Annotated in this window: 105 protein-coding genes and 1 riboswitch (2 of these 106 only partly in view); of the genes, 61 read left to right on the forward strand and 44 right to left on the reverse strand. The window is 55.9% G+C overall.

What is annotated here, in order from left to right:
• Nucleotides 1-665, forward strand: the 3' portion of a protein-coding gene (locus GY169_RS16100) for an MFS transporter (RefSeq protein WP_163446993.1). 538 nt of this gene lie to the left of the window's left edge; the window shows 665 of its 1,203 coding nt (coding positions 539-1,203); the start codon falls outside the window, past its left edge; its stop codon occupies nucleotides 663-665.
• Nucleotides 665-1,477, forward strand: coding sequence for a Cof-type HAD-IIB family hydrolase (locus GY169_RS16105; protein WP_167576322.1), 813 nt, complete (start codon nucleotides 665-667; stop codon nucleotides 1,475-1,477). The genes GY169_RS16100 and GY169_RS16105 overlap by 1 nt, the downstream gene beginning before the upstream one ends.
• Before the next feature lie 69 nt (nucleotides 1,478-1,546).
• Here the strand turns inward: GY169_RS16105 and GY169_RS16110 are convergent, their stop codons facing one another.
• Entirely contained in the window at nucleotides 1,547-2,782 is a 1,236-nt protein-coding gene (locus GY169_RS16110; protein ID WP_167576323.1) for an MFS transporter, read from the reverse strand.
• Between the two features lie 267 nt (nucleotides 2,783-3,049).
• On the opposite strand from GY169_RS16110, the gene ybjG reads away from it, so the two are divergent.
• Entirely contained in the window at nucleotides 3,050-3,658 is a 609-nt protein-coding gene (ybjG, locus tag GY169_RS16115; RefSeq protein ID WP_064548552.1) for an undecaprenyl-diphosphate phosphatase, read from the forward strand.
• Nucleotides 3,659-3,728: 70 nt separating this feature from the next.
• The gene (deoR, locus tag GY169_RS16120; protein WP_065355616.1) at nucleotides 3,729-4,487 is read left to right on the forward strand and encodes a DNA-binding transcriptional repressor DeoR; all 759 of its coding nucleotides are present in this window, start codon (nucleotides 3,729-3,731) and stop codon (nucleotides 4,485-4,487) included.
• Nucleotides 4,488-4,494: 7 nt separating this feature from the next.
• Here the strand turns inward: deoR and dacC are convergent, their stop codons facing one another.
• Nucleotides 4,495-5,697 (reverse strand): serine-type D-Ala-D-Ala carboxypeptidase, encoded by a 1,203-nt coding sequence (gene dacC, locus GY169_RS16125; protein ID WP_163446999.1) that lies wholly within the window; start codon nucleotides 5,695-5,697, stop codon nucleotides 4,495-4,497.
• 231 nt (nucleotides 5,698-5,928) lie between these two features.
• Between dacC and GY169_RS16130 the strand changes: the two genes are divergently transcribed.
• The gene (locus GY169_RS16130) at nucleotides 5,929-6,549 is read left to right on the forward strand and encodes a glutathione S-transferase family protein (RefSeq protein WP_065355615.1); all 621 of its coding nucleotides are present in this window, start codon (nucleotides 5,929-5,931) and stop codon (nucleotides 6,547-6,549) included.
• 5 nt (nucleotides 6,550-6,554) lie between these two features.
• On the opposite strand, the gene GY169_RS16135 is transcribed toward GY169_RS16130, so the two are convergent.
• A complete protein-coding gene (locus GY169_RS16135) occupies nucleotides 6,555-7,565 on the reverse strand; it encodes a LacI family DNA-binding transcriptional regulator (protein WP_163447001.1) in 1,011 nt (336 codons plus the stop codon).
• A gap of 145 nt (nucleotides 7,566-7,710) precedes the next feature.
• Between GY169_RS16135 and GY169_RS16140 the strand changes: the two genes are divergently transcribed.
• Together GY169_RS16140 and GY169_RS16145 are read left to right on the forward strand one after the other, a co-directional pair.
• The gene (locus GY169_RS16140; RefSeq protein ID WP_167576324.1) at nucleotides 7,711-8,790 is read left to right on the forward strand and encodes a cellulase family glycosylhydrolase; all 1,080 of its coding nucleotides are present in this window, start codon (nucleotides 7,711-7,713) and stop codon (nucleotides 8,788-8,790) included.
• Between the two features lie 24 nt (nucleotides 8,791-8,814).
• Nucleotides 8,815-10,101, forward strand: coding sequence for an ABC transporter substrate-binding protein (locus tag GY169_RS16145; protein WP_064548542.1), 1,287 nt, complete (start codon nucleotides 8,815-8,817; stop codon nucleotides 10,099-10,101).
• Nucleotides 10,102-10,135: 34 nt separating this feature from the next.
• On the opposite strand, the gene GY169_RS16150 is transcribed toward GY169_RS16145, so the two are convergent.
• Nucleotides 10,136-10,519, reverse strand: a complete 384-nt coding sequence (locus GY169_RS16150; protein ID WP_163447007.1) for a biofilm formation regulator BssR — start codon at nucleotides 10,517-10,519, stop codon at nucleotides 10,136-10,138.
• A gap of 241 nt (nucleotides 10,520-10,760) precedes the next feature.
• Here GY169_RS16150 and GY169_RS16155 point away from each other — a divergent pair, with 241 nt between their 5' ends.
• Both GY169_RS16155 and rimO read left to right on the forward strand, forming a co-directional pair.
• Nucleotides 10,761-11,909: a lipase family protein gene (locus tag GY169_RS16155; protein WP_223882110.1), complete on the forward strand. Its 1,149-nt coding sequence runs from the start codon at nucleotides 10,761-10,763 to the stop codon at nucleotides 11,907-11,909.
• Nucleotides 11,910-12,082: 173 nt separating this feature from the next.
• Nucleotides 12,083-13,390: a 30S ribosomal protein S12 methylthiotransferase RimO gene (gene rimO, locus GY169_RS16160; RefSeq protein ID WP_163447011.1), complete on the forward strand. Its 1,308-nt coding sequence runs from the start codon at nucleotides 12,083-12,085 to the stop codon at nucleotides 13,388-13,390.
• A 44-nt stretch (nucleotides 13,391-13,434) separates the two neighbouring features.
• Here the strand turns inward: rimO and GY169_RS16165 are convergent, their stop codons facing one another.
• The 10 genes from GY169_RS16165 to iaaA form a co-directional block, all read right to left on the reverse strand.
• Nucleotides 13,435-15,327, reverse strand: a complete 1,893-nt coding sequence (locus GY169_RS16165) for a BglG family transcription antiterminator (RefSeq protein WP_167576326.1) — start codon at nucleotides 15,325-15,327, stop codon at nucleotides 13,435-13,437.
• 10 nt (nucleotides 15,328-15,337) lie between these two features.
• Nucleotides 15,338-17,971, reverse strand: coding sequence for a mannosylglycerate hydrolase (gene mngB, locus GY169_RS16170; RefSeq protein WP_167576327.1), 2,634 nt, complete (start codon nucleotides 17,969-17,971; stop codon nucleotides 15,338-15,340).
• A 29-nt stretch (nucleotides 17,972-18,000) separates the two neighbouring features.
• On the reverse strand, nucleotides 18,001-19,095 hold the full coding sequence (locus GY169_RS16175; RefSeq protein WP_223882111.1) for a PTS fructose transporter subunit IIC: 1,095 nt from the start codon (nucleotides 19,093-19,095) through the stop codon (nucleotides 18,001-18,003).
• A gap of 30 nt (nucleotides 19,096-19,125) precedes the next feature.
• The gene (locus GY169_RS16180; protein WP_167576329.1) at nucleotides 19,126-19,449 is read right to left on the reverse strand and encodes a PTS fructose transporter subunit IIB; all 324 of its coding nucleotides are present in this window, start codon (nucleotides 19,447-19,449) and stop codon (nucleotides 19,126-19,128) included.
• A complete protein-coding gene (locus GY169_RS16185; protein WP_064548525.1) occupies nucleotides 19,446-19,907 on the reverse strand; it encodes a PTS sugar transporter subunit IIA in 462 nt (153 codons plus the stop codon). The genes GY169_RS16180 and GY169_RS16185 overlap by 4 nt, the downstream gene beginning before the upstream one ends.
• A gap of 222 nt (nucleotides 19,908-20,129) precedes the next feature.
• The gene (gsiD, locus tag GY169_RS16190) at nucleotides 20,130-21,041 is read right to left on the reverse strand and encodes a glutathione ABC transporter permease GsiD (RefSeq protein WP_167576330.1); all 912 of its coding nucleotides are present in this window, start codon (nucleotides 21,039-21,041) and stop codon (nucleotides 20,130-20,132) included.
• Between the two features lies 1 nt (nucleotide 21,042).
• Complete coding sequence (gene gsiC / locus GY169_RS16195; protein WP_064548521.1) at nucleotides 21,043-21,963, reverse strand: glutathione ABC transporter permease GsiC; 921 nt, start codon at nucleotides 21,961-21,963, stop codon at nucleotides 21,043-21,045.
• Between the two features lie 52 nt (nucleotides 21,964-22,015).
• A complete protein-coding gene (gsiB, locus tag GY169_RS16200) occupies nucleotides 22,016-23,554 on the reverse strand; it encodes a glutathione ABC transporter substrate-binding protein GsiB (RefSeq protein WP_163447023.1) in 1,539 nt (512 codons plus the stop codon).
• A 23-nt stretch (nucleotides 23,555-23,577) separates the two neighbouring features.
• Complete coding sequence (gene gsiA / locus GY169_RS16205) at nucleotides 23,578-25,437, reverse strand: glutathione ABC transporter ATP-binding protein GsiA (protein WP_167576331.1); 1,860 nt, start codon at nucleotides 25,435-25,437, stop codon at nucleotides 23,578-23,580.
• An 11-nt stretch (nucleotides 25,438-25,448) separates the two neighbouring features.
• Complete coding sequence (gene iaaA / locus GY169_RS16210; RefSeq protein WP_167576332.1) at nucleotides 25,449-26,387, reverse strand: beta-aspartyl-peptidase; 939 nt, start codon at nucleotides 26,385-26,387, stop codon at nucleotides 25,449-25,451.
• Nucleotides 26,388-26,565: 178 nt separating this feature from the next.
• On the opposite strand from iaaA, the gene moeA reads away from it, so the two are divergent.
• Together moeA and moeB are read left to right on the forward strand one after the other, a co-directional pair.
• Nucleotides 26,566-27,801, forward strand: a complete 1,236-nt coding sequence (gene moeA, locus GY169_RS16215; protein WP_167576333.1) for a molybdopterin molybdotransferase MoeA — start codon at nucleotides 26,566-26,568, stop codon at nucleotides 27,799-27,801.
• Entirely contained in the window at nucleotides 27,801-28,562 is a 762-nt protein-coding gene (gene moeB, locus GY169_RS16220; protein ID WP_167576334.1) for a molybdopterin-synthase adenylyltransferase MoeB, read from the forward strand. Before moeA ends, moeB begins: the two co-directional genes overlap by 1 nt.
• Before the next feature lie 63 nt (nucleotides 28,563-28,625).
• Here moeB and fsa read toward each other — a convergent pair whose 3' ends face one another.
• A complete protein-coding gene (gene fsa, locus GY169_RS16225; RefSeq protein ID WP_167576335.1) occupies nucleotides 28,626-29,288 on the reverse strand; it encodes a fructose-6-phosphate aldolase in 663 nt (220 codons plus the stop codon).
• A gap of 133 nt (nucleotides 29,289-29,421) precedes the next feature.
• Between fsa and GY169_RS16230 the strand changes: the two genes are divergently transcribed.
• The 4 genes from GY169_RS16230 to GY169_RS16245 all read left to right on the forward strand — a co-directional run bounded on the left by GY169_RS16230 (nucleotide 29,422) and on the right by GY169_RS16245 (nucleotide 35,271).
• On the forward strand, nucleotides 29,422-30,324 hold the full coding sequence (locus tag GY169_RS16230) for a glycyl-radical enzyme activating protein (RefSeq protein WP_167576336.1): 903 nt from the start codon (nucleotides 29,422-29,424) through the stop codon (nucleotides 30,322-30,324).
• 5 nt (nucleotides 30,325-30,329) lie between these two features.
• Nucleotides 30,330-32,762 carry a formate C-acetyltransferase/glycerol dehydratase family glycyl radical enzyme gene (locus tag GY169_RS16235; RefSeq protein WP_167576337.1) on the forward strand — a complete coding sequence of 811 codons (2,433 nt, stop codon included), beginning with the start codon at nucleotides 30,330-30,332 and terminating at the stop codon, nucleotides 32,760-32,762.
• A gap of 222 nt (nucleotides 32,763-32,984) precedes the next feature.
• A complete protein-coding gene (locus GY169_RS16240) occupies nucleotides 32,985-33,794 on the forward strand; it encodes a Cof-type HAD-IIB family hydrolase (protein WP_167576338.1) in 810 nt (269 codons plus the stop codon).
• A 211-nt stretch (nucleotides 33,795-34,005) separates the two neighbouring features.
• Nucleotides 34,006-35,271, forward strand: coding sequence for a DUF1479 domain-containing protein (locus GY169_RS16245; RefSeq protein ID WP_167576339.1), 1,266 nt, complete (start codon nucleotides 34,006-34,008; stop codon nucleotides 35,269-35,271).
• Here the strand turns inward: GY169_RS16245 and GY169_RS16250 are convergent.
• Entirely contained in the window at nucleotides 35,238-36,341 is a 1,104-nt protein-coding gene (locus tag GY169_RS16250; RefSeq protein WP_167576340.1) for a LacI family DNA-binding transcriptional regulator, read from the reverse strand. The two genes, GY169_RS16245 and GY169_RS16250, sit on opposite strands and share 34 nt — an antisense overlap.
• A gap of 298 nt (nucleotides 36,342-36,639) precedes the next feature.
• Between GY169_RS16250 and GY169_RS16255 the strand changes: the two genes are divergently transcribed.
• Nucleotides 36,640-37,941 (forward strand): MFS transporter, encoded by a 1,302-nt coding sequence (locus GY169_RS16255; RefSeq protein WP_167576341.1) that lies wholly within the window; start codon nucleotides 36,640-36,642, stop codon nucleotides 37,939-37,941.
• Between the two features lie 14 nt (nucleotides 37,942-37,955).
• Entirely contained in the window at nucleotides 37,956-40,322 is a 2,367-nt protein-coding gene (locus tag GY169_RS16260; protein WP_167576342.1) for a TIM-barrel domain-containing protein, read from the forward strand.
• Nucleotides 40,323-40,452: 130 nt separating this feature from the next.
• Here GY169_RS16260 and GY169_RS16265 read toward each other — a convergent pair whose 3' ends face one another.
• On the reverse strand, nucleotides 40,453-42,045 hold the full coding sequence (locus GY169_RS16265) for an ABC-F family ATPase (protein WP_167576343.1): 1,593 nt from the start codon (nucleotides 42,043-42,045) through the stop codon (nucleotides 40,453-40,455).
• 218 nt (nucleotides 42,046-42,263) lie between these two features.
• Here GY169_RS16265 and ldtB point away from each other — a divergent pair, with 218 nt between their 5' ends.
• Complete coding sequence (ldtB, locus tag GY169_RS16270) at nucleotides 42,264-43,184, forward strand: L,D-transpeptidase (protein WP_163447123.1); 921 nt, start codon at nucleotides 42,264-42,266, stop codon at nucleotides 43,182-43,184.
• A gap of 46 nt (nucleotides 43,185-43,230) precedes the next feature.
• Here the strand turns inward: ldtB and GY169_RS16275 are convergent, their stop codons facing one another.
• From GY169_RS16275 to mntR, 4 genes are all read right to left on the reverse strand, one after another.
• Entirely contained in the window at nucleotides 43,231-43,947 is a 717-nt protein-coding gene (locus tag GY169_RS16275; RefSeq protein WP_167576344.1) for a GntR family transcriptional regulator, read from the reverse strand.
• Between the two features lie 15 nt (nucleotides 43,948-43,962).
• Nucleotides 43,963-45,339: a glycoside hydrolase family 1 protein gene (locus GY169_RS16280; RefSeq protein ID WP_167576345.1), complete on the reverse strand. Its 1,377-nt coding sequence runs from the start codon at nucleotides 45,337-45,339 to the stop codon at nucleotides 43,963-43,965.
• Between the two features lie 204 nt (nucleotides 45,340-45,543).
• Nucleotides 45,544-46,662 (reverse strand): anion transporter, encoded by a 1,119-nt coding sequence (locus tag GY169_RS16285; RefSeq protein WP_167576346.1) that lies wholly within the window; start codon nucleotides 46,660-46,662, stop codon nucleotides 45,544-45,546.
• Complete coding sequence (gene mntR, locus GY169_RS16290) at nucleotides 46,659-47,132, reverse strand: manganese-binding transcriptional regulator MntR (RefSeq protein WP_065355588.1); 474 nt, start codon at nucleotides 47,130-47,132, stop codon at nucleotides 46,659-46,661. The genes GY169_RS16285 and mntR overlap by 4 nt, the downstream gene beginning before the upstream one ends.
• 180 nt (nucleotides 47,133-47,312) lie before the next feature.
• Between mntR and mntS the strand changes: the two genes are divergently transcribed.
• The 3 genes from mntS (at nucleotide 47,313) to GY169_RS16305 (ending at nucleotide 50,344) form a co-directional block, all read left to right on the forward strand.
• Nucleotides 47,313-47,438, forward strand: coding sequence for a manganase accumulation protein MntS (mntS, locus tag GY169_RS16295; protein WP_163447051.1), 126 nt, complete (start codon nucleotides 47,313-47,315; stop codon nucleotides 47,436-47,438).
• Nucleotides 47,439-47,694: 256 nt separating this feature from the next.
• Entirely contained in the window at nucleotides 47,695-49,275 is a 1,581-nt protein-coding gene (locus tag GY169_RS16300) for a phosphoethanolamine transferase (RefSeq protein WP_167576347.1), read from the forward strand.
• A gap of 115 nt (nucleotides 49,276-49,390) precedes the next feature.
• Entirely contained in the window at nucleotides 49,391-50,344 is a 954-nt protein-coding gene (locus GY169_RS16305) for a nickel/cobalt transporter (protein WP_167577321.1), read from the forward strand.
• A 76-nt stretch (nucleotides 50,345-50,420) separates the two neighbouring features.
• Here GY169_RS16305 and ompX read toward each other — a convergent pair whose 3' ends face one another.
• A complete protein-coding gene (gene ompX / locus GY169_RS16310) occupies nucleotides 50,421-50,930 on the reverse strand; it encodes an outer membrane protein OmpX (RefSeq protein WP_167576348.1) in 510 nt (169 codons plus the stop codon).
• A gap of 354 nt (nucleotides 50,931-51,284) precedes the next feature.
• Here ompX and rhtA point away from each other — a divergent pair, with 354 nt between their 5' ends.
• The 5 genes from rhtA to glnQ all read left to right on the forward strand — a co-directional run bounded on the left by rhtA (nucleotide 51,285) and on the right by glnQ (nucleotide 55,537).
• A complete protein-coding gene (gene rhtA, locus GY169_RS16315) occupies nucleotides 51,285-52,172 on the forward strand; it encodes a threonine/homoserine exporter RhtA (protein WP_065355585.1) in 888 nt (295 codons plus the stop codon).
• Nucleotides 52,173-52,465: 293 nt separating this feature from the next.
• A complete protein-coding gene (gene dps, locus GY169_RS16320) occupies nucleotides 52,466-52,969 on the forward strand; it encodes a DNA starvation/stationary phase protection protein Dps (protein ID WP_052284751.1) in 504 nt (167 codons plus the stop codon).
• Between the two features lie 363 nt (nucleotides 52,970-53,332).
• Complete coding sequence (glnH, locus tag GY169_RS16325; protein WP_065355584.1) at nucleotides 53,333-54,079, forward strand: glutamine ABC transporter substrate-binding protein GlnH; 747 nt, start codon at nucleotides 53,333-53,335, stop codon at nucleotides 54,077-54,079.
• A gap of 79 nt (nucleotides 54,080-54,158) precedes the next feature.
• The gene (glnP, locus tag GY169_RS16330; RefSeq protein WP_065355583.1) at nucleotides 54,159-54,818 is read left to right on the forward strand and encodes a glutamine ABC transporter permease GlnP; all 660 of its coding nucleotides are present in this window, start codon (nucleotides 54,159-54,161) and stop codon (nucleotides 54,816-54,818) included.
• Nucleotides 54,815-55,537 (forward strand): glutamine ABC transporter ATP-binding protein GlnQ, encoded by a 723-nt coding sequence (gene glnQ / locus GY169_RS16335; protein ID WP_065355582.1) that lies wholly within the window; start codon nucleotides 54,815-54,817, stop codon nucleotides 55,535-55,537. The genes glnP and glnQ overlap by 4 nt, the downstream gene beginning before the upstream one ends.
• Nucleotides 55,538-55,578: 41 nt before the next feature.
• Here the strand turns inward: glnQ and rlmF are convergent, their stop codons facing one another.
• Entirely contained in the window at nucleotides 55,579-56,505 is a 927-nt protein-coding gene (gene rlmF / locus GY169_RS16340) for a 23S rRNA (adenine(1618)-N(6))-methyltransferase RlmF (protein WP_167576349.1), read from the reverse strand.
• A 96-nt stretch (nucleotides 56,506-56,601) separates the two neighbouring features.
• On the opposite strand from rlmF, the gene GY169_RS16345 reads away from it, so the two are divergent.
• The 5 genes from GY169_RS16345 (at nucleotide 56,602) to ybiJ (ending at nucleotide 61,520) form a co-directional block, all read left to right on the forward strand.
• The gene (locus GY169_RS16345; RefSeq protein WP_167576350.1) at nucleotides 56,602-57,222 is read left to right on the forward strand and encodes a flavin reductase family protein; all 621 of its coding nucleotides are present in this window, start codon (nucleotides 56,602-56,604) and stop codon (nucleotides 57,220-57,222) included.
• 85 nt (nucleotides 57,223-57,307) lie between these two features.
• Complete coding sequence (locus GY169_RS16350) at nucleotides 57,308-57,556, forward strand: DUF1471 domain-containing protein (RefSeq protein ID WP_163447064.1); 249 nt, start codon at nucleotides 57,308-57,310, stop codon at nucleotides 57,554-57,556.
• A 236-nt stretch (nucleotides 57,557-57,792) separates the two neighbouring features.
• Nucleotides 57,793-60,075, forward strand: a complete 2,283-nt coding sequence (locus tag GY169_RS16355) for a catecholate siderophore receptor Fiu (RefSeq protein WP_167576351.1) — start codon at nucleotides 57,793-57,795, stop codon at nucleotides 60,073-60,075.
• Between the two features lie 46 nt (nucleotides 60,076-60,121).
• Nucleotides 60,122-60,799, forward strand: a complete 678-nt coding sequence (ybiX, locus tag GY169_RS16360; protein WP_167576352.1) for a PKHD-type hydroxylase YbiX — start codon at nucleotides 60,122-60,124, stop codon at nucleotides 60,797-60,799.
• Between the two features lie 460 nt (nucleotides 60,800-61,259).
• Nucleotides 61,260-61,520, forward strand: coding sequence for a DUF1471 family protein YbiJ (ybiJ, locus tag GY169_RS16365; RefSeq protein WP_064548464.1), 261 nt, complete (start codon nucleotides 61,260-61,262; stop codon nucleotides 61,518-61,520).
• Between the two features lie 326 nt (nucleotides 61,521-61,846).
• On the opposite strand, the gene ybiB is transcribed toward ybiJ, so the two are convergent.
• From ybiB to rhlE, 3 genes are all read right to left on the reverse strand, one after another.
• Nucleotides 61,847-62,815 carry a DNA-binding protein YbiB gene (ybiB, locus tag GY169_RS16370; protein WP_167576353.1) on the reverse strand — a complete coding sequence of 323 codons (969 nt, stop codon included), beginning with the start codon at nucleotides 62,813-62,815 and terminating at the stop codon, nucleotides 61,847-61,849.
• 42 nt (nucleotides 62,816-62,857) lie between these two features.
• Nucleotides 62,858-65,005: an ATP-dependent DNA helicase DinG gene (gene dinG / locus GY169_RS16375; RefSeq protein WP_167576354.1), complete on the reverse strand. Its 2,148-nt coding sequence runs from the start codon at nucleotides 65,003-65,005 to the stop codon at nucleotides 62,858-62,860.
• A gap of 96 nt (nucleotides 65,006-65,101) precedes the next feature.
• The gene (gene rhlE / locus GY169_RS16380) at nucleotides 65,102-66,478 is read right to left on the reverse strand and encodes an ATP-dependent RNA helicase RhlE (RefSeq protein WP_167576355.1); all 1,377 of its coding nucleotides are present in this window, start codon (nucleotides 66,476-66,478) and stop codon (nucleotides 65,102-65,104) included.
• Nucleotides 66,479-66,706: 228 nt separating this feature from the next.
• Between rhlE and cecR the strand changes: the two genes are divergently transcribed.
• The 5 genes from cecR to GY169_RS16405 all read left to right on the forward strand — a co-directional run bounded on the left by cecR (nucleotide 66,707) and on the right by GY169_RS16405 (nucleotide 72,436).
• Nucleotides 66,707-67,384, forward strand: a complete 678-nt coding sequence (cecR, locus tag GY169_RS16385) for a transcriptional regulator CecR (protein WP_167577322.1) — start codon at nucleotides 66,707-66,709, stop codon at nucleotides 67,382-67,384.
• Nucleotides 67,381-68,376 (forward strand): secretion protein HlyD, encoded by a 996-nt coding sequence (gene hlyD, locus GY169_RS16390; RefSeq protein ID WP_167576356.1) that lies wholly within the window; start codon nucleotides 67,381-67,383, stop codon nucleotides 68,374-68,376. The genes cecR and hlyD overlap by 4 nt, the downstream gene beginning before the upstream one ends.
• Nucleotides 68,369-70,108, forward strand: coding sequence for an ATP-binding cassette domain-containing protein (locus GY169_RS16395; protein WP_167576357.1), 1,740 nt, complete (start codon nucleotides 68,369-68,371; stop codon nucleotides 70,106-70,108). Before hlyD ends, GY169_RS16395 begins: the two co-directional genes overlap by 8 nt.
• Entirely contained in the window at nucleotides 70,098-71,231 is a 1,134-nt protein-coding gene (locus GY169_RS16400; RefSeq protein WP_065355571.1) for an ABC transporter permease, read from the forward strand. The genes GY169_RS16395 and GY169_RS16400 overlap by 11 nt, the downstream gene beginning before the upstream one ends.
• A 98-nt stretch (nucleotides 71,232-71,329) precedes the next feature.
• Nucleotides 71,330-72,436 (forward strand): ABC transporter permease, encoded by a 1,107-nt coding sequence (locus GY169_RS16405; protein ID WP_167576358.1) that lies wholly within the window; start codon nucleotides 71,330-71,332, stop codon nucleotides 72,434-72,436.
• On the opposite strand, the gene GY169_RS16410 is transcribed toward GY169_RS16405, so the two are convergent.
• The 7 genes from GY169_RS16410 to moaA form a co-directional block, all read right to left on the reverse strand.
• Nucleotides 72,398-72,808 carry a YbhQ family protein gene (locus GY169_RS16410; protein ID WP_163447083.1) on the reverse strand — a complete coding sequence of 137 codons (411 nt, stop codon included), beginning with the start codon at nucleotides 72,806-72,808 and terminating at the stop codon, nucleotides 72,398-72,400. The genes GY169_RS16405 and GY169_RS16410 overlap by 39 nt on opposite strands.
• A 284-nt stretch (nucleotides 72,809-73,092) precedes the next feature.
• Complete coding sequence (locus GY169_RS16415) at nucleotides 73,093-73,797, reverse strand: Bax inhibitor-1 family protein (RefSeq protein WP_167576359.1); 705 nt, start codon at nucleotides 73,795-73,797, stop codon at nucleotides 73,093-73,095.
• A 42-nt stretch (nucleotides 73,798-73,839) separates the two neighbouring features.
• Nucleotides 73,840-74,292 (reverse strand): molybdopterin synthase catalytic subunit MoaE, encoded by a 453-nt coding sequence (gene moaE, locus GY169_RS16420; protein WP_064548441.1) that lies wholly within the window; start codon nucleotides 74,290-74,292, stop codon nucleotides 73,840-73,842.
• A 1-nt stretch (nucleotide 74,293) separates the two neighbouring features.
• Nucleotides 74,294-74,539 (reverse strand): molybdopterin synthase sulfur carrier subunit, encoded by a 246-nt coding sequence (moaD, locus tag GY169_RS16425; RefSeq protein ID WP_064548439.1) that lies wholly within the window; start codon nucleotides 74,537-74,539, stop codon nucleotides 74,294-74,296.
• Nucleotides 74,532-75,017, reverse strand: a complete 486-nt coding sequence (moaC, locus tag GY169_RS16430) for a cyclic pyranopterin monophosphate synthase MoaC (protein WP_167576360.1) — start codon at nucleotides 75,015-75,017, stop codon at nucleotides 74,532-74,534. The genes moaD and moaC overlap by 8 nt, the downstream gene beginning before the upstream one ends.
• A gap of 3 nt (nucleotides 75,018-75,020) precedes the next feature.
• Entirely contained in the window at nucleotides 75,021-75,533 is a 513-nt protein-coding gene (gene moaB / locus GY169_RS16435) for a molybdenum cofactor biosynthesis protein B (protein WP_163447091.1), read from the reverse strand.
• A 22-nt stretch (nucleotides 75,534-75,555) separates the two neighbouring features.
• Nucleotides 75,556-76,545, reverse strand: a complete 990-nt coding sequence (moaA, locus tag GY169_RS16440; protein ID WP_167576361.1) for a GTP 3',8-cyclase MoaA — start codon at nucleotides 76,543-76,545, stop codon at nucleotides 75,556-75,558.
• A riboswitch (molybdenum cofactor riboswitch) is annotated at nucleotides 76,533-76,669 on the reverse strand. It overlaps the preceding gene by 13 nt.
• Nucleotides 76,670-76,910: 241 nt before the next feature.
• Here moaA and yvcK point away from each other — a divergent pair.
• The 4 genes from yvcK to pmrB are packed head-to-tail and all read left to right on the forward strand — an operon-like array spanning nucleotide 76,911 to nucleotide 81,289.
• Nucleotides 76,911-77,834: a uridine diphosphate-N-acetylglucosamine-binding protein YvcK gene (gene yvcK / locus GY169_RS16445; RefSeq protein ID WP_167576362.1), complete on the forward strand. Its 924-nt coding sequence runs from the start codon at nucleotides 76,911-76,913 to the stop codon at nucleotides 77,832-77,834.
• 58 nt (nucleotides 77,835-77,892) lie between these two features.
• Entirely contained in the window at nucleotides 77,893-79,524 is a 1,632-nt protein-coding gene (eptA, locus tag GY169_RS16450) for a phosphoethanolamine transferase EptA (RefSeq protein ID WP_167576363.1), read from the forward strand.
• Between the two features lie 10 nt (nucleotides 79,525-79,534).
• Nucleotides 79,535-80,206: a two-component system response regulator PmrA gene (pmrA, locus tag GY169_RS16455; RefSeq protein WP_163447099.1), complete on the forward strand. Its 672-nt coding sequence runs from the start codon at nucleotides 79,535-79,537 to the stop codon at nucleotides 80,204-80,206.
• 3 nt (nucleotides 80,207-80,209) lie between these two features.
• Nucleotides 80,210-81,289, forward strand: coding sequence for a two-component system sensor histidine kinase PmrB (gene pmrB, locus GY169_RS16460; RefSeq protein ID WP_167576364.1), 1,080 nt, complete (start codon nucleotides 80,210-80,212; stop codon nucleotides 81,287-81,289).
• 319 nt (nucleotides 81,290-81,608) lie between these two features.
• On the opposite strand, the gene uvrB is transcribed toward pmrB, so the two are convergent.
• The 5 genes from uvrB to bioB form a co-directional block, all read right to left on the reverse strand.
• Nucleotides 81,609-83,633, reverse strand: a complete 2,025-nt coding sequence (uvrB, locus tag GY169_RS16465) for an excinuclease ABC subunit UvrB (RefSeq protein WP_163447102.1) — start codon at nucleotides 83,631-83,633, stop codon at nucleotides 81,609-81,611.
• 638 nt (nucleotides 83,634-84,271) lie between these two features.
• The gene (gene bioD / locus GY169_RS16470) at nucleotides 84,272-84,949 is read right to left on the reverse strand and encodes a dethiobiotin synthase (RefSeq protein ID WP_167576365.1); all 678 of its coding nucleotides are present in this window, start codon (nucleotides 84,947-84,949) and stop codon (nucleotides 84,272-84,274) included.
• A complete protein-coding gene (gene bioC, locus GY169_RS16475) occupies nucleotides 84,942-85,697 on the reverse strand; it encodes a malonyl-ACP O-methyltransferase BioC (RefSeq protein ID WP_167576366.1) in 756 nt (251 codons plus the stop codon). Before bioC ends, bioD begins: the two co-directional genes overlap by 8 nt.
• Nucleotides 85,681-86,838: an 8-amino-7-oxononanoate synthase gene (bioF, locus tag GY169_RS16480; protein ID WP_167576367.1), complete on the reverse strand. Its 1,158-nt coding sequence runs from the start codon at nucleotides 86,836-86,838 to the stop codon at nucleotides 85,681-85,683. Before bioF ends, bioC begins: the two co-directional genes overlap by 17 nt.
• A complete protein-coding gene (gene bioB, locus GY169_RS16485) occupies nucleotides 86,835-87,875 on the reverse strand; it encodes a biotin synthase BioB (protein ID WP_163447110.1) in 1,041 nt (346 codons plus the stop codon). The genes bioF and bioB overlap by 4 nt, the downstream gene beginning before the upstream one ends.
• An 84-nt stretch (nucleotides 87,876-87,959) precedes the next feature.
• Here bioB and bioA point away from each other — a divergent pair, with 84 nt between their 5' ends.
• The 12 genes from bioA (at nucleotide 87,960) to GY169_RS16545 (ending at nucleotide 100,738) form a co-directional block, all read left to right on the forward strand.
• Nucleotides 87,960-89,249: an adenosylmethionine--8-amino-7-oxononanoate transaminase gene (gene bioA / locus GY169_RS16490; protein WP_167576368.1), complete on the forward strand. Its 1,290-nt coding sequence runs from the start codon at nucleotides 87,960-87,962 to the stop codon at nucleotides 89,247-89,249.
• 70 nt (nucleotides 89,250-89,319) lie between these two features.
• Complete coding sequence (locus tag GY169_RS16495; protein WP_163447114.1) at nucleotides 89,320-89,796, forward strand: kinase inhibitor; 477 nt, start codon at nucleotides 89,320-89,322, stop codon at nucleotides 89,794-89,796.
• 445 nt (nucleotides 89,797-90,241) lie between these two features.
• Nucleotides 90,242-92,218 carry a PTS mannitol transporter subunit IICBA gene (locus GY169_RS16500; RefSeq protein WP_163447116.1) on the forward strand — a complete coding sequence of 659 codons (1,977 nt, stop codon included), beginning with the start codon at nucleotides 90,242-90,244 and terminating at the stop codon, nucleotides 92,216-92,218.
• 53 nt (nucleotides 92,219-92,271) lie between these two features.
• The gene (locus GY169_RS16505; protein ID WP_167576369.1) at nucleotides 92,272-93,429 is read left to right on the forward strand and encodes a mannitol-1-phosphate 5-dehydrogenase; all 1,158 of its coding nucleotides are present in this window, start codon (nucleotides 92,272-92,274) and stop codon (nucleotides 93,427-93,429) included.
• A gap of 166 nt (nucleotides 93,430-93,595) precedes the next feature.
• Nucleotides 93,596-94,153 (forward strand): MltR family transcriptional regulator, encoded by a 558-nt coding sequence (locus GY169_RS16510; protein ID WP_223804163.1) that lies wholly within the window; start codon nucleotides 93,596-93,598, stop codon nucleotides 94,151-94,153.
• Between the two features lie 197 nt (nucleotides 94,154-94,350).
• A complete protein-coding gene (locus GY169_RS16515; RefSeq protein ID WP_163447120.1) occupies nucleotides 94,351-95,634 on the forward strand; it encodes a putative acyl-CoA thioester hydrolase in 1,284 nt (427 codons plus the stop codon).
• Between the two features lie 203 nt (nucleotides 95,635-95,837).
• A complete protein-coding gene (locus GY169_RS16520; protein WP_167576370.1) occupies nucleotides 95,838-96,587 on the forward strand; it encodes a GntR family transcriptional regulator in 750 nt (249 codons plus the stop codon).
• A 72-nt stretch (nucleotides 96,588-96,659) separates the two neighbouring features.
• Nucleotides 96,660-98,039, forward strand: coding sequence for a glycoside hydrolase (locus GY169_RS16525; protein ID WP_167576371.1), 1,380 nt, complete (start codon nucleotides 96,660-96,662; stop codon nucleotides 98,037-98,039).
• Nucleotides 98,039-98,761 (forward strand): 6-phosphogluconolactonase, encoded by a 723-nt coding sequence (locus tag GY169_RS16530; RefSeq protein WP_167576372.1) that lies wholly within the window; start codon nucleotides 98,039-98,041, stop codon nucleotides 98,759-98,761. Before GY169_RS16525 ends, GY169_RS16530 begins: the two co-directional genes overlap by 1 nt.
• Nucleotides 98,758-99,072, forward strand: a complete 315-nt coding sequence (locus GY169_RS16535) for a PTS lactose/cellobiose transporter subunit IIA (protein ID WP_167576373.1) — start codon at nucleotides 98,758-98,760, stop codon at nucleotides 99,070-99,072. Before GY169_RS16530 ends, GY169_RS16535 begins: the two co-directional genes overlap by 4 nt.
• 2 nt (nucleotides 99,073-99,074) lie before the next feature.
• Nucleotides 99,075-99,434 (forward strand): PTS sugar transporter subunit IIB, encoded by a 360-nt coding sequence (locus tag GY169_RS16540; RefSeq protein ID WP_167576374.1) that lies wholly within the window; start codon nucleotides 99,075-99,077, stop codon nucleotides 99,432-99,434.
• 98 nt (nucleotides 99,435-99,532) lie between these two features.
• Nucleotides 99,533-100,738 carry a PTS sugar transporter subunit IIC gene (locus GY169_RS16545; RefSeq protein ID WP_223882112.1) on the forward strand — a complete coding sequence of 402 codons (1,206 nt, stop codon included), beginning with the start codon at nucleotides 99,533-99,535 and terminating at the stop codon, nucleotides 100,736-100,738.
• Nucleotides 100,739-100,782: 44 nt separating this feature from the next.
• Here the strand turns inward: GY169_RS16545 and pgl are convergent, their stop codons facing one another.
• Nucleotides 100,783-101,778 (reverse strand): 6-phosphogluconolactonase, encoded by a 996-nt coding sequence (gene pgl, locus GY169_RS16550; protein WP_163449200.1) that lies wholly within the window; start codon nucleotides 101,776-101,778, stop codon nucleotides 100,783-100,785.
• A gap of 117 nt (nucleotides 101,779-101,895) precedes the next feature.
• On the opposite strand from pgl, the gene GY169_RS16555 reads away from it, so the two are divergent.
• Complete coding sequence (locus GY169_RS16555; protein ID WP_167576376.1) at nucleotides 101,896-102,714, forward strand: pyridoxal phosphatase; 819 nt, start codon at nucleotides 101,896-101,898, stop codon at nucleotides 102,712-102,714.
• Here GY169_RS16555 and modC read toward each other — a convergent pair whose 3' ends face one another.
• The 4 genes from modC to GY169_RS16575 form a co-directional block, all read right to left on the reverse strand.
• A complete protein-coding gene (gene modC, locus GY169_RS16560) occupies nucleotides 102,715-103,773 on the reverse strand; it encodes a molybdenum ABC transporter ATP-binding protein ModC (RefSeq protein WP_167576377.1) in 1,059 nt (352 codons plus the stop codon).
• A gap of 3 nt (nucleotides 103,774-103,776) precedes the next feature.
• Nucleotides 103,777-104,466, reverse strand: coding sequence for a molybdate ABC transporter permease subunit (gene modB, locus GY169_RS16565; RefSeq protein ID WP_163449197.1), 690 nt, complete (start codon nucleotides 104,464-104,466; stop codon nucleotides 103,777-103,779).
• Complete coding sequence (modA, locus tag GY169_RS16570; RefSeq protein ID WP_163449196.1) at nucleotides 104,466-105,239, reverse strand: molybdate ABC transporter substrate-binding protein; 774 nt, start codon at nucleotides 105,237-105,239, stop codon at nucleotides 104,466-104,468. The genes modB and modA overlap by 1 nt, the downstream gene beginning before the upstream one ends.
• A gap of 177 nt (nucleotides 105,240-105,416) precedes the next feature.
• Nucleotides 105,417-105,566 (reverse strand): AcrZ family multidrug efflux pump-associated protein, encoded by a 150-nt coding sequence (locus GY169_RS16575; protein WP_064548379.1) that lies wholly within the window; start codon nucleotides 105,564-105,566, stop codon nucleotides 105,417-105,419.
• A gap of 130 nt (nucleotides 105,567-105,696) precedes the next feature.
• Here GY169_RS16575 and modE point away from each other — a divergent pair, with 130 nt between their 5' ends.
• The 7 genes from modE to gpmA all read left to right on the forward strand — a co-directional run bounded on the left by modE (nucleotide 105,697) and on the right by gpmA (nucleotide 113,513).
• Complete coding sequence (modE, locus tag GY169_RS16580) at nucleotides 105,697-106,485, forward strand: molybdenum-dependent transcriptional regulator (RefSeq protein ID WP_167576378.1); 789 nt, start codon at nucleotides 105,697-105,699, stop codon at nucleotides 106,483-106,485.
• A 67-nt stretch (nucleotides 106,486-106,552) separates the two neighbouring features.
• On the forward strand, nucleotides 106,553-108,022 hold the full coding sequence (gene modF / locus GY169_RS16585) for a molybdate ABC transporter ATP-binding protein ModF (RefSeq protein WP_167576379.1): 1,470 nt from the start codon (nucleotides 106,553-106,555) through the stop codon (nucleotides 108,020-108,022).
• A 215-nt stretch (nucleotides 108,023-108,237) separates the two neighbouring features.
• Nucleotides 108,238-109,254 carry a UDP-glucose 4-epimerase GalE gene (gene galE / locus GY169_RS16590; RefSeq protein ID WP_163449193.1) on the forward strand — a complete coding sequence of 339 codons (1,017 nt, stop codon included), beginning with the start codon at nucleotides 108,238-108,240 and terminating at the stop codon, nucleotides 109,252-109,254.
• Between the two features lie 10 nt (nucleotides 109,255-109,264).
• The gene (galT, locus tag GY169_RS16595) at nucleotides 109,265-110,311 is read left to right on the forward strand and encodes a galactose-1-phosphate uridylyltransferase (RefSeq protein WP_065355550.1); all 1,047 of its coding nucleotides are present in this window, start codon (nucleotides 109,265-109,267) and stop codon (nucleotides 110,309-110,311) included.
• 2 nt (nucleotides 110,312-110,313) lie between these two features.
• Nucleotides 110,314-111,462, forward strand: a complete 1,149-nt coding sequence (galK, locus tag GY169_RS16600; RefSeq protein WP_167576380.1) for a galactokinase — start codon at nucleotides 110,314-110,316, stop codon at nucleotides 111,460-111,462.
• Nucleotides 111,456-112,499 carry a galactose-1-epimerase gene (gene galM / locus GY169_RS16605; RefSeq protein WP_167576381.1) on the forward strand — a complete coding sequence of 348 codons (1,044 nt, stop codon included), beginning with the start codon at nucleotides 111,456-111,458 and terminating at the stop codon, nucleotides 112,497-112,499. Before galK ends, galM begins: the two co-directional genes overlap by 7 nt.
• 261 nt (nucleotides 112,500-112,760) lie before the next feature.
• A complete protein-coding gene (gene gpmA, locus GY169_RS16610; protein ID WP_065355548.1) occupies nucleotides 112,761-113,513 on the forward strand; it encodes a 2,3-diphosphoglycerate-dependent phosphoglycerate mutase in 753 nt (250 codons plus the stop codon).
• Nucleotides 113,514-113,623: 110 nt separating this feature from the next.
• Here the strand turns inward: gpmA and aroG are convergent, their stop codons facing one another.
• Complete coding sequence (gene aroG / locus GY169_RS16615; protein ID WP_163449188.1) at nucleotides 113,624-114,676, reverse strand: 3-deoxy-7-phosphoheptulonate synthase AroG; 1,053 nt, start codon at nucleotides 114,674-114,676, stop codon at nucleotides 113,624-113,626.
• A gap of 334 nt (nucleotides 114,677-115,010) precedes the next feature.
• Between aroG and zitB the strand changes: the two genes are divergently transcribed.
• Nucleotides 115,011-115,343, forward strand: the 5' end (the start) of a protein-coding gene (gene zitB / locus GY169_RS16620) for a CDF family zinc transporter ZitB (protein ID WP_163449187.1). The gene runs 612 nt beyond the window's last position; the window shows 333 of its 945 coding nt (coding positions 1-333); its start codon is at nucleotides 115,011-115,013; its stop codon lies beyond the right edge, outside the window.

The raw sequence follows: 115,343 nt of genomic DNA on the forward strand, positions 1-115,343 counted from the left end.
TTGCCCCCATCGCCATTGCCATTAAGGCCATTCCCGACGGCACCGGCAAAAACGCCGCGGAAGATGCGCAGCACCAGGAAAAAGGCGTGCCCTTCTGGCGTGATATGCAGCTGATGCTGATTGGCGTGGTGGTGCTGGCGATGGCGTTCGCCGAAGGCTCAGCCAACGACTGGCTACCGCTGCTGATGGTAGACGGTCATGGTTTTAGTCCCACCTCCGGCTCGCTCATTTACGCCGGCTTCACGCTGGGTATGACCGTCGGGCGCTTTACCGGCGGCTGGTTTATCGACCGCTACAGCCGCGTCAGCGTGGTGCGCGCCAGCGCGTTGATGGGGGCGCTCGGTATTGCGCTGATTATTTTTGTCGACAGCGCCTGGGTGGCCGGCGTGTCGGTTATTCTATGGGGACTGGGCGCGTCGCTTGGCTTCCCGCTCACGATTTCCGCCGCCAGCGATACCGGCCCGGATGCGCCAACTCGCGTCAGCGTTGTCGCCACCACTGGCTATCTGGCGTTTCTGGTCGGGCCGCCGCTGCTCGGCTTCCTCGGCGAACATTACGGTCTGCGTAGCGCGATGCTGGCCGTCCTGGCGCTGGTTCTGATTGCCGCTCTGGTGGCGAAAGCGGTGGCGAAACCCGAGCCCCGCGTTGTAATGGAGAGTCATTGATGAGCGTTAAACTGATCGCTGTCGACATGGATGGCACATTTTTAAACGACAAGAAAACCTATAACCGCGAACGCTTCCGTCAACAGTATGCGCGGATGAAAGAACAGCAGATTCGCTTTGTGGTCGCCAGCGGCAACCAGTACTACCAACTGGCGTCGTTCTTCCCGGAAATTGTCGATGAAATTGGCTTCGTTGCCGAGAACGGCGGCTGGGTCCGCGACGCCGGAGAGGACGTTTTCAACTGTTCAATGCCGCGCGACCATTTCCAGCAGATTGTGGCGTTCCTGCAAACGCGCCCGGAAATTGAGATTATCGCCTGCGGTAAACAGAGCGCCTACACGCTGAAGCACTATGACCCGCGCTTCCACGACATTGCGGTGCACTATTATCACCGTCTGGAGCTGGTGGAAAATTTCGATAATCTCGACGACACCATTCTCAAATTCGCCCTGAATATTCCGGACGATAAAGTGCCGCAAATGCAGACACTGCTTGATGACAAGCTTGGTCATATGCTCACCGCCGTCACCACCGGTCACGGCAGTATCGACCTGATCATCCCCGGCGTGCACAAGGCACACGGCTTGAGTCTACTGCAGGCGCGCTGGGGCATCCGTAACGAGGAAGTGGTGGCGTTTGGCGACAGCGGCAACGATATTGAGATGCTGAAGCAGGCTGGCTACGGTTTTGCGATGGCCAATGCGTCTGAAGCGGTGAAAGCGGTCGCGAATTATCGTGCGGCGCACAATAACGAAGAAGGCGTGCTGGAGATTATTGATAAGGTGCTCAACGGCGAAGCGCCGTTTGCCTGATTAAGATCCGGCTCGGTTATCGGGCCTACTGGTCGATTATCGATCGTAGGCCCGATAAGCTGCGTAGCGTTATTGCGGCTGTAAGCCGCTGCCGACCGTTTTGTCCCGCAGGAACATCACCATCAGCCCCAGCCACAGCAAACCACCGGCCAGGTTGAACAGGCTGAATAAGCCAATTCCCCCCAACAGGTACATGTGTTTACTCAGCTCAATGCCGACGGTAAAGATCAGCATTTGCAGCATGCCCATCGCCGCGGAGACCGTACCTTTGCTCATCTCGCTGGCAAACAGCGTCAAACGCACCAGCCCGGCGTTCGCCAGACCAATACCGAAGGCGTAGAAGCTTAATCCGGCGGTCATCCACAAATAGGCATGAGACGACACCACCGTCGCCGCAGCGGCCAGAATAAGGCCAAACATAATGGGATATCCCCCCGCGACGATCAGCGCGCGCACCGTGCGGCGCGAGGTCAGACGTGCCAGCACAAGGTTCCCGAGGATCAGCGCGCCGAAAATCGGCACCTGCAGCAGGCCGTATTCATAGCTGCTCGCGCCCTCACCGCTAATAATAATCACCGGCGACTGCGCGATCCACGCCAGCAGCGGCAGGCTGACAAAACCCGTCGCCAGCGCGCCCGCCACGAAGCGGCCATTTTTCAGCACTTCGCGATAATCTCGCCCCAGCTCTTTTAACGACAGCTTCTCGCCAATGCGCGTCGCCGTCTCCGGCATCTCCTTATGCAGCCCGATATAAGCCAGGGCTGCCAGCACCGCGAAGAGCACAAACATGCTCTCCCAACGGGCGACGTGGATCCACGCGGCCCCCACCAGTGGCCCCAGTAATGGCGCAATCAATGCGACGTTGGCCATCAAGGCGGTTATCTTGATACAGGTCGCCTCATCGTAAGACTCCTGAATCGCCGCATAACCCACCGCGCCAATAAAGCACAGACTCACACCCTGTAAAAAACGCAGGAAAGTGAACTGCTCAATATTTTGCACCAGCAGAGTCGCCAGACAGGTGACGATAAACCAGACCACGCCAGTGAGCATGACCGGACGGCGGCCAATGCGGTCCGATAGCGGCCCCAGCAGCCATTGCAGGAACATACCGCCGGCAAGGTAGGCGGTCATCGAGGTCGGCACCCATTCATCGCCAGCGTTGAATTCCTTCACCACTGCGAGCATGCCGGGCTGGATCATATCGTTGCCGATATAGGTAGAAAACTCATAGAGCACGAGGCAAAGCGGGAACAGAATCGCCTTGCGCCCTAAGCGTTTCCGGGAAGAAGATAAAGTGTCCATATGACTCGTATGCATTCTAAAAACGCGCAAGTTTAATCAATGCACGCTAGTGGTGATAGTCAATTATCACGCAGCTTAACAATTTCGCACAAATTGATGTTGTTAAGCGTTGTTAAGATTGGCTTAAGGTAGTTGGCACTATACTCTACGCCATGCGACAGGCTGCCTTAAATTGAGTATAGCGAATCAGACAATGCCGCTTTACCCGCCAGAAACGGCTTTTTAAGGTAGCTGTCATATAAACGTCATCTATTAAGCCGGAACGCTATGCTGGAAAACCTGAACCATTCGCTGTTTTTGCTCATCAATGCCACCCCTGCCTCGGCGGCGTGGGAAATTTCATTGGCGACATTCATCGCGCAGGATCTGATCCTGATCGTCCCTCTGCTGGCCGCCGCCATGTGGTTATGGGGTGAACGTAAGCAGGTGCATGCTCAGCGTCATCTGGTGATTAAAGTCGCGCTGGCGATTGCCGTTAGCCTTACGCTGTCGTGGACGATTGGTCAGCTATTCCCGCACGAGCGTCCGTTTGTCGAAAACGTCGGCCATACGTTCCTGCACCACGCACCGGATAACTCCTTCCCGAGCGACCACGGCACGGTGATATTCACCTTCGCGCTGGCGTTCCTGTTCTGGCACCGCCTGTGGTCCGGGCTGGTGCTGATGGTCGTGGGGATGGCGATTGCCTGGTCCCGCGTCTATCTTGGCGTACACTGGCCGATGGATATGCTCGGCGGTTTCCTCAGCGGCCTCGTAGGTTGCATGGTCGCGCAAATGCTGTGGCACTCCATTGGCGCATTGGTTTACCCGCGCCTTCAGCAGCTGCACCGCATTATCTTCTCTGTTCCGATTCGTAAAGGCTGGGTGCGTGACTAGCACTTCGCTCGCAGGTAAAATAACGCGCTGAGCCCCGGCGACCTGCCGGGGCATGTCCACCAGAGGCACTATGGAAACACGACGCGACGAGCGAATTGGCCAACTGATTCAGGCACTGAAACGTAGCGATAAGCTGCATCTTAAAGAAGCGGCGGCGCTGCTTGGCGTTTCTGAAATGACGATTCGTCGCGATCTCAACAGCGAAAGCGGGCCGGTCGTGCTGCTGGGCGGCTACGTGGTGCTGGAACCGCGCAGCGTGCCGCACTATTTACTGAGCGACCAAAAAACCCGCCTGGTGGAAGAAAAAAAGCTGGCGGCACGCCATGCCGCAAAGCTGCTCAAGCCGCACCAGATGGCGTTTTTCGACTGCGGCACCACCACTCCGTGGATTATCGATGCCATTGATAACGATCTGCCTTTTACCGCCGTCTGCTACTCCCTCAACACTTTCCTCGCGCTACAGGATAAGCCCAACTGTCGGCCTATTCTTTGCGGCGGCGAGTTCCACGCCAGCAACGCTATTTTCAAACCGCTGAGCGAGCAGGATACGTTGTCGCACCTGTGCCCGGACATCGCCTTCTATTCCGCGGCGGGTATCGACATCGAGATGGGCGCAACCTGTTTTAATCTGGAAGAGCTGCCGGTGAAGCATTGGGCAATGCGCCAGGCGCGCTATCATGTGCTGGTAGCGGATCACAGCAAGTTTGGCAAAGTGCGCCCCGCCCGCATGGGCGATCTGACGCGCTTTGATGTGATTGCCAGCGACACCAGTCCGGATGAAGAACTGGTGGCACTGGCGAAACAGCAGCAAATCTCGCTGCTGTATTAATCAGGCATTACGAGAACCAGCTGCCGAACCACTCGTGGAACTTCATCAGCACGAAGTCCATCATCCGGCTAAAGAACCCGCCCTCTTCGACCGCTTCCATGACGATCAGCGGGCGCTGTTCGATGGTTTTGTCGTTGAGTTTAAAATCAATGGTCCCCACCACCTGCCCTTTGGTCAGCGGCGCGGTCAGCTGCGGCTGAGTTAAGCTGTAGCTGGCCTTCAGGTTTTTCAGCTGGCCTTTCGGAATCGTCACCGAACCGGCTTCCCCGGCCCCCAGATTCACTTCGCTCTTATCGCCAAACCACACTCGCTGGCTGACAAAGGTCGCATCCGGCTTAATCGGGGTGACGGTTTCAAAGAAACGGAAACCCCAGGTCAACAATTTTTCCGACTCGTTAAACCGCACGCGATCGCTCTTGGTGCCCAGCACCACAGCAATCAGGCGCATATCACCCTGGGTGGCCGATGACACCAGGTTGTAGCCCGCGCCGGCGGTCGTACCGGTTTTCACGCCGTCGACGTTGAGGTTGGTGCTCCACAGCAGGCGGTTACGGTTCGGCTGGCGGATATTGTTGAAGGTAAACTCTTTCTCTTTGTGCACCGCGTACTCTTCCGGCACATCGTGGATCATGGCTTTGGTCAGCAGCGCCATGTCGCGCGCGGTGCTGTACTGCCCCGGCGCATCCAGGCCGTGAACAGTTTTGAAGGTGGTATTTGTCAGGCCAATTTTCTGCGCATAGCCGTTCATCAGACTCACAAAAGAGTCCTGACTGCCTGCGACGTAGTCGGCGATGGCGATGCTGGCATCGTTGCCCGACTGGATGATCACCCCTTTATTGAGGTTCTCGACGGAGACCTGCTCTCCCGGCTTGAGGAACATCACCGAGGATCCGCGCAGCGCCGGGTTGCCGGTGGCCCACGCATCACGGCCAATCGTGACCATATCGGTCAGCTTGATTTTGTTCGCCTTCAGCGCCTGGCCAACCACGTAGCTGGTCATGATTTTCGTCAGGCTGGCCGGGTCCAGCTTCTCATCGGCATTGCCTTCGGTCAGTACCTTACCGCTGGCATAGTCCATCAATATAAACGCGCGCGCGTCGATAGCCGGCGCATCGGGCATCTGCTCCGCCGCCTGCACCGCCGGTGCGATCAAAAGTAAAAGCGCAGAGCCTGCCATCAGGCTCCTGAAGGCGTTAGCGTTACACATCATAAAAACCACCCAAGTATCCATTCCCAAAACACGCCACGACAGTGCCGTGCTGCACCAGGCCGTGAGTAATAACGTAGAAACTCTCTTAAAGAAACAGTGAGTTGGTAAAGTTTTTTAAGTTTACGCAAGATCCCCAACTTGTGCTTAAAACCTGACATTTTTTTTGATCAAGATTGCGTAAGCGTTAACTTTGCCGCACATTGAACCTTCGCTAAAAAAACGGGAGTGGTTATGGTTACGCTGTGGGGACGAAATAATTCAACGAACGTGAAAAAAGTGCGCTGGACGCTGGCCGAACTCAACCTGCCCTACGAGCAGATTATGGCGGGTCAGGGCTTTGGCGTGAACCGCGACGCGGCCTATCTGGCGCTCAATCCGAACGGTCTGGTGCCGATGTTGAAAGACGGTGATGACGTGTTGTGGGAGTCCAATACTATTGTCCGCTACCTGGCGGCGCAGTACGGAACTGACAGCCTGTGGCAAGCCAGCCCCATTCAGCGCGCCAAAAGCGAAAAATGGATGGACTGGGCCAACGAGACCCTGTCCCCGGTGCATCGCAAAATCCTCATCGGGCTGGTAAGAACCCCAGCGGAACAGCGCAATATGGCGGAGATTGAAGCGGCCATTGAAGCCTGCGAGCCGCTGCTGGACATTCTGGAGAACACGCTGGCGAAACAGACCTGGCTCTCCGGCGAAGCGTTCGGCGTGGGCGATATCGCCGTCGCGCCGTTCGTCTATAACCTGCTGGAAACCGTCAAGACCTGGCAGCCACGCCCACACCTCGCGCGCTGGTATCAGCAGCTAGCCGAACGCCCGGCATTCCGCGACGTCGTGATGATTCCCGTCAGCTGATTTTTTCAGGTGCGCAGGCTGCTGCCGCGCACCTGCAACTTGCCCACCAGCCGGATATGGGCGGCGGTATCGTCGCCATCGCAGAGATAGCTCACCGCCATTCGACCCAACTCGTTATAAGCGAGCTGCACGCTGGTCAGCGCCGGCGTCAACTGATGGGCAATCCGCTGATCGTCATAACCACACACCAGCACGTCCCCAGGAATCGACACATTCAACGTTGCCAGCGCCTGATAGCAGCCAAGCGTCATCCAGTCGCTGGCGCAGAAGATGGCCTGCGGCGGCTGCGGCAGGCGCATCAGCTCCAGCGTGGCTTTAAACGTGGCATCCAGCGACCAGTCCGTTTGCTTGATCAACGCTTCATCCACCGTAATGCCCGCATGCTCAAGCGTCTGGCGATACCCTTCCAGGCGCAGCACGCTGGCATCCATCCACTCATCGCCCATGATGTGCGCGATGCGCGTCACCCCCTGCGCCAGCAGATGGTTGACGGTCTGACAGGCGTTAGCCCGGTCATCCGGCAGGAAAGTCGGCAACAGCGGGCGGTTGGGATCGTACTGGTTCAGCAGCACCACCGGCTTATTGATTAACGGTTCAAAGGGTGAAAAGTCGAAGACGCGCGTTACCGAGCTGGCGAGAATGACTCCCGCGCAGTTGCGCCGCTCCAGCTGACGGAGAATCTGCCCGGCCAGTTCCATATCGTCGCCGTAATCGTAAACGGTCAGCAACGTATCACGCTGCCATGCCGTGCTGCTGGCCTCGCTAATGGCGTCAACAAAGGGATCGTAATTCGGCATCCCGCTGAGCAGCAGCGCAATCTCCTCCTGCCCGTCCTTACGGTGCGGCACGATAATTTTTTGATAGCCCAACGCCTGCGCCGCGGCATACACCCGGTCGCGCGTGGCATCACTCAGGCGAATTGCCCGACTATTGTTGAGCACCAGCGAAACGGTCGCCTGAGAAACACCGGCTTCCCTGGCGATATCACTCATCGTTATCTTATTTTTTTTCTGCATGATTACTCCTTATCGCCGCCGACTATAGCACAGTTATCCCACATCTTTTTTGTGAACGCTCCAGCAGAATGACAGCCTTGTGATTGCGTATCCACCGTCAGTTAATAAATATTAGCTAATAATTATTAGCAACGGAGAAACAGAAATGCATTCACAATGGACCGAATCTCAGGCGCAAGCGTGGTTTAAACAACACGGCTGGGCCTGTGGGTTTAACTATTTGCCGCGCAGCGCGGTGAACTGGACCGAAATGTGGCAGGCCGACACCTTTGACGCCGCAGTGATCGATCAGGAGCTGGGCTGGGCGCATGATTACGGCTATAACGCCCTGCGCACCAACCTGCCGTTTATCGTCTGGGAAGCGGATCGCGACGGTTTGCTGGCGCGCATCGACACCTTCCTGAGCCTCGCCGCGAAGCACAACATCCAGGTCATGCTGACGCTGATGGACGACTGCGGCTTCTCCGGCGACGAGCCTTACCTCGGCCCGCAAAAACCACCGCGCGAAGGCGTCCATAACAGCCAGGCTGCCGCCAGCCCTGGCCGCGCTATCGTGATGGATCCACAGCAGTGGCCGCGGGTTGAAGCCTACGTACGTGACGTGCTGACCCGTTTTAAAGACGACGCGCGCATCACCATCTGGGATCTCTACAACGAACCGGGAAACCGCGGCATCAACCTGTCGCCAACGGAATCAACCGAGTATGACGAAGCGCTGGAAAGCTACGCCCTGGAGCTGATGATCGCCACCTTTGGCTGGGCGCGCGACGTGGGGCCAACCCAGCCGCTGACCGTTGGCGCATGGCATATCGATCACGACAAGTACGGCACGCTGGAACATCCGATCGACGCTGCCGCAATGGATCTGTCAGACATCATCACCTACCACAACTACAACACCGCCGCCCGCCAGCTGAGCGTGCTGGAGAATCTGGTTCGCCGTAATCGTCCCGTTCTGTGTACCGAGTGGCTGGCCCGCCATATGGACTGCGTCTTCAGCGAACAGCTACCGCTGTTCTGCGCCTTTGATACCGGCTGCTATCAGTGGGGGTTGGTACAGGGCCGCACGCAAACCTGGATCCCATGGACCAGCGTGAATAAAAACCACCCTGATCCGCAGTCGCTCTGGTTCCACGATGTGTTAACGCCAGAAGGTAAGCCGTGGTGCGAGCAGGAAATGCAGCTGGTGAAAGGTTTAACGACCTGGCGTCGGCAGCAGCGTTAATCTTATAACACGGAGGATTCATCCATGAAAAAGTCGATATTGTTCCTGCTTGCCTGCTGCAGTTTCGGCGCGATGCCCATCGCACACAGCGCCGATCAGGTGGAACTCCGTTTTGCCTGGTGGGGCGGCAAGGCCCGCAACCAGGCCACCTTAAAGGCGCTGGAAGCCTTTGAGGCCAAATATCCCAATATCAAAGTGAAGGCGGAATACACCGGCTGGGACGGCTTCTACTCGCGTCTGACCACGCAGATCAACAGCAATACCGAGGCCGACGTTATCCAGACCAACTGGAACTGGCTGACGCTGCTGTCAAAAACCGGCGACGGTTTTTATGACCTCAATAAACTGGCGAAGCCTATTGGACTCGATCAGTTTTCTCCGGAGTCGCTGGCCAGCACCACAGTGAATGGCAAGGTCAACGCCATTCCGGTTTCCGCCAACGTGATGCTGTTTTACTACAACGCCGCCACGTGGAAAAAAGCCGGCGTTGCGTTACCCAAAACCTGGGACGAACTGCTGAAGGCCGGGCCGGTATTTAAAGAGAAGCTGGGTGATAACTACTATCCATTGATTCTCACGGAGCAGGATTCTCTGCTGCTCCTGAACTCGTATGTCTATCAGGGCAACCAGAAACCGATGGTCGATGAGAAAGCCCGCAAGCTCGGCTGGAACCATGCCGATCTGGTCGAGGCTTTCACCTTCTATCGTAAGCTGGTTGACGCCCACGCGGTGCCGGACGCCCGTACCATGGCATCGTTTGGCAAAGGCGTGGCCTATGAGATGAAACCGTGGATCAACGGTGAATGGGGCGGCGTCTATAACTGGAACGTGTTGTACACCGCCGAGTCGCAGAATCTGGCCAATCCGGCGGATCTGGTGATGGGGCCGTATCCGATGCGCGAAGGGGCAAAAGACGCCGGCCAGTTCCATAAAACGGCGCTGATGCTGTCTATCAGCAAAAACACGCGCCACCCGGAGGAAGCGGCAACGCTGATTAACTTCCTGATGAGCGAGAAAGAAGGCGTTATCCCTGTGGCGCTGGAGCGCGGCGTGCCGCTAAGCAAGTCAGGTGAAAAAATCCTGCGCGACGCGGGCCTGTTAACCGATGACGACCCGGTGATTTCCGGGCTACTGCAGTCCGCCTCGCTGCCGAATAAGTCGAAGGCGCTGCCGTACCTTGAAGATCCGCAGTTTGGCGCCTTGTTCAGCTCCGCGCTGCAAAGCATCGATTACGGTAAAGCCACGATCGACCAGGCCGCGACCAACTTTGAAGAGCAGGCTAACCGCATTTTACGTCGCATTATGCGCTAGCACGACGAGCAGGGGGACGAATGTCCCCCTGGTTTCAGGTTTCCACCACGGGAGCCCCTGCATCCAGCTTACGAATGCTTTTCGTCAACGCCGCCAGACAGCGATCGAGCGTTTCTACGTTAACCGCGATATACGAGGGGCAATCATAGCGCCCACTCATCAGGCAAACCGCAGCAGAGGCCATCGCCTCGCCCGCCTGCCGCATCATTTCCAATTCGTTCAGTGATGTACAGCGCTTAAGCGCGACCGCGTTATCACGCAGCTCGCTGCACAATTCAAGCAGGTTAGTACGCAGATGATCGTTTTCACCGACTGACATATACCCCTTTGCCTTCCTCAGTTGCAAATAGGCATCAAGGTCAATTCGCGCGTTGATGAGCCTCCCCACCAGCTTGCGTTTCAGTTTGCTTTCCGTCATGCATTTACCTCCCTTGCCACCCATTGGCATTCTCATTATGAGATTACTTAACGTACAAAATGCTGCGCGATATCAACAATTCATCATTTGCAACATTTTTAACAACAAACCAACCTTGAGCATCGTCGGGACTGGAAAAAGCCTCGACCGCCCTGCCCCTATATCAGACTGTCATTGATGCCGCGTTAACGCGTCGCCGACTACACTGTGACTATTCAGACGACAAAAAAGGATGTTGTGCATGTTATTTCAGGAAAGAGTAAGGGTGACGGCCTGTGCATTAATGCTGTTATCCGCAAGCGCCTCCCCGGTTATTGCCGCGCCGACGCAAGCCAAAGAGCATGAAAATACGGCCACTCTGGCCGCCGACCATGGGCTTAGCGAAGCCGCCCAGCAGTATCTGATGCATTACCCTTCCCGTAGTGGCGTTGACGGGCATTCGCCGCGCGTGGACTCCGCCGCGGTGTTTATTCCAAAAGGGAAAGCGCCGGAAGGCGGATGGCCCGTCGTGGTCTGGGCGCACGGCACCGTCGGCGTAGCCGGCCAATGCGCACCATCGCTCAATGAACGTACCGTCCGCGATAAACAGTACCTTAATACCTGGCTTTCGCTGGGCTACGCCATTGTGGCGCCGGACTATGCCGGTCTGGGTTCGGAAGGCGTACACCACTATCTCAATGCCCGTGGGGAAGCGTGGAGCATACTGGATGGCGTTCGCGCCGCGCTGCGCCAGTTTCCGCTGAAGAATGAACTGACTCTGGTCGGTCAATCACAAGGGGCTCACGCGGCATTTTCCAGCGCAGGATTCCAGCCTAAGTACGCGCCGGAACTGAACATCCGAGCCACGGTATTAACCGGCACACCGTATTTTGCGATCGGAACCACCGCTGCTGATATTCTGCCGCCAGCAAAAGGGGATAATCAGAACGCCGGAGATCCTAAGATTCCGTATATCTTCTATATCTACCTCGCCGCAGCAGACGCCGATCCCTCGCTGAAGCCAGAAGATTATTTCCAGGACAGCGCGCTGCCACTGTTGGAACAGGCGAAAAATCTCTGTATCACACCGCTGACGCAAAAAACCATGCAGGCCGGTCTCAATGCCGGCAATACGCTTAAACCCGCGATAGAAAGCCTGTTAAGTAATGGGATCAACACCATGTTGTATCCGACAATGGATATTCAGCACCCGGTATTTATCGGTGTTGGCAGCGCGGATATCAACGTTCCCACCGCCATGCAGCTGCGCTTCGCCGATGCCGTTAAAGCCGCCGGCACGCAGGCAGAAGTGCATGTTTATGAAGGGCTTGACCACAGCGGTACCGTCAATCCATCGCTGCGCGATTCCGTGCCCTTCCTTATCCGGGCCGATGTGGCGAAAAAAGAGTAATACGTCACCAGGCGGAAAGCATAATGCAGGCGCTTTTCTGGCCTGCATTCGTGCTCACGAAGCGCATTATTAACGTATCGTTTTCCTGACAATCAGATGACCATCGGATATAGCTGTAGCGTTGGGGCATGATGTATACTCCGCGTTTTCCTGAGCAATGATTCGTACATAAAATGAGCAAAATTGGTTTTGTATCTTTAGGCTGTCCGAAAAACCTGGTCGATTCCGAGCGCATCCTTACCGAGCTGCGCACCGAAGGTTATGAGGTGGTGCCCACTTATGAGGGTGCCGATATGGTCATCGTCAATACCTGCGGCTTTATCGACAGCGCCGTCCAGGAATCCCTGGAAGCGATCGGTGAAGCGCTACAAGAAAACGGTAAGGTCATCGTGACCGGCTGCCTGGGCGCCAAAGAAGATCAAATTCGCGAAGTGCACCCGAAAGTGCTGGAAATCACTGGCCCACACAGCTATGAGCAGGTTCTGGAGCACGTACACCACTACGCGCCAAAACCACAGCACAACCCGTTCCTGAGCCTGGTGCCGGAACAGGGCGTTAAGCTGACGCCGCGCCATTACGCCTATCTGAAAATATCCGAAGGCTGTAACCACCGCTGCGCGTTCTGCATCATTCCGTCGATGCGTGGCGATCTGGTGAGCCGTCCGATTGGCGAAGTGCTGGCTGAAGCAAAACGTCTGGTCGACGCTGGCGTGAAAGAGCTGCTGGTGATCTCTCAGGACACCTCAGCCTACGGGGTGGACGTGAAGCACCGTACCGGTTTCCACAACGGCGAACCGGTGAAAACCAGCATGGAAAGCCTGTGTGAACAGCTGGCAAAACTCGGCGTCTGGGTGCGCCTGCACTATGTGTATCCGTATCCGCACGTTGACGACGTGATCCCGCTGATGGCGGAAGGCAAAATTCTGCCGTATCTCGATATTCCGCTACAGCATGCCAGCCCGCGTATCCTGAAGCTGATGAAACGTCCAGGCTCGGTAGACCGTCAGCTTGCGCGCATTAAACAGTGGCGTGAAATCTGCCCGGACCTGACTCTGCGCTCGACCTTTATCGTCGGTTTCCCGGGCGAAACGGAAGAAGATTTCCAGATGCTGCTCGACTTCCTGAAAGAGGCCCGCCTCGATCGCGTCGGCTGCTTCCAGTACAGCCCGGTTGACGGCGCCTCCGCGAACGATCTGCCGGATCAGGTGCCAGACGACGTGAAGGAAGACCGCTGGAACCGCTTCATGCAGCTGCAACAGCAGATTTCCGCCGAACGCCTGCAGGAAAAAGTCGGCCGTGAAATTCTGGTGATGATCGATGAAGTGGACGAAGAAGGCGCCATTGGCCGCAGCATGGCCGATGCCCCAGAAATCGACGGCGCGGTTTACCTGAACGGTGAAACGAAGGTGAAACCGGGCGACGTGGTGCGTGTGAAGGTAGAAAACGCCGACGAATATGACCTGTGGGGTAGCCGGGTTTAATCTCGCATGCCTTTCCCCTGACGGGGAAAGGCATATTTCATGCGCTACAAAAAATACTTCTGCGACCGCGACATAAACGCGGGATAGCTGGCGCACTGACTCAGTACGTCAATCACGTCATCATCAAGAATGTTGGTTAAATAGTCATAAATCAGCATGCTATCGACAAACGCATCCTCGCTAATCGCCAGCATAAAGACCATCTTCACCATTTTCCCGGCGTCCCATTCAATACCGTTGGGGAATACCGCAACCGTCACCATAGTGCTCAACGCGACTAAGCCCAGCGGATGGGGGATGGCGATTTTATCATCCAGCAGCGTTGAGGCACGCTCCTCTCGTTCCAGCACTGACGCCAGATAGCGTTCATCCACCCGCCCCTGACGAACCAGTTGAGCGGACAGAAAGTGAATTAACGAAGCTTTATCATGCTGATGCTCGGTAAAAACAAAAAAATGCTCAGGCGAAAAATAGTTCACCATGGCGGTCGGCGTGGTCTCCGCATGCAGAAAGTACTTCATATTTTCCAGTTGCCAGCGCTCGGGCAGCGGCGGTAGATGAATCACCCGCCGGTTTTTCTCCGCCACCGTGACGAAACTAATAACCAGATTCTCATCAATGCTTTCTGCGGCATTGTATTGCTCAACCGAGATGTAACGCGCAATCGCCAGTTGTGGATACATACGGGTTATTTTCTGGCACACCAGTCTTGCCGATGCGCCCCCCTGTTCGCTGACCACCAGCGTGCTCAGAGTCGCCTCCTTAAGATGCGTCTCTTCCAGGATGGCGCCGATATGCATCACCAGATAGCCAATTTCGTCATCGCTGATACGCCCGGAGAAAAAATGTTCCAGTTCGCTGAATGCCGCAAGCGTCATTTCATAAATCAGCGGATAGTGCCGTTTAATCTGTTCTATCAATGGGTTAACGATGGTGATACCGTTGTTAACCCGAATGCGCATCGCTTTAATATGATTGAGCAGGCTGGAACGCGATGCTTCGTCATAGAACACATCGCAAAACCATGAGGCGCTCACATAGCTGAGAAAATGATTCATCACCGCGCACTCGGCGGCGCAGTTTTCCGACAAGTCGTCCCCCGCATGTGTACAAAACGCAGCAAGGTTCATCGCAATATAGTCGATTTCACTTTGTAGCCCCGACGCGCCCTCACCGCAGAGCAAAGCGAAGATCTCTGCTGCCGCCGTTTTTATCGTCGGTTCGCCGCCGTTGAACGTAAAGTCCAATAGCCAGCTGCCGCGCTGCATGCGTCCGGATGCGATCGCGCAAATCAGCGTAAAAAAGCGCAGGTTCACATCGCTAATTTGTCGCCCATGCGCCACGACATAGCGGCTGAGCGCCTGTTTGATATCCGCCACTTGTCCGCGATTGTCGAACAGCGCGGCGAACTCCTCCTCCGGCTCTCTGGCCCGCAGTAAATGATCGTAGATACAACGACGCAGCGCGATTTCACTGCCCTGTAGCTTATAGCGCTCGGCGCCCTCGCAGTTGACGGCGATATCGTAAAGGGCAAAGTGACGTTTGAGCAGCGTGATGTCGTTGCGCAGCGTATAGAGGCTGATAAACCACGTCGACTCCAACTGCTCCAGCGAAACATCTTTATCCTGGCGCAACAGCGCCGTGAGCAACGCGCTACGCCGCTCGCGGGTAGAGCGCGTCTCTTTCCATGGTTTTTGCGACTGTTCCAGCAGCCTGCGGTGGCCCGCCGGGTTATCCACCTGAATAGAAAACCCCACTTTACGATCGTAGATGAGACGATTACCGGCTTGCATGATGATTTCGCCCAGCGCCTTCAGATCGCTACGAATAGTGCGGGTAGAAACATGCATCGCGTTTGCCAACGACTGCTGCGTCACCGTCCCCTGGGCTATCTGGATAAAGATATCTCTGACTCGCTTATTGGTGAACAGTCTCATCTTTCCCTCTTCAGCCGATCTCGATATAGAGCGTCTGCACATCGTTTGGCTTCAGCATGCGTCTCTCCGGCGCTGGCGTTTGCTCATCCAGCAGCACGCAATGCGCGTTTTCCAACGCGGGAATCGCTACCGACGCCGCCAGATTTGGGTTATAGAAACGGCACACCAGCCCATTGCCGTTTTCAGCGCATTTGACCACGCTCAACTGGGCATCCTGCGGGCCATCAGGCAGCGCCAGCACGCTGTGCTCCAATGGATAAGTGCGCTTTTCATCACTCAGGCAAAAACGCAGGCGACCGTTGAGGAAATCGCTGTCCTGATACACCGGGAACGCAGTCAGTAGCGCTTTTGAGATCTGCGCGTGCCGGGCATCATCAAACCGTCCCTGATAAATACGCCAGCTAAAATTAAAGCGGAGCGTTCCCATCAGTTGGGCATCCGGCGTTGCCACGACCGTTTCACCCGATGCTCGCCCCGGACGATAGAGCAGATTGGTTTTTCCCATGTAGCCGAAAGAGCGGAACAGGGTGACGGCAATGGTATCAAAACGATCGCCGACGATTTCATACTCGCGCACGCCGTTGGTGTACAGAGTAAAACCGTGACTATCATCATGCAGGTTAACGTAGCTCTGCATGGGCTCGATAGCGACAGGCTTCTCGTGCCAGCCTTCATCTTCCCATACCCGCAGCGCGTCGCTGAGCTGTACAGGGCGCGTGACCGCGCCAAACAGCTGATCGGCACAGGAGATATGAGCCAGAATATCGGTGGCAAAATGCACGCACAGGCGATGACTCCGCACCCGGTTTTCCACCTCGACGGTAAAGTGAATGAGCGTATCCTGTCGCAACGTAACCTGTACCGTCACAGGCATGACGCCATCAAGCTCGCCACGAGCGCGCGCCTCAAGATCGACGGGTACCGGCATCCGATAGTTAAGGCTCAACGCCTGCCGTACATCGCTGCATTCCCGCGACACTGCGGTGAGATGTCCTTCCGAGGTCACGGCCAGATCTTCACGCGGCGGCGAATAGTTATAGGAGTCGCCGTCATCACCGTTCTCGACCAACAGCATTTGCCGCGCATAGCGCTTACCGCTGGCTTTCTCAGCGATCGTCAGCAGGCCATTTTCTTCAACATCAACACGATAGTGTTCATTTTCAATAAATGGTCGCGTATCGCGCTGCCGCTGGCTCTCTCCGTCGGCGCTAAAATCCAGATGCCAACTTGTGTAACCCAAGGCAGGCAGCGCGCTGCTGTTTACCGTTACCTTGCTGCGGTAAACCTGCTGCGGTTTATGGTACGGTTTGCCCGGGTTAAGCCGGATGGTCTGATTAAGCACATAATCGGTCAGTTCCGTCTGCTCTTCAATCACGTACGGCAGCGCGCGCCCTGTCGCATCACGCAGCGTAAAAGGCACGCCCGGCAGCCAGGCTTCAAAGGTTATCTGCGGCGTCGCCGCCACGGTCAACGGATTAAATACCGTAAAGCAATAATCGTGTTCGCGCGGCGTACGCATCGCAATCTGCCGGGTATGAAGCTCCAGCAGGTTGCTGGCGAGATCGCGCGCCTGCTTATAGCGGGCGGCAATATCCCGGTTCGTGTCGTCGCTATTGCAGCCGCCGATGCTGTCATGCGCGGCATTGAAAAACATCAGCTTCCAGATATCGGCCATCACCCGAGCCGGATAGTCATGCCCCAGGCTACGGCCAATCGCCAGCACCGGCTCCAGCGTATTAACCAGCAGCGCTTCGATATCGTTATTCATCTGCTTCAGGTCAGCCCGGCACGAAAAGATGGTTTTATGTACCCTTGAGTGTTTCCCCTCCGTCAACTCTCCCTTCAGGACGCGAACGTCTGCGCCCGCCTCCTGTTCCAGTGCGGTAATAAAGTCGAGCGGGCTACTGATTTGGTAATGACGCTGGTTGTCGCAGGCGTTGAACTGACGCACCAGTTCCGGCAAATTCTCGCGGATCGGCGCCTGGTCAAAACCATGCGGATACAGCAGGTTGGCACGGGCGCTGCGCGCTTCAATTGGCCTCATTTTTTCGTTCAAAAATGTCGTCAGGCTATCCGGCGTTTCATCCAGCAGGCCGCCGTAGTGGTATCCCCAGGGCATCTGCACGGCAAACACCGTATCGCCGTTGTCGCCCTGCCAGCAGAATTCCGTCTCATGCAGCGTATTGTCGGCAATTCCGCGCCAGAACAGCGCATGGTGAATGCCGAACTGGCGGTATATTTGCGGCATATTGCCGCCCTGGCCAAAGCAGTCGGGCACATAACCCAGCGCCATGCAGCCGCCCGTCTCTTTGGCGATTTTCATTCCATACCACAGGTTACGCACCACCGATTCCTGGTGAATCACCAGCTGATCGGTTTGCGTGTACCACGGCCCGGTCAGCAGACGCTTCGCCGCGATCAGGGCACCTAGACGATCCTTATCTTCCGGCGCCCATTGCAGGTAGCTCTCAATTAAGGCGCTTTGCGCATCGAGGAGGTAACAGGAGAAATCGGGGTTATTCTCCAGCACGCGCAGCACATTCTTCACGTGATTTAACAAATAAATACGCGAACGTGACGAGGTAAAATACCACTCCTGATCCCAGTGAGTATGGCTGTAAACATGCACTACTTTCTCTTTCATCCCACCCTCCCTTCTGCGGCCTGAGCCGATTAATCAAACTTAATGTCAATCTCTTCTCTGACCGCTGGCGCAGCGGCGTTTTCTTCAGCTGATTCGTCGTTAAAATTCACCAGCAGATTGGCGCCGATGGCGATGACTGCGGTTCCTACCAGCGCGCCAAGAAAATAGGCCCACGGATGGCCGACGGTGAAACCACCGTACAGCCCGCCCAGCGGCGGCATGATCGGATAGGCTTTGAACAGCGCCACGGTCATTGCGCCCAGCGCACCGGCCAGTACGTTAATCGGGATAAGCCTTGCGGGGTTACGCAGCGTGAAAGGGATCGCGCCCTCGGAAATACCGAGAATGCCCATAATGACCGCGCCGTTACCGGCTTCTTTCAGCGTCTGGTTAAAGTTATGGGGACGCAGGAATCGCGCGGCGGCATAGCCGAGCGGCGGGATAATAATGGCCACGTTGACCAGAATCGCAGGCAGGTAGACGCCGCTCAGGAACAGCACGTTGGCGGTACCCCAGGCGGCTTTGTTGACCGGCCCCCCAAGATCAAAACAGATCATTCCCCCGAGTACCGCCGCCAGCATGACGGTGCTGGTGCCATCCTCGGTCATCTGCTGTACCCAGCCCATCAGGGCGGCATTAATCCAGCTCAGCACATCGCCAAGCAACAGCAGCATGATCACCACCTGTAACCCCACGGTGATAAACGGCAGAATAATCAGCGGGACGGAGCTGGACGCCGAGCCGGTAATACGAATTTTGCTCCCGATCCACTCCGACGAATAGCCCGCCAGCAGCCCGCCCAGCACCGCGCCAAGGAAGCCGGAGCCGGTCATCGATGCAATCAGCCCGGCGGTAAAACCGGCTGCCAGCCCTTTTTTCCCGGCGATCGAAAAGGCCACATACGCGCCAAGCACGTAGTTCATCAGGCCGATAATTTTGAAGCCCACATCCTGAGTCAGGTACAGCCAGTTCATTAACCCATCGCTTTTGGCAAAAGCGTCCAGGTTAGGTTCGCCGACAATCAGGCCAATAATCTTGGCCACGGCCACCATCAGTGAACCGGCAATAATGACCGGTAAAGCGTAGGAAATCCCGGTCATTAAATGGTTTTTTATGTCTATCATTATCTTTTTCATGACATCACCATCTCTGTTTTATTGATTGCGGCGCGCCTCAACGGCCGAAACGCATTTGATAATCACGTCGGCCGCATGGCTGACGCATTGCCCAATCTTGACCCGAATAATGGTTTTTCCCGCAAACCGTTCTTCTTCTTCAATGGCGCGGTCGGCGGCAATCAGCACAAAATCAGCGTCGGCAATATCCTGCTCGGAAAGGCGGTCCATAATGCCCAGCGCCCCCTGCTGCTCAATATTGACCCGATGCCCGAGACGCGCCCCCTCTTTTTCCAGCGATTTAGCGGCCATCGGCGTATGGGCCAGACCGGCAATACAGGAAGTCACTCCCACAATATTCATATCTGCTCCTTTATTTCGATGCGTGACTGCATAAAGTGAAACAACTCGTCTTCATCGTTGGCGGCGAATAAATAGGCTCTGAATTCGTCTTCAACAATTTGGCTGGCAAGGCTATTGATGATTTTTAAATGCAAAAACTGCGCGCCGGATTCCGGCACCAGCAGGCCGAAAATAATCTGTACCGGCTGACCGTCGAGGCTTTCCCAGGGAATCGGCTGCTGCAGGCGGATAAAAATCACCCCGGCCCGGGAGACGTTGGCGGTTTTGGCGTGAGGAATGGCTATCTGGTTCTCAAAACCGGTGGAGTATTGCTTCTCTCGCTCCCACAGATCGGCTTCAATTTGCGCTGCGCTTTCGGCCCAGCCCTGCGCCACGGCATGGTGGGCCAAAAAACGGAAAATAGACTGCTTATCGGCGAAAGTCTGGTTGAGAAAAATGTTGTCCCGAGCAATGAGCATTGACCTACCTCTCCATGCGTTTATTCCCGATTAGATTGCGTCAATACTAGGCTTTCTGGTGCACGCAAACTGAGCGCCGTTTTCCGCCCGCAGGAGGAAACGCGTTCTTTATCACGAGGGGAAAAAAGCGAGCGGAGTCAAAAAAATGCCGCGATTTGTGATGGGAAACAGGTTTGCCCGGCATCGCTATGCTCGGCCGGGCTACGGGAAGAAATAGAGAGATTACCCTTTCAGCTTCGGATCCAGCGCGTCGCGCAGCCCATCGCCCAGCAGGTTAAACGCCAGCACCGTCAGGAAAATGGCCAGCGCCGGGAAGACCGCAACGTGCGGCGCAATCACCATATCAGCACGCGCTTCATTGAGCATCGCCCCCCATTCCGGCGTTGGCGGCTGCGCCCCCAGGCCGAGGAACGACAGGCTGGCGGCAGAGATAATCGACACGCCAATACGCATGGTAAAATAGACCACAATCGACGATACGGTGCCCGGCAGAATATGCTGGAAAATGATCGCGCTGTCGCTGGCGCCAATGCTGCGCGCCGACTCGATAAAGGTCTGTTGCTTGAGAACCAGCGTATTGCCGCGCACCAGACGGGCAAATGCCGGGACGGAGAAAATCGCCACGGCGATAATCACGTTGGTCATGCCGCTGCCCATAATCGCCACCACCGCGATGGCCAGCAAAATGCCGGGAAAGGCGAACAGCACGTCGCAGATACGCATGATGATGCGATCCCACCAGCCTTCGTAGTAGCCCGCCACCAGCCCCAGCACGGTGCCGATAAGCGAACCCATCAGCACCGCGAAGACACCTGCGGTCAGCGAGATCTGCGCACCAACCAGCACGCGACTGAAAATATCGCGCCCCAGCGAATCCACGCCGAACCAGTGAATCAGCGACGGCCCTTGATTTAGCCTGTCGTAGTCAAAATAGTTTTCCGCATCGAAAGGCGCAATCCACGGCGCGACCACCGCCACCGCAATCAGCAGCAGAACGAAAATGCCCGAAACCATCGCCACCGGTTGCTGGCGAAAGCGCCGCCAGAACTCCCGCCACGGCGTGGGCTGCGAGGCTGCCTGCATTACCGGCATGGCGCTCAGAACAGCCTGTCGACGCCAGTTGAATAATCGCACGTTATTTATACCTGATAGCCGGGTTAATGGCGGCGTAAAGCACGTCCACCACTAAGTTGATAAGAATAAACTCCAGCGAAAACAGCAGCACCTCGGCCTGAATCACCGGGTAGTCACGCATTTCCACCGAATCGACCAGCAGGCGTCCCAGCCCCGGCCAGTTAAACACCTTTTCGACCACGATCGAGCCGCCGAGCAGAAAGCCAAACTGCAGCCCCATCATGGTGACCACCGGGATCATCGCGTTACGCAGCCCGTGTTTGAGCACCACCACCTTTTCGCTGACGCCTTTGGCGCGCGCGGTACGCATATAGTCCTCATTCAGCACGTCAACGAACGAGGCGCGGGTGAAGCGTGCCATTACCGAAGCGACGGCGGCGCCCAGCGTTAATGAAGGCAAAATATAGTGTCGCCAGCTGTCGGCGCCCACGGTCGGCAGCCAGCCCAGTTCGACGGAGAAAATCTGCATCAGCAGCATCCCGAGGGCAAAGGCCGGGAACGAAATACCGGTCACCGCCAGCGCCATGCCCAGGCGGTCCGGCCAGCGGTTGCGCCAGACGGCGGCGGCAATGCCCGCGCCCATGCCGAACAATACCGCCCAGCCCATGCTGGCGAGCGTCAGCCACAGCGTGGGGAAAAAGCGGCTGGCAATCTCTTCCGATACCGGACGACGGGAAACCATCGACGTGCCAAAATCGCCCTGCACGGCATGGCTAATGTAATGCCAGAACTGCACGTACAGCGGCTGATCCAACCCCAGCTGTTGGCGCACCATGGCAATCACCTGCGCGTCTGCCTCCGGGCCAGCAATCAGCCGGGCCGGGTCACCGGGCAGCATGTGGACAAACAAAAACACCAGCACCGCCACGATAAACAGCGTGGGGATCAGGCCGAGCAGGCGTTTAATCACATAGTTGAGCATGACTCTCCTTGCCGATGACTCCCTGCCCCTTCATGAGGCAGGGAAACGTCGCTTACTTCAAATCCGCGTCGTCAAAGCTAAACCCGGTATCCGGCATAATATAGAATCCGGTCAACGACTTGCTGTGCGCTGATACCAGTTTCTCCACCACCAGCGGCACCCACGGCGACTCTTTCCAGATAGTATCCTGAACCGCCTTATACAGCCGCGCTTTTTCGTTGCTGTCGGTGGTTTGCAGCGCCGCGCTGAGGTCTTTATCGACTTGAGGGTTGCCGTAGAACGCGGTGTTAAACTGCGTTGGCGGCCAGTTTGAGGAGGCAAACAGCGGCGACAGCGCCCAGTCGGCTTCACCGGTCGAGGCCGACCAGCCGGTGTAGAACATTCTCACACCGCTCTCTTTCTGCCCCTTGCCTTCCACTTCCGCCGCACGCTGCCCGGCGTCCATCGCGGTGACCTGCGCTTTAATGCCAATTTGCGCCAGCTGCTGCTGGGTAAACTGCAGCACCTTCTGCGCGGTGCTGTGATTATGCGATGACCACAGCGTGGTGCTAAAGCCGTTCGGGTAACCCGCCTCTTTCAGCAGTTCACGGGCTTTCGCAGGGTCGTACGGCCACGGTTGATATTGCGTTGCGTAGGCAATCGACGGCGGCACGACGCCGGTAGCCGGTGTCGCGTAACCCGCAAAGGCGACCTTGACCAGCGCCTGACGGTTAATCGCGTAGTTGATGGCTTCGCGTACCTTTGGGTTGTCGAACGGTTTTTGCGTCACGTTCATGCTGATGTAGCGCTGCATGATTGACGGGCTGGCCACCAGCTCAAGCTGGCTGTTTTTCGCCAGCAGCGCCGCCTGCTCGTAAGGGATCGGGAAGGCAAACTGCGCTTCACCGGTTTGCAGCATCGCCGCGCGGGTATTGTTGTCGACCACCGGACGCCAGGTAATGGAGTCCAGCTTCGGCAGCCCTTTTTGCCAGTAATTGGCGAACTTGCTGACCTTCACGAAGTCGGTCTGATTCCAGGTATCCAGCTGGTACGGCCCGGTCCCTACCGGATGGAAGCCAATCTCGTTACCGTATTTTTTCAGCGCCGCTGGCGAGATCATCGCCGTTGCCGGGTGGGCGAGAATATTGATAAACGCCGAGAACGGCTGCTTGAGGGTGATTTTCACCGTCTGCGGATCGACAACTTCGGTCTTATCAATGTTCTTGTACAGGTTATAGCGCTTGAGGTGGCTTTCTGGGTTGCTGGCGCGATCGAGGTTGACCTTCACCGCCTCGGCGTTGAAATCAGTGCCATCCTGGAATTTGACGCCCTGGCGCAGCTTGACGGTATAGACTTTGCCATCGTCCGACACCGTGTAGCTTTCCGCCAGCACGTTCTTCAGCTTCATCTCTTTATCCAGGCCGAACAGCCCCTGATAGAAGGATTTCGCCACCGCCTGCGACAGCGTGTCGTTAGCGTCATACGGATCGAGGGTGGTGAAGTTGGAGCCTACCGCCACCACCACATCTTTGGCCGCGAACGAGGAAGCGGAGGCCAGCGCTGAAGCCACCCCCAGTGCAACCAGCCATTTACGTGAAACGCGTTGTGTCATGTTGTCCCCTGCCTATGGTTTTATTATCGATTTATCAGCGCACTGCTTGCCGGTTCGCGGGCCACATAGTGCCCCGGCGCCACCTGTTGCAAACTGATCGGTTCTACCTCTTCGCCCCGTCTGTAGATATTGCCCGGCAGCTCATCCGACAACAGCACGCGCTGCGGACGTTTGTGCGCCGGATCGGCCACCGGCACGGCGGCCAGCAGCTTGCGGGTATAAGGATGCTGCGGATTTTCAAAAATTGCGCGTCGCGGGCCAATCTCCACAATTCTCCCGCGGTACATCACCGCCACGCGATGGCTGATGCGTTCCACCACCGCCATATCATGGGAAATAAACAGAAAAGCGATGCCCATCTCCCGCTGCAACGACAGCAGCAGGTTGATAATCTGTGCGCGAATGGAAACATCGAGCGCCGACACCGATTCATCGGCAATCACCACCTTCGGTTGCAAGGCCAGCGCACGGGCAATGCAGATACGCTGGCGCTGGCCGCCAGAAAACTCGTGCGGATAACGCCAGGCGTGTTCCGGCTCCAATCCGACGCGCTGCAAAAGCCATTCAACTCGCTGCTGGAGCGCTTCGCCTTGCAGCACCCCGTGCACGCGCAGCGGCTCCATGATCGAAAAGCCAACCGTATGGCGCGGATCGAGTGAAGCGTAAGGGTCCTGGAAGATTATCTGAATATCACGGCGCAGCGGCTGAAGCTGGTGAGCGGAGAGCAGATCGATACGCTCGCCGTTGAAGGTAATCGTGCCCTTCTGCGATTCTACTAACCGCAGCAGCGCACGCCCGGTCGTGGATTTGCCACAGCCAGATTCGCCCACCAGCGCCAATGTTTCGCCGCCCCACAGGTCAAAGCTGACATTTTCCACCGCATGCACTTCACGGGTGACGCGGTTAAGCACGCCGCCGCGTAGCGGAAAGCGCGCCACCAGGTTACGCACCTGAAGAATCGGCTTGCCCTCCACCACCGTTTTTTGCTGCTGAGGCTCAATCTCCGGCGCGTTGAGTTCAGGGAAACTGCGCGGATAGTCGCTGCCGCGCATCGTCCCCAGCCGGGGAACCGCCGCCAGCAGACGACGGGTATACGGATGTTGCGGCGCGTTAAAGATAGCCTCAACGCTACCGGTCTCCACCACCTCCCCCTGATGCATCACCAGCACCCGGTCGGCGATTTCCGCGACGACGCCCATATCGTGGGTGATAAAAATCACCCCCATCGACATCTCTTGTTGCAGCACGTTGATAAGCTGGAGAATTTGCGCCTGAATCGTGACGTCCAACGCGGTCGTCGGCTCATCGGCAATCAGCACCGCCGGGCGGCATGACAGCGCCATCGCGATCATCACCCGCTGACGCATACCGCCGGAAAGCTGGTGCGGGTAGCGCGACAGCATGGTCTGCGCCTCAGGAATGCGCACTTTATCGAGCGTTTTTTTCGCCTCAATCAGCGCCTCTTCGCGGCCCAGCCCCTGATGCAGGCGGATAGACTCGGCAATCTGCTCGCCGATGGTAAACACCGGGTTAAGCGACGTCATCGGTTCCTGAAAAATCATCGCGATGTCGGCGCCGCGCACGCTGCGCATCTGCGCGGGCGTTTGTTCCTGCAGTTCGATCACTTCGCGATTGCGCCGCCGCAGCAGCATTTGGTCGCACTGCATCTGGCTGTTGGACTGTTCCAGCAGCCGCATCAGCGCCAGCGCCGTCACGGACTTGCCCGAACCGGACTCACCGACAATCGCCAGCGTCTCTCCCCGGTTCAGATGAAAAGAGAGTTGATGCACGGCGCGCACGGACTGCTTGTCCTGGCGAAACGCGACGTTCAGATTCTGAATACTCAGCACCTGCGTGACATCAAGCTCGTCGGAATGCGGCACGGTGACTCCTTCTATTCGCGATAAATGCCAATCGTAGGCGTATCCCCGGCATAGGCCCAGGCGCGATACATCCCCTCGCTGTTAAACGGCAGCACGACGTTGCCCTCGCGATCGATAGCAATCAGACCACCGCTGCCGCCCAGCGCGGGCAGTTTTTCCATCACCACCCGTTCGCAGGCTTCCAGCAGGCTGAGATTGCCGTATTCCATTAGCGCGGCAATATCGTAAGCCGCCAGCATGCGGATAAATACCTCGCCGGTGCCGGTACAGGAGACGGCTACGCTGGCGTTGTTGGCATAGCATCCCGCGCCGACCAGTGGGCTATCGCCCACCCGCCCTGGCAACTTGTTGGTCATGCCGCCGGTCGACGTCGCCGCGGCAAGATTGCCGTTGAGATCTAATGCCACCGCGCCGACGGTGCCCATCTTCTGCCGTTCATCAAGCGGCGCGTCGTGGTCGAGAATAAACTCGCCGTTGCTGCGAGCCTCGATAAGCTGCTGAAAACGCGCGTCGGTGGAGAACAGCGAATTCTCGACCAGCTCGACGCCCTGCGCCTGAGCAAAAGCCTCTGCCCCTTCGCCAATCAACATCACGTGCGGGCTATTTTCCAGCACCAGCCTGGCCGCCAGTACCGGGTTACGCAGGCGCTTTACCCCAGCGACGGCGCCCGCCTGCAGCGAATTGCCGTCCATCACGCAGGCGTCAAGTTCATGCGTTTCATCAGCGGTAAACACCGAGCCGATCCCGGCGTTAAACAGCGGGCACTCCTCCAACTGACGAACCGCTTCGGTCACCGTATCCAGCGCGCTGGCGCCGGACTCCAGCATCCCCTGCGCATGCTCGACAATGCCGGACAGCGCGGTGACATATTCGCGCTCTTTTTCCGCTGACATCTGCTGGCGGCTTATCGCCCCTGCTCCGCCATGAATCGCAATGACTGCCTTACCCATTCGTTATCCCTTACGTCATTTTATTTATAAATATCATTATAGTGACTCTGTTCCTATATCAATTTTGAATATAGAAAGAGCGTCCGGAAATGTCAGGGTACACCACAGGTGGCATACAGTCTGCGGGGGTTTTCTGCCATAATGTGCGGATTCGAACGTTTCCCGCAGGAGTTTACCCATGGATTTTACCGCCGGACTGATACCGCTTGATACCGCGCTCGCCCAGATGCTTGAGCAGATTAGCCCGCTTCGTGAAAGCGAGTCGGTGCCGCTGTTACAGGCCTTTGGCCGTATTACCGCAGGCGATGTCATCTCTCCATTGGACGTGCCGGGTTTTGATAATTCGGCGATGGATGGCTACGCGGTGCGCCTCGCCGACCTCGCGGCGCAAACGCCGTTGACAGTAGCGGGTAAAGCCTTTGCCGGGCAACCGTTCCACGGAGAATGGCCTGCCGGAAGCTGCGTGCGCATTATGACCGGTGCGCCGATTCCCGCAGGCTGTGAGGCGGTAGTGATGCAGGAAGAGACCGAGCAGACCGACGCCGGTATCCGTTTCACCGCGCCGGTGAAGCCGGGGCAGAATATTCGCCGTCGCGGCGAAGACATCGCCAACGGCGCGGTGGTTTTCCCGGCGGGTACCCGCCTCACCGTCGCCGAGCTGCCAGTGCTGGCGTCTCTCGGCATTGCCGAGGTGAACGTGGTGCGTAAAGTGCGCGTCGCCCTGTTCTCCACCGGTGACGAACTCCAGCTACCGGGCCAGCCGTTGGGCGATGGGCAAATCTACGACACCAACCGCCTGGCGGTGCATCTGATGCTCGAACAGTTGGGCTGCGAGGTGATTAACCTCGGGATTATCCGCGATGACCCGGAACAGCTGCGCCAGACCTTTATTCAGGCCGACCAGCAGGCGGACGTGGTCATTAGCTCCGGCGGCGTTTCCGTGGGCGAAGCGGACTACACCAAAACGATTCTCGACGAGCTGGGTGAAATCAGCTTCTGGAAGCTCGCCATCAAACCGGGCAAGCCGTTCGCCTTCGGTAAGTTAAGCCACAGCTGGTTCTGCGGTCTGCCGGGTAACCCGGTCTCCGCAGCGCTCACCTTCTATCAACTGGTGCAGCCGTTGTTGGCCAAACTGAGTGCGGGCAGCAACGCCACGCAGGCTCCGCGCCTGCGCGTGCGAACTACCGATCGGCTGAAAAAATCCCCAGGCCGCCTCGACTTCCAGCGCGGTCTGCTGACCCGCGACGCCAACGGCGACCTTACCGTGTCCACTACCGGTCATCAGGGCTCGCACATTTTTAGCTCCTTCAGCCAGGGCAACTGCTTTATCGTGCTGGAGCGTGAGCGCGGCCACGTCGAAGCTGGCGAATGGGTAGAGGTTGAGCCCTTTAACCATCTGCTGGGAGGCCTGTAATGGCCGCCGAACTCAGCGATGCCGAGATGCTGCGCTACAACCGGCAAATCATCCTGCGGGATTTTGATTTTGACGGCCAGGAGCAGTTAAAGGCATCGCGTGTGCTGGTTGTCGGTTTGGGTGGGCTGGGCTGCGCGGCGGCGCAATATCTGGCCGCCGCGGGAGTTGGCCAACTCACCCTGCTTGATTTTGACACCGTGGCGCTCTCTAACCTGCAACGCCAGACGCTGCATAGCGACGCCACTATCGGTCAGCCAAAAGTCGACTCCGCCCGCGACGCGCTGGCGCGCATTAACCCACACGTCACGCTGGTCACCCACAACGCATTGCTGGAAGAAGCGGCGCTATGGGCGCTAATTGCGGAACATGATTTAGTGCTCGACTGTACCGATAACGTCACCATTCGTAACCAGCTGAATGTGGGCTGCTTCCGGCATAAAGTCCCGCTGGTTTCCGGCGCGGCGATTCGCATGGAAGGGCAAATTTCGGTGTTTACGTATCAGGAAGGCGAGCCGTGCTACCGCTGCCTGAGCCGTCTGTTCGGCGAGAATGCCCTCACCTGCGTGGAAGCGGGCGTGATGGCCCCGCTGGTTGGGGTGATTGGCGCCATGCAGGCGATGGAAGCGATTAAGGTGCTGACCCACTACGGTACGCCTGCGGCGGGGAAAATCGTGATGTATGACGCGATGCGCTGCCAGTTCCGCGAGATGAAGCTGATGCGTAGCCCGACGTGCGAGGTGTGCGGGGAGGCTTCGGCGTAACCCCCTCACCCTAACCCTCTCCCCGATGGGGAGAGGGAACCGATCGTGCCAATAGAGAGAGTATTACAGCGACGTACGACCAAACGCCGTTTGCCAGTCCTGCTCAAACTTCGCCACTGCGGCATCCACCGCCGGATAGCTGATCAGCTGCTGCGCGACGTCCAGCGGCAGGGTAATCGACTGGCAGCCTGCCAGCAGGCAGTCCAGCGCCTGACGCGGAGTCTTAAAGCTCGCTGCAAGTACCTTCGACTGTGGCGCATGCAGAGTCAGCAGATCCTGTAATTCACACACGGTCTGAATACCATTTCCTCCCTGCGCATCGACGCGGTTAACGTAAGGCGCGACATATTCTGCCCCCGCCAGCGCCGACAGCAGACCCTGCGCTGCGCCGTAAACGGCGGTGCCCAGCGTCGGAATTCCCTCTTCTTTGAGCAATTTAATGGCCGCCAGCCCTTCCGCCGTCACCGGCACTTTGACCACCAGGTCCGGAATAATCGCCCGCAGCTTATGCGCGTCCGCCACCATGCCGTCGGCGGTTGTCGCCATCACCTGGGCAAATAAACGGCCTTTACCGCCCATCGCTTCCAGCAGTTCCGGCAACAGCACATCCAGCGGTTTTTTACCTGCCGCCACAATGCTTGGGTTGGTAGTCACGCCCGCCAGCGGGAAAACACGCGCCAGCTTTTTAACTGCCGCCACGTCAGAGGTGTCGAGATAGAGTTCCATGATGATTCCTTAAACCGTGATGTTTAGCATGGAATAACCTTACCACAGCAAAACCTCTTCTTAAGTTGACGCACATCAAGATAACTTTCATTCGAAAGTATTTTAATCTTTATACGAAAGATGAGGGCAGCATATGATTTTCAACATTCAGCGCTATTCCACCCACGATGGTCCCGGTATCCGTACCGTGGTTTTCCTGAAAGGCTGTTCACTCGGCTGTCGCTGGTGCCAGAACCCGGAGAGCCGCGCGCACAAACAGGATCTGTTGTTCGATCCGCGCCTGTGCCTCGACGGTTGCGATCTTTGCCAGCAGGCCGCGCCATCGGTTATTGAACGTGCGCTTAACGGTCTGGTTATTCATCGGGAAAAGCTCGATCAAACGCAGCTTGATGCGCTGACCGACTGCTGCCCGACTCAGGCGCTGACCGTCTGCGGCGAAAAGAAAAGCGCCGAAGAAATTATGGCCACCGTGCTGCGCGATAAACCGTTTTACGATCGCAGCGGCGGCGGTATGACGCTCTCCGGCGGCGAACCGTTTATGAACCCGGAACTGGCGCTGGAACTGTTGAAAAGCGCCCATGATCAGGGCATCCACACGGCGGTAGAAACCTGCCTGCATGTGCCATGGCGCTACCTGGAACCCGCGCTACCCTATATCGACCTGTTCCTCGCTGACCTGAAGCACGTAGACGAAGCACGCTTCAAGCAGTGGACCGACGGTTCGGCTAAACGCGTGCTCGACAATCTGAAGCGACTGGCCGCCGCAGGAAAACAGATCACGCTGCGCGTACCGCTGATTCAGGGCTTTAATGCCGATGAAAACTCCATCAAAGCGATTGCTGATTTTGCCGCCGACGAGATGCCGGGCGTGCGCGACATTCATTTTCTGCCGTATCACACGTTGGGTATCAACAAATATACCCTGCTCGGCCTTCCCTACTTTGCACCCGACAAGCCGCTGAACGACCCGGCGCTGCTGGATTTTGCCCAGCAGTACGCCCGCGAAAAAGGGTTAACGGCGACACTACGAGGATAAAAACCATGACCACTCTGACTCTCGACAAACTGACCGACCGTATCAAAGCTCACAAAACCGCGCTGGTACATATTGTTAAGCCGCCGGTCTGCACCGAACGCGCACGCCACTATACCGAAGCGTACCAGCAGCATCTGGATAAACCGATTCCGGTACGCCGCGCGCTGGCGCTGGCCCACCATCTGGCGGAACGCACCATCTGGATTAAACATGACGAACTGATTGTCGGTAACCAGGCAAGCGAAGTGCGCGCCGCGCCCATTTTCCCGGAATATACCGTCAGCTGGATTGAAAAAGAGATCGACGACCTGGCCGACCGCCCCGGCGCCGGATTTGCGGTGAGCGAAGAGAACAAACGCGTACTGCATGAAGTGTGCCCATGGTGGCGTGGTCAGACTGTGCAAGACCGCTGCTACGGTATGTTTACCGATGAACAGAAAGCGCTGCTGGCCACCGGCATTATTAAAGCCGAAGGTAATATGACCTCCGGCGACGCCCACCTGGCGGTGAACTACCCGCTGCTGCTGGAAAAAGGCCTCGATGGCATGCGCGCCAAAGTCGCCGAGCGTCGTACCCGCATTAACCTGACCGTACTGGAAGACCTGCACGGTGAGCAGTTCCTGAAAGCCATTGATATCGTACTGGAAGCTGTGAGCCTGCACATTGTGCGTTTCGCCGAGCTGGCGCGCAAAATGGCCGCCGAAGAGTCTCGCGAAAACCGCCGCGACGAGTTGCTGGCGATCGCCGAAAACTGCGATGTGATTGCCCATCAGCCGCCGAAAACCTTCTGGCAGGCGCTGCAGCTGTGCTACTTCATCCAGCTGATTCTGCAAATTGAGTCCAACGGTCACTCGGTGTCGTTCGCCCGTATGGACCAGTATCTGTATCCGTACTACCGCCGCGACGTTGAGCTGGAACAGTCGTTGGATCGCGAACACGCTATCGAACTGCTGCACAGCTGCTGGCTGAAGCTGCTGGAAGTGAACAAAATTCGCTCCGGCTCGCACTCCAAGGCCTCTGCCGGTAGCCCGCTGTATCAGAACGTGACCATCGGCGGCCAGAAGCTGGTCAACGGCGAAGCGCAGGACGCGGTCAACCCGCTCTCATACGCGATTCTCGAATCCTGCGGCCGCCTGCGTTCCACGCAGCCAAACCTGAGCGTGCGCTATCACGCCGGGATGAGCAACGACTTCCTCGACGCCTGCGTGCAGGTCATTCGCTGCGGCTTTGGCATGCCGGCATTCAACAACGATGAGATCGTGATTCCAGAATTTATCAAACTGGGCGTTGAACCTCAGGATGCCTATGATTATGCGGCTATCGGCTGTATTGAAACCGCCGTTGGCGGTAAATGGGGCTACCGCTGCACCGGGATGAGCTTTATCAACTTTGCCCGCGTGATGCTGGCCGCGATGGAAGGCGGTCGCGATGCCACCAGCGGCCAGGTGTTCCTGCCGCAGGAACACGCGCTGTCGCAGGGTAACTTCGCCAACTTCGAGCAGATGCTGGCCGACTGGGATAGCCAGATTCGTTACTACACCCGTAAATCCATTGAGATTGAATACGTGGTCGACACCATGCTGGAAGAGAACGTGCACGATATTCTGTGCTCGGCGCTGGTCGACGACTGCATTGAGCGGGCGAAAAGCATTAAACAGGGCGGCGCGAAGTACGACTGGGTTTCCGGCCTGCAGGTGGGGATCGCCAACCTCGGCAACAGTCTGGCGGCAGTGAAAAAACTGGTCTTCGATCAGGGGCTGATTGGTCAGCAGGAGCTGGCAAAAGCGCTGGCGGAAGACTACGAAGGACTGACCCACGAGCAGCTACGTCAGCGTTTGATTAACGGCGCGCCGAAGTACGGCAACGATGATGACAGCGTCGACGCCCTGTTGGCCCGCGCCTATCAGACCTATATCGACGAACTGAAGCAGTATCACAACCCACGTTACGGTCGCGGCCCGATCGGCGGCAACTATTACGCGGGTACGTCTTCCATTTCAGCGAACGTGCCGTTTGGCGCGCAGACCATGGCAACCCCGGACGGCCGTAAAGCGAAAACCCCGCTTGCTGAAGGCGCCAGCCCGGCTTCCGGTACCGACCATCTTGGCCCAACGGCGGTGATTAGCTCCGTCGGGAAGCTGCCGACCTCGGCGATTCTCGGCGGCGTGCTGCTGAACCAGAAGCTGAACCCGGCGACGCTGGAAAACGAAAGCGACAAGCAAAAGCTGATGGCGCTGCTGCGTACCTTCTTCGAAGTGCACAAAGGCTGGCATATTCAGTACAACATCGTGTCGCGCGAAACGCTGCTGGAAGCGAAAAAACATCCGGATCAGTACCGTGATTTGGTGGTGCGCGTGGCGGGGTATTCGGCGTTCTTTACCGCGCTGTCGCCGGATGCGCAGGACGATATTATTGCGCGTACTGAGCATACGCTGTAAGTCGGCGCATTTCCCCCTCACCCTAACCCTCTCCCCTCAGGGGAGAGGGAACCGATCGGCGCCGTTGGTCAATCCCCCCTCTCCCTTCCAGGGAGAGGGCCGGGGTGAGGGTCCAACGCGCACAGCGACCCACCGCCTTTCTTTCAAATGAAATAAATTTGTGCTTTATCTCACATTGTAATTAAATTGTTTCTGGCCGAAGTTACACCAGGAGCATCCCGTATGACCGTTAAAGTTATCGTCACCGATATGGACGGAACTTTTCTTAATGACGCCAAGACCTACGACCGTTCGCGGTTTCTGGCGCAGTTTGAACAGCTTCAAGCACGTGGTATTGAGTTCGTTGTCGCCAGCGGCAACCAGTATTACCAGCTGATTACCTTCTTTCCTGAAATTCGGGATCGCATCTCTTATGTCGCGGAAAACGGCGCGCTGGTGTACGAGCACGGGCAGCAGCTTTTCCACGGTGAGCTCACGAAACATGAGTATCAGACGGTGATTGGCGAACTGCTGAAAGATCCGCAGATGTATTTCGTCGCCTGCGGTCTGGAAAGTGCTTATATCAGCGACAGCGCGCCAGATGCGCTGGTCGAACTGATGTCCAAACACTACTACCGCTTAAAGCGCGTGGCGAACTTCCACGACGTCGACGATAAGATGTTCAAATTCTCCCTGAACCTCCCGGACAGCGATATTCCCGATCTGATTGATAAGCTGCACGTCTCCCTCGACGGCATTATGAAGCCCGTCACCAGCGGCTTCGGCTTTGTCGATCTCATCATTCCCGGCCTGCACAAAGCCAACGGCATCAGTCGTCTGCTGAAGCGCTGGCAGCTTTCACCGCAACAGTGCGTGGCAATTGGCGATAGCGGCAACGACGCCGAGATGCTCAAGCTGGTGAAATATTCCTTCGCCATGGGCAACGCGGTCGACAGCATTAAGGCCATTGCGGACTACCGGACCGACGACAACAACCACGACGGTGCGCTGAACGTCATTCAGTCCGTGCTGGACGGCACCGCCCCCTTCTAATTCTCTTCCTTTGCAGGCCTGATAAGCGCAGCGCCATCAGGCGCCTCCGTGTACATTGCCGGATGGCGGCGTTGCCTTATCCGGCCTACGTATTCATCTTCCTTTCTCTTCGTGATCTAACGCAAGAATTTAAACTTGCATTAACTTTATTTTAACTTAAAGTATCACCTGTAATGCATTTTACTTTCGAATGAAAGATTGCGAGGTTGATATGACGATTACCTTTACCCACGAAACCCTCCCTGCCGACCCGAAAGCGGCCATTCGCCAGATGAAACAAACGCTACGCGCGCAGATTGGCGACGTCCAGGCGGTGTTCGACCGTCTGAGCGCCACCATTGAAGCGCGGGTTGCGGAAATTAACGCCCTGAAGGCGCAGGGACAGCCGGTGTGGCCAATCATTCCCTTTGCCGATCTGGCGGCGGGCAACATTAGCGAAGCCACCCGCGCCGAGGTGAAGCGCCGCGGATGTGCGGTGATTAAAGGTCACTTCCCGCGTGAACAAGCGCTGGCTTGGGATCGTTCAATGCTCGACTACCTCGATCGCAACCATTTCGATGACGTATATAAGGGGCCAGGCGATAGCTTTTTCGGATCACTTGATGCCTCACGTCCGGAAATCTACCCGATTTACTGGTCGCAGGCGCAAATGCAGGCGCGTCAGAGTGAAGAGATGGCGCAGGCCCAATCGTTCCTCAACCGCCTCTGGAAAGTGGAAAGCGAGGGTAAGCAGTGGTTTAACCCGGATATCAGCGTCATTTATCCGGACCGTATCCGCCGCCGCCCACCGGGCACCACCTCCAAAGGACTCGGAGCACATACCGATTCTGGCGCGCTGGAACGCTGGCTACTTCCGGCTTATCAACAGGTGTTCGCCAGCGTCTTTAACGGTAACGTTGAGCAGTACGATCCGTGGAACGCCGCGCACCGTACTGACGTGGAAGAGTACACCGTGGATAACACCACCAAATGCTCGGTGTTCCGCACCTTCCAGGGCTGGACGGCGCTGTCGGACATGATCCCGGATCAGGGGCTGCTGCACGTGGTGCCGATTCCGGAAGCGATGGCCTATGTGCTGCTGCGCCCGCTGCTCGATGACGTACCGGAGGACGAACTCTGCGGCGTAGCGCCAGGGAAAGTGCTGCCGATCTCCGAGAAATGGCACCCGTTGCTGATAAGCGCACTGACCTCTATTCCGGCGCTGGAGGCCGGTGATTCGGTGTGGTGGCACTGCGACGTGATCCACTCGGTGGCGCCGGTGGAGAATCAGCAAGGCTGGGGGAACGTGATGTACATCCCCGCCGCGCCAATGTGCGAAAAAAATCTCGCTTACGCCCACAAGGTGAAAGCGGCATTAGAACGCGGCGCATCGCCGGGCGACTTCCCGCGTGAAGACTACGAAGCCGACTGGCAGGGCCGCTTTACGCTCGCCGACCTCAATATTCACGGCAAACGTGCGCTGGGCATCGACGCCTGATTATCGTACAACCCTTCCCGTTCAACGGCGGTGTGCCCTTTTCCGGGGCGCACCCGCCGCACCGATTCCCGAACCGCCAATCGCCCGTGCAGCAGTAACGATCCTACCGGCGCGTCGGGGCGAATCAGCCGCTGTTGCAGCATCTGCACCGCCTCAATGCCCAGTTCATCGCGAGGCACGTGAACCGCGGTGAGCGGCACGTCCTCAATGGCCGCCAGGTTGAAGCCGTCGATACTCATGACCGAAACATCCTGCGGCACCCGCAGCCCGCGCTGGCGCAGGGCGTTAACGGTCCCTGCCGCCATAAAATCACCGCCCACCAGGAAGGCCGTCGGCAATGGCCGGCCATCGAGCGCATCCAGCCACGCGCCAACCTTTTCCTCAGCAACTTTGGCGCTAAAGCTGCTGATATTCAGCAGGTCGCGCTCGTGCTGAAACTCAAGGTTGTGCTGACGCCACGCCTCTTTAATGCCCGCCAGTCGCTGTTCCATGGTGTAACGGCGCAGACACATGACGTTCATGACCTCCCGATGGCCCATTTCAAACAGGTAACGCGCGGCGAAAGCGCCAATCATCCGATGATCCGGCGCAATGGCCGGCAGACGCATGCGTTCATCGCGGCAGTTAATCAACACACAGGGCTTCGCGAGATCGGCGGCAAGATCGTGAATATGCGGATCGTCAATGCCCAGCAGAATGGCCGCCTGCGTCTCCGCTTCGTTCATGCGCGACAAAAACAACGTAGGATCGCTGTCGTTCTCCTCCAGCGCGCAGTAGCGCAAACGCACCTCGTGTGGCGAGAGCGCTTTACTGATGCTCTGGATCACACGGTAGTAAAAGATGTCGGACCGCTCATCGAACGCCCGCGGCGGCGCAAAGACAATCAGGCTATTGAGCAACATCCTTCCTGCCGCCATACCGTCCATCACCCCAAGCTCACGCGCGCAGGTCAACACCTGCTCGCGGGCGCGAGCGCTGGTATTCGCTTTACCCGCCAGCACGCGCGAAACGGTGCTGGCAGACAGCCCGGTTCGGGCAGCAATCTCGGCGATTTTCAGCTTCTTTTCCATTTTGTGATCTGTCTCTAATTCGAAAATGAAAGAATTTTCATGGCAAAAATGCCTTATTTGGCAAGGCATGAAAGACGTATACGTAATGTATATCAGTCATTCATGAAAAAACGTGCACAAAACCCGCTTTTCCCAACCTTTTATGTCTTCTAAGGTGAATTGGTAGAACAACTTCCATACAAGAACGGTGGAAGTGAATAACAACAAAATTGATAAATATCAAAATCTTACCAAAAGTGGTGTGACAACTCCCCACGTAGTTGCCCACCGTTTCTGACATCATCCTGTGGAGATCCCTATGAGTCAGGGCATCAATAATGAAATAACAACCAGCAAAACTCGCCGCGTTGTCAAAAATCTGCGCTGGTGGATGCTGGTGCTTTTTTTACTCGGCGTCACCGTCAACTACATCACCCGTAACTCGCTGGGGATCCTGGCACCAGAGCTGAAAGACAGCCTCGGGATCACTACCGAGCAATATTCCTGGATCGTCGGCGCTTTCCAGATCGCCTATACCCTCTTCCAGCCATTGTGCGGCTGGCTGATTGACGTTATTGGCCTGAAGCTGGGCTTTATGATCTGCGCCAGCCTGTGGGCACTGGCCTGTTTACTGCACGCCGGTGCCGGTAACTGGCTGCATCTGGCGCTGCTGCGCTTCTTTATGGGCGGCGCGGAAGCAGCGGCTACCCCAGCCAACGCCAAAACCATCGGCGAGTGGTTCCCGAAATCGGAACGCCCGGTAGCAGCGGGTTGGGCTGGTGTGGGTTTCTCGATTGGCGCGATGCTGGCACCGCCAATCATCTATTTTGCCCACGCCTCTTTTGGCTGGCAGGGCGCGTTCATGTTTACCGGTATTCTGGCGCTCGCATGGGTCGTACTGTGGTGGGCGTTCTACCACAACCCGGATAAACACCCGAACCTGGGCAAAGCCGAGCTGGACTATATCCGTCAGGATAACGAAGCGCCGCCGGTGAAGCTGCCATTCCTGACCGCGCTGAAAACCGTGGGTAAAAACAAACGCTTCTACGGTATCGCTATCCCGGCCTTTATGGCGGAACCGGCATGGGCCGTGTTTAGCTTCTGGATGCCGCTCTATTTTGCCAAGCAGTACAACATGGATCTCAAGCAGATCGCCCTGTTCGCCTGGCTGCCCTTCCTGGCCGCCGACCTCGGCAGCGTCGCGAGCGGCTATTTAACCCGCCTCTATGTACGCCTGTTCGGCTGCTCACGCGTCAACTCGACCGTGGCCAGTTCCGTCACCGGGGCATTCCTGATGGTGTCACTTGCCGTCGTGGCGGTGACGAAAGATCCGATCATCGCCGTGGTGCTGATGTCGATTGGCGGCTTTGGCCACCAGATCATCTCCTGCATGCTGAGCGCACTGGTTGTTGAATCGTTCGACAAAGGCCAGATGGCGACCGTTAACGGCATGCGTGGTTCCGCCGCATGGATTGCGAGCTTCCTGTTCTCACTGATTATTGGGGTGACTGCCGACAAAATCGGTTTCAACCCGCTGTTTGTCGCCATGGGTTTCTTCGACCTGATTGGCGCCGTCTTCCTGGTCGCATTTATTGCTGAACGCCGCGCGAAACGCGCCTGATAGTGGATGTAAATATGAAAACGCTGAAAAACTGGACCCTACAAAAACAGTCTTCCCACCACGTCGAGCTGCTGGTCGACGGCCAGCACACGCTGTGTCTGTATGTGCTGGAGGAGAATCTGTTCCGCGTACTGTTGAAACGCAAAGGCGAACTGGCGCTGGACCGCACCTGGAGTATCGCCCCCGAGCAGGACGTCCCCTGGGAGGGCCGCAGCCGTGAGGATCTCAGCGGTTTTAGCCTGCCTGCCTGGACGCTAAACCAACAGGACGATAGCGTGATTATCGCCACTCAGTCGCTGCGCGTCACCGTCCACCAGCCGCTGTGGCTGGAGTGGCACTACCGCAACGCCGAAGGCGAGTGGCAGCCGCTGGTCAACGACCGTCCGACCAGCGCCTATCTGGTGAATGCCCACGGCGATGGCGTGGCGCACTACCAGAGCCGCCGTAAGGACGAGCGTTTTTATGGCCTGGGGGATAAAGCCGGTGATTTGCAGCGTAACGGCAAGCGCTACGAGATGCGTAACCTGGATGCGATGGGCTACAACGCGGCCAGCACTGACCCGCTGTACAAACACATTCCGTTCACCATTACCCGCCGTGATGACATCAGCTTCGGGCTGTTTTACGACAACCTCAGCAGCTGCTGGCTGGATTTAGGCAACGAGATCGACAACTACCACACCGCTTATCGCCGCTGGCAGGCAGAAGCCGGTGATATCGATTACTACCTGTTTACCGGCGAACGCGTGCTGGATGTCACCAAAGCCTTCGTACGCCTGACCGGTAAAACGCTGTTCGGGCCGAAATGGAGCCTGGGTTACAGCGGCTCAACCATGCACTACACCGACGCGCCGGACGCGCAAAATCAGCTGATGAACTTTATTCGTCTGTGCGACGAGCATGCTATCCCGTGCGATTCGTTCCAGCTCTCTTCCGGCTATACCTCCATTAACGGCAAGCGCTACGTCTTCAACTGGAACTACGACAAAGTGCCGCAGCCAAAGGTCATGAGCCAGGCGTTCCATGATGCAGGTCTACATCTGGCGGCTAACATCAAGCCATGCTTGTTGCAGGATCACCCGCGTTACAACGAGGTGGCGGAGAAAGCGCTGTTTATTCGCGACTCGGAAAGCGACGGTCCGGAGCGTTCCAGCTTCTGGGACGATGAAGGTTCGCACCTCGATTTTACCAATCCGCAAACCGTGGCCTGGTGGCAGGAGGGCGTCACTACACAGCTGCTGGAGATGGGTATCGATTCCACCTGGAACGATAACAACGAGTTTGAAGTATGGGACGGTGAAGCGCGCTGTCACGGCTTTGGCGATGAGATTGCGATTAAGCATATTCGCCCGGTGATGCCGCTGCTGATGATCCGCGCATCAATGGAAGCGCAGGAGCGCTTTGCGCCGAACAAGCGCCCGTATCTGATCTCCCGTTCCGGCTGCGCCGGGATGCAGCGCTACGTGCAGACCTGGAGCGGCGATAACCGCACTAACTGGGACACGCTGCGCTACAACATCCGCATGGGGCTGGGGATGAGCCTGTCCGGTCTGTACAACCTGGGCCATGATGTCGGCGGCTTCTCCGGCGACAAACCGGACCCGGAGCTGTTTGTCCGCTGGGTACAGAACGGTGTAATGCATCCGCGCTTTACCATCCACTCATGGAACGACGACCACACGGTGAACGAACCCTGGATGTATCCTGGCGTGACCCCGGCGATTCGCAGCGCGATTGAGCTGCGCTACCGTCTGCTGCCGTATCTCTACACGCTGCTATGGCAGGCGCATGCCGACGACGAGCCGATGCTGCGTCCGACTTTCCTTGATCACGAACACGATGCGCAGACGTTTGAAGAGTGCGATGACTTCCTGCTGGGCCGCGATATTCTGGTCGCCAGCGTGGTGGAAGCCGGCGAGCGCGAACGCCGCGTCTGGCTGCCGGACAACGAAACCGGCTGGTACGATTTCTACACCGGCGCGTGGTACAGCGGCGGACAGTCGATTGTCGTCGATGCGCCGCTGGAGAAACTGCCGCTGCTGGTCCGCGCGGGCGCAGGCCTACCGCTGAGCGAACGTATTACCTACGTGAAAGCAGAAGAAGATACCTCGCGTGAGCTGAAGCTGTTCCCGGTTAAAGGAATCGGCCGCTCTTCGGGCCTGCTGTTTGAGGATGACGGCGAGTCGTGGGGCTACAAAGAAGGTAACGCGCTGTGGCTGGAGTGGGAGATGGTCTGCACCGCCAGGACGATTGACCTGAAGGTGAACGCACGCGGCGATTATCGCCCGGCATGGGAAGCGTTAAAAGTGACGCTGCCAGAAGGAGAAAAACGTCAGCTGTTGATTAACGGCGAAGAGAAAAGCGAGTGGGTACGAGGATAACCCCTCACCCCGACCCTCTCCCCACTGGGGAGAGGGAGCAAACCGCATTGTGCGGCTTGCAGGAGCAAGGTGTTTTAATTTGCACCTGACGGTTCCCTCTCCCTTTGGGAGAGGGCCAGGCTGAGGGAAATTACTCCACCCCTTTGCTACGCAGGTAATCTTCGTAGTTACCGCTGAAGTCCACCACGCGTTCCGGCGTAATCTCAATCACGCGAGTCGCCAGCGAGCTCACGAACTCACGGTCGTGAGAAACGAAGATCAGGGTACCCTGATACATTTCCAGCGCCATGTTCAGTGATTCGATCGATTCCATATCCAGGTGGTTGGTAGGTTCATCCATCACCAGAATGTTCGGTTTCTGCATCATCAGCTTACCAAACAGCATACGGCCCTTCTCACCACCGGAAAGTACCTTCGCCGGCTTCTTGATATCGTCCTGGCTGAACAGCAGACGACCAAGGAAACCGCGCACTACCTGCTCGTCATCGCCTTCCTGCTTCCACTGGCTCATCCAGTCGAACACGCTCAGGTCGTTATCGAAATCTTCGGCGTGATCCTGCGCGTAGTAACCGATGCTGGCATTTTCGGACCATTTCACGGTGCCGTTATCCGGCGTCAGTTCACCGACCAGGGTTTTCAGCATGGTGGATTTACCCACGCCGTTGGCGCCGATGATGGCAATCTTCTCGCCAACTTCCATCATCAGGTTGAAGTTTTTAAACAGCGGGCCGTTTTCAAAACCTTTGGCCAGCGCTTCCACTTCCAGCGCATTACGGAACAGTTTCTTGTCCTGCTCGAAGCGGATGAACGGGTTCTGACGGCTGGATGCCTTCACTTCGTCGAGCTTGATCTTGTCAATCTGACGGGCGCGGGAAGTCGCCTGGCGTGATTTAGAGGCGTTGGCGCTAAAGCGGCTGACGAAGGATTGCAGGTCGGCAATTTGCGCTTTCTTCTTGGCGTTATCGGCCAGCAGACGTTCACGAGCCTGGGTAGCTGCTGTCATGTATTCGTCGTAGTTACCGGCGTAGACGCGCAGCTCGCCATAGTCGAGATCCGCCATGTGGGTACAAACCATGTTCAGGAAGTGACGGTCGTGCGAGATGATGATCATGGTGCTGTCGCGTTCGTTCAGCGTCTGCTCCAGCCAGCGAATGGTGTCGATGTCCAGGTTGTTCGTCGGTTCATCGAGCAGCAGGATGTCCGGGTTAGAGAACAGCGCCTGCGCCAACAGCACACGCAGTTTCCAGCCCGGCGCAACTTCGCTCATCGGGCCGTAGTGCTGATCCAGCGGAATGCCAACACCCAGCAGTAGTTCACCGGCGCGCGCTTCAGCGGAGTAGCCGTCCATTTCGCCGTAGAGCACTTCGAGATCGGCCACTTTATAGCCGTCTTCTTCGCTCATTTCAGCCAGACTATAGATACGGTCGCGCTCTTGCTTCACTTCCCACAGCTCGCTGTGGCCCATGATCACCGTATCAAGTACGGTGAACTCTTCAAAGGCGAACTGATCCTGACGCAGCTTACCGATACGCTCATTGGGATCGAGAGACACGTTGCCCAGCGTCGGCTCTAAGTCGCCGCCGAGGATTTTCATAAAGGTGGATTTACCGCTCCCGTTGGCGCCAATCAGGCCGTAACGGTTGCCGCCGCCAAATTTGACGGAGATATTTTCGAACAGCGGCTTACTGCCAAACTGCATGGTGACGTTGCTGGTAACTAACACGGGAGTATCCTGAAGAATGTGACAAACTCCCTATTATGCCACACTTGCGAATAAAAAGCGCCCGCCTTCGCCAACGGCTAAACTGTAACGCAAGTGAAAAAAATGTGATTTCGTACACATCCGAATTCCCAGTCGCATCGAATGCACATATAATGCGCTGCAACCAACAGTCTGAATTCTCAAACAACCGCCGTAATGGCACTGATACCTCGCACAACATGAACATGAAATTAACAACGCTTTTCGCTGCGGCGCTCGCTGTCGTAGGTTTCTGCAATTCGGCCTCTGCGGTGACGTATCCGCTGCCGACCGACGGTAGCCGTATTATCGGACAGAATCAGGTCATCACGATTCCTGACGATAACAAACAGCCGCTGGAATACTTCGCCGCCCAGTACCAGATGGGGCTTTCCAACCTCCTGGAGGCTAACCCAGGCGTCGACACCTACCTGCCGAAAGGCGGCAGCGTGCTGAATATTCCTCAGCAGCTGATCCTGCCGGACACCGTGCATGAAGGTATTATCATCAACAGCGCGGAAATGCGTCTATACTACTACCCGAAAGGCACCAACACGGTGATCGTGCTGCCAATCGGTATCGGCCAGCTGGGTAAAGATACCCCAATCAACTGGACCACCAAGGTAGAACGTAAGAAAGCCGGCCCGACCTGGACGCCGACGGCGAAAATGCACGCTGAATATGCCGCAGCAGGCAACCCGCTGCCGGCAGTGGTTCCGGCTGGCCCGGACAACCCGATGGGTCTGTACGCTCTGTATATTGGTCGTCTGTATGCCATTCACGGCACCAATGCCAACTTCGGTATCGGCCTGCGCGTGAGCCACGGTTGCGTGCGTCTGCGTAACGAAGACATCAAATTCCTGTTCGAGAACGTGCCGGTCGGCACCCGCGTGCAGTTTATCGATGAACCGGTTAAAGCGACCACGGAGCCAGACGGCAGCCGCTTCATTGAAGTGCACAACCCGCTGTCTACCACTGAAGCGCAGTTCGAAGGTGGTGAAACTGTTCCGGTTGTCCTGACCAAAGCGGTACAGGCGGTGACCAGCCAGTCCGACGTTGACCAGAGCATCGTTGACCAGGCGGTGAAAAACCGTTCCGGTATGCCGGTTCGTCTGAACTAAGTCAACCAGACGATCAAAAAGGGCGGGTTAATCACCCGCCCTTTTTTTATCCGTTATTGACGATCACAATCCCCCCGTGATCGTAGCGATAGTGACAGTGCGCATACTCCAGCGGCGTGCCGTCATCCAGATAAATCACCTGTTCCACTTCCAGAATCGGGTCACTCGCGTCACAGTTCAAATGCTGCTGATCCAGCTCGCTGGGCTTCAGCGCGCGCACCACGCGATAAGACCCCATCATCTTCAGACCAAGATTGTCCTGCACGTAGCGAAAGACCGAGTTTTCGAGATGTGATTTACTCAACCCCGGCACCAGCGACACCGGCATGACCGTAATATCCAGCGACAGCGGCTCGCCGTTCAGCAGACGCAGGCGCACAAAATCGTACACCGGTGAATCGGCGTCAATCAGCAGCGATGCCTGCTCTTTCTCGCTGGGAAAACGGAGCTCAAAGTGAATCACCTGGCTTGCGACCTTGCCCAGATGTCCCCAGGTTTCCGTCGCCCCGGCGTAGTCGCTGCCGTGAATGTCCCACTGTGAGAGCTGGAGGAAGTTCTTGCGAATAAACGTCCCCTGCCCCTGGCGGGTATAAACCAGCCCTTCAACAATCAGCTGGCGCATCGCCTGCTGAATGGTCATCCGGCTGGTACCAAATTCGGCGGCCAGCGCAAACTGGTCGGGCAATGGCTCAGCGGCGGGATACTGCCCACTGATAATCCGTTTTTTAATTTCCCGCGCTATCGCGATGTACTTCGCTGCCATCACCCGCTCCTGTTGTTACATCTCTTCGCCATTGCTATGAATGGCCCGTTTCAGCCAGTCATAGCTTTTCTTCGGCACACGTTTGAGGTCTTTTAAATCGTGGTTTTCACGGTTGACGTAGACCACGCCATAACGCTTACGCATGTCGCCCTGCGAGCTGAGAATATCAATAAGCCCCCAGCCCAGATAACCAATGACCTGCGCGCCATCTTCAAAAATCGCCTCTTTCATAGCGTTAATATGATCGCGATGATAGGCGATACGGTAATCGTCGGCGATCGGATTTTCTCCATCCCAGTGTTCTATCACCCCAATACCGTTCTCAATCGGGAACACCGGCAGACGCCAGTCATTGTAATAGCGGGTAATGATACTGCGAAAACCGAGCGGATCTATCTGCCAGTTCCATTCGGTGGCCTTCAGGTGCGGGTTTGGTTTGTCGCCGAACAGCATATAGTTGTTCACCGGCGTGCCTTCCGGGATAGGGTCGCTGTCGAGGGTACGGCTGGCGTAGTAGCTGAAGGCCATATAGTCGTTCTTCATGGTCGCCAGCACCGCCAGGTCTTCCTCGCGATAAATATCGTCAAAGCCGGACTGCTTAACGAAGTGCATCACTTCCGGGCTGTAGCCCTCACCCGCAAAGACGCGCAGCAAATTCTGATTGAAGAATTCGTCCAGTTGCTGCGCACAGAACACATCGCGCGGCTTGCAGGTAGCCGGATAGACCTGGGCGTGCGCCAGCATGCCCCCCATCAATTTACCCGGTTTGGTTTCATGCAGATAATTCGTCAGATGCGCGTGCGCCATCATCACGTGATGCTGAATTTCATACAGCTCACGTAGGGTTTTCTCACCGCGCATATAGCCGGAAATAAGGAACGTTTCCGGCATATGGTAGAGGTTCTGTTCGTTAAAGGTCAGCCACCATGTCACCTTGTCGCCGAAGCAGTCGATCACTTTTTTACCGTAGCGGATAAAGGCTTCCATCACGCGGCGGTCGGTAAAGCCGTTGTATTTTTCCGCCAGCGCCAGCGGCATATCAAAGTGGTACAGGCAGATCATAGGCTCAATGCCGCGTGCAATCAGGGCATCGATAAAGCGATCGTAGAAGGCAATGCCCTCTTCGTTAAACTCGCCATCACCGGTTGGGCACACGCGGCTCCAGGCGATCTGGAAACGGTAGCAGTTCATCCCCAGATCTTTCATCAGATCAAAATCTTCTTCGTAGCGATGGTAGGAGTCAGTCGCGACCTTCCAGTCGGAAGCAAACTCTTTTGGCTCGCGGATATCGTATACCGACATCCCTTTGCCGCCTTCATTCCAGGCACCTTCGGTCTGCATGCTGGAGACGGAATTCCCCCACAGGAAGTTGGCGGGCAGTGATGGTTTCATGATTCGACTCCTATATGACTAGTCATTTAAATTTCATGACTAGTCATATACCTCAAAGTCGAAAAAGTGCGCAACCCTGAAGATCGTTTTTTGTGAGATGAGTGAGAGTGTGGGCACAGAGGATGGGTGATGTAGGCCGGATAAGGCAGCGCCGCCATCCGGCAAGGCACACCCAGTTGCCTGATGGCGCTGCGCTTATCAGGCCTACACGCGGTTGACGAGCAGGAAGAGCCCATACCCTACCGCCGCCGCCCACAGCAACATTGGGATCGAGTAGAGGTGGAAGCGCCACCAGATACGTCGGTCTGCGGCCATACGCAGGGCAATCAGGTTGGCCAACGACCCCGGCAGCAAGCCAAATCCGCCGACGTTCACCGCCCACGCCAGCAGCATCGACGGCGGGACATAGTTAATCAGCAGGATAGTTGACGGCACGTTGCTAATCACCTGCGACAGGCCAATGGCCGTTAACCACAGCGGCACGCCGGACAGCGTACTGACGCCGCCGAGGGCATGTTGCAACACCGGCAGTTGAGTCAACAAATGCACGTCGATAAACATCGCCATAAAGACCAGCAGCAGCGCCCAATCGACGCTGAGCACCACGCGACGCGCAAGCAGCAGGAAGCCCGCTGCGACAATTGCCAGCCCCCACAACTCTTGCTTCATCTCCAGCGCGGTCAGGAAAATCAGATAAAACGCCAGGCAACTCCACACCAGCAGCGGCTGCCATTCAGGTGTGCGATCGCTGCTTTGAAACACCAACTTTTTCGCCGGGAAGCAGCACCAGCACAGCACCAGCAGGGTGGCCATCATCGCCAGCGCCAGCGGCAACATCTGCAGAGTAAACGCAGGGAAAGACAGCCCCGAACGCCCCCACAGCAGAATGTTTTGCGGGTTACCGATCGGCGTAAGCAGCGAACCGGCGTTAACCGCCAGCGCCTCGAAGATAATCAGCCGGTTAATCGGCAGCGCGCACCACTTTTTCAACGTCAGGGTGAGCGGCACGACGATAAACAGCGCCACATCATTGGTCAAAAAGGTCGAAAGCAACGCCGCCGCCAGCACCATAAAGAGGGCCAGCTGACGCTCGGTGACAAAACGGCGCGCCATTTTTCGTCCCAGAACATCAAAATAGCCGCTCTGCTCAACCCCTTTGGTTAGCAGCATTAGCCCGCTTAGCGTAATGATGGTGTGCCAGTCAATCGCCGCAGGCCAATTTGCGGGGGCGAAAGGAACAAAAAAGCTCAGCAGGATGCCGACGAGAATGAGCAAATGGAGAAAACGGTCGCGCGCCAGCGAGCGTATAAAAGGAAGGTTCATTCCACGAATTGCCCGTGCTTCAGGGTAAACTGACGGAACATGTCCAGCGTCTCTTCGCTAACATGGTGCTCAATACCTTCAGCGTCACGACGGGCGGTATCCGCGCTGACGCCAAGTACCAATAGAAAGTTTTCGACCACCTGATGGCGTTCACGGCTCTCCTGAGCCAGCTTTTCCCCTTCCGGCGTCAAAAATACGCCGCGCCAGGGGATCTGTTCGATCAGCCCAACGCCAGCCAGACGCTTCAGCATTTTCGCCACCGTTGGCTGAGAAACGCCCAGACGCGCTGCCATATCGACCTGACGCGCCTCACCCACTTCACGAATCAAATCGGAAATCAGCTCAACGTAGTCGTCAATCAGCTCGCGGCGATGCGCTTCACGCACCTGGCGAAACCCTTCCACGTGCTCTTCAACGTTAACCAGTTGCGTCACTTTTTTTGTGATTGGCGTACCTGCGCGACGGCCCATAAAGCTTCCTCATCTGTGCGACGCCTGAACGCGTCATATCAAGTCCGCTCATTGTAATGGATTGTGACCCAAGCACAAAAATTTAACGTTTTAGCCATAGCTATAAAACATAGCCTGTGCTATATCTGTATGTAATGCGAACGCTCATCACGGATGACGGGCCAGAAGGCAGGAGGAACCATGAACGAATTCAAGAGGTGTATCAGCGTGTTTAGCCACTCTCCTTTTAAAGTACGCTTGATGTTGATCGGTATGTTGTGCGACCTGTTCAACAACAAACCCAAACAGGACACTCCGTCCCGCTAAGCGGCGTCGCGACGCCGCTTCATCATGCTGTCATCATGTGCTGGCAACCTACCCGTTTGCGCCCAAAAACCGCATTTATTTTCTGGTTTTGTAAGCGCCCTCCCAAAACAATTCGTTATCAGTAGTTGACCCAATAATAAGCTCGCTTTATCTTCTTGCAGCCCTGTACTTTGCATCCCCCTCTTCACGCATCGTCTGGCCAATAAAGACCCCTTGACGCCAGGGGACGCACATGGCGTTTTGATAGTTGTAATCTATGAATCTAACCCTGAAAGAAACCCTTGCTGCACGTGGGCTGGCCGTTAGCCCGTGGACGGGACTTTATTTTTTACAGTCGATCCTGATAAACCTGGCGCTGGGCTACCCGTTTAGCCTGCTGTACGCGGTGGCATTTACCTGCGTGCTGCATCTGCTGTGGCGCACGCTGCCTAAAGTGCAGAAGGGGGTGCTGGGGGTTTATTCGCTCGTGGCCGCGCTCTATTTCCCCTTCAGTCAGGCCTATGGCGCGCCGAATTTCAACACGCTGCTGGCGCTACACTCCACGAATGTGGAAGAGTCGACGGAAATCTTCACTATTTTCCCGTGGTATAGCTACCTCGTGGGCCTGTTTATTTTCGTGCTCGGCGTGATTGCCGTTCGCCGTAAAGCCACAGATAAAAAACGCTGGGGCGTGATAGAGACGCTGTGTCTGCTATTCAGCATCGGCGTGTTCTTCGTTCAGCCGATTCAAAACAAGATTGATGGCTGGGGGTTTAAGCTGAAAGATAGCGGCTATCCGGCCTTCCGCTTCGTGAAAGACATCATCGTTAATAATAACGAGGTGATTGACGAACAGCAGCGCATGGCGCAGCTTTCCGGGCTGAAAGACACCTGGAACGTGGTGGCCGTGAAGCCGAAATATCATACCTACGTGGTGGTGATCGGTGAAAGCGCGCGACGCGACGCGCTGGGGGCCTTCGGCGGTCACTGGGATAACACGCCGTTCGCCAGCTCGGTCAATGGCTATCTGTTTACTAACTACATTGCCGCCAGCGGCTCTACGCAGAAATCGCTGGGGCTGACGTTGAACCGTGTCGTGGACGGCAAACCGCTGTATCAGGATAACTTCGTAACTCTCGCCAACCGCGCCGGTTTCCAGACCTGGTGGTTCTCCAACCAGGGGCAGATTGGCGAGTACGACACGGCTATCGCCAGCATCGCCAAACGCGCCGATGAAGCACATTTCCTGAAAAGCGGCGACTTCGAAGCGGATAAAAATACCCGCGATGAAGATCTGCTGAAAATGACCGCTCAGGTACTGTCGACGACGCGAAGCCAGCCGCAGCTGATTGTGCTGCATATTATGGGCTCGCATCCGCAGGCCTGTGACCGCACCCAGGGCAAGTATGCGCAGTTCGTGCAGTCAAAGGAAACGTCATGCTATCTCTATACCATGACCCAAACCGACAGCCTGCTAAACCAGCTATACGATCAGCTACGACGTAACACCGACAGCTTCTCGCTGGTTTACTTCTCCGATCACGGGCTGGCGTTTAAAGAGCGCGGCAAAGCGGTACAGTATCTGGCGCACGATGATAAATATCAGCAGAATTTCCAGGTACCGTTTATGGTGCTGTCCAGCGATGACAAAGCGCACAAGATTATCAAGGCGCGTCGTTCCGCCAACGATTTCCTGAGCTTCTTCTCGCAGTGGACCGGGATCCAGACCAAAGAGATTACGCCGAAGTATCGATTCATCTCCTCGCAAAAAGCCGGCAAGGTCTACATCACCAACTTCCAGTTACAAAAAGTGGATTACGATACGCTGAAGACCGATCTATTTGATCCCAAAAGCTAATTTCGCCCCTCCTCCGTCGCTATCCGTTTGCCTTTCACGCCGGTAAACGGATAGCGAATCGCCCCGGCGTTGCATTACTATACTTGCTTCACGACCTTCTGATTCAGGCTCAATGATGATCGCACAACGTCTCGCGCGCGACTGGCGCCTTCCCACCGCTGGGTTAACGCTACTTTTGCTGCTTGCCGGCGCACTTACGCTGCACGCGCACTGGAACACCTTTATCCAGTGGTGCCTGGCTACGCAAATCACCCTGCACCGTTACCTGGTGATGTATCTGTTGCAGCTCAACAACCACGAATACAGCGGTGGCCTATGGCTGCTGGTGGGTGCCTTCTTCTACGGCGTGCTGCACGCTATTGGCCCGGGGCACGGTAAATTCATCGTCACGACCTACCTGAGCACCAACAAAGAGAGCCTGCTCGCCGCGCGCGTGGTGCCGTTTATCGGCAGCCTGATGCAGGGCATCAGCGCGATTCTGTTTGTCTTTATCCTTGCGGTAGGTTTTAACCTGGCCTCTGGCGATCTCAGTACCAGCCGCTGGTATGTCGAAAAAATCAGCGCGGTGATGATTGGCGCCTTCGGACTGTTCATTATTTATCAAGCGCTGAGAAGCCTGCGTCCACGAAGGTTGGCTATCTCTGCGCTTAAGCCGCTTCATCAACACGGCGAAAACTGCGGCTGTGGGCAACACGGCGTAGGTACATTGCCTGCAGAAAGCGACTGGAAAACGCGGCTCGGCGTCATTCTGGCCATTGGCGCACGACCATGCAGCGGCGCCATCATGATTTTGATGTTCGCGAACGCGCTGGGTATTGTGACGTGGGGAATTGCCGCCGTGATGACGATGGCGTTGGGTACGGCACTGTCGATTCTCGGGTTATCACTGGCGGTGCGCTATGCGCGCGAACGCACGGTAGCCATGTTCGGTGGTGTATCGGGACCACGCTGGGTAATACCGGCAGTCAAAATCGCAGGCGGCGCGATGCTGATCGTCTTCGCAATAGTGTTGTATCTGACGGTCATCCCGATCAGCGCTAACGGTGACTACATTGCGGCGGGCTGTTGAATCTGGCGGGAAATAGGTTTACAAAGGGCATTAAAAAAGGGGCCATAAAGACCCCTTTTTTGTATCACCGAAGTGATTAGAAGCGGTAACCAGCACCTACGATCCAGGTACCTACGTCAACGCTACGAATACGAGACTGTTCGTAAGATACGTCCAGTGCTACGTTTTCGATCGGGTTGAACTGCAGACCGGCACCGTAGGAGAAACCGTAGTCGCTGGTGCTGTCATTGTTCGGGAACTGGTTGTACTGTGCTTTACCGTAACCAACACCGACTACACCGTAGATGCTAGCCCAGTCGTTGATGCGGTAAGCAGGACCAGCAGTGATGCCGTAGTACTGACCTTTGGTGTAGACATCGTTCTGAGTGTCGCTCTTAGACGTGTAGGTGAAGGAGCTGATCACACCCAGCGGGCTGTTGTCTGCTTCGTAGCGATATTTCAGGTTGAAGCCGCCAGCTTTGTTAGCGACGCCCTGCATATCACTCTGTGCGTAACCACCGGTAACAGTGGAGGTTGCAGCTACGGCAGTACCTGCGGAAATAGCCAGAACAGCGGCCAGTGCTGAAAGACATGCAATTTTTTTCATAACCACCTCAAATGTGCTTCTAATAAGTCCGTAAGTTTTAAATATATCAAAATTTGTTAAGAAACTCTTTGGAACTGATGATGTCTAAGGTCATCTTTGATGTAACAAAACTTTTCCACCAAGACCTATGCCATTCATATTAAACGATTTTCTACGTTAAATCTTATGTTCATTACGGTAAAATTAACGTTTAATTTTCCAGATAATTCCTAATTTGACAGACGAAATTTTCATCGACTCAGCAAATTCTACTCGTTCCGGGACGATTTTTTTTCAACAATTCCTCAACCGTGGGCGACTATTTCCATTACACTGCCGCTTTTACCTCTTTTGACAAATATTGACAGGAAAAAGATGTCCACCACGCCCCGCAAGCTACCCTCATGGTTACCTATCCTCGTCCTCTTGATCTCTATGATCTCCATCCAGAGTGGCGCATCGTTGGCTAAGTCGTTGTTCCCGTTGATTGGCGCGCCAGGCGTTACTGCACTGCGCCTGGCGCTCGGCACGCTGATTCTGGTGGTGGTGTTTAAGCCCTGGCGACTGCGTTTTTCTAAAGAGCAGCGTCTACCGTTGCTGTTCTATGGTCTGTCACTGGGCGCGATGAACTATCTCTTTTACCTGTCACTACAGCGTATTCCGTTGGGTATTGCAGTGGCACTGGAGTTCACCGGGCCGCTGGCGGTGGCACTGTTCTCTTCACGCCGCCCGGTAGACTTTATCTGGGTGGTTCTGGCGGTGATGGGCTTGTGGTTCCTGCTGCCACTGGGGCAGGATGTTGCTCATGTTGACCTCACCGGCGCGCTGCTGGCGCTCGGTGCCGGCGCGGGTTGGGCGGTCTATATTCTGAGCGGCCGTCGTGCCGGTGAAGACCACGGCCCGGCCACGGTGGCGATGGGGTCCTTGATTGCTGCAGTCGTTTTTGTGCCACTGGGCGCCATGCAGGCCGCCGATACCCTGTTGCACTGGTCGCTGTTGCCGCTGGGCTTAGCCATTGCCGTGCTCTCTACCGCACTGCCCTACTCGTTGGAGATGATTGCTCTGACGCGTTTACCTACACGTACCTTTGGAACATTAATGAGTATGGAGCCTGCTCTGGCAGCCATGTCCGGCATGGTTTTCCTCGGTGAGACGCTGACCTTTAGCCAGTCTATGGCGCTGGGGGCCATTATTATGGCGTCAATGGGTTCAACGCTCACAATGCGTCAGGAAAGTAAAATAAAACAAGTCGACGTTGGCTGATTTTTCTTATTTATGCATAGTGCACGCCACTATGCATAATATCGAAAACAAACTGCATAAATTCTTATTTTACATCAATAAAAATAATTTAATAAAAATACCCAACACCTCAAACCCCCAATAACCACCTGTTTTAATTGAATTTAAAAAACAAAATCACGCTCTCTATCAAACCTATAGGCAGAATCAGAAAATACCGTCCCGCTCACGGTGCTATACTTGTTTTCGTTAATTCATGAGGACGCAGATACACATGCTTTTATAAGTGTATCGGATCAAGAGGATATATGATTATGAGTACTGCAAAACTGGTTAAAACGAAAAACGCCCAACTTCTCTATACGCGTAACGACGTTCCGGAAAGCGAAAAACAGGCCACCGTTGCGTTACTCAACCGTCAGGTTCTTCAGTTTATCGATCTGTCGCTGATTACAAAGCAGGCGCACTGGAACATGCGCGGTGCCAACTTTATCGCGGTGCATGAAATGCTGGATGGCTTCCGCACTGCGCTCACCGACCATCTGGATACCATGGCTGAGCGCGCCGTTCAGCTCGGCGGGATTGCGCTGGGGACCACTCAGGTCATCAACGCCCAGACGCCGCTGAAAAGCTATCCGCTGGATATTACCAGCGTGCAGGATCACCTGAAAGCGCTGGCTGAGCGTTATGCGATTGTTGCTAACGACGTACGTAAAGCAATCAGTGAAGCCAAAGATGAAGATACCGCCGATATCTTCACCGCCGCGTCCCGTGACCTGGATAAATTCCTGTGGTTCATCGAGGCAAACATCGAATAACACATAGGAAAATCTTATCTCCCTCCGGTCCCTCCACCGGAGGGATTTGCACCATAAAAGTGCACCCAATCGGACAGAAACCCCGCCAAAGTAAATCATTTGTAATAATCACCTCACACAATCGTTAATAAAAGATTGTTTTCTCCTCTGCGTTTGCGCTAAAAAACGCCATACTTAACAACACGATTTTTGCGCACCACTTTGGTGCCCTTGTTTGGTGCAAAGCGGTCGTTATTTTTCCGCTTTTGTGCAATGAAAAACGCATTATTTGTTAAGAAACAACTGATTGTAAAGTTGGCACGTTTTTTTCATAAGCCGTTTGTTATCGCAGGGGATCGCCCCGTGGATATAAAAGGAAATGCTATGAAGTCAATGTTTAAAGTTTCACTGGCTGCACTCACCCTGGCGTTTGCGGTCTCTTCTCAGGCTGCCGAGAAACAGCTGGTTGTGGCAACGGATACCGCGTTCGTCCCGTTCGAGTTCAAGCAGGGTAATCAGTATGTCGGCTTTGACATCGACCTGTGGGCAGCAATTGCGAAAGAGCTGAAGCTGGATTACACCCTGAAGCCGATGGACTTCAGCGGCATTATCCCGGCACTGCAGACCAAAAACGTCGATCTGGCGCTGGCTGGCATTACCATTACCGACGAGCGTAAAAAAGCGGTCGACTTCTCCGACGGCTACTATAAAAGCGGCCTGCTGGTGATGGTGAAAACCAACAACAATGACATCAAGAGCGTGAAAGATCTGGATGGCAAAGTGGTGGCGGTGAAGAGCGGAACAGGCTCCGTTGATTATGCAAAAGCGAATATCAAAACCAAAGACCTGCGCCAGTTCCCGAACATCGATAATGCATACATGGAATTGGGCACCAACCGCGCCGACGCGGTGCTGCACGATACCCCGAATATTCTCTACTTTATCAAGACTGCCGGTAACGGTCAGTTCAAAGCGGTAGGCGAATCGCTGGAAGCTCAGCAGTACGGTATTGCGTTCTCGAAAGGCAACGACGAGCTGCGTGAAAAAGTGAATGGCGCGCTGAAAACACTGCGTGAAAACGGCACTTATAACGAAATTTACAAAAAATGGTTCGGTACCGAACCTAAATAATTATTCCAAAATCTGATGCAAACTCAGGGGCGGCCTTTCGCCCCTGCTATTTTTGAACCACGGTAACAGGATTATCATCATGCAGTTTGACTGGAGCGTCATCTGGCCTGCCATTCCTATTCTTCTGGACGGCGCCAAAATGACTCTGTGGATTTCGATCCTCGGCCTCGCGGGCGGTATCATTATCGGTCTGGTGGCTGGCTTAGCCCGTACTTACGGCGGCTGGATTGCAAACCATATCGCCCTCGTATTTATTGAAGTGATCCGCGGTACGCCTATCGTTGTACAGGTCATGTACATCTACTTCGCGCTGCCAATGGCTTTCCCGGACATTCGTATCGATACCTTCACTGCGGCAGTTGTCACCATCATGATCAACTCCGGTGCTTATATTGCAGAAATCACTCGTGGCTCAGTGTTGTCCATCCACAAAGGTTTTAGCGAAGCGGGTCTGGCACTCGGCCTGTCGCGCCGCGAAACCATTCGCCATGTGATTATGCCGCTGGCCGTTCGCCGTATGCTGCCTGCGCTGGGTAACCAGTTGATCATCAGTATCAAAGACACCTCTCTGTTTATTGTTATCGGTGCAGCTGAGCTGACCCGCAGCGGTCAGGAAATTATCGCCGGAAACTTCCGCGCGCTGGAAATCTGGACCGCCGTTGGCGTTATCTACCTGATCATCACCCAGGTACTGAATATCGTGCTCCGCATTCTTGAAAGAAGGATGAAAATCCTGTGATTGAATTTAAAAACGTCTCCAAGCACTTTGGTCAAACCCAGGTGCTGCACAATATCGACCTGAAGGTCAAACAGGGCGAAGTGGTCGTGATAATCGGGCCTTCCGGCTCGGGTAAATCGACGCTGCTGCGCTGCATTAATAAACTCGAAGAGATAACCAGCGGCGACCTGATTGTCGATGGTCTCAAGGTAAACGACCCGAATGTTGACGAGCGCCTGATCCGTCAGGAAGCCGGTATGGTGTTCCAGCAGTTCTATCTGTTCCCACACCTGACGGCGCTGGAAAACGTGATGTTCGGGCCGATCCGCGTCCGCGGTCTGAAAAAAGAGGCGGCGGAAAAGCTGGCCAAAGATCTGCTGGCCAAAGTGGGCCTGGCGGAACGCGCGCACCACTACCCTTCCGAGCTTTCCGGCGGCCAGCAGCAGCGCGTGGCAATTGCCCGAGCGCTGGCGGTGAAGCCGAAAATGATGCTGTTCGATGAGCCAACCTCGGCGCTGGACCCGGAATTGCGCCACGAAGTGCTGAAAGTGATGCAGGATCTGGCGGAAGAAGGGATGACGATGGTGATTGTCACCCACGAAATCGGCTTTGCCGAAAAAGTAGCTTCTCGCCTGATCTTTATCGATAAAGGCCGGATTGCCGAAGATGGCAATCCGCAGGAGCTGGTGAAGAACCCACCAAGCCAGCGTCTGCAAGAGTTCCTGCAGCACGTCTCCTGATAAGCACGCCGTTTATCCCTCGGGGTAAACGGCGTTTTCTCTTAGCGTTTGCGCGCCAGGAAACGACGACGCTGCTCATCATCCATAAACGACCAGGCGATAAAGCGGCTCTGCTTCTGCCCCTGAGCCATCTCTTTTTTCACCACTTTAACGGCCCCCACGTCGGTTAACGCGCGATACAGCGGCGGCAGGTTTTCCCCTTTCGACACCAGCGACGTAAACCACATTACCTGACGGGCAAAGCCTTTGCTCTCGGCGATCATCTGTTTGATAAAGGCCACTTCCCCGCCTTCACACCACAGCTCCTGCTGCTGGCCGCCAAAGTTCAGCGCATCATCGCGATCCTGTCCCAGATTACGGCGTTTGCGCTCACTGCCAGCGCGAGCCGCGGCGGCAGAATCATGGAACGGCGGGTTGCACAGCGTGGCATCGTATTGTTCGTTTTTATGGATCACGCCGTTGAACATCGCCGACGTGTCTTTCTGGCGGCGCAGACGGATCATCCGGTTCAGCGAGGCGTTAGCGCTGAGAATGGCCTGCGCGCTGGCAAACGCCTGCGGGTGCGTTTCGCTGCCGGTAAAGCGCCAGCCATATTCATGCGCGCCAATCAGCGGATAAATACAGTTTGCGCCAACGCCGATATCCAGAATATTTGCCCCCTTCACCACGTTGCCGTTTTCATCGCTTAACAGGTCGCTCAGATGATGGATATAGTCCGCACGGCCTGGAACGGGTGGGCAGAGGAAGCCTTCCGGAATGTCCCACTCTTTTACCGCATAAAAATGCGCCAGCAAGGCTTTGTTCAGGGTCTTCACCGCCAGCGGATCGGCAAAATTAATGGTTTGCTCGCCAACCGGGTTGAGGGTAATAAAATCGCTCAGCGCGGGGCAGGCCTGACGCAGCGCGTCCAGGTCGTAGCGGCTGTGATGACGGTTACGCGGGTGCAACCCCGGTTTTTGGGTACTCATGACTTTCTCCTGTCGTAATGCGGCGTAAGATACCCGTTGACGACGATGCGGTAAATAAGGGAGTCTGAATAACTGCTTATTGATAACAGGTGCGCTATGTATTTTTATCAACCTTCCCAGGGCCATGGGCTACCACACGACCCACTTAACGCCATCGTAGGGCCGCGACCGATTGGCTGGATTTCATCTGTCGATGCCGAAGGGCGACATAACCTGGCCCCCTACAGCTTCTTTAACTGCTTTAACTATCACCCGCCGATCATCGGTTTTGCCAGCAGCGGCTGGAAAGATAGCGTGCAGAATATCGTCGAGACCAAAGAATTTGTCTGGAACCTGACGACCCGCAGCCTGGCGGTGGCGATGAATGAAACCTCTGCCACCCTGCCCCATGGTGATAATGAGTTTACCCGTGCAGGGCTCACCGCTGCTCCAGCCCAGATCGTCAACGCGCCACGCGTCGCGGAAAGCCCGGTGAACTTTGAGTGTCGGCTGTCGCAATGTATTCAACTCACCGGTGCCGACGGCACCCCGGTGGATACCTGGCTGGTGCTTGGCGAGGTGGTTGGCATTCATATTGATGAGTCGCTGCTGGAAAACGGCATCTACCAGACCGCGCGAGCCCAGCCGGTGCTGCGCGCAGGCGGGCCTTCTGCCTACTACACCATTGACGAGAGTCATCGTTTTGATTTAATTCGCCCGGACGCCCGCCGCTCCTGATGAAAAACAGCCACCCCGGTGGCAGTTTTTTTCCATCAACGACCTACAATTAAGGTATTCCCTGTTGCCATCAGGAGGGGATACCATGAACACCTTTCATCGCTTTTCTCTCGCTCTGCTACTCGCTACAACAACCGCCTGCGCCCAGCCCACACCGCCTCCTGGCGTGCCGTTTCGCCCGGTCGGTACCGTGACGGTCAGCGGCGCCAGCAACCTTGACGATCTTCAGCAGCAGCTTGCCAGCAAAGCGCACAAAGCCGGCGCGATAGCCTTTGTGGTCGACGTTGCCGGTGGGAAAAACAAGCTTTTTGGTTCGGCAACGCTGTATGAGTGAGCGGTAATCTCCCTCAGAAACGTAATCTTTATGTATAAAAAATGAAGAAACTGTAAACCAGTGTATTTATTTTTAAGCCAATGAGTGATAAAAAATACGCCGATTTGATAATGATTATCACAATCATTATCAACATCATTTAATAAAAAAGAAATCACCTGCAGTGGCAAAAGGGACGAAACACGCCCGATTGTCATTTTTAAATGGCTTTTAAAAATTATAAGATGCTCATTGATATGGAAAAAAATCGCACCATCCCGTTCAGCAGCTTTAGTTCTCTCACCTTCTTTACCGGTCTTTGTCTCGGCCTGACACCTGCCGCCCAGGCCGATGAGGGCAAAGAAAAAAGCACCGGCGATACGCTGGTTGTGGAAGCGCAGGCTCCTTCACTGTATGCCCCAACCCAGTCGGCCGACCCCAAATTTAGTCGCCCGATTGCCGATACCACGCGTACCGTGACCGTCATTTCCGAGCAGGTCCTCAAAGATCAGGGGGCCACCAACCTGACCGACGCACTGAAAAACGTGCCGGGCGTTGGCGCCTTCTTTGCCGGGGAAAACGGGAGCTCATCGACGGGCGACACCATCTATATGCGTGGCGCCGATACCTCGAATAGCATCTATATCGATGGCATCCGCGATATTGGCAGCGTAACCCGCGATACGTTCAATACCGAGCAGGTCGAGGTGATCAAGGGGCCGTCGGGATCCGACTATGGTCGCAGCGCGCCAACGGGATCGATCAACATGATCAGCAAGCAGCCGCGCCTGGATTCAGGCATTGATGCCTCCGCCAGTGTAGGTAGCGCATGGTATCGACGCGGTACGCTGGATCTCAACGAAGCGATCGGTGAAACCAGCGCGGTGCGTTTAAACCTGATGGGTGAAAAAACGCATGATGCCGGGCGTGATAACGTGAAAAACGAGCGCTACGGCATTGCCCCCTCCATCGCGTTTGGCCTGGGTACCGAGAATCGTCTGTACCTCAACTATCTGCACGTCACCCAGAATAATACTCCGGATGGTGGCGTACCTACCGTGGGGCTGCCGGGCTACTCCGCGCCCAACGCAGCAACTTCGGCGTTGAACAGCTCCGGAAAAGTCGATACCCACAATTTCTACGGCACCCAGTCCGACTACGACGACTCCACCACCGATACGGTGACGATGCGCTTCGAGCATGATTTTAACGACACCACCACTGTCCGCAACACCACCCGCTGGTCGCAGATCAAGCAAGATTACATGATGACGGCGATAATGGGCGGCGCGAGCAATATTGGCCGACCGGACCCGAGTAACGTTAATACCTGGACCTGGACGCGCAACATCAATACCAAAGATGTCAGCAACAAGATCCTCACTAACCAGACCAACCTGACCTCGAAGTTCTACACCGGCGCCGTTGGCCACGATATCAGCACCGGCGTGGAATTTACCCACGAGCAGCAAACCAACTACGGCGTGTACCCGTTTACCGCGCCGCCGGTAAATCTGTATCACCCGGATAGCAGCGTTTCGTTAGGCAGCCTGCAACGCAGCGGAGCGAATGCAAACGGCCAGACCGATACCTTCGGGATTTACGCCTTCGATACGCTACAGATTACCCGCGATTTCGAACTCAACGGCGGTATTCGTCTGGATAGCTATCATACCGAGTACGACAGCGCATCGCTGTGCGGCGGCACCGGGCGCGGCGCCATCGCCTGCCCGGCAGGCGTCATCAAAAATACCCCGGTCACCACCGTGGATGCCGCCAAGTCGGGCAACCTGGTGAACTGGAAGGCCGGCGCATTGTACCACCTGACGCAGAACGGCAACGTTTACGTCAACTATGCCATCTCCCAGCAGCCTCCTGGCGGCAGCAACTTTGCGCTGGCGGCGGGCGGCTCCGGCAGCAGCGCCAACCGTACCGACTTCAAACCGCAGAAGGCGAAAACCAGCGAAGCGGGGACCAAATGGGAAGTGCTGGATAAGCGTCTGCTGCTGTCCGCCGCCGTTTTCCGCACCGACATTGAAAACGATGTCGAAGCGAACGATGACGGCACTTACTCCCAGTACGGTACCAAGCGTGTAGAGGGCTACGAGCTGTCCGTTGCGGGCAACATTACCCCGGAATGGCAGGTCATTGGCGGCTTTACCCAACAGCGCGCGACGGTGCGTAACGGTGCCGACGTGGCGCAGGATCAAAGCGATTCTCTGCCCTACACGCCGGAACATGCCTTTACATTGTGGAGCCAATACCAGGCGACCGACGCCCTGTCCATTGGCGCGGGCGCACGCTATATCGGCAGTATGCATCGCGGCAAAGATGGCGCAGTGGGTACACCAGACTCCACCGACAGCTACTGGGTCGCCGACGCCAAACTGGGCTACCGCGTCAATCGCAATCTGGACCTGCAACTGAACGTTTATAACCTGTTCGATACCGATTATGTTGCCTCTATTAACAAGAGCGGCTATCGCTATCATCCGGGTGAACCGCGCACCTTCGTGTTAACGGCAAACGTTCACTTCTAAGTGATTGTGTGGGGCGAAAGCCCCACTTTTTTCAGGAGACACTGCCATGATGTATCGAATTCCCGGCGTGCTGAGCGCGGACGAGGTACGCGATCTGGTCGCGGAACTCAACCAGGCGCAATGGGTCGACGGCCGAGCCACCGTCGGGGCGCAAGGTGCCCAGGTGAAGAACAATCAACAGGTTGATACACGCAGCGAACGCTACATGGCGCTACAGGCCCGCGTGCTGGAAGCGGTGAATCGTCACTCGCTGTTTTTTGCCGCCGCGCTGCCAAAAACCCTTTCCAGCCCGCTTTTCAACCGTTATCAGCAGCAGGAGACCTATGGCTTTCATGTGGATGGTGCTGTACGCCAGCATCCCCATAGCGGCTGGATGCGTACCGACCTGTCGGCCACCTTGTTTCTGTCTGACCCGGAAAGTTACGACGGCGGCGAACTGACCATTAACGACACCTACGGACAGCACACGGTCAAACTCCCGGCGGGCGACCTGGTGCTCTACCCTTCCAGTAGCCTGCATTGCGTCACGCCGGTGACGCGCGGCGTTCGGGTGGCGTCATTTATGTGGATTCAGTCGATGGTCCGCGATGATAAACGTCGCGCAATGCTGTTTGAACTCGACCGGAATATCCAGTCGCTCAACAGTCGGCACGGTGAGTCGGAGGAGGCGCTTTCGCTGCTCAATCTCTACCACAACCTGCTGCGCGAATGGTCCGAGATCTGAAACTCGCCAATATTTCTCAAAATATATGAAGAAGATGGGCGCTTAAAAACTGACGAAACGGCAGCGCCTGCCGCTTCGCCAACGCCCCACAAAAAGGCAATATAAAAACTTACGGTGAAAACAATAATCAGGATATAATCTTAATCAGCCGCTAAATACACAGGTTTTATTACAAATCCATACCGCAACATACAGAGCAATCGATTATCTTTACGAGTACGCTTTTTGGCAAAAAAAGTAGCAAATTGTGCCTTCGTTGCTCTGTCTTTCGGTTGATTCACGCCAAACGTATTCATACCGTGAATATTTTATTAATAATCAATAAATTAATAATCATTCAATTTTTTTGATTATGGTCATCAATTCTCTTCGATTTATTCCACCAAATAAAAACGTGATACTTATCACATCGACGAAGACATCGTCCCCCGAACGGAACAACCTGCGAGAGATTAATATTATGAAAAACGTTAAATATGCTGTTGCTGCTATCGCCCTGTCTGCCCTGTCTTTTGGTGCTTTCGCTGCCCAACCAGTAACTCAGGCACAGGCTCAGAAAATGAATGAAATGGGTACCGTGTCCGTTGACGGCGCGACCACTCTGGATGGTATGGAAGCTCAGCTGGCGCAGAAAGCTGCCGCAGCGGGCGCTACCGGTTATGCCATCACCTCTGCTAACACCAACAACAAAGTTAGCGGTACTGCGGTTATCTACAAATAATCGCCACCCTCTGTTATACCCCGTGAGCTGACCTCTCGCGGGTGCTCCAACCCTCATTGAACTTGTTGATACCCTTTTTTGCCCGGCTGCCACGCCGGGCTTTTTTTTGTCCGGGATTTGGGGGCTGAGAAATAGCATATTGGCACGATATGCCCCCTCTCCCTTTTGAAGGGAGAGGGCTGGGGTGAGGGTTAATACACGGTAATTAAAAGGAAATGCATTTCTTCTTTTTATATTCTGCCCGCCCCTCACCCTAGCCCTCTCCCCAATGGGGAGAGGGGACCGAGCGGCGCAGTTTTTAATAGCGTGCGACAGATTCGGGGGAATTAATACGCCTGCGCGACGCGGGCCAAACCGGCGTCGAGGGAGCTCACTTCACCGGCCGCCAGCAGGCAGCAGGCCATCTGAATCTTCAGCGATTGCGGTACTGGCTCGACACCCGCCACGCAGCGTTCAATCCACTGCGCGGTCGTTTGCGGATCTTTTGCCGTTGGCAGCGCCACCGGCGCATCCGCCTGCTCGCTCTGACGCTCGTTCACCACCCGCGCGCCCGCGGCGTCTATCAGGGTAATCTGAGGACAGCGCAGTGGATTCGCGTACACTTCTCCTTCCGTGCCATGCATCAGTAGACTACGCCCGCCAATATCACTGAAGAACTTCGCCACTTTCCCCACATATTCCGGATGCGAAACGCTGGACAAGCGCAGCGCCGCATCCTCAGCGAACGGCGTTGCCAGCTTGGCCAGCGTATGCGCACTGTTACGCACGCCGAGCTGCCAGCGCAGGTTCAGCTGCCGCTCCAGCGGCGGGCAGAGTGCGCCAACAGGAATATAAACGGGCTGATGGCCGTCAAGCTTCGCCTGCGCCTGGCCGGCGTGACGGGTAGGTTCAACGCCCATGAGCTCAAAAATAGTTTCGGTGATCACACGGGTAGGATCTTCACTGACCCCATGAACCACCACCGGAAAGCCCAGCTTATGCAGCAACATCGCCAGCAGCGGCGTCAGGTTGGCCTGCTTGCGCGCGCCGTTATAACTCGGGATCACAATCGGCATCGGTTTACCCACTGGCGGGGTCAAACGCATCGTTTTCTGCTGCATCGCTTCATAGAAGCCGAGCATCTCCGCCTCACCTTCCCCCTTAATGCGCATCGACAGCAGAATGGCGCCCATTTCCAGATCCGCAACGTCACCATCAAGCATTCGGGTGTACAGGCCGCGCGCGGTATCCTGATCCAGGTCGCGCGCATGATTTTTACCACGACCGATTTCTTTGATGATTTTGCGATAATCCATTTTCTGCTCCTTTGCTCGTCGTTGTGCGCAACGCCATCCGGCCTACACCGGGCTACCTTTTTTACGGCGTGAGGGTTTCGCTTTCTGTTTTACTTCCGGCACTTCCGGACGTTCAATCGGGAAAACCGGTAACGCATCCAGTAAACGCTTACCGTAGTTTTTGGTCAACAACCGCTTATCGTAGATGATCACTTCGCCCCAACAGCCGTGGCTACGAATTAATCGCCCCACCTGCTGAATCAGGTTAAATGACGCGCTTGGCAGGCTTTGCACCTCAAAGGGATAGCGATTGAGACTCTTAAGCCATTCACCCTCGGTGATGACCACCGGGCTGTCGATGGGCGGAAACGCGATTTTGTGGATGTGCACCTGGCTTAGCAACTCGCCTTTTAAATCCAGCCCCTCGGCAAAAGATTGTAGCCCAACCAACACGCTGCGCTCGCCGCTCTCCACGCGCTTGCGATGTAGCTCCACCAGCCGATAGCGCGGCTGATCGCCCTGCACCAGCAGCATTAGCCGCAGGTCGGTCACGTGCTCAAGGAAGCGCTGCATCGCCCGCCCGCTGGCGAACAGCACCAGCATGCCATGATGCTTCTTACTCTCAACCTGCTCGCGGAAATAGGCCGCCATTTCGGCAATATGCTGCTCTTCGTTTTCCATCAGCGGCTCGTAGCGCATCTGCGGGATCACGATTTTTCCCTGTTCGACGTGGTTAAACGGCGAGTCCAGCGCCACAAAGCGGTCGCCCGCTTTCTCTTTCAACCCGCTCATTTCCTGTAACCGCGAGAAACTGTTCAGTGAGCGCAATGTGGCCGACGTCACCACAATATGCGGCACGCTGCGCCACAGCAGACGCTCAAGCTGGTCGCTCACGCGAATGCCGACGCAGTGGAACCAGACGTGCATCTGCCCATCGCGTACGTCGCGGGTCGCCCACTTGGTGACCGGCGCGCCCGACGCCTGCGAAAGCGACGCCAGCCGCCACAGTTTGCTCTGGGACTCAAACATGCCCAGCGCGCGATTCATCTGCAAGATAACCCGGTGCAGACGCACAATATCGTGGCTGCCAGTTTTCTCGCTGAGATCGTTTAAGAACAGCTCCGCCAGCCCGCGCAGCATTTCGGTGAGTTTGGCCAGACGCTGGCATATCTCCATCACTTCATCGGGCAACTCGCCCATCGGGAAGCGGTGTTCGGCTTCCTGAGTTGCAGGGAGATACAGATTAAGAATGTTATTCAGTGAAGCAATCAGCTCGTACAGCTCTTCGCAGTGCGCAGTCAGCCGTTCCGGCAACGCCAGCGGCGGCGTGGTTTTCGGGCGGAACTGCTCCATGCATGTCGCCACCAGCTTGCTGAACAGATCGAGCTGGAGCCGATACCACGGCGCAGTAATTTCGGCGCTCATCTCCAGCGCATCGCGCGCCACGTCCGGCAGGTGATGGCCTTCATCAAGCACCAGCAGCAGGTTTTTCGGTTCCGGCAGTACCGCTTCGCTCTCCATCGCCGCCATCACCAGCGCATGGTTAGCCACCACCACTTCGGCTTCCTGAATCTCGCGGCGCGCGACAAAAAACGGGCATTCGCGGTAGTAATGACAGTTACGGTTCAGACAGCTGGCTTTATCCGTACTGAGCCGCCGCCACAGGTCGTCGTCAATGGCGATATCGGTATGATCGCGCAGACCGTCCCACTTATAGCCGTCGAGATCGCCCTTCAGCTTCGCGCAACGCTTCTGTTCTTCCTGGTTGCTCGGCGTCAGCTCATCATCAAGGAACGCGAGCAGATCCTGCTGGTTCGGTTCGCTGCTGGCCAGCGCCGCAAGGTTACGCGGGCAGACATAGCGGCCACGACCAAAGGCGGCGGTAAAACGTAGATCGGGGATGATTTTGCGCAGCAGCGGCAGATCTTTACTGTAGATCTGATCCTGCAGCGCCACGTTAGCGGTGCTGACCACCAACGTCTTTTGTTCTTCGCGAGCAATCGCAATACCGGGAATCAGATAGGACAAGGTTTTCCCGACGCCGGTCGGCGCTTCAATCGCCAGATGGCGCCCCTCTTCCCCAGCCAGCGTTTTGGCGACGTCCGCAATCATCTGCCGCTGCGGCGCGCGGGGGATAAAGTCGGGGATCTGTTCCTGAAGCGCCTTGTACCAGGCGGCGATTTGCGCTTTCAGCGCGGCGGTCAAAGCCATGAGAAAACCTGAGATACTGTATAAACAGCCACTATTGTGGCATTTTCTGTACGCCGTCGCAAAAAAGAAAGCCCGGCTTTCGGCCGGGCTCGCAATTTACTGTGCTGCTGCGGGTTTACGCGGGCGACGCGGCGGACGTGGCTTATCGCCAGCCGGTTTGCCTTCCGCGCTGCGCGGCTTGGCTTTCGGTGCACCACCGTCGTTGCGACGCTGCTGCTGCTGGCTGCGCCCCGCCCCCTGGCCTTGCCCCTGGTTCTGACCGCGACCACGACCGCCGCCGTTACCGCCGCCACGCTGCTGGCGACCGTTCTGAATCGGCTCGGCCTTAATGGACGGATCCGGCTCGTAACCCGGCAGTGCAATGCGCGGAATTTCTTTCTTCAGCAGGCGCTCAATGTCACGCAGCAGTTTGTGTTCATCAACACAAACCAGCGACAGCGCTTCGCCGGTCGCCGCCGCGCGGCCAGTACGGCCAATACGGTGCACGTAATCTTCCGGCACGTTTGGCAGCTCGTAGTTCACCACGTGCGGCAGCTCTTCAATATCCAGGCCGCGCGCGGCGATATCAGTTGCCACCAGCACGCGAATATCGCCGGATTTAAAGTCGGCCAGCGCACGGGTACGCGCACCCTGCGATTTGTTACCGTGGATCGCGGCGCTGCGGATGCCGTCTTTATTCAGCTGCTCCGCCAGATGGTTGGCGCCGTGTTTGGTACGGGTGAACACCAGCACCTGCTGCCAGTTGCCTTCGCCAATCATCTGCGACAGCAGCTCGCGTTTACGCTTTTTATCGACCATATGTACGTGCTGGGTGACCTGCTCGGAAGCGGTGTTACGGCGCGCCACTTCAATTTCCAGCGGGTTGTGCAGCAGTTTTTCCGCAAGACCTTTAATGTCATCGGAGAAGGTCGCGGAGAACAGCAGGTTCTGACGCTTCGCCGGCAGCTTAGTCAGCACGCGGCGGATATCGTGGATGAAGCCCATGTCCAGCATACGGTCCGCTTCATCGAGCACCAGAATTTCCACCTGATCGAGCTTGACGGCATTCTGGTGTTCCAGATCCAACAGACGGCCCGGCGTCGCCACCAGCACGTCAACGCCACCGCGCAGCTTCATCATCTGCGGGTTGATGCTCACGCCGCCGAACACCACCAGCGAGCGGATGTTCAGGTATTTACTGTATTCACGCACGTTTTCGCCAATCTGCGCCGCCAGCTCACGGGTTGGGGTGAGGATCAGCGCGCGCACCGGGCGACGGCCCTTCACGTGAGGCTCGCGAGAAACCAGCAGTTGCAGCAACGGCAGGGTAAAGCCTGCGGTTTTACCGGTGCCGGTTTGCGCGCTGGCCATCAGGTCACGGCCCTGCAGTACCGCAGGAATCGCCTGCTGCTGGATGGGGGTGGGTTCGCGATAGCCTTGCTCAGCAACGGCACGCAAAATATCGGGGTTCAGTCCGAGGGAATCAAAAGACATAAATACTCCACACCCACCCCGACCGCATGCGGTGTAGTTTTCGAGGGGATAAAAAAACAGGTAATGACAAAAACCACAATGTCATGAAGGGGCGGAGTGTAGCAGTTTTTGTGATTCACCGCATAAATTATCCCCTTCGCGGTAGAAAACAAGATTATTCACCAGACTGGACAAGCGCAAAAACCCGGCATAATCTTAATCAATCGTTTGATTAATTCTGGTGGCATGATGAATACGACACCGATAACCAGCAAAGGCGAGCAGGCCAAGAGTCAGCTCATCGCCGCCGGGCTCGCCCAGTTTGGCGAGTATGGCCTGCACGCCACCACCCGCGATATTGCCGCTCAGGCCGGGCAGAATATTGCCGCCATCACCTACTATTTTGGCTCAAAAGAAGATTTATACCAGGCCTGCGCCCAGTGGATTGCCGACTTTATCGGCGAAAACTTTCGCGCCCATGCCGAAGCCGCCGAGCAACTGTTTGCCCAGCCGCAGCCGGACAGAGAGGCCATACGCACCCTGATCCTCCGCGCCTGCCAGAACATGATCTTACTGCTGACCCAGGACGATACCCTTAACCTCAGCAAATTTATCTCTCGCGAGCAGCTGTCGCCGACTGCCGCCTACCAGCGTATCCACGATCAGGTCATTGCCCCGCTGCACGCGCACCTGACCCGGTTGATCGCCGCCTATACTGGCTGCGATGCTAACAGTACGCAGATGATCCTCCACACCCACGCCCTGCTGGGCGAAGTGCTGGCGTTTCGCCTCGGGCGAGAAACCATCCTGATGCGCACCGGCTGGACGCAGTTTGATGCCGACAAAGCCGAGCAAATTTTCCAGGTAGTGACCTGCCATATCGATCTGATCTTGCAAGGATTAACGCAAAGGAGCCTCAACTCATGAAAAAACCGGTGGTTCTGATTCTGGCGGTGGTGGTCATCGTCGCGCTGATTGGCGGCGGCACGTGGTGGTACCAGAGTCGGCAAAACAACGGCCTGACGCTCTATGGCAACGTGGATATTCGTACGGTGAACATGAGCTTCCGCGTCGGCGGCCGCTTGCAGTCATTGACGGTCGACGAAGGCGACGCCATCAAGCAGGGGCAGACCCTCGGTCAACTGGACCAGGCGCCTTATGAAAATGCCCTGATGCAGGCCAAGGCCAACGTCGCGACGGCGCAGGCGCAGTACGACCTGATGATGGCAGGCTACCGGGCGGAAGAAATTGCCCAGGCCGCGGCTTCGGTGAAACAAGCGCAAGCAGCCTACGACTATGCGCAAAGCTATCTCCAGCGCCAGCAGGGATTGTGGAACCGAAAACTGCTGTCGGCCAACGATCTGGAAAACGCCCGCTCGTCCCGCGACCAGGCGCTGGCGACGCTGAAATCGGCACAGGATAAACTCAGCCAGTATCGTGCGGGGAATCGTCCGCAGGAAATTGCCCAGGCGAAAGCCAATCTCGAGCAGGCGCAGGCGCAGCTGGCCCAATCCACTCTCGATCTGCATGACACCGTACTGACCGCCCCCTCTGACGGCACCCTGCTCACCCGAGCGGTTGAACCCGGCAGCATGCTGAGCGCAGGCAGTACCGTACTGACTCTTTCCCTCACCCGTCCGGTGTGGGTCCGCGCCTATGTGGACGAGAAAAATCTCAACCAGGCGCAGCCGGGCCGAGAAATTCTGCTTTATACCGACGGCCGCCCAAATAAGCCGTATCACGGCAAAATTGGTTTTGTCTCCCCGACCGCGGAATTTACCCCGAAGACGGTTGAGACGCCTGATCTCCGTACCGACCTGGTCTACCGTCTGCGTATTATCGTCACCGATGCCGACGACAGCCTGCGACAGGGGATGCCTGTCACGCTTCTGTTCAACGAAGAGTCGCGCCATGAGTGACGGCCAGATTCAGCTACGCGGGCTGGTCAAACAGTTCGCCGGCATGGATAAACCGGCGGTCGCCCGGCTGGACTGCACCATCAACGGCGGCTATGTGACCGGTCTTGTCGGCCCGGACGGCGCGGGAAAAACCACGCTGATGCGCATGCTCGCCGGGCTGCTGAAGCCGGACGAAGGCAGCGCGACCGTGCTCGGGCTGGATCCGATTGCCGACGACAGCGCGCTGCATTCGGTGTTGGGCTATATGCCGCAGAAATTCGGCCTGTATGAAGATTTAACGGTGATGGAAAACCTTAATCTCTATGCCGATCTGCGCAGCGTAACCGGCGACGTCCGCGAAAAAACCTTTGCCCGGCTGTTGGAATTTACCGCCCTGGGGCCGTTTACCGGACGGCTGGCGGGGAAGCTCTCCGGCGGCATGAAGCAGAAGCTGGGGCTGGCCTGTACGCTGGTTGGTGAGCCAAAAGTTTTGCTGTTAGATGAACCCGGCGTCGGCGTCGACCCCATCTCACGCCGTGAACTCTGGGAGATGGTGCACGAGCTGGCGGGCGACGGCATGCTGATCCTCTGGAGCACCTCCTATCTCGACGAAGCCGAACAGTGCCAGGACGTGCTGCTGATGAACGAAGGCGAGCTGTTGTATCAGGGGGAACCCACCGCCCTCACCCGCACCATGGCCGGGCGCAGTTTCTTAATGCACAGCCCGAAGGAAAATAACCGCAAGCTGCTGCAACGGGCGCTGAAACAGGAGATGGTCAGCGACGGCATGATTCAGGGCCGTTCGGTCCGCGTGATCCTTAAAAAATCGGCCACCGCCGAGGCGCTAAAGCAGGCGCCGGGCATGCCTGAACTGGAGATGGAAGAAACCGCGCCGCGATTTGAAGATGCTTTTATTGACCTACTGGGCGGTGCGGGCACCTCGGAATCGCCGCTGGGCGCCATTCTTCACACCGTTGACGGCTCGCCGGATGAAACGGTGATTGAAGCCAAACAGCTCACCAAAAAATTCGGCGATTTCGCCGCCACCGACCACGTTAACTTCGCCGTCAAACGCGGCGAGATCTTCGGCCTGCTGGGGCCGAACGGCGCAGGGAAATCCACCACCTTCAAGATGATGTGCGGGCTGCTGGTGCCCACCTCCGGCAATGCGCTGGTGCTGAACATGGACCTGAAGGTCAGTTCGGGTAAGGCGCGTCAGCATCTCGGCTATATGGCGCAGAAATTTTCGCTGTACGGCAACCTCACCGTCGAGCAAAACCTGCGCTTCTTCTCCGGGGTGTACGGCCTGCGCGGCCGCGCGCAGAACGATAAAATCGACAGCATGAGCAACGCTTTCGGTCTGAAAGCCATCGCGCGCCACACCACCGACGCGCTGCCGCTGGGGTTTAAGCAGCGCCTGGCGCTGGCCTGTTCGCTGATGCACGAGCCGGATATTCTGTTCCTTGATGAACCCACCTCGGGCGTAGACCCTCTCACCCGCCGCGAATTCTGGCTGCATATCAACAGCATGGTGGAGAAAGGGGTCACGGTGATGGTCACCACCCACTTTATGGATGAGGCGGAATACTGCGACCGTATCGGCCTGGTCTATCGCGGCAAGCTGATTGCCAGCGGCACGCCGGACGATTTAAAAGCGCAGGCGGCGGATGACCAGCAGCCGGACCCGACCATGGAACAAGCCTTTATCACGCTGATCAACGACTGGGATAAGGAGCATGCCGATGAGCGCTAAGATGCTGTCGTGGCGGCGCGTGCGCGCGCTGTGCGTGAAGGAGACGCGGCAGATTGTCCGCGACCCCAGCAGTTGGCTGATTGCGGTGGTCATCCCGCTGTTGCTGCTGTTTATCTTCGGCTACGGCATTAACCTCGACTCCAGCAAACTGCGCGTCGGCGTACTGCTGGAGCAGCAAAGCCAGGAAGCGCTGGATTTCACCCACACTCTGACCGGCTCCCCCTATATCGACGCCACCATCAGCGACAACCGTCAACAGCTGATTGAAATGATGCAGGCCGGGCGTATTCGCGGCCTGATCGTCGTGCCGGTTGATTTCGATAAGAAGATGACCCGCGTTGGCGACGACGCGCCGATTCAGGTGATTACCGACGGCAGTGAACCGAATACCGCCAACTTTGTGCAAGGCTACGTTGAGGGTATCTGGCAAATCTGGCAGCAGCAGCGCGCTGAGGATAATGGTCAGGAGTTCGAACCGCTTATCGACGTGCAGACCCGCTATTGGTTTAACCCGGCGGCCATCAGCCAGCATTTTATTATTCCCGGCGCGATCACCATTATTATGACGGTCATTGGCGCGATTCTCACCTCGCTGGTTATTGCCCGCGAATGGGAGCGCGGCACCATGGAAGCGCTGCTTTCCACCGAAGTCACCCGCGTCGAGCTGCTGCTGTGCAAGCTGATTCCCTACTATTTCCTCGGTATGCTGGCGATGCTGCTGTGCATGCTGGTATCGGTGTTTATTCTCGGCGTGCCATACCGTGGCTCGCTGGTGATCCTGTTTTTCATCACCAGCCTGTTTTTGCTCAGCACGCTGGGGATGGGGCTACTGATTTCCACCATCACCCGCAATCAGTTTAACGCCGCCCAGGTGGCGCTGAACGCCGCGTTTCTGCCGTCGATCATGCTGTCCGGGTTTATTTTCCAGATAGACAGTATGCCCGCGGCCATTCGCGTGGTGACCTATATCATCCCGGCGCGCTATTTTGTTAGCACCCTGCAAAGCCTGTTCCTGGCGGGCAATATTCCCGTGGTGCTGATGATTAACACCTTGTTTTTAATCGCTTCGGCGGTGATGTTTATTGGCCTGACGTGGATGAAAACCAAACGTCGATTGGATTAACGCTGGCACTCGTATTTTGCCCGACGGCGCTGCGCTTACCGGGACAACGAGGCTTGTAGGTCGGGCAAGCGAAGCGCACCCGACATGAGGAAAGCACTATGTTTTATCGCTTATGGACGCTTATCCGCAAAGAGCTACAGTCGCTGCTGCGCGAGCCGCAAACCCGCGCCATTCTGATTATGCCGGTGCTGATCCAGGTGCTGTTGTTTCCCTTTGCCGCCACGCTGGAAGTGACCAACGCCACCATCGCCGTCTATAACGAAGACAACGGCAAGCACGCCGTTGAATTGACCCAGCGCTTCGCCCGCGCCAAAGCCTTCACCCACGTGCTGCTGCTGAAAAGCCCGCAGGAGATCCAGCCAACGCTCGACACCCAAAAAGCATTGCTGCTGGTGCGTTTCCCGGCCGATTTTTCGCGCAATCTCGATACCTTCCAGACCGCACCCATGCAGCTGATACTCGACGGGCGCAACTCTAACAGCGCGCAGATTGCCGCCAACTACCTGCAACAAATCGTCAAGAACTACCAGCAGGAGCTGATGGAGGGGAAAGCAAAGCCGAACAACAGTGAACTGGTGGTGCGCAACTGGTACAACCCGAATCTCGACTACAAGTGGTTTGTAGTGCCTTCGCTGATCGCCATGATCACCACCATCGGCGTGATGATCGTCACCTCGCTGTCGGTCGCTCGCGAGCGCGAACAGGGTACGCTGGATCAGCTGCTGGTCTCCCCGCTCGCCACCTGGCAAATTTTTGTCGGTAAAGCGGTGCCCGCGCTGATCGTCGCCACGTTCCAGGCCACTATCGTGCTGGCCATCGGCATCTGGGCCTATCAGATTCCTTTCGCTGGTTCGCTGGCGCTGTTTTATTTCACGATGGTGATTTACGGGCTATCGCTGGTCGGGTTCGGGCTGCTGATTTCCGCGCTGTGTTCAACGCAGCAGCAGGCGTTTATCGGCGTGTTCGTCTTTATGATGCCAGCGATTCTCTTGTCGGGCTATGTGTCGCCGGTCGAGAACATGCCGGTATGGCTCCAGCATTTAACGTGGATTAACCCGATTCGGCATTTTACCGATATTACCAAGCAGATTTATTTGAAGGATGCGAGTCTGTCGATTGTCTGGGGGAGCCTGTGGCCGCTACTGTTTATAGCGGCCACGACGGGATCAGTGGCGTACGCGATGTTTCGCCGCAAGATCGCCTGAGGTTTTTTCTTTCACCAGCAGCGAGAACACGGCTGGCCCAGCGAGAATAACCAGACCGGCCACCGCCAGCAGGTAGTTATTTTGCAGCACGCGCGACAGCAGCCAGACGACAATCATCGCCGCGCCAAAATACCAGGTGGTGGTCAACTCTTCGAGCACGTCGGCGACGTCTCGCCAGCGCTGCTCGTGGTGACGCTGTAGCGCCAGCATCAGTAAAACGGTAACGGCATACACGACGCAGAGACCCAGGCCAACGCGCACCAGCGCGCCGCTCATCCAGCCCATCACCAGCACGGCGACGACCAGCAAATGCAACATAATCTGCCAGCAACTTAGCCCCGTTGCGACACGAACTCGTTGTTGCCACTTCATGGCTTCTCTCCTGAAGAATTTTATTTGCTTATTCAGAGTACCCGAGTGTACGGAAAATTCCGTAAATGTGGTGCTTTTTGTGACGTTGGTGTCACTTTTTCGCTCAGGAAGAGAGCAATTTGTTTGTTTTTAGCGCAATCAATGCCAGCTAAAAAACAACCGCCACGGCGGAGCTCAATTGAGTTACCCATCGGTAAGCTGCTTTTAACGTGCGTTTGAGACCAGAATAAAATCCGAAAAAAATCCCGGAACCAGTCCGGGATCGTTTAATTCACTCAACCTACCTAGCGGCGATTACCAAAAATCCGCAGCAGCATCAGGAACAGGTTGATGAAGTCGAGATACAGCGTGAGCGCGCCGAGAATGGCGTACTTACGCAGATTTGAGGTATCGCGCACGTCAATCTGCTCGCCGATGTTTTTCAGCTTTTGGGTGTCGTAGGCGGTCAGCCCAACAAAGATAATCACGCCGATATAGGTAATCGCCCACATCAACGCTTCACTTTTCAGCCAGAAGTTAACCAGCGAGGCCAGCACGATACCAATCAGCCCCATAAACAGCATGCTGCCCAGGCCGCTGAGATCGCGCTTGGTGGTGTAACCGTACAGGCTCATGATGCCGAACATCCCGCCGGTTACCACGAAGGTGCTGGCGATGGATGAGTAGGTGTAGACGATGAAAATGCTCGATAGCGTCAGCCCGGTGAGCGCCGAGTAGAGCATAAACAGCGTGGTCGCCATGCCCGCACTTAAACGCTGCACCATGCCAGAAAGCACGAATACCAGCGCCAGTTGGGCGATGATCAGGCCAAAAAAGGTGATTTTGCTGGAGAAAACAAACATCATCACCGCCGGCGTGTTCGCCGCGTACCACGCAATAAACGCGGTCAGCAGCAGCCCGCAGGTCATCCAGCCGTAAACCTGAGCCATATAGGTTTGCAGACCGCTACGGGCCTGCACGATTGAATCAGAGCGAGGGAATCGATCCATGACGTTCTCCTGAATTAATGAAAGCCTGAAGTAAGTGTAACGCTACCAACGCTCGGCTGCCTGTTTATCGCTGTCGCGCGCTTCCACCCAACGCTCGCCTTCCGGCGTCGCTTCGCGCTTCCAGAACGGCGCGCGGGTCTTTAGATAGTCCATGATAAATTCACCGGCGTCAAAGGCACTGCCGCGATGGGCGCTGGTGACGCCGACAAAGACAATCTCTTCGCCCGGCCACATCTCGCCGATGCGGTGAATCACGGTGACGCGGCCCAGCGGCCAGCGTTCACGGGCGGCGTCGACGATTTCCGCCAGCGCTTTTTCGGTCATACCCGGGTAGTGCTCGAGGCTCAGCGCCTTCACGCTATCGCCAAGATTATGGTTACGCACTTTGCCGGTAAATGTCACCACCGCGCCATCTTCATCGCGTTCAGCCAGCCAGGGATATTCATCGCCAACGCTAAAGCGTTCATGGCGAACGATAATACGGGTTTCGCTCATGTTACCCTCCCGTCACCGGCGGGAAAAACGCCACTTCATCACCATCGGTAACCGGATGATCGAAGCTGACCAGCGTCTGGTTCACCGCCGCCAGCAGCTTGCCCTCTTCGAGGGCCAACGACCAGCGCCCTTCTTGCGCGGCCAAATGCTGACGCACGGCTTCCACATTGGCAAACTCAGGTGCCAGCGCCAGCGAGTCCACGCCCACCAGCTCACGAACCTGAGCAAAAAACAGCACATTAATCATGAGTATCCGCCTTGAAATCGCCCGATTTACCGCCGCTTTTCGCCAGCAAGCGGACCGGGCCAATAACCATATCTTTTTGCACCGCCTTACACATGTCATAGATGGTCAACGCCGCGACCGATGCGGCGGTCAGCGCTTCCATTTCGACCCCGGTTTTCCCGGTGAGGCGACAGAGTGATTCAATGCGCACGCGGTGGTGTTCCGGCTCCGCCAGCAGGTTCACTTCCACCTTGCTCAGCATCAGCGGGTGACAAAGTGGGATAAGATCCCAGGTGCGCTTAGCCGCCTGAATCCCGGCGATACGCGCAGTGGCGAACACGTCACCTTTATGGTGGCTGCCTTCAATAATCATCGCCAGGGTTTCCGGCTGCATGGTGACAAACGCTTCAGCGCGCGCTTCGCGGACGGTTTCGGTCTTGGCGGAGACATCCACCATGTGGGCTTCACCCGCTGCGTTAATATGGGTCAGTTGCGACATCGTTTATTTCTTCAGATGAGGGTGGAAGTTACACGGACGGGTACGAGCATCCAGCTGCGGGGCAATAATGTTATCCCACGCGGTGCGGCAGGCTTTGGTCGAACCCGGCATCGCAAAAATCAGCGTCCGGTTGGCCATCCCGGCAACGGCGCGCGATTGCAGCGTGGCGGTACCAATCTCCTCGAAAGAGAGCATGCGGAACACTTCGCCAAAGCCTTCGATTTCGCGGTCAAACAGCGGCAGCAGCGCTTCCGGCGCCTGATCGCCGTCGGTCAGCCCGGTGCCACCGGTGATCAACACCACCTGCACGTCGTCGCGGGCAATCCAGGCAGAAACCTGGGCACGAATCTGATAGCGGTTCTCTTTGACGATCGCCTTATCGACAATCTGATGCCCGGCCTCGTGGGCTGCATCGCGCAGGAAGTGCCCGGAGGTGTCGTCCTCCTCGCCGCGACGGTTGGAAATAGTAAGAATAGCAATGCGTGTCGGGATAAATTCAGCGCTCACCTGACTCATTTAATAGCTCCTTGATAGCCAATTATCCGCCGATATAGGATAAATTCTGGGTAATGCCGGTATTGCCCTGGTGCAGGAAGTGGGTCTGTTTTTTATGCGTCAGTGCTTCGGCAATACGCTCTTCCAACGCCTGCTGCTGGGCGTCGTCGGCCAGCAGTTCGCGTAGATCAACGCCGCCGTCGCCAAACAGGCACAGATGCAGCTTCCCGACGGACGATACGCGCAGACGGTTACAGCTGGCGCAGAAGTCTTTCTCATACGGCATGATTAAGCCGATTTCCCCTTCATAGTCAGGGTGGCAGAAGACCTGCGCCGGGCCGTCGCTGCGCTGACGGATCTGATGGATCCAGCCTCGCTTAAGCAGTTCGTCGCGCAGCACCATGCCCGAGATATGGTGCTTGCGGAACAGCTCGCTGCCCTCGCCGGTTTCCATCAATTCAATAAAACGAAGTTGAATGCGGCGCGGTTTGATCCACGCCAGAAAGGTGTCGAGCTGGTGATGGTTCACGTCGCGCATCAGCACGGTGTTGACCTTCACTTTTTCAAAGCCGGCGGTGAAGGCGGCATCGATGCCCTCCATCACCTGGCGGAATTTGTCCTGACCCGTGATGGCGTGGAACTGACGCGCATCAAGGCTATCAACGCTCACGTTGAGTGCCGTCAACCCGGCATCACGCCAGGCGGCGACATCGCGCGCCATGCGGTAGCCATTGGTGGTCACGGCAATCTGGCGGATAGAAGCGTTTTCTTTTACGGCGGCGATAACGTCGGTAAAGTCACGACGTAACGACGGCTCGCCGCCGGTGAGACGCACTTTTTCCGTTCCCAGCGCCGAAAAGGCACGCGTCACCCGGCGAATTTCGTCCAGTGACAGAAATCCTTTGTTGGTGACCCCATTCGGCTGATAGCCGTTCGGCAGGCAATAGGTGCAACGGAAGTTGCAGACGTCGGTAATCGACAGGCGCAGATAGAAAAACCTACGCGCAAACGCATCGGTGAGTTGTAAAGCCATAGACACCTTTCCAAATACGGGAGGCGAGATCATTTCTTCCTTCGCCCTGGCAACGGCGTGACCCGTTGCGGCCAAAGCACCTTATTTTTCAACTTAGGCGCAGAGGCTAGAGTGTTTTGTTCAGCCTGTTGTACACAGCGTGCTGAACCAGGTTATGCCGAATAGTAGCGCGAGAATAACAGTTTCGCCATTTTCGCTTTCGCTATATAAACTTATACATAGCGACACGATCGTGCACTTTCCCTACAGAATACGTAAAAATCACGTTTTTGCATTGATATACGTCATTTTGACCGGTACAGAGCATCGTCTTTTAGTGGTAGTTAGGCTAATGTAAGCGGGTTTTCAGGACATAAGGAAGTTCTATGCGCAATCGCACTTTTGCCGATCTCGACCGCGTGGTGGCGCTCGGCGGCGGCCACGGCCTTGGACGCGTGATGTCATCCCTGTCATCGCTGGGCTCTCGCCTTACCGGTATCGTCACGACCACGGATAATGGCGGGTCTACGGGACGTATTCGTCGTTCAGAGGGCGGCATCGCCTGGGGCGATATGCGTAACTGCCTTAATCAATTAATCACCGAACCCAGCGTAGCGTCGACGATGTTTGAGTATCGTTTTGGCGGCAACGGCGAGCTTTCCGGGCATAACCTTGGAAACCTGATGTTAAAGGCGTTAGATCACCTGAGCGTACGCCCTTTAGAGGCGATCAATTTAATCAGAAACCTTCTGAAAGTTGAGGCGTCTTTAATCCCGATGTCCGAACAGCCGGTCGATTTGATGGCAATCGATAGCGAGGGGCATGAAATCTACGGCGAAGTGAATATCGATCAGCTGACGCTGCCGCCGCAGGAGCTGATGCTGACCCCGTCAGTGTCCGCTACCCGCGAAGCGGTACAGGCCATCGCCGAAGCCGATTTAATTCTCATCGGGCCCGGTAGTTTCTACACCAGTCTGCTGCCAATCCTGCTGCTACCGGATATCGCTCAGGCCATGCGCCGCACGCCTGCGCCGATGGTCTACATCGAAAACCTGGGTCGCGAGCACAGCCCTGCGGGCAATCTGACGCTTGCTGACCGCCTTCACCTGCTGGAGCACTATATTGGCAAGCCGGTGATTGATGCCGTGATTGTAGGTCCGAAAGCAGACATCAGTGGCACAGAGGGCAAAGTGGTTATCCAAAAGCCGCTGGAGGCTAGCGACATACCCTACCGCCACGATCGCACCCTGTTACGTGCGGCGCTGGAAGAGGCGCTTCAGGCCTTTGGCCGCGTTTCCTTAAAATCTTAAGGTTGTCTTAAAATAGATCGGGCAGCATAACGAGCATCAATCTTCATAGGTTACCGTTATGCTTCGCCTGTTACGTAAACGTCCCGTTGTCAGCCGTCTGACCTACATTATTCTGTTCGCGCTCTATATTGCTCTGGCGCTGAACGTCGTTTTTTATCGTCAGGCATTTAGCCTGCTGCCGGTAGACAGCCTGCACAATACCCTCGTCTTCCTGAGCATGCCGGTAGTCGCTTTTGCGGTGATGGCAATTTGTCTGGCGATTGCGTCGGTTATTCGACTTGAGAAGCTCCTCGTCACGCTGTTTATTCTACTCAGCGCCAGCGCGCAGTATTTTATGAAGAATTACGGTGTGATTATTGACCGTTCAATGATCACCAATATCTTCGATACCACACCCGCCGAGAGCTACGCGCTGCTCTCTGGTCAAATGATTGTCGTGCTGGGTTTAACCGCCCTGCTGTTTATTGCCCTGGCGTGGTGGATTAAAATTAAACCGGCGGAAAACCTGTGGCGCGGCGTGTTAATGCGCGTCGGTACTGTCCTGGTTTCAGCGCTGTTAATCGTACTGGTCGCGGGCCTGTTTTATAAAGATTACGCCTCGCTGTTTCGCAATAATAAAGAGCTGGTGAAATCGTTGAACCCATCAAACAGTATTGTGGCGCTCAACTCCTGGTATTTTCACCACAAGATGGATAATTTGCCGCTGGTAAAAATTGGTGAAGACGCGCAGCAAAAAGCCATCATGAAAAACGGACCGCGTAAGAACCTGACCATTATCGTTCTCGGAGAGACCTCGCGCGCCGCAAACTTCTCGCTGGGCGGTTACGATCGCGACACCAACCCACTGTTAGCGAAAGATAACGTGGTCTATTTCCCGAAAACGACCTCCTGCGGTACAGCCACGGCGGTTTCTGTTCCCTGTATGTTCTCCAATATGCCGCGAGCCCGCTATGACGAGTCTTTAGCCCATCATCAGGAAGGCCTGCTCGATATTATTCAGCGCGCGGGAATTCAGGTGCTGTGGAACGACAACGACGGTGGTTGTAAAGGCGCCTGTGACCGCGTACCGCATCAGGATATGACGGCCATGAAGTTACCGGGCCAGTGCATTGACGGCGAGTGCTATGACGACGTGCTGTTCCACGACTTAGAAAAAACCATCGACAGCATGCAGGGTGACGGCGTGATTGTGCTGCACACCATCGGCAGCCACGGCCCGACCTATTACAACCGTTACCCGCCGCAGTTCCGTCGTTTTACGCCAACCTGCGACACCAGCGAAATTCAGTCTTGTTCCCAGGAACAGCTGAAAAATACCTACGACAACACCATTCTGTACATCGATTATATTGTCGATAAAGCGATTAAACTGCTGCAATCAAAGCAGGATAAATTTACCACCAGCCTGGTTTATCTTTCCGACCACGGAGAGTCGTTAGGTGAAAATGGCGTTTATCTGCACGGCTTACCGTATTCTATTGCGCCAGAAACGCAAAAACATGTGCCGATGCTGTTATGGTTATCTGACGATTATCAAAAACGCTATGGCGTGAACTACGATTGCCTGCAAAAACAGGCCAAAGAAAATGACTATTCTCAGGATAATCTGTTCTCTACCGTACTGGGTATGACTGGCGTAGAGACAAAGGAATATCATGCAGCGGATGATATATTAGCGACCTGCAAATAGAGGCGAACAGATGAAAATATTAGTCGTTGAAGATGACACGCTGTTACTGCAGGGGCTGATTCTGGCCATGCAGAGTGAAGGATACGCCTGCGACGGTGTTGCCACCGCGCAGCAAGCGGCGCTGAGTCTTGCGAATGGCCACTATAGCCTGGTGGTGCTGGATCTTGGCCTGCCGGATGAAGACGGGCTGCATTTCCTGCATCGTATGCGTCAGGAAAAAATGAGCACCCCGGTGCTGATTCTGACGGCCCGCGATACCCTGGAAGACCGCGTCAGCGGCCTGGATACCGGTGCCGACGACTATCTGATCAAACCCTTTGCGCTCGAAGAGCTCAATGCCCGCATTCGCGCGCTGCTGCGCCGTAATCTCAATCAGGGCGATAACGAGGTAACGGTCGAAAATCTGCGCCTTAACGTCACTCGCCGCCAGGTATGGCTGGACGGCGAACTGCTGGAGCTGACGCCTAAAGAGTACGCCCTACTTTCCCGCCTGATGCTCAAGGCCGGCAGCCCGGTGCACCGCGAGATTCTCTACAACGATATCTACAACTGGGATAATGAACCGGCAACCAACACGCTGGAGGTGCATATCCACAACCTGCGTGACAAAGTGGGTAAGGCCCGTATTCGCACCGTGCGCGGCTTTGGCTACCAGCTGGTTAATTCCAGCCCAACGGAGTAACCCATGGCATTATTCTCCGTTCGCCAATGGCCAATGCGCCACCAGTTGCTGCTGGCGATTGGCCTGATTCTGATCGTATTCCAGCTTATCAGCGTGTTCTGGCTGTGGCATGAGAGCAAAGAGCAGATTGAGCTGGAAGTGGCGATGCTGCTCAACAACCACAACAACGTGAAACATATCCGCCACGAAGTTCGTGAAGCCATAGCCAGCCTGCTGGTGCCAAGTGTTGTAATCATCGGACTAGCGCTGTTTTTGTGTCTACAGGCGGTCAAACGTATCACCCGCCCTCTGGCTGACCTACAGCAAGAGCTGGATCGCCGAACCCCGGGGAATTTACAGCCCATTTACCTACAGCAAACCACCGTTGAGGTTGAAGCGGTCACCAAAGCCATCAACCAACTGGTGGAAAACCTGACCCAAACGCTCGACCGGGAACGCCTGTTCACCGCCGACGTGGCCCATGAGCTACGTACTCCGCTGGCGGGGTTAAAGCTGCATCTGGAGCTGCTGGAGAAAACGCAGAAACTGAGCCTTGCCCCGCTGATTCAGCGTTTAGATCAGATGACTGAAAGCGTTGCGCAACTGCTACTGCTGGCGCGGGTCGGCCAGTCCTTTTCAGCGGGAAGCTATCAGCAGGTGAATTTGCTGAGTGATGTGCTGGAACCGCTTAAGGACGAGCTGGAAACGATGTTGGAGGCGCGGGCGCAGAAGTTAGTCATTGCCGAGCCGACACCCACGGTAACCGTTGCCGGTGATGCGACGCTGCTGCGCCTGATGGTTCGTAATCTGGTGGAGAATGCACATCGCTACAGCCCAAAATCAACCACCATTACGCTTTCGCTGGTGGCCGACAGCAAACCAATGTTGATTGTGGAAGATGAAGGGCCAGGAATTGATGAATCGAAGGTAGGCGAGCTGAGCCAGGCTTTTGTGCGCATGGACAGCCGCTATGGCGGCATTGGCCTCGGGCTTAGCATCGTGACGCGCATCGCCCAGCTGCATGAAGCGGCGTTCTTCCTGCAAAACCGCGAAAACACAACCGGGACGCGGGCGTGGGTAGAGTTTTTGCCGACAAAGCGCTAAGAGAAGTCAGTAGCTCAGCAGCCAGTGGCTCAGGAAACCGGCAACGATGGCAACGGAGACGAGTAAGGTAAATAACTGTTGGAAATTCAGATTCGACATGACGCTACCCCTAATGATTTTATGGATAGTATCAGCAGAATAGATTAAGTGAACATTAAGGCAGATTGCTGGCTCGTGATGGCTACCGCAATTTAGATAAATAATGCCTGATACGCCGCCCGTAGGCCGGATAAGGCGTTTGCGCCGCCATCCGGCACCTGAGCCGAACGGCCCGATAGCGCTAACGTTTATCAGGCCAACTCGATATTTTCGCTGCGGATCACGACGCTGCGATAAACAGTTCACGCAGTTGATGCAAACGGTCGCGAATTTCTGCCGCTTCTTCAAACTCGAGGTTCTGCGCGTGTTTCAGCATCTGCGCCTCCAGCGTTTGAATCTGCTGCTGGAGCGCTTTCGGCGTCAGCGCTTTCACGTCTGGCTCAACGATTGGCGAGGCAGAACGAGACTTGCCGCGCCCCTTCGCTTTCGTTTTCGCCAGCCCCTCGCCCATCGCCAGAATATCGACAACGTCTTTCACCAGCCCCTGAGGCACGATGCCGTGCTCTTCGTTGTAGCGTTCCTGCTTCTCGCGACGACGTTCCGTTTCGCCAATCGCCTTCGCCATTGATGGGGTAATCTTGTCGCCGTAGAGAATGGCCTTACCGTTGATATTACGCGCGGCACGGCCAATGGTCTGAATCAGCGAACGTTCCGAACGCAGGAAGCCCTCTTTGTCGGCATCGAGAATCGCCACCAGCGAGACTTCCGGCATATCCAGGCCCTCACGCAGCAGGTTGATACCCACCAGCACGTCAAACTCGCCCAGACGTAAATCCCGAATGATCTCCATACGTTCAACGGTGTCGATATCGGAGTGCAGGTAACGTACGCGCTCACCGTGTTCTTCAAGATATTCCGTCAGGTCTTCCGCCATGCGTTTGGTCAGGGTCGTCACCAGCACGCGTTCGTTGATAACCGAGCGCTTGCGAATTTCTGACAGCAGATCATCCACCTGAGTCGCCACCGGGCGTACCTCAATCAACGGATCAAGCAGGCCGGTTGGACGCACCACCTGGTCGATAACTTCACCGCCGGATTTCTCCAGCTCATAGTTACCCGGCGTTGCCGAAACATAGATGGTTTGCGGCGCCAGCGCTTCAAATTCTTCGAACTTCAACGGGCGGTTGTCGAGCGCCGACGGCAGACGGAAGCCGTACTCGACCAGTGTCTCTTTGCGCGCCCGGTCGCCGCGGTACATGCCGCCAATTTGCGGAATGGTGACGTGCGATTCATCAATCACCAGCAGGCCGTCAGCCGGCAGGTAATCGAACAACGTCGGCGGCGGTTCACCCGGCCCGCGCCCGGAAAGGAAGCGCGAGTAGTTTTCAATGCCCGAGCAGTAGCCAAGCTCGTTCATCATTTCAAGGTCGAACTGAGTACGCTGGCTCAGACGCTGCTCTTCGAGCAGCTTGTTATTTTCCAGCAGCACCTTGCGGCGCTCTGCCAGCTCAACCTTGATATCTTCCATCGCCTGGACAATGCGCTCACGCGGCGTGACGTAGTGCGATTTCGGGTAGATGGTGAAGCGCTGAATAGTTGACTCGACGTGCCCGGTCAGCGGATCGAACAGCGAGAGGCGCTCGACCTCTTCATCAAACAGCTCAACGCGCAGCGCCAGATCGTCAGACTCTGCCGGGAAGATATCAATCACCTCGCCGCGTACGCGGAAGGTCGCGCGCTGGAACGCCTGATCGTTGCGGGTGTACTGCAGCTCAGCCAGGCGGCGCAGAATTGAACGCTGGTCGATAATCATGCCGACCGTCAGGTGCAGCATCATTTTCAAATAGAGATCGGGATCGCCCAGGCCGTAAATCGCCGACACCGAGGCCACCACCACGACATCGCGGCGCTCAAGCAGCGCTTTGGTGGCGGACAGACGCATCTGCTCAATGTGTTCGTTCACCGAGGCGTCTTTTTCGATAAAGGTGTCGGAGCTGGGAACGTAGGCTTCTGGCTGGTAGTAATCGTAGTAGGAGACAAAATACTCCACCGCGTTTTCCGGGAAGAATGCCTTCATTTCGCCATAGAGCTGCGCGGCCAGCGTTTTGTTCGGCGCCAGCACCATCGTCGGACGCTGGAGATCGGCAATGACGTTGGCCACAGTAAAGGTTTTCCCCGACCCGGTAACGCCCAGCAGCGTCTGGTGCGCGAGACCGTCCTCCAGCCCCTCTTTCAGACGTGAGATGGCTACCGGCTGGTCGCCGGAAGGGCTGAACGCGGAATGTAATTTAAAGGGTTTACTCATGGGCAACGCTACCTGATAACGGATGGGTCGGGCTGGAGATTAATTCTACTCGCCGCCTGCCAAATTGCCAATAAAAAATACTGGATATAAAAACAGTAATCTATTATCGTATTTTGAGCAAAACAGGTTGCGGCATGCGTCACAGGCGAAAATTTATCCTCTGACAACATAAAACACCAGTTGAACCGGGTTATCCCCAGAACTTTTTCTCTTTTAACATTTGTCAATATCGGTCATGAAAGTTTTATGGCAATCCGCAACACTTTTTATTACGCCATTGCTTTTATATATCTTGTTGATTATTAATAAAAAGACAGAAAAGCCGCCTTTCGCATCAATTCAGGCGCAGGCCGCATGTTCTCTCGTTTACCGCTAGTTTTCTAACTCTAATACACAGGGTTATCCACAGGAATAGTGGATAACTGCCGCTAGCCCCTATCCCTCGCTACCCGGCGGTTTGCGCAACTTCCTGTCAACGTGAAATCAAAAAAATATTTTCTCGCCAATTTTGATATGTATCAGCGAAAAGGCGCACGTGTTTTATCCATAACGGCGTGCTTTTTCCTTACGTTTTCTGCGGGTTATCGCTTACGAATGAAGATAACCCACGAGAGAAAAATCAGAATAAAAAAAGGGGTTTATAACAGACTCAAATCGAGATAACCGCCAAGAGGTCGATCGTCGACCGACTCGCCAAGCCACGGAATTTCGCCCAGCAGTGGGGCTGGCAGCATTCTCTGGAGGGTACTCAGATACTCGGTGTGGCGGCGTCCCGGCGGTACGACGTCATTGGCAATCCAGCCAGCCAGCCGCAGCCCGGCCTGCTGTACTGCCTGAGCGGTTAGCACGGCATGATTGATGCAACCCAGCTTCACCCCCACCACCAGAATAACCGGCAGTTGCTCGTCGCGAACCCAGTCGGCGAGCGTCAGCGTGGGCGAAAGCGGCGTAAACCAGCCGCCAGCGCCTTCCACCAGCACCCAGTCGGCCTGCGCTTCTAAAGCACGCAAACCCGCCGATAGCACGCCAGCCTCAATAGGCCGTTGCTCATCGGCGCTCACAATATGCGGTGACGTGGGTTCCGCAAAGGTATACGGGTTCACCTCTTCATAACGCAGTGGCAGCGCGCTGTTACGCTGGAGCGCCAGCGCGTCGCTATTGCGCAACCCCTCATCAGTCATTTCGCTGCCCGACGCTACCGGCTTATAGCCCACGGCGTGACGGCCCAGCAGGCGTGCGGCCTGCAATAGTGCGGTGCTGGCAACAGTTTTCCCGACTTCCGTATCGGTTCCGGTTACATAAAAACGTTCAGTCACGTGTGATGATTCCTGTGAAAAGATGGTAGGTCAGCGGGCAAATCCCCTCCTGCCTCGGCCAGGCCAGCTGTAGCTGCTGGAGCCTGCCGCGGGTGAGCGGCTGGCGGCTGCGCCCCTGGTGCAGGTGTGTTGCGCCAATCCCCTTTAACGAGCGCATCGCGCTCAGCGCATCGGGAAAAGAAAGGGTGATGGTGGTCGCCACCCCATGGCCAGAATAGGCCGCCAGCGCCTCGCGCAGCGTCGCTTCAGGCAGGAAGCGATTGGCGTGCGGATGGCTGTCGAGGGCCTGCCACGCCTGGTTAAGCTCCGGCAGAGAACCCGCCGTCAGCGTGGTAAATGCCAGCGTGCCACCGGGGGCGAGCTGACGATAAAGGCCAGCCAGCGCGGCATGCAGATCGCTACACCACTGAATAGCCAGATTGCTCCACGCTAAATCGAAGCCGCCACCGGGTAGCGGTATATCCTCGATATCCGCCAGCAGATACGCATCCGCCGCCTGCTGTAGACGCGCCTGTCGCAGCATCTCCGCCGAGAGATCCAGTGCGGTAACGTGGCTGCCCTGCTCGCGCCAGTAGCGACTGTAGCTCCCCGGCCCACAGCCGGCGTCGAGTACGCGGGAAAACGCCCGCGCCGGCAGCTGGGACAGCAGCTGCGCGGCGCTGAGGCGCTGTAACTCGTCGTGTTGTTGATAAGACGCCGCCGCGCGGCCAAACGCCGCGGCGACCGCCTGTTTATCCACGCTCGCCATGCAAAACCTCCAGCAGATGAGCAACGTCCTGCGCGTCATGCGCGGCAGTGAGCGTCAGACGCAAACGCGCGGTGCCTGCGGGCACCGTCGGTGGACGAATAGCCGTGACCCAGCAGCCCTGCGCACGCAAGCGTTCGGCTAACCGCAGCGTGTCTGCGTTATCACCGACGATCAACGGTTGAATGGCGCTCTGCGAGCCGCTCAGCGCGTAGGCCAGCCCTTGCGCGCCACGGCGAAAATCAGCAATGTGTTGGGCCAAAATTTCGCGGCGCTGTTGGCCGTCATCGCTCTGAATGACCGCCAGCGCCGCCTGTAACGCTTGCGCCTGGGCGGGAGGCATCGCGGTGCTGTAAATCAGGTGACGGGCGAACTGGATGAAATAGTCGGCTACCGCCTGGCTGCAGAGCACCGCCGCGCCGCTCAGACCAAAGGCTTTGCCGAACGTCACCACCAGTAGCTCCGGCTTAACGCCCTGCTGAGAGCAGCTGCCGCGTCCATTTTCACCCACTACACCAATACCGTGCGCATCGTCGACCATAAGCCACGCGTCGGTGGCACGCGCTGCGGCGGCAACCTCGGCCAGCGGCGCGCTGTCGCCATCCATACTGAACACCCCTTCCGTCACCACCAGCTGTTGCCCTTCGACGGGGGCAGCCAGCAGCCGGGCAAGGTGTTGGCCGTCGTTATGCTGAAAACGCCGCAACTGCGCGGGGCTGAGGGTTGCCGCTTCCAGTAGCGATGCGTGGCTCAGGCGGTCGGCGACGATACGGTCCTCGCGTCCAGCCAGTGCGGCAATCACCGCCTGATTGGCGGCAAAACCGGAGATAAACAACAGCGCGCGGTCATAGCCGAGCCAGTCCGCCAGCTGTTCTTCCAGGCGCAGATGCGCCTGGTGGTAGCCGGTGACATGCGCGGATCCGCCGCTGCCGACGCCGTAACGTTCCGCCCCGTCCTGCCAGGCGCGAATCACCTGCGGATGCTGGCTGAGGCCCAGATAGTCGTTGCTGGAAAAATTGCGGTAACGGCGTCCTTCGCACATCAACCAGCGCCCAGCCCCCTGCGCCAGCGGCTGGCGCTGACGAAAGGCCTGCGCTTCACGACGTTCAGCGACAGCGCGGTCGATTCGCTGCTGCCAGCTCATACCGCCGCCGCGTTGTAATAATCGTCGGTATCCGGCGTCATCAGCGCCTGTTCGAGACGCTGCTGCTGCTCGTTGTCTCCGGCGGTGACCGTGGTTTGCTGCGGGTTCAGCCCCAGCTTGCGGAACAGCTGCAAGTCTTTATCTTCTTCCGGGTTTGGCGTCGTCAGCAGCTTGCAGCCGTAGAAGATGGAGTTAGCGCCCGCCATAAAGCACATTGCCTGGGTCTGCTCGTTCATCTGCTCGCGCCCCGCGGACAGGCGCACGTGCGAGGTCGGCATCATGATACGCGCCACGGCAATCGTGCGAATAAAATCAAAGGCATCAACGTCTTCGTTATCGGCCAACGGTGTGCCTTTGACCTTCACCAACATGTTGATCGGCACGCTTTCCGGCGGGGTCGGCAGATTGGCCAACTGGAGCAGCAGACCGGCGCGGTCATTAACCGTTTCCCCCAGCCCGACGATCCCGCCGGAACACACTTTAATCCCGGCTTCGCGCACTTTATCCAGGGTATCAAGACGTTCCTGATAGCTGCGGGTGGTGATGATATTGCCGTAGAACTCCGGTGAGGTATCGAGGTTGTGGTTATAGTAGTCCAGCCCCGCCGAGGCCAGACGCGCCGCCTGGCTGTCAGAGAGCGTTCCGAGCGTCATACAGGCTTCGAGCCCCATCTCTTTGACGCCCTGCACCATCTGCTCGAGATACGGCATATCGCGCTCGTGCGGGTTTTTCCACGCCGCGCCCATACAGAAACGGGTGGAGCCCGCCAGCTTGGCTTTGCGCGCCGATTCCAGCACCTGTTCCACTTCCATCAGGCGTTCGCTCTCCAGCCCGGTTTTGTAGCGTGAACTCTGCGGGCAGTACTTGCAGTCTTCCGGACAGGCGCCGGTTTTAATCGACAGCAGCGTACTCACTTGTACCTGCTGAGGGTCAAAATGTTGGCGATGGACCTGCTGCGCTTCAAACAGCAGTTCCAGTAACGGTTTTTCGAAAAGAGCGGTGACCTGCGACATTGTCCAGCGTAAAGGGTGAGCCATTGGCTTCTCCGGGGGTTTTGTTAATTTTCGGTTCGGTTTATACTCGTAAACCTAAAACTTTTCAAAATGGTTTACAAGTCGATTATGACAACGGACGATCTCGCCTTCGATAGCCGCCATATCTGGCATCCCTACACCTCCATGACCGCACCGTTACCGGTTTATCCGGTGGTTTCCGCCGAGGGCTGCGAGCTGCAGCTTGCCAGCGGCGAGCGTCTGGTCGACGGCATGTCCTCCTGGTGGGCGGCGATTCATGGTTACAATCACCCGCGTCTGAACGCGGCGATGAAAACGCAGATTGACCAGATGTCGCACGTGATGTTTGGTGGGATAACCCACCCTGCCGCGGTGGCACTGTGCCGCAAGCTGGTGGCCATGACGCCCGAACCGCTGGAGTGCGTCTTCCTGGCCGATTCCGGGTCGGTGGCGGTTGAAGTGGCGATGAAGATGGCGCTGCAGTACTGGCAGGCCAAAGGCGAGTCGCGTCAGCGTTTTCTCACCTTCCGTAACGGCTACCACGGCGATACCTTCGGCGCGATGTCGGTTTGCGATCCGGATAACTCCATGCACAGCTTGTGGAAGGGTTATCTGCCGGAGAATCTGTTTGCCCCCGCACCGCACAGCCGCTTTGACGGTGAGTTCGACGAGTACGATATGGTGGCGTTTGCCCGCCTGATGGCCGCTCATCGCCACGAGATTGCCGCGGTGATCCTTGAGCCGGTAGTCCAGGGGGCGGGCGGCATGCGGATGTATCATCCGGAATGGCTAAAGCGCATCCGTAAGATGTGCGATCGTGAGGGGATCCTACTGATTGCCGACGAAATTGCCACAGGATTTGGCCGCACCGGCAAGCTGTTCGCCTGCGAGCACGCGGGGATCCGCGCCGATATTCTGTGCCTCGGTAAAGCGCTCACCGGCGGCACGTTGACGCTGTCTGCCGCGATCACCACGCGCGAGGTGGCGGAAACCATCAGCAACGGCGAAGCGGGCTGCTTTATGCACGGGCCGACGTTTATGGGCAATCCGCTGGCCTGCGCGGTGGCGACGGAAAGCCTGGCGCTGCTGGAAAGCGGCGAGTGGCAGACTCAGGTGGCAGCGATTGAGCAGCAGCTTAAGCGCGAGCTGGCCCCTGCCACCGACGCGCCGCTGGTCGCCGATGTACGCGTTCTGGGCGCGATCGGCGTGGTCGAAACGCGCTACCCGGTCAACATGGCGCTGCTTCAGCGATTCTTTGTTGAGCAAGGGGTCTGGATTCGACCATTTGGCCGCCTGATCTACCTGATGCCGCCGTACCTGATTACCCCGCAGCAGCTGACGCGTCTGACCCGCGCGGTGTGCCTCGCGGTCGAACAGGAAACATTTTTTATCCAATAAGCAGCGGTAATCTGCCGCGGTTAACGCTACACTCCTTTGTTAATCAGTAGATTAACAAAGGAGGCAGTTGATGAAATTAGTCAGCCACGATCTGCGTGACGGCGAGAAACTACCCCAGCGCCAGGTATTCAATGGGATGGGTTACGACGGTGAGAATATCTCGCCGCATCTGGCCTGGGACGATGTGCCTGCCGGAACCAAAAGCTTCGTTGTGACCTGCTACGATCCGGATGCCCCAACTGGCTCCGGCTGGTGGCACTGGATTGTCGCCAACATTCCAGCCGACACCCGCGAACTGCCCACCGGCGCAGGCTCCGGCCTCGTTGGCCTACCTGCCGGCGCGCTGCAAACCCGCACCGATTTCGGTAAAGCAGGCTACGGCGGCGCAGCACCGCCAAAAGGCGAAACGCATCGCTATATCTTTACCGTCCACGCGCTGGATATCGACAAAATCGACGTTGACGAAGGCGCCAGCGGCGCAATGGTGGGCTTCAACGTCCATTTCCACAGCCTCGGCAGCGCGAGCATTACCGCACTGTTCAGCTAACCGTACGTTAAACGTATTCAGCCCTGCCGGGAAACCGCGCGGGGCTTTTTTTATTGCAGATGTAATTTTCTAACGAAAAAAGGGCTGAAGAGAAAAGCGAAAGTGGCTGATGGGGTTAGCACTAAAATAGCTTGTGAATGAGATCACAATTTGAAAACAAACACGCCAACATAAAAGGTGATTTTAATCACAAAAAATAGCGAGACAAAGGCGATAATTTAACGTTGTAGCAGACTTACAGCCCATTTATGTGATCTAAATCACCATACCCCCCCAAAAACCCGGCCAAACACAGTGACTAAGATCACAAAAAACCCTCGGGGTACGCGAGACGAAAACGGCGTGATAGAGTCGATTTTGCATACAGAACGACTGGCTGGTTTTTGGCGAAACCAGCACAACTATTACGCGCGCAACATCTGACGCGCACCACGAGGGGTGTTTTATGTTATCACCAGATATCAAGGTCAAGGTACAGAATTTTGGCCGCTTCCTCAGCAATATGGTGATGCCCAATATTGGCGCATTCATTGCCTGGGGTTTGATTACCGCACTGTTTATTCCTACCGGCTGGTTGCCGAACGAGACGCTGGCTAAGCTGGTCGGCCCAATGATCACCTATCTGCTGCCGTTGTTAATCGGCTATACCGGGGGTCGCCTCGTTGGCGGCGAGCGCGGTGGCGTGGTCGGCGCGATCACCACCATGGGGGTGATTGTCGGCGCCGATATGCCGATGTTTATGGGCGCGATGATCGCCGGTCCGCTGGGCGGCTGGGCCATCAAACGCTTTGACCGCTGGGTTGATGGGAAGATCAAAAGCGGCTTCGAGATGCTGGTAAACAACTTCTCTGCCGGGATTCTCGGCATGCTGCTAGCGATGCTCTCCTTCCTGGCGATTGGGCCAATGGTGGAGCTGCTGTCGAAAGCGCTGGCGAGCGGCGTCAACGTCATGGTGCAGAACAACCTGCTGCCGCTGACCTCAATTTTTGTCGAGCCGGCCAAAATCCTGTTCCTCAATAACGCCATCAACCACGGTATCTTCTCACCGCTGGGTATTCAGCAGGCGACGGAAACCGGTAAGTCTATCTTCTTCCTGATTGAAGCTAACCCGGGTCCGGGTCTGGGGATCCTGCTGGCGTACATGTTCTTTGGCAAAGGCAGCGCGAAGCAGTCCGCAGGCGGCGCGGCGATTATTCACTTCTTCGGTGGGATTCACGAAATTTACTTCCCGTACGTCCTGATGAACCCACGCCTGATTCTGGCGGTGATCCTCGGCGGGATGACCGGCGTCTTTACCCTGACGCTGTTCAACGCGGGCCTGGTCTCTCCGGCTTCTCCGGGTTCTATTTTTGCCGTCCTGCTGATGACGCCGAAAGCGTCGCTGATTGGCGTCGTACTGTCGATTCTGGCCTCCACGCTGGTTTCCTTCCTGACTGCGTCGATGCTGCTCAAACGCGTTCGCGTGGGTGATGAAGAGAGCAACGGTCTGGCGGAAGCTACCCGTCGCATGCAGAGCCTGAAGCAGCAGTCAAAATCCGGCGCTAAACCGTCCGGCGAGCTGCCACAGCCCGCTCCGGCGCTGGATTTGGCGAAAGATTTGCACCACGTGCGTAAAATCATCGTCGCCTGCGATGCCGGGATGGGCTCCAGTGCGCTCGGCGCGGGCGTGCTGCGTAAAAAGGTAAAAGACGCCGGTCTGAGTCATATTTCAGTGACCAACTGCGCCATCAACAGTTTGCCGGACGATGTCGATCTGGTGATCACCCATCAGGACCTTACCGAACGCGCCATGCGTTTTGCACCGCAGGCAATGCATATGTCGCTGAGCAACTTCCTCGACAGCGGCCTGTACACCGACTTAACCACCCGCCTGCTGGCCGCTAAGCTGCCGCCCGCGGCGAACGACAGTCGCCTGATTAACCAGACGATTATCGCCGCCAACGACGATGCGTTCACGCCCGGCGAGCGCGAGGAAAACCTGTTTAAGCTCAGCGCCGATAACATCTTCCTTAACTTAACCGCCGACACCAAAGAGCAGGCCATTCGCTTTGCCGGTGAAATGCTGGTCTCCGGCGGCTACGTAGAGCCGGATTACATCGACGCCATGCTGGCGCGTGAAGCGCTGACCACCACCTACCTCGGAGAATCTATCGCCGTTCCGCACGGCACCGTAGAAGCCAAAGACCGCGTGCTGCGCACCGGGATTGTCATTTGCCAGTACCCGCAAGGCGTACGTTTCGGCGACGAGCCGGACGATATCGCGCGCCTGGTGATCGGCATTGCCGCCCGCAATAACGAGCACGTACAGGTTATCGCCCGCTTAGCCAACGCGCTGGATGATAAGGACGTGATCGAACGTCTGACGCAGACCACCAGCGTGCAGGAGATTTTACAGCTCCTGTCCGGCGAGCAAGCGGCATAAGGCGACGGGGCGTACAGCCCCTGATACGGAACGTTTTTTTCGAGGTAACAGTCATGAAAGCAATTCATTTTGGCGCAGGGAATATCGGTCGCGGCTTTATTGGTAAACTGCTAGCGGACGCACAGGCGGAGCTGACCTTTGCCGATGTCAACCAGCCGCTGGTCGATCAGCTGGCGCATCAGCAACATTATCAGGTCAACGTGGTGGGGGAAAATGCTCGCGTTGAGCAGGTCAATCGCGTCAGCGCCATCTACAGCAACAGCCCGGACGCCATCGCGCAGATTGCCCAGGCCGATATCATCACCACTGCCGTTGGCCCGCAGGTGCTGAGCAAAATCGCCAGCACCCTGGCCCAGGGATTAATCGCCCGTTTTGAGCGCGGCAACCACCAGCCGATGAATATCATCGCCTGCGAAAATATGGTGCGCGGCACCAGCCAGCTTAAGCAGCACGTACTGCAATCGATACCCGCCGAGCTGCACGGCTGGGTGGAAGAACACGTCGGGTTTGTCGATTCGGCTGTCGACCGTATCGTGCCGCCGGGGGCCGCAGCGAACGACGATCCGCTGGATGTCACCGTTGAGACCTTTAGCGAGTGGATTGTCGACCGTACCCAGTTTAAAGGTACGTTACCGGACATCGCCGGGATGGAGCCCACCAGCAATCTGATGGCCTATATTGAACGTAAGCTGTTTACCCTCAATACCGGCCATGCGATAACCGCCTATCTTGGCCAATTGGCAGGCTATCAGACTATTCGCGACGCCATCCTCGACCCGGCGATACGTGAAGCAGTGAAAAATGCCATGCGCGAGAGTGGCGAAGTACTGATTCAACGTTACGCCTTCGATCCCCAGCAGCATGCGGCCTACATCGATAAGATTCTCACCCGCTTTGAGAACCCTTATCTGCATGATGAGGTGGAGCGTGTTGGCCGTCAGCCGCTGCGTAAATTGAGCGAGAACGATCGCTTAATCAAGCCGCTGCGAGGAACGCTGGAATACGGGCTCCCCAATCGCCACCTGATTATCGGAATTGCCGCCGCCCTGCATTATCGCAGCGACCAGGACCCGCAGGCGCAAGAAATGGCAAACCTGCTGGCGGAAAATGGGGTAACAAGCACGGTCATTGAGGTTTGTGGCCTGCAGGATCAGCCAGAGCTTGTCGCCCAGATAGTGAATGTGTATAACGCCATGCAACATAAAGAATGATGTAACACCCATAGCTGGGCGCGGAGGTTAACGGCCACCGCGCCCGATGAAGAAGGGTAAGATGAAATTGAATCTCCTGCGCAAGAATGCGCAACCAGCAGCAGAAAATGAGCGTCCGAAGGACACAGCACCAGAGAAGCCACGGTTAGCGGAAAGCACAACGAAGATGATGGCCATGATGGACGACGCGCACTTAACCCAAAATCAGGCGGCGGAGAACCGCATCCTGGAGCGGCTTAACGCCCGCCAGACGCTCACCGGTTTTATTCAGACCGCGGTGGGCTTATTGTCTGAAGCGGTCGACCAGCTGATTTTGCAGGCCTTCCGGAAAGACGATTACGCGGTGAAGTACGCGGTGGAACCGCTGCTGGAAGGCAGTGGGCCGCTGGCGAATTTACCGGTGCGGCTAAAGCTGATTTATGCTCTGGGCGTCATCAGTCGCGATGAATATGAAGACGTTGAACTGTTACTGGCGCTGAATAACGAACTGGCGCACGAGAACAAAATCTACAGCTTTACCGATGACGAAATTCTGGGGCCGATCAACATGCTGCACTGCATGACGACGCTGCCGCCTCCGCCAACGCTGCACCTGCCGGAAGACGTGGTCGACGACGCGCTGAGAACCATGCAGGAACAGCGCTATCAGCAAATGGTACGTTCAACGCTGGTACTCAGCATCACCGATTTAGTCACCAGCCTGGCGCACAAAAAAGCGTTCTAGCCGCGAACACTCCAGGGCGGATGGACAAGGCCTTTCAATGGCTCTCTCCTTCCCCTTTCGCCCGCTTTCCTTTTCGCTGACATAAGTTGTCAAAAAAACAGGCGATTTTTTGTCAGCACATCTTCCCGTTTCGCTCAACTTAGTATAAAAAGGCTGCTTTTACAGGATTCCCTTTTACTTAATTAGCCTGGAGCAACATGAACACTTTTTCGGTTTCTCGTCTGGCGCTGGCATTGGCTTTTGGCGTGACACTGACTGCTTGCAGCTCAACCCCAGCGGATCAGCGCCCTTCTGACCAGACCGCACCTGGTACCTCTTCCCGTCCGGTACTGTCGGCGGACGAAGCGCAGAACTTTACTGCCGCGCGTTACTTCTCTTCGTTAGATCCTAACGCTGCCGCCTGGTCCCCGTCTTCTATCACCGTTCCGGCGAAAGCAGATTTCGTGGTTGGCCCGGCAGGGACTGAGGGCGTGACGCACACCAGTATTCAGGATGCCGTTGATGCCGCTATCGCGCGTCATAGCAGCTCTCGTCTGTACATCGCCGTACTGCCGGGTGAATATAAAGGCACCGTCTATATCCCGGCCGCTCCGGGCAGCCTGACGCTCTACGGTACCGGTGAAAAAGCGATCGACGTAAAAATTGGCCTGGCCATCGATTCCGAAATCGACCCGACCAGCTGGCGTAAACTGGTTAACCCAGGCGGCAAATACATGCCGGGTAAACCGGCGTGGTACATGTTTGATGGCTGCCAAAGCAAGCGCAGCGCCACCATCGGCGTGATGTGCTCCGCGGTCGTGTGGTCACAGAACAATGGCTTACAGCTGCAAAACCTGACGATTGAAAACAATCTGGGTGACAGCGTGGATGCCGGTACTCACCAGGCAGTGGCCCTGCGCACCGATGGCGACAAAACCCAGCTTAACAACGTTAATATCCTGGGCCGCCAGAACACCTTCTTCGTGACCAACAGCGGCGTTGATAACCGTCTGCAAAATAACCGCCAGACCCGTACGCTGGTCAGCAACAGCTACCTCGAAGGCGATGTGGATATCGTTTCCGGCCGCGGCGCGGTGGTGTTCGACAACACCGATTTCCGCGTAGTGAATTCCCGCACCCAGCAGGAAGGTTACGTCTTCGCCCCGGCGACCCAGGCCAACATCTTCTACGGCTTCCTGGCGACCAACAGTCGCTTCACCGCCGCCGGTGACGGCGTGGCGCAGCTGGGCCGCTCGCTGGACGTGGATAGCAACACCAATGGCCAGGTTGTGATTCGTGATAGCGTGATCAACGAAGGCTTTAATTCCGCGAAACCGTGGGCCGACGCCGCCGTTTCCAAACGTCCGTTCAGCGGCAATACCGGCGCGCAGGACGAGAAAGGCCAGATTAAACGCGATCTTAACGACCGCAACTTCAACCGCATGTGGGAATACAACAACCGCGGCGTGGGAAGTCATGTTGTGGCGGAACCGAAGCAGTAATTTCAGTTAGTGATGAAAAGGCCCATGACAGTCATGGGCCTTTTTTTATACCCACTCAACTTACAAAAACAAGTAACACTTTGTTTTAAAAGAGAAAAAACACAAAAACCGTCGCGCTTTGTGACGCAATTAACATCACGACATAGCGAGGTCATGACATCCTTATCACGCTTAAACGCAGCTCTTATTGAGGATGGATTGCCATGCGCATCAACAAAAAAAGCAAATTGCCCTTGTACGCTCAGCTTTTTGAGCTCATTACGCAACAAATCAGCGCGGGCGAATTCAAAGAAGGCGAGCAATTACCCTTTGAGCGAGAGCTATGCCAGCAGTATGAGATCAGCCGCACGACCGTCCGTCAGGCTATGTCAGAGCTTGAAAAAGAGGGATATATCAAGAAAATCCATGGCAAAGGTATGTTTGTGCAAGGACAAGCGGTTAAACAAAGTCTGATGACCGTTTATAACTTTCATGAGGAAATGAAACGTCTACATAAAACACCGGGCAGCACCCTGCTGCACTTTAGCCTGACAACGCCGCCAACCCGGATAACGCAAAAGCTAAATACAGAAGATGCCGTCTATCATATCATCCGTCTGCGTCTTGCAGATAACGAACCTATTTTATATGAAGAGACCTATCTCGTTGCCAGTAATTTTCCAGAATTAAAGAAAGAAGATATAGAAAACTATGGTTTATATCATGCGTTAAAAGAGAAATATCATCTTTCAATTCGTCGAGCTGTTGATACTTTCCGAGCCATAAACATTAAGAAAGATATTGCTAAGCATCTTAATGAAACAACGGGCTCTCCCGGCCTACAAATCGAGCGCATAGCTTTTTCGGATGACATTCCCATTGAATATACCATCGAAATAGCCCGTGGCAGTAAATTTGAATATACCATCGAACTTCAAGGCGTGACCATGAACTCGTCAATAACTGCCGTTTGATTGATTCCTGATGTCACGCGCCTGTTTTATTTGCGGTTGAATATCTTAACCGCTTGAAAAGGAGTGACCTTAATGAAATTAACCGTATTAGGCGGGGGCGGCGTTCGCGCCCCATATCTGGCCAGAACATTAGCATTGCAGGCAACCGATCTTGCATTGACTGAAATATGTCTGATGGACAGCAATGAGGAGAAATTAACAATCTACGGTGGGCTGGCGCAAGCCATCGTGGAAAAAATTAATCCCCGAGTCACTATTTGTCTGACAACCGATCCCAACATCGCATTAAAAGATGCCAACTATGTTATTACCACATTGCGTGTAGGTGGTGATAGTGGTCGAGTTTTTGATGAAAGATTAGCCCAGAAATATAATATTCTGGGACAAGAGACGACAGGCATTGGCGGCTTCGCGATGTCGCTACGTTCTATCCCGGTATTAAAGCAGTATCTCGAACTGGCGCGTCAGGTTTCGGCAAAAGATGTCCTGTTCTTTAACTTCACGAACCCCTCCGGGCTTGTTACCCAGGCGCTGATTAACGCCGGATACGATAATGTGTACGGTATTTGTGATGGCCCGGCGAGTTTTATGCGTGAAATGGCGCATCTGCTCAACGTCGACGTTATGCGTTTCTCCGCCACCTGCTATGGTTTGAACCATCTGTCGTTCTATCGTGATTTCACCGTCGACGCTCAGGACGTCACGGAACAGGTGCTCAGTCATCAGCAACTGTTTAAAGAGACGGAGATGAAGCTTTTTGACCGCGCGACAATAGACTTTTTGAAACAAGAACTACCAAATGAATACCTCTACTTCTATTTTAATCACCATGCCATCATTCACTCAATTTCCCGTCATGGTTATGCGCGAGGTGAATTAATTCAGGATATTAATATGCGAATGCTTGCTGACCTGAAGCAACACCATGCAGCCAGTATAGAAGAGCGTTTTGCTATTTTTTCCACATATCTTCTGGAACGAGAGAATTCCTATTTTGCCATTGAGAGCAATGGCCGACGTGATAATCATTATAACGCCTTAAATCTGGAAGCGTTTCTGGCCGCACCGGATACCGGTGGTTATTCGGGGATTGCGTTAAATATTATCCGAGGGCTACAGAAAAAAACCGCATGGCCAATGACCATACTGGTGAAAAACAACGACAGCATTCGTGGCTTGCAGCCGGATGACGTCATTGAAATTACCTGTGATATGCGTGATGGGCAGATTATTCCGCGCCGCGTGGAGGAGATGCCGGATTATCAGATGCATATTATTAAGACCATCAAACATTTCGAAAATTTAACGATCCATGCCATTGAGAACAGATGCAAACAGAGCGCGATTCGGGCATTAATGATTCATCCCTTGATCAACGATTTCGCGGTGGCTACGCAAATTCTCGACGAATTGCTGAACGAATATCAGGACTATACCGGGGAGTGGCGCTAATGGAGCTAGCGATTTGTTCTCGACACCAATTCCCGCAGCTTCTCGGCGATGCCATCATCGCCGCGTTACAGCAAGAAGGCTCTGTCTGCCTGGCTTCTGGTGATACGCCGCAGTTGGCTTATCGCTATGTGGCGGCGCAATACCAACGCCACCCCTTTCCGCTTCGCGCCACGTTGGTCGGACTGGATGAATGGGTCGGTTTCGGTCCACAGGACGAAGGTAGCTGCCAGTATGCGATGCATCATGACCTCTATCAGCATCTATCGCTGCGACCGGGTCAACTACGGCAGTTTGACGCCAGGCGCACAGGAGATGCGCTGGAAGAAGAGTGCCATCGTATGAATCAGCTGTTAGCCGAACAGCCGCTTCGTCTGGTCCTGGTAGGTATAGGCCAGAACGGTCATCTGGGGCTCAACGAACCCGGTGTCGCGTTTAGCTCGCTGGCGCATGTCTCTAACCTGAGCGAAACCACCGTCCGCGTCGCGCAGAAATATTTCCCTCAGTCGACGACATTGTGTCAGGGAATTACGCTCGGGATCGCCAATATCCTGGCCAGCGAAAAAATTATTGCTGTCGCCAACGGAGCGCATAAGCGGGACATTATCCAACGCCTGCTGATGACGCCGCCAAGCGAGACGCTCCCTGCCACCAGTCTGAAACAGCATCACAATACGCAGCTGCTGCTGGATGACGCCGTCTTCCACGTGGAGAACATACTATGACCGATGAACAGAGGTGGTTCAGCATCATCGCCTGCGCGGGTGAAAGCTTCTCACTGTTAAACGATGCGCTACAGGCAGCGAAAAGTGGCGATATAACGGAAGCCGAACGTTGCTTTAACGAATCTGAAAACATCCTCCAGCAGGCGCACCATATTCAAAGTGAATCACTACAAGGCGAAATAAACGGCCAGCCAATCGCATTTTCCATGCTGTTTGTTCATGCTCAGGATCATTTAATGAATGTCCTGCTGGCACAGAATATTTATCGTGAATTTATCGAGCTACATAAAAATAAACTATCAGGACGATGACTATGAACTATGAAAACTTAGCTATTCTCCTTGTCTGCAATTTAGGCGCATCCACCAGCGTGATGGTGAGCAAAATGCGCGACGTTATCGAGAAAAGTGAAAAATTAAAAGGCCAGCATATTCGTATCGATGCCCGAAACGCTGGGGATCTGCATACCTATATTGCCGACTACGATCTCGTGCTGGTTGGCCCCCAGATGAAGCATAAAATTGACGATCTGACGACGATTGCCAGGCAACATGGCAAACCTATTGAGGTTATTGATAGTCAAGCCTATGGGTTAGCCGATGGCGCGCTTATTCTGAAACAGGCTCTCTACTTATATCATCTGAATCGGCCGAGCAAGGAAGGTTCTCAATGACCAGTACTCCGATATTTCTCAATAAATTTGAGAAAAATATGGTTTTTGTTGCTACCAAAATCGAGCAGAATCGTTTTATTTCATCAATTAAGAATGGAATGATTAGCTTAATGGCGATTCTGATGGTGGGTTCCATCAGCTTAATCATTTCTGGATTAGGTAGCCTGTTTTCACCGGAAACCGCCGTTAGCCAGTTTTTTACGAATTATGGCGCGCTATTACAGCTTCCATTTACCTTTACTTTCGGTCTGTTGTCGATCTATTGCGCGATAACCATTAGCTATCATCATACCCAGAAAATTAATGTTGCTCCGCTATACCCGATAATTAGCTCGGTGATGGTGACCATGATTCTGAATAGCAAAATGATTGAGGGGAGTATCAACATCGCCTTCCTTGATTCCCGCGGCTTGTTTGTGGCAATCATCGCGTCGCTGGCGACCGTCGAGTTTATAAGCTGGGCCTATCGCAAAAAGATCACCATCCGCATTAATGGCTTGCCCGATATGATAGCCAAAACCTTCGAGTCCATCTTTCCGCTGCTGTTTGTTGTGATGATCGCGTGCGCAATCTCCATTGCCAGCCAGGCGCTGTTCAATCAACAGATTGTACCAGAGCTCTTCACGACGGCTCTGGCCCCTGCGGTCAGCGGCATCGATTCCGTGTGGGGGGTTTTCACGATTATTTTACTGGAGATGATCTTCTGGTTTTTCGGCTTAAACGGCTACGCGATTTTAATTGGCTTTACGCTGCCCTTTATGACCCAGTACCTGTCATTGAACGCCGCCAACTTTGCCCAGGGCCTTCCTACGGAACACGTATTTACGGAAGGATGGTGGGGAGCCTTTGCGGCCTGTACCGGATCAGGTATTACCGGCGCTATCGCGATTCTGGGTCTGATGAGCCGGGCTCCGCAGCTCAAAGCGGCAGGAAAAGCAGCCATCGTGCCTTCGCTGTTTGGCATTTCAGAACCGGTGGTGTACGGTTTTCCTATTGCCTTCAATCCCTACTTTTTCTTTCCGTTCGTATTAGGAACGCCCGTTCTGGCTTCAATCACCTATTTAATCTTCGAGATGGGATGGGTCCGCGGGCCGGTCGCTCAGGTTGGCGGCATCCCCACGCCGATTGCACAGTATTTCATCACCATGGACTGGCGCGGCCCAATCGTCGCCATACTGGTAATTCTGGCCGGATTCCTGATGTACTACCCATTCTTTAAAATGTACGAGCGCAGCATTCTGAAAAAGGAGAGCGAACGGCAGGATGAACAGCAGAAATACGCCGTTCTGGATCTGGATTTCTGAGGGACAAAACCACCTGCGTCACGCAGGTGGTTTTATGCGTTAACTTAGTGCGCGTAAACCACTACCCACATTGGGCCCTGACCCACGGCATAACGCCCTTTTTCCTGCAGCAGCCCCTGCTCGCCGGCAATTTCATACACCGCGATATGGTGCGATTTCTGCCCTGCCGCAATCAGGTATTTTCCACTGTGGTCAATGTTGAAACCACGCGGCTGAGTTTCCGTCGGCTGGAAACCTTCCAGCGACAGCACGCTGCCGTCTTCCGATACGCTGAACACGGTAATCAGGCTGGAGGTGCGGTCACAGGCATACAGATGACGACCGTCCGGCGTAATGTGGATATCGGCCGCCCAGCGCGTGTCGGTGAAATCAGCAGGCATCATATCCAGCGTCTGCACGCATTCAATCTTACCGTGCGGATCCTTCAGCTCCCACACGTCAATGGAGCTGTTAAGTTCGTTCACACAGTAGCCGTACTGTTCGTTCGGATGGAACACCATATGACGCGGACCAGCGCCTTCTACCGTGGTCACTTCAGCCGGGTTCTGCGCGGACAGGAAACCGTCGTCGCTCAGGGTGAACAGGCAGATGCGATCCTGTTTCAGCGCCGGCACCCACAGGGTGCGGTTATCCGGGGAGATATTCGCCGAGTGGCAACCTTCCAGGCCATCCACCACCGTCACGGTGTCGCGCGGCAGGCCGTCTTCCAGACGAATGACCGCCACGTTGGCCTGATTGTACGAAGCGCTGAAGATAAAGTTGCCTTTACGGTCGGTCGAAATATGCGTCGGGCTGCCCGGCAGCGGCGCTTCAGCTTCATAGGTCAGCGCACCGTCATCCGGCGCAATACGGTAGGCCAGCACGCGAAATTCCGGACGCACGCCAACGTACAGATAACGTTTATCAGGGCTGATGACCATCGGCTGCACCTGACCCGGAACATCCACCACCTGGACCAGCTTCAGGCTGCCATCGTGGTTCAGCGTCCAGACGTGGATCTGCTGGCTTTCCGGGCTGGCGGTATAAACGGTCTGTTTCATGAATACTCCTTTCTGAAAACACATAATTTGCGGCTATTTATCACACCATTTTGCCGTACAGGTATCTCGGTGTACCATCCTGCACAGCGAATTTTCTCTTAAACTCGAGACAACACTATGACTGCACGTGTGATTGCCCTGGATCTGGACGGAACGCTCCTGACGCCAAAGAAAACCCTCCTGCCCTCTTCCCTGGAAGCGCTAAATCGAGCCAAAGCGGCAGGTTATCAATTAATGATCGTCACCGGTCGTCATCACGTTGCCATCCATCCTTTTTATCAGGCACTGGCGCTGGATACACCTGCAATTTGTTGTAATGGCACCTACTTGTATGATTATCAAGCGAAAAAAGTACTGGATGCCGATCCGATGCCGGTCGAAAAAGCCCAACAGCTGATTTCCCTGCTGGATGAGCACCAGATTCACGGCCTGATGTATGTCGACGATACCATGATGTACCAGTACCCAACCGGCCACGTGATTCGCACCGCCAACTGGGCGCAGAGCCTGCCGGAAGCACAGCGCCCGTCCTTTACTCAGGTCGACTCGCTGGCACAGGCGGCCCGTGAGGTGAATAACGTCTGGAAATTTGCCCTGACCGATGAAGACGGCGAAAAGCTGCAAAACTTCGCGAAACACGTTGAGCAGACGCTGCAACTGGAGTGCGAATGGTCGTGGCACGATCAGGTGGATATCGCGCGTCAGGGCAACAGCAAAGGCAAACGTCTGACACAGTTCATCACCGCGCAGGGCTGGTCAATGCAGGACGTGGTGGCGTTTGGCGACAACTTTAACGATATCAGCATGCTGGAAGCCGCCGGTACCGGCGTAGCGATGGGCAATGCGGTCGACGAGGTGAAAGCGCGCGCCAACGTGGTTATCGGCGATAACACCACCGATGCCATCGCCGACTATATCAACCGTCACCTGCTGTAATCAGGCGGTAATCGACACGCTCTTTATCTGGGCGTACAACCACTGGCCTGGCTTCACCGCCAGGTCATCCCGCGCCCACGGGCTGATACGCGCCCACAGCGTACGGCCGCTGACGTCCAGCTGTACTTCGACCTGACCATTATTGTCATAGCACTGAAGGACTTTGGCGTGCAGCACGTTGCGGATACTGGTGTGAGGCGACGGCTGCAGCACCAGCGACACGTCAGTGGCCTGAATGCGCACGCGCACCGCACTCTGTAGCGGCCTGTCGAGTTTGTTCACCCAGATATGCTGGTCGCCCAGGGCCAGCGCGGTCATCGCATAGTGCGGATGGTGTTCCAGTACCGTCACGCGCAGAATGCTGCTCTGCTGATCCTGCGGCAGCCACGGGTGCATCGCGCTGCTGCCCCATACGTCTTCCAGATTACCGAATGCCTTGACCTGCCCGCCTTCCAGCACCAGCACTTTATCGGCCAGATGCAGAATCTCATCCAGCGAGTGGCTGACGTAGAGCATCGGTATATTGATCTCCCGCGCCAGACGCTGCAGATACGGCAGCAGTTCACGCTTGCGCGGGATATCGAGCGAAGCCAGCGGCTCATCGAGCAGCAACAGCTCTGGCGCGGTCAACAATGCGCGACCAATCGCCACACGCTGTTTTTCACCGCCGGACAGACTGCCCGGCAGGCGATCGAGCAGCGGCTCAATGCCCAGCAGCGCCACCAGTTTATCAAACTGCTCCGCCATACTTTTCGCCATACCGTAGCGCAAATTACCGCGCACCTTGTAGTGCGGGAACAGTCGCGCGTCCTGGAACACATAACCGATACGGCGTTTCTCCGGCGCCAGGCAGATCCCCTGCTCAACGTCGTTCAGCACGCGGCCGTTGAGCGCAATGCGCCCCTGCTGCGGTTTGGTGAGCCCGCTGATGGCGTTAATCAACGAGGTTTTGCCCGCCCCTGAAACACCGAATACGGCGGTGATCCCGGAAGCCGGCAGTGATTCATTAATTTCCAGGCAGTGCGTGCCCAGCGTCTGGCTAAAGTTCAGTTCCAGCATGGTTTACGCCCCCATCCTGCGGCGGCTAACGCCCGCCAGCCATTCGGAAATCATCAGCGAAATCAGCGCCAGAACGATAGAAATCAGACACAGACGGGCCGCGGCGCTTTCGCCGCCGGGAGTCTGAATCAGGGTGTACATCGCCGACGGAATGGTGCGGGTTTCGCCGGGAATATTGGAGACAAAGGTAATGGTCGCGCCGAACTCGCCGAGTGAACGAGCAAACGCCAGCACGGTACCGACGATAATGCCCGGCAGCATCAGCGGCAGCGTAATGGTGCAGAACACCCGCCAGCGCCCGGCGCCCAGGGTACGCGCCGCCTGTTCGAGTTTGACGTCGACGCCTTCCAGCGCCAAACGAATCGCCCGAACCATCAGCGGAAACGACATCACCGCCGCGGCGATCACCGCGCCCCGCCAGCTAAAAGCGAAAGTCAGGCCGAACCAGTCATACAGCCAACTGCCAATAAAGCCACGACGCCCCATCGCCACTAGCAATAAATAGCCCACTACCACCGGCGGCAGCACCAGCGGCAGGTGGATAAGGCCGTCCAGCAGCGCCTTGCCGGGAAAATGGCGGCGTACCAGCAGCCAGGCAAAGAAGATCCCAAACGGCAAACTGAACAGGACGGCCAGGGAGGATACTTTCAGGCTCAGCACTACCGCCTGCCATTCGGGATCGGTCAATATCATTAGCGAGTCGTGAATCCGTAACGTTTAAAGATTTCAGACGCCTGCGGCCCTTTCAGGTAGTCATAGAACGCCGAGACGGTCGCGTTTTTATGGCCATCGATAATGGCAATCGGATATTCCACTTTCTGATGGGAATCTTCCGGGAACGTACCAACCACTTTAACACCTTTGCTGGCCACCGCGTCAGAACCGTAGACGATTCCCAGCGGCGCTTCGCTCCGTTCAACCAGCGCCAGCGCACCGCGCACATCTTCCGCCGGCGCCAGTTTCGGCGACAGCGTTTCCCACGCCCCGAGTTTTTGCAGCGCTTCTTTCGCGTAGATACCCGCCGGAACGTGATCCGGGTCGCCCACCGCCAGGCGGCCGCCTTTCAGCAGGCTGGTCCAGTTGGTTTTCGCGTCCACGGTGATGTCTCCCTGCTCGCTGGCCTTCGGCGCGACAACGACCAGACTGTTACCCAGCAGCGTTTCACGCGTGGTGGTGTCGATGGCTTTCTTATCTACCGCGTAGTCCATCCATTTCTGATCGGCAGAGATAAACAAGTCGGCTGGTGCCCCGGCTTCAATCTGGCGAGCCAGCGTAGAAGAAGAAGCAAAAGAGGAAACCACGTCAACGTTGTTCTCTTTTTTATACTCTTTAGCGATATCCTGCATTGCGTTAGTCAGCGAAGCAGCGGCGAAAACGGTGATTTTCGCGTCCTGTGCCGACGCTTGCCCTGCAACCGACAGCGTTAATGCTGCTCCGGCAAAAAGACGTAACCATGAACCTGTCATTTAACACTCCTGAACTCAACGTTATATAAATAAAAATATAACGATAAGTATAAGGACTTTCCACGATGATTGCATTACAGACTCGCGAATTGTTGCCGCATTTACGGGATATTATCGGCAGGGTTTTCGGGAACTTCATAGCAAAACGCCCGGGAGTGCCGGGCGTTTTTGAGGAAATCAGTGGTTTTGCTGGCTGCTGTCTTTATGACCAACGCCGGAGAAGATGTTGAACACTTCACCCAGACCGTAAATCAACCCCAGGATGATAGCCATCACTACGGGTACCATGATTACGGCAAATACCAGACTTTTCAACAACTCTAACATGGTTTACTCCATACAATGTGATGTTGCTATTGTAACCGGATATCGCAGAAATACACTCCCTTTTGTGCGGTGCGCTTTGCGCTCGCAGACATTTGGGTCAAAATGCCCTTTTACTTGCCAGGATACTCTTATGCAGGCTGAAATCCTTCTTACCCTCAAGCTCCAGCAGCGCCTGTTCGCCGATCCGCGCCGCATCTCGCTCCTCAAACAAATAGCACAGACCGGCTCCATCAGCCAGGGGGCCAAAAATGCGGGCATCAGCTATAAGAGCGCATGGGACGCCATTAATGAAATGAATCAACTTAGCGAGCACTCGTTAGTTGACCGTGCAACCGGCGGTAAAGGCGGCGGCGGCGCGGTTTTGACCCGCTATGGCCAGCGCCTGATTCAGCTTTACGATCTGCTGGCGCAGATTCAGCAGAAAGCCTTTGACGTACTGAGCGATGATGATGCGCTGCCTCTGGATAGCCTACTGGCTGCGATCTCCCGCTTCTCGCTGCAAACCAGCGCCCGCAACCAATGGTTTGGCACCGTCACTCGCCGCGACCACCAGCAGGTCCAGCAGCATGTTGATATTCTGCTCGCCGACGGTTCCACTCGCCTGAAGGTTGCCATTACCGCGCAAAGCGGCGAGCGCCTGGGGCTTGATGAAGGTAAAGAGGTGCTTGTGCTGCTGAAGGCGCCGTGGGTCAACGTCACTCGCGACCCGGCGGTGGCTGGCGAAGCCGATAACCAGCTGGCTTGTCGCATCAGCCATATCGAGCGCGGTACGGAGCAGTGCGAAGTGCTGATGACGCTGCCGGACGGGCAAAGCCTGTGCGCCACCTTACCTCTGAACGAGGCGCAAGCGCTGGAGGAAGGCGCTGACGTCACAGCATTCTTTAACGCCGATCGCATCATTATCGCCACGTTATGCTGATGGCATTGACATTGCGCTGAGGAAGACGTATCCCTGATGCATATTGCTGCAAAAAACGGGATACATCATGTCATCATTGCAAATTTCGCAAGGCACGTTTCGTCTTAGCGATACAAAAACGTTAAAAATTGAGCAACTGACGCTGCGCGCTGGAGAAAGCTGGGCTTTTGTCGGCAGTAATGGCAGCGGTAAATCGGCGCTGGCACGCGCGCTGGCGGGTGAACTCCCCCTGCTTTCCGGTAGCCACGAGAGCCAGTTTACCCGCATCACTCGTCTCTCCTTTGAGCAGCTACAAAAGCTGGTGAGCGATGAGTGGCAGCGCAATAATACCGACATGCTCAGCCCGGACGAAGACGACACCGGGCGCACCGCCGCGCAGATTATTCAGGATGAAATCAAAAACCCCGCGCTCTGCGCACAGTTGGCCGCGCAGTTTGGCATCAGCCATCTGCTTGAGCGCCGTTTCAAATACCTGTCGACCGGTGAAACCCGCAAAACCCTACTTTGCCAGGCGCTGATGGCGCAGCCAGATCTGTTGATTCTCGATGAACCGTTCGATGGCCTCGACGTGAGCTCACGCCGCCAGCTGGCCGATCATCTGGCTACGCTGCACGACGCAGGCTATACGCTGGTGCTGGTGCTCAACCGCTTCGACGACATCCCGGATTTCGTGCCGTTTGCCGGCGTGCTGGCCGACTGTACGCTGACGGAAATCGGCGAGAAAAAAGCGCTGCTCGAACAGACGTTGATCGCCCAACTGGCGCACAGCGAAAAACTTTCAGGTATGACCCTTCCGGAACCCGACGCTCCTTCCGCCCGCCTCGCGTTACCCGACGACCAGCCGCGTATCGTGCTGCGCGACGGCGTTGTGTCCTATAACGATCGTCCGATCATCAATCACCTGAGCTGGACGGTCGCTCCCGGTGAACACTGGCAGGTCGTTGGCCCCAACGGCGCCGGAAAATCGACGCTGCTGAGCCTGGTCACCGGCGATCACCCGCAGGGTTATAGTAACGATCTCACGCTCTTTGGCCGCCGCCGCGGCAGCGGTGAGACCATCTGGGATATCAAAAAGCATATCGGCTACGTCAGCAGCAGTCTTCATCTGGACTATCGCGTCAGCACCACGGTGCGCAACGTGATTCTCTCCGGTTACTTTGACTCAATCGGTATCTATCAGGCGGTTTCCGATAAACAGCGCAAGCTGGTTGACGAATGGCTGGCAATCCTCGGCATGGATGCCCGTACCGCCGACGCGCCCTTCCACAGCCTCTCCTGGGGACAACAACGGCTGGCGCTGATTGTTCGCGCGTTGGTGAAACACCCTACGCTGCTGATCCTCGACGAACCGCTACAAGGGTTGGATCCACTCAACCGTCTGGTAGTGCGTCGGTTTATCGACGTGCTGATTAGCGAAGGCAAAACGCAACTGCTGTTTGTCTCGCACCATGCGGAGGATGCGCCGGAGTGTATTACGCATCGTCTGGAGTTCGTCGCCGAAGGTGACGGCTATCGTTATGAGGTTGGCCCACTGTAGGCAATACGACGTAGGCCGGAGGCGATAGAACTCCGGCTTTTTTCAGATTTTTATCAAAATATTCCGTTAACCCCTTTGATTTAAAATGCAAATATCAGAATTAATTACGTTGCGACAAGCAGTGTAAACGATTCCACTAATTTAGCCCATATCACACTTTTGGCTATTCTGTTATGCTAAGGTACTTCTATAAAATAAGCTTAACGGAGCTAAAAATGAAAGTATTGGTTACAGGTGGTAGCGGTTACATAGGAAGCCACACATGCGTACAACTGCTGCAACAGGGACATGACGTCGTCATCCTCGACAATCTGTGCAACAGCAAACGGAGTGTACTGCCGGTCATCGCTCGCCTGGGCGGTAAGCAAGCAGAGTTCGTCGAAGGTGATATTCGTAACGAAGCGTTGATGACCGAGATCCTGCACGATCACGCCATTGAAGCGGTGATCCACTTCGCCGGGCTGAAAGCCGTAGGCGAATCGGTACAAAAACCGCTGGAGTATTACGACAACAACGTCAACGGTACTCTACGCCTGATTGCCGCCATGCGCGCTGCAAATGTCAAAAACTTCATCTTTAGCTCCTCGGCCACCGTCTACGGCGATCAGCCGAAAATTCCTTACGTTGAAAGTTTCCCGACCGGTACCCCACAAAGCCCGTACGGCAAAAGCAAACTGATGGTTGAACAGATCCTCACCGACCTGCAAAAAGCGCAGCCGGACTGGAGCATTGCGCTGCTGCGCTACTTCAACCCGGTTGGCGCACATCAGTCTGGCGATATGGGTGAAGACCCGCAGGGTATTCCGAATAACCTGATGCCGTACATCGCGCAGGTGGCTGTAGGCCGCCGTGAATCGCTGGCCATTTTCGGTAACGACTACCCCACCCCAGACGGCACCGGCGTGCGCGACTACATCCACGTGATGGACCTCGCCGACGGCCACGTTGCCGCCATGGAAAAACTGGCCAACAAAGCCGGCGTGCATATTTATAACCTTGGTGCAGGCGTTGGCAGCAGCGTGCTGGATGTGGTTAACGCGTTCAGCAAAGCCTGCGGCAAACCGATTAACTATCACTTTGCTCCGCGTCGTGATGGCGATCTCCCGGCTTACTGGGCTGACGCAAGCAAAGCCGATAAAGAGTTGAACTGGCACGTAACCCGTAACCTTGATGAAATGGCGCAGGACACCTGGAACTGGCAGTCCCGTCATCCTCAGGGCTATCCCGATTAAGGATTTTGCAATGACGCAATTTAACCCCGTCGACCATCCACATCGCCGTTTTAATCCGTTAACCGGCCAGTGGATCCTTGTCTCACCGCATCGTGCAAAGCGCCCCTGGCAGGGGGCGCAAGAGACACCGTCAAAACAGACGCTGCCCGCACACGATCCGGACTGCTTTTTATGCCCGGGTAATACCCGGGTGACGGGCGATAAAAACCCCGATTACACCAGCACCTATGTATTTACCAACGATTTCGCGGCGCTGATGACCGATACGCCGGACGCGCCGGAAAGCGACGATCCGCTGATGCGCTGCCAAAGCGCGCGCGGCACCAGTCGCGTTATCTGCTTCTCGCCGGACCACAGCAAAACGCTGCCGGAGTTGAGCCTCGACGCGCTGCAATCGGTGGTGAAAACCTGGCAGGAACAGACCGCAGAACTGGGCCAACAGTATCCGTGGGTTCAGGTATTTGAGAACAAAGGCGCGGCGATGGGGTGCTCCAACCCGCACCCGCACGGCCAGGTCTGGGCCAACAGCTTCCTGCCGAACGAAATTGAGCGTGAAGACCGCCTGATGCGCGAGTACTACCGCGAGCAGGGTTCTTCCATGCTGGTTGACTACGTTAACCGCGAGTTGGCCGATGGCAGCCGTACGGTCGTCGAAACCGAGCACTGGCTGGCGGTGGTCCCGTACTGGGCCGCCTGGCCGTTTGAAACGCTGCTGCTGCCAAAGGCACACGTGCTGCGCATCACCGACTTAACCGACGCGCAGAGTGAAGACCTGGCGCTGGCACTAAAAAAACTCACCAGCCGCTACGACAACCTGTTCCAGTGCTCCTTCCCCTACTCAATGGGCTGGCACGGCGCGCCGTTCAACGGGGAAGATAACGCCCACTGGCAGCTGCACGCGCACTTCTACCCGCCGCTGCTGCGCTCGGCCACCGTGCGTAAATTTATGGTCGGGTACGAAATGCTGGCAGAGACCCAGCGTGACCTGACGGCAGAACAAGCGGCTGAGCGCCTGCGCGCGGTCAGCGACATCCACTTTCGCGAGTCCGGAGAATAATAATGAGTCTGAAAGAGAACACCCAAACCCTGTTTGCTGAAAAATTCGGCTACCCTGCCAGCCACGTGATCCAGGCACCGGGCCGCGTTAACCTGATTGGCGAGCATACCGACTATAACGACGGCTTCGTGCTGCCGTGCGCCATCGACTATCAAACCGTCATCAGTTGCTCACCGCGCGATGATCGTCTGGTACGCGTGATCGCCGCCGACTACGACAACCAGAGCGATGAGTTTTCCCTTGATGCGCCCATCGTCAGCCACGACACCCAACAGTGGTCGAACTACGTTCGCGGCGTAGTGAAACATCTGCAGAAGCGTAACAACGCCTTTGGCGGCGCGGATCTGGTGATCAGCGGCAACGTGCCACAGGGCGCGGGTTTAAGCTCATCGGCTTCGCTGGAAGTGGCGGTCGGCACCGTATTCCAGCAGCTCTATCATCTGCCGCTCGACGGCGCGCAGATTGCGCTGAACGGCCAGGAAGCGGAAAACCAGTTTGTGGGCTGCAACTGCGGCATTATGGACCAGCTGATCTCCGCGCTCGGTAAGAAAGACCACGCGCTGCTGATCGACTGCCGCACGCTGGGCACCAAAGCGGTCTCCATGCCGGAAGGCGTGGCGGTGGTGATTATCAACAGTAACTTCAAACGTACTCTGGTCGGCAGTGAGTACAACACCCGCCGCGAGCAGTGCGAAACCGGCGCACGCTTCTTCCAGCGCCCGGCGCTGCGCGATTTCACCGTTGACGAGTTCAACGCTGTCGCCCACGAGCTTGACCCTATCGTTGCTAAACGTGTCCGTCACGTGCTGACCGAAAACGCCCGTACCGTAGAAGCGGCCGCAGCGCTGGAGAAAGGCGACCTGCTGCGTATGGGCCAACTGATGGCAGAATCTCACGCGTCAATGCGCGACGACTTCGAAATCACCGTGCCGCAGATTGATACGCTGGTCGAGATCGTTAAAGCGACCATCGGTGACCAGGGCGGCGTACGCATGACCGGCGGCGGTTTCGGCGGCTGCATCGTGGCGCTGATACCTGAAGCACTGGTCCCGGCGGTGAAAAAGGCGGTTGCCGAGCAGTATGAAGCGAAAACCGGCATCAAAGAGACCTTCTACGTGTGCAAACCGTCACAAGGAGCTGGCCAGTGTTAAGAGAAACTCCCGCGCTGGCCGCCGACGGCCAGCCATATCGCCTGGTGACGCTACGTAATGCAAACGGTGTTGTCGTGAGCTTAATGGACTGGGGCGCCACGCTGCTGTCGGCGCGTATTCCGCTGAAAGATGGCAGCGTACGTGAAGCGCTACTGGGCTGCGCCTCGCCGGAGCAGTATAGCGAACAGGCGGCCTTCCTCGGCGCCTCCATTGGTCGCTACGCCAACCGTATCGCCAATAGCCGCTTTACCCTTGACGGCAAAACGGTTGATGTCGCGCCAAGCCAGGGCGAACATCAGTTGCATGGCGGCCCGGAAGGTTTCGACAAGCGCCGCTGGTCTATCGCGTCACAGAACGAGACCGAAGCGGCCTTTACGCTGACCTCACCCGACGGCGACCAGGGCTATCCGGGCGAGCTACAGGCCAAAGCTATCTATCGCCTGACCGATGATAACCGGATTTCCATCGAGTACCGCGCCACCGTCGATAAAGCCTGTCCGGTGAACCTGACTAACCATGTTTACTTTAACCTCGATGGTGAGCAGACCGACGTACGCAACCACACGCTACAGCTACTGGCAGATGACTATCTGCCAGTCGATGAGAACGGGATCCCTCATGCTGGGCTGAAAGCGGTCACCAATACCAGCTTCGATTTCCGTCAGCCGAAAGCCGTGGCGCAGGATTTCCTCAGCGACGACGATCAGCGAAAGGTTAACGGCTACGACCACGCCTTCCTGCTGCAGGCCAAAGGCGACGCCACTCAGGTGGTTGCCAACGTCTGGTCGCAGGATAAAAAGCTGCAGATGGCCGTTTATACCTCGGCGCCGGCGATTCAGTTCTACTCGGGCAACTTCCTGAAGGGCACGCTTTCCCGTACCTCACAGCCGTACGATACGTGGCAGGGGCTGGCGCTGGAGAGCGAATTCCTACCTGATACGCCAAACCATCCCGAGTGGCCGCAGCCGGACTGCGTGTTGCAGCCGGGTGAAGAGTACGTCAGCCTGACGGAATATCAGTTTATCGCATTATCATGACCTGTTGGCCCGGGCGACAAACCGATGTAGCCCGGGCGCATGGCGTGATGTCAGACATCCCCCGCCCCTTCACCGCGTCGATCTTTTAGGCATATCGCTGAAAATAGCATCACACCAAGACAAAATAATAACGCTGAGTTCACATGCACCTTACACTGGGGCACTATTTTCGCTATGGTTATGCATAAGCGTTGCCGCTGAGGCTATCACGGCAATATAATGAGAATTGTTATCATTCAATAAAGCTTGAGGAGTGAGAGTATGGCTGTAACAAAGCTGGTACTGGTTCGTCACGGTGAAAGTCAGTGGAACAACGAAAACCGTTTTACCGGTTGGTACGATGTTGATCTGTCCGAGAAAGGCGTTAGCGAAGCAAAAGCAGCGGGCAAGCTGCTGAAAGAAGAAGGCTTCAGCTTTGACTTTGCTTATACCTCTGTGCTGAAACGTGCCATCCACACGCTGTGGAACGTACTGGATGAACTGGATCAGGCCTGGCTGCCGGTTGAAAAATCCTGGAAACTGAACGAGCGTCACTACGGTGCGCTGCAGGGTCTGAACAAAGCCGAAACTGCTGAGAAATACGGTGATGAGCAGGTTAAACAGTGGCGTCGCGGCTTCGCGGTGACCCCGCCGGAGCTGACCAAAGACGACGAGCGCTACCCGGGCCACGACCCGCGCTACGCCAAACTGACCGATAAAGAGCTGCCGACCACCGAGAGCCTGGCGCTGACCATCGAGCGCGTGGTGCCTTACTGGAACGAAACCATTCTGCCGCGTCTGAAAAGCGGTGAGCGTGTGATCATCGCCGCTCACGGTAACTCCCTGCGCGCGCTGGTGAAATACCTGGACAACATGGGCGAAGATGAAATCCTCGAGTTGAACATCCCAACTGGCGTGCCGCTGGTGTATGAGTTCGACGAGAACTTCAAGCCGATCAAACACTACTACCTGGGCAACGCAGACGAAATCGCCGCGAAAGCTGCAGCGGTAGCAAACCAGGGTAAAGCGAAGTAATTTTCCTCCCGGGTTAAACGAAAAAAGCGTGGAATATTCCACGCTTTTTTTATTGCCGGATGACGGCATTGCCTCATCCGGCCTACCGAGCGTCGCCCGGATGTGTTTTTTTATCCGCGACGCGCTTTTACCGCTTCCGCCAACTGGCGCAGAATCGTATCGGTATCTTCCCAGTTAATGCAGGCATCGGTAATGCTCTTGCCATACACCAGCGGCTCACCGCTGTCCGGATTCTGATTGCCTTCCACCAGATGACTTTCGATCATCACGCCCATAATAGCTTTCTCGCCGTTGGCAATCTGCTGGCAGACGTCTGCGCCCACTTCCATCTGTTTTTTGTACTGCTTAGAGGAGTTAGCATGGCTGAAGTCGATCATGATTTGTGCCGGCAGCCCCGCTTTCGCCAGGCCGTCCTTCACCGCCGCCACGTGGGAAGCGCTGTAGTTTGGCTCTTTACCGCCGCGCAGGATGATATGGCAATCGCCATTACCGCTGGTGTTCACGATGGCGGAATGCCCCCACTTGGTCACCGACAGGAAGCAGTGCGGCGCGCCAGCGGCGTTAATCGCATCAATGGCCACTTTAATGGTGCCATCGGTGCCATTTTTAAAACCAACCGGACAAGAAAGACCGGAAGCCAGCTCGCGATGCACCTGAGATTCGGTGGTACGCGCCCCGATGGCGCCCCAGCTCATCAGGTCAGCCAGATACTGCGGGGTGATCATATCCAGGAACTCGCCCGCGGCCGGTAGACCGGTGTCGTTAATGTCCAGCAGCAGCTTACGCGCAATGCGCAGGCCATCGTTGATCTGGAAGCTGTTATCCATATGCGGGTCGTTGATCAGCCCTTTCCAACCCACGGTGGTGCGCGGCTTTTCAAAATAGACGCGCATGACGATTTCCAGCTCGCCCTTCAGCTCTTCACGAATTTTCAGCAGGCGCTGTGCATACTCTTTCGCCGCGACGGGATCGTGGATAGAACACGGACCGATCACCACCAACAGACGATCGTCCGCCCCTTTCAGGATCTGATGGATCGCTTTACGCGCATGAGATACGGTGTTCGCGGCGTTTTCGGTAGCGGGGAATTTCTCAAGGAGTGCGACTGGCGGTAATAACTCGTTGATCTCTTTAATGCGTAAATCGTCGTTCTGATAATTCATGACTGTTCCAGTGTTGCCATACTTATACAATTGAGTGCAATCCCTCCAATCTATATCGCAACTCAAAAAGTGTAAACTGACTTTTACACTTTAGCCGGATAATGACTAAAAAAACCCTACAAAATAGAATTTAATAGCAAATACCCGGCTAACAACCGCAAACAGGCAAGATATAACACCAACAATAAGATAAAAAACAATATAATTCATATTCACCCGGCGGTGAATGTACTATTTTAATCCATCATTCGACGTCATCTATTTCTGTGCGCAAAAAGCAAAGATCTGCAATGATGTCAGATAGTCACATTCAACATACGAAAGGAATAGCGTCATGGCGCACAGGCAGGATTCACATTCTCACGCCACGCAGGATGATAGTAATGCCCGTCGTTTACTGCTGGCGTTCGGCGTTACCGCCGGATTCATGGTCGTGGAAGCGATTGGCGGGTTGATTTCCGGTTCATTGGCGTTATTAGCCGATGCAGGACACATGCTGACCGACTCCGCCGCCCTGCTGTTTGCCCTGCTGGCAGTCAACTTTGCTCGTCGGCCACCGAGCACACGCCACACCTTCGGTTGGCTGCGTCTCACTACCCTCGCCGCCTTCGTGAACGCCATCGCGCTGCTGTTTATTATCATTTTGATCGTCTGGGAGGCGGTGCAA

Source organism: Kluyvera genomosp. 3 (genome assembly GCF_011765685.1).
In the GTDB taxonomy this organism is placed as follows: Bacteria; Pseudomonadota; Gammaproteobacteria; order Enterobacterales; family Enterobacteriaceae; genus Kluyvera; species Kluyvera georgiana_A.

Excerpts from the sequence above, each read along its gene's own strand:
- GY169_RS16105 (WP_167576322.1), top strand. The coding sequence starts at position 665 with ATGAGCGTTAAACTGATCGCTGTCGACATGGATGGCACATTTTTAAAC.
- GY169_RS16110 (WP_167576323.1), bottom strand. The coding sequence starts at position 2,782 with ATGGACACTTTATCTTCTTCCCGGAAACGCTTAGGGCGCAAGGCGATT.
- ybjG (WP_064548552.1), top strand. The coding sequence starts at position 3,050 with ATGCTGGAAAACCTGAACCATTCGCTGTTTTTGCTCATCAATGCCACC.
- deoR (WP_065355616.1), top strand. The coding sequence starts at position 3,729 with ATGGAAACACGACGCGACGAGCGAATTGGCCAACTGATTCAGGCACTG.
- dacC (WP_163446999.1), bottom strand. The coding sequence starts at position 5,697 with ATGATGTGTAACGCTAACGCCTTCAGGAGCCTGATGGCAGGCTCTGCG.
- GY169_RS16130 (WP_065355615.1), top strand. The coding sequence starts at position 5,929 with ATGGTTACGCTGTGGGGACGAAATAATTCAACGAACGTGAAAAAAGTG.
- GY169_RS16135 (WP_163447001.1), bottom strand. The coding sequence starts at position 7,565 with ATGCAGAAAAAAAATAAGATAACGATGAGTGATATCGCCAGGGAAGCC.
- GY169_RS16140 (WP_167576324.1), top strand. The coding sequence starts at position 7,711 with ATGCATTCACAATGGACCGAATCTCAGGCGCAAGCGTGGTTTAAACAA.
- GY169_RS16145 (WP_064548542.1), top strand. The coding sequence starts at position 8,815 with ATGAAAAAGTCGATATTGTTCCTGCTTGCCTGCTGCAGTTTCGGCGCG.
- GY169_RS16150 (WP_163447007.1), bottom strand. The coding sequence starts at position 10,519 with ATGACGGAAAGCAAACTGAAACGCAAGCTGGTGGGGAGGCTCATCAAC.
- GY169_RS16155 (WP_223882110.1), top strand. The coding sequence starts at position 10,761 with ATGTTATTTCAGGAAAGAGTAAGGGTGACGGCCTGTGCATTAATGCTG.
- rimO (WP_163447011.1), top strand. The coding sequence starts at position 12,083 with ATGAGCAAAATTGGTTTTGTATCTTTAGGCTGTCCGAAAAACCTGGTC.
- GY169_RS16165 (WP_167576326.1), bottom strand. The coding sequence starts at position 15,327 with ATGAGACTGTTCACCAATAAGCGAGTCAGAGATATCTTTATCCAGATA.
- mngB (WP_167576327.1), bottom strand. The coding sequence starts at position 17,971 with ATGAAAGAGAAAGTAGTGCATGTTTACAGCCATACTCACTGGGATCAG.
- GY169_RS16175 (WP_223882111.1), bottom strand. The coding sequence starts at position 19,095 with ATGATAGACATAAAAAACCATTTAATGACCGGGATTTCCTACGCTTTA.
- GY169_RS16180 (WP_167576329.1), bottom strand. The coding sequence starts at position 19,449 with ATGAATATTGTGGGAGTGACTTCCTGTATTGCCGGTCTGGCCCATACG.
- GY169_RS16185 (WP_064548525.1), bottom strand. The coding sequence starts at position 19,907 with ATGCTCATTGCTCGGGACAACATTTTTCTCAACCAGACTTTCGCCGAT.
- gsiC (WP_064548521.1), bottom strand. The coding sequence starts at position 21,963 with ATGCTCAACTATGTGATTAAACGCCTGCTCGGCCTGATCCCCACGCTG.
- gsiB (WP_163447023.1), bottom strand. The coding sequence starts at position 23,554 with ATGACACAACGCGTTTCACGTAAATGGCTGGTTGCACTGGGGGTGGCT.
- iaaA (WP_167576332.1), bottom strand. The coding sequence starts at position 26,387 with ATGGGTAAGGCAGTCATTGCGATTCATGGCGGAGCAGGGGCGATAAGC.
- moeA (WP_167576333.1), top strand. The coding sequence starts at position 26,566 with ATGGATTTTACCGCCGGACTGATACCGCTTGATACCGCGCTCGCCCAG.
- moeB (WP_167576334.1), top strand. The coding sequence starts at position 27,801 with ATGGCCGCCGAACTCAGCGATGCCGAGATGCTGCGCTACAACCGGCAA.
- fsa (WP_167576335.1), bottom strand. The coding sequence starts at position 29,288 with ATGGAACTCTATCTCGACACCTCTGACGTGGCGGCAGTTAAAAAGCTG.
- GY169_RS16230 (WP_167576336.1), top strand. The coding sequence starts at position 29,422 with ATGATTTTCAACATTCAGCGCTATTCCACCCACGATGGTCCCGGTATC.
- GY169_RS16235 (WP_167576337.1), top strand. The coding sequence starts at position 30,330 with ATGACCACTCTGACTCTCGACAAACTGACCGACCGTATCAAAGCTCAC.
- GY169_RS16240 (WP_167576338.1), top strand. The coding sequence starts at position 32,985 with ATGACCGTTAAAGTTATCGTCACCGATATGGACGGAACTTTTCTTAAT.
- GY169_RS16245 (WP_167576339.1), top strand. The coding sequence starts at position 34,006 with ATGACGATTACCTTTACCCACGAAACCCTCCCTGCCGACCCGAAAGCG.
- GY169_RS16250 (WP_167576340.1), bottom strand. The coding sequence starts at position 36,341 with ATGGAAAAGAAGCTGAAAATCGCCGAGATTGCTGCCCGAACCGGGCTG.
- GY169_RS16255 (WP_167576341.1), top strand. The coding sequence starts at position 36,640 with ATGAGTCAGGGCATCAATAATGAAATAACAACCAGCAAAACTCGCCGC.
- GY169_RS16260 (WP_167576342.1), top strand. The coding sequence starts at position 37,956 with ATGAAAACGCTGAAAAACTGGACCCTACAAAAACAGTCTTCCCACCAC.
- ldtB (WP_163447123.1), top strand. The coding sequence starts at position 42,264 with ATGAACATGAAATTAACAACGCTTTTCGCTGCGGCGCTCGCTGTCGTA.
- GY169_RS16275 (WP_167576344.1), bottom strand. The coding sequence starts at position 43,947 with ATGGCAGCGAAGTACATCGCGATAGCGCGGGAAATTAAAAAACGGATT.
- GY169_RS16280 (WP_167576345.1), bottom strand. The coding sequence starts at position 45,339 with ATGAAACCATCACTGCCCGCCAACTTCCTGTGGGGGAATTCCGTCTCC.
- GY169_RS16285 (WP_167576346.1), bottom strand. The coding sequence starts at position 46,662 with ATGAACCTTCCTTTTATACGCTCGCTGGCGCGCGACCGTTTTCTCCAT.
- mntR (WP_065355588.1), bottom strand. The coding sequence starts at position 47,132 with ATGGGCCGTCGCGCAGGTACGCCAATCACAAAAAAAGTGACGCAACTG.
- mntS (WP_163447051.1), top strand. The coding sequence starts at position 47,313 with ATGAACGAATTCAAGAGGTGTATCAGCGTGTTTAGCCACTCTCCTTTT.
- GY169_RS16300 (WP_167576347.1), top strand. The coding sequence starts at position 47,695 with ATGAATCTAACCCTGAAAGAAACCCTTGCTGCACGTGGGCTGGCCGTT.
- GY169_RS16305 (WP_167577321.1), top strand. The coding sequence starts at position 49,391 with ATGATCGCACAACGTCTCGCGCGCGACTGGCGCCTTCCCACCGCTGGG.
- ompX (WP_167576348.1), bottom strand. The coding sequence starts at position 50,930 with ATGAAAAAAATTGCATGTCTTTCAGCACTGGCCGCTGTTCTGGCTATT.
- rhtA (WP_065355585.1), top strand. The coding sequence starts at position 51,285 with ATGTCCACCACGCCCCGCAAGCTACCCTCATGGTTACCTATCCTCGTC.
- dps (WP_052284751.1), top strand. The coding sequence starts at position 52,466 with ATGAGTACTGCAAAACTGGTTAAAACGAAAAACGCCCAACTTCTCTAT.
- glnH (WP_065355584.1), top strand. The coding sequence starts at position 53,333 with ATGAAGTCAATGTTTAAAGTTTCACTGGCTGCACTCACCCTGGCGTTT.
- glnP (WP_065355583.1), top strand. The coding sequence starts at position 54,159 with ATGCAGTTTGACTGGAGCGTCATCTGGCCTGCCATTCCTATTCTTCTG.
- rlmF (WP_167576349.1), bottom strand. The coding sequence starts at position 56,505 with ATGAGTACCCAAAAACCGGGGTTGCACCCGCGTAACCGTCATCACAGC.
- GY169_RS16345 (WP_167576350.1), top strand. The coding sequence starts at position 56,602 with ATGTATTTTTATCAACCTTCCCAGGGCCATGGGCTACCACACGACCCA.
- GY169_RS16350 (WP_163447064.1), top strand. The coding sequence starts at position 57,308 with ATGAACACCTTTCATCGCTTTTCTCTCGCTCTGCTACTCGCTACAACA.
- GY169_RS16355 (WP_167576351.1), top strand. The coding sequence starts at position 57,793 with ATGGAAAAAAATCGCACCATCCCGTTCAGCAGCTTTAGTTCTCTCACC.
- ybiX (WP_167576352.1), top strand. The coding sequence starts at position 60,122 with ATGATGTATCGAATTCCCGGCGTGCTGAGCGCGGACGAGGTACGCGAT.
- ybiJ (WP_064548464.1), top strand. The coding sequence starts at position 61,260 with ATGAAAAACGTTAAATATGCTGTTGCTGCTATCGCCCTGTCTGCCCTG.
- ybiB (WP_167576353.1), bottom strand. The coding sequence starts at position 62,815 with ATGGATTATCGCAAAATCATCAAAGAAATCGGTCGTGGTAAAAATCAT.
- dinG (WP_167576354.1), bottom strand. The coding sequence starts at position 65,005 with ATGGCTTTGACCGCCGCGCTGAAAGCGCAAATCGCCGCCTGGTACAAG.
- rhlE (WP_167576355.1), bottom strand. The coding sequence starts at position 66,478 with ATGTCTTTTGATTCCCTCGGACTGAACCCCGATATTTTGCGTGCCGTT.
- cecR (WP_167577322.1), top strand. The coding sequence starts at position 66,707 with ATGAATACGACACCGATAACCAGCAAAGGCGAGCAGGCCAAGAGTCAG.
- hlyD (WP_167576356.1), top strand. The coding sequence starts at position 67,381 with ATGAAAAAACCGGTGGTTCTGATTCTGGCGGTGGTGGTCATCGTCGCG.
- GY169_RS16395 (WP_167576357.1), top strand. The coding sequence starts at position 68,369 with ATGAGTGACGGCCAGATTCAGCTACGCGGGCTGGTCAAACAGTTCGCC.
- GY169_RS16400 (WP_065355571.1), top strand. The coding sequence starts at position 70,098 with ATGAGCGCTAAGATGCTGTCGTGGCGGCGCGTGCGCGCGCTGTGCGTG.
- GY169_RS16405 (WP_167576358.1), top strand. The coding sequence starts at position 71,330 with ATGTTTTATCGCTTATGGACGCTTATCCGCAAAGAGCTACAGTCGCTG.
- GY169_RS16410 (WP_163447083.1), bottom strand. The coding sequence starts at position 72,808 with ATGAAGTGGCAACAACGAGTTCGTGTCGCAACGGGGCTAAGTTGCTGG.
- GY169_RS16415 (WP_167576359.1), bottom strand. The coding sequence starts at position 73,797 with ATGGATCGATTCCCTCGCTCTGATTCAATCGTGCAGGCCCGTAGCGGT.
- moaE (WP_064548441.1), bottom strand. The coding sequence starts at position 74,292 with ATGAGCGAAACCCGTATTATCGTTCGCCATGAACGCTTTAGCGTTGGC.
- moaD (WP_064548439.1), bottom strand. The coding sequence starts at position 74,539 with ATGATTAATGTGCTGTTTTTTGCTCAGGTTCGTGAGCTGGTGGGCGTG.
- moaC (WP_167576360.1), bottom strand. The coding sequence starts at position 75,017 with ATGTCGCAACTGACCCATATTAACGCAGCGGGTGAAGCCCACATGGTG.
- moaB (WP_163447091.1), bottom strand. The coding sequence starts at position 75,533 with ATGAGTCAGGTGAGCGCTGAATTTATCCCGACACGCATTGCTATTCTT.
- moaA (WP_167576361.1), bottom strand. The coding sequence starts at position 76,545 with ATGGCTTTACAACTCACCGATGCGTTTGCGCGTAGGTTTTTCTATCTG.
- yvcK (WP_167576362.1), top strand. The coding sequence starts at position 76,911 with ATGCGCAATCGCACTTTTGCCGATCTCGACCGCGTGGTGGCGCTCGGC.
- eptA (WP_167576363.1), top strand. The coding sequence starts at position 77,893 with ATGCTTCGCCTGTTACGTAAACGTCCCGTTGTCAGCCGTCTGACCTAC.
- pmrA (WP_163447099.1), top strand. The coding sequence starts at position 79,535 with ATGAAAATATTAGTCGTTGAAGATGACACGCTGTTACTGCAGGGGCTG.
- pmrB (WP_167576364.1), top strand. The coding sequence starts at position 80,210 with ATGGCATTATTCTCCGTTCGCCAATGGCCAATGCGCCACCAGTTGCTG.
- uvrB (WP_163447102.1), bottom strand. The coding sequence starts at position 83,633 with ATGAGTAAACCCTTTAAATTACATTCCGCGTTCAGCCCTTCCGGCGAC.
- bioC (WP_167576366.1), bottom strand. The coding sequence starts at position 85,697 with ATGGCGAGCGTGGATAAACAGGCGGTCGCCGCGGCGTTTGGCCGCGCG.
- bioF (WP_167576367.1), bottom strand. The coding sequence starts at position 86,838 with ATGAGCTGGCAGCAGCGAATCGACCGCGCTGTCGCTGAACGTCGTGAA.
- bioB (WP_163447110.1), bottom strand. The coding sequence starts at position 87,875 with ATGGCTCACCCTTTACGCTGGACAATGTCGCAGGTCACCGCTCTTTTC.
- bioA (WP_167576368.1), top strand. The coding sequence starts at position 87,960 with ATGACAACGGACGATCTCGCCTTCGATAGCCGCCATATCTGGCATCCC.
- GY169_RS16495 (WP_163447114.1), top strand. The coding sequence starts at position 89,320 with ATGAAATTAGTCAGCCACGATCTGCGTGACGGCGAGAAACTACCCCAG.
- GY169_RS16500 (WP_163447116.1), top strand. The coding sequence starts at position 90,242 with ATGTTATCACCAGATATCAAGGTCAAGGTACAGAATTTTGGCCGCTTC.
- GY169_RS16505 (WP_167576369.1), top strand. The coding sequence starts at position 92,272 with ATGAAAGCAATTCATTTTGGCGCAGGGAATATCGGTCGCGGCTTTATT.
- GY169_RS16510 (WP_223804163.1), top strand. The coding sequence starts at position 93,596 with ATGATGGCCATGATGGACGACGCGCACTTAACCCAAAATCAGGCGGCG.
- GY169_RS16515 (WP_163447120.1), top strand. The coding sequence starts at position 94,351 with ATGAACACTTTTTCGGTTTCTCGTCTGGCGCTGGCATTGGCTTTTGGC.
- GY169_RS16520 (WP_167576370.1), top strand. The coding sequence starts at position 95,838 with ATGCGCATCAACAAAAAAAGCAAATTGCCCTTGTACGCTCAGCTTTTT.
- GY169_RS16525 (WP_167576371.1), top strand. The coding sequence starts at position 96,660 with ATGAAATTAACCGTATTAGGCGGGGGCGGCGTTCGCGCCCCATATCTG.
- GY169_RS16530 (WP_167576372.1), top strand. The coding sequence starts at position 98,039 with ATGGAGCTAGCGATTTGTTCTCGACACCAATTCCCGCAGCTTCTCGGC.
- GY169_RS16535 (WP_167576373.1), top strand. The coding sequence starts at position 98,758 with ATGACCGATGAACAGAGGTGGTTCAGCATCATCGCCTGCGCGGGTGAA.
- GY169_RS16540 (WP_167576374.1), top strand. The coding sequence starts at position 99,075 with ATGAACTATGAAAACTTAGCTATTCTCCTTGTCTGCAATTTAGGCGCA.
- GY169_RS16545 (WP_223882112.1), top strand. The coding sequence starts at position 99,533 with ATGATTAGCTTAATGGCGATTCTGATGGTGGGTTCCATCAGCTTAATC.
- pgl (WP_163449200.1), bottom strand. The coding sequence starts at position 101,778 with ATGAAACAGACCGTTTATACCGCCAGCCCGGAAAGCCAGCAGATCCAC.
- GY169_RS16555 (WP_167576376.1), top strand. The coding sequence starts at position 101,896 with ATGACTGCACGTGTGATTGCCCTGGATCTGGACGGAACGCTCCTGACG.
- modC (WP_167576377.1), bottom strand. The coding sequence starts at position 103,773 with ATGCTGGAACTGAACTTTAGCCAGACGCTGGGCACGCACTGCCTGGAA.
- modB (WP_163449197.1), bottom strand. The coding sequence starts at position 104,466 with ATGATATTGACCGATCCCGAATGGCAGGCGGTAGTGCTGAGCCTGAAA.
- modA (WP_163449196.1), bottom strand. The coding sequence starts at position 105,239 with ATGACAGGTTCATGGTTACGTCTTTTTGCCGGAGCAGCATTAACGCTG.
- GY169_RS16575 (WP_064548379.1), bottom strand. The coding sequence starts at position 105,566 with ATGTTAGAGTTGTTGAAAAGTCTGGTATTTGCCGTAATCATGGTACCC.
- modE (WP_167576378.1), top strand. The coding sequence starts at position 105,697 with ATGCAGGCTGAAATCCTTCTTACCCTCAAGCTCCAGCAGCGCCTGTTC.
- modF (WP_167576379.1), top strand. The coding sequence starts at position 106,553 with ATGTCATCATTGCAAATTTCGCAAGGCACGTTTCGTCTTAGCGATACA.
- galE (WP_163449193.1), top strand. The coding sequence starts at position 108,238 with ATGAAAGTATTGGTTACAGGTGGTAGCGGTTACATAGGAAGCCACACA.
- galT (WP_065355550.1), top strand. The coding sequence starts at position 109,265 with ATGACGCAATTTAACCCCGTCGACCATCCACATCGCCGTTTTAATCCG.
- galK (WP_167576380.1), top strand. The coding sequence starts at position 110,314 with ATGAGTCTGAAAGAGAACACCCAAACCCTGTTTGCTGAAAAATTCGGC.
- gpmA (WP_065355548.1), top strand. The coding sequence starts at position 112,761 with ATGGCTGTAACAAAGCTGGTACTGGTTCGTCACGGTGAAAGTCAGTGG.
- aroG (WP_163449188.1), bottom strand. The coding sequence starts at position 114,676 with ATGAATTATCAGAACGACGATTTACGCATTAAAGAGATCAACGAGTTA.